Source organism: Clostridium sp. 16K-1-R1, from assembly GCF_023921145.1.
Classification (GTDB): domain Bacteria; phylum Bacillota; class Clostridia; order Clostridiales; family Clostridiaceae; genus Sarcina; species Sarcina perfringens.
In genome coordinates this window covers 1,903,156-2,018,498 of record NZ_CP046515.1, presented here as the reverse complement: position 1 = coordinate 2,018,498, position 115,343 = coordinate 1,903,156, and the positions used below count along the sequence as shown (strand labels likewise).

Annotated in this window: 101 protein-coding genes and 2 pseudogenes (1 of these 103 running past the window's edge); 86 read left to right on the top strand and 17 right to left on the bottom strand. The window is 27.4% G+C overall.

Features of this window, described 5'->3' with window-relative positions; genetic code table 11:
• Nucleotides 1-153 precede the first annotated feature (153 nt).
• The 6 genes from GOM42_RS08775 (at nucleotide 154) to GOM42_RS08750 (ending at nucleotide 6,647) form a co-directional block, all read left to right on the top strand.
• On the top strand, nucleotides 154-780 hold the full coding sequence (locus tag GOM42_RS08775) for an alpha/beta hydrolase (RefSeq protein ID WP_003449524.1): 627 nt from the start codon (nucleotides 154-156) through the stop codon (nucleotides 778-780).
• Nucleotides 781-1,105: 325 nt separating this feature from the next.
• Complete coding sequence (locus GOM42_RS08770) at nucleotides 1,106-2,458, top strand: sucrose-specific PTS transporter subunit IIBC (RefSeq protein WP_003455872.1); 1,353 nt, start codon at nucleotides 1,106-1,108, stop codon at nucleotides 2,456-2,458.
• 131 nt (nucleotides 2,459-2,589) lie between these two features.
• Nucleotides 2,590-3,567 carry a LacI family DNA-binding transcriptional regulator gene (locus GOM42_RS08765; protein ID WP_003456113.1) on the top strand — a complete coding sequence of 326 codons (978 nt, stop codon included), beginning with the start codon at nucleotides 2,590-2,592 and terminating at the stop codon, nucleotides 3,565-3,567.
• 39 nt (nucleotides 3,568-3,606) lie between these two features.
• Complete coding sequence (locus GOM42_RS08760; RefSeq protein WP_003455958.1) at nucleotides 3,607-5,070, top strand: sucrose-6-phosphate hydrolase; 1,464 nt, start codon at nucleotides 3,607-3,609, stop codon at nucleotides 5,068-5,070.
• On the top strand, nucleotides 5,063-6,010 hold the full coding sequence (locus tag GOM42_RS08755; RefSeq protein ID WP_003468339.1) for a carbohydrate kinase: 948 nt from the start codon (nucleotides 5,063-5,065) through the stop codon (nucleotides 6,008-6,010). The genes GOM42_RS08760 and GOM42_RS08755 overlap by 8 nt, the downstream gene beginning before the upstream one ends.
• Before the next feature lie 220 nt (nucleotides 6,011-6,230).
• Nucleotides 6,231-6,647, top strand: a complete 417-nt coding sequence (locus tag GOM42_RS08750) for a hypothetical protein (protein ID WP_003468346.1) — start codon at nucleotides 6,231-6,233, stop codon at nucleotides 6,645-6,647.
• 66 nt (nucleotides 6,648-6,713) lie between these two features.
• Here GOM42_RS08750 and GOM42_RS08745 read toward each other — a convergent pair whose 3' ends face one another.
• The gene (locus GOM42_RS08745; protein ID WP_003455956.1) at nucleotides 6,714-8,051 is read right to left on the bottom strand and encodes a polysaccharide deacetylase family protein; all 1,338 of its coding nucleotides are present in this window, start codon (nucleotides 8,049-8,051) and stop codon (nucleotides 6,714-6,716) included.
• A gap of 267 nt (nucleotides 8,052-8,318) precedes the next feature.
• Here GOM42_RS08745 and GOM42_RS08740 point away from each other — a divergent pair, with 267 nt between their 5' ends.
• The 4 genes from GOM42_RS08740 (at nucleotide 8,319) to GOM42_RS08725 (ending at nucleotide 13,814) form a co-directional block, all read left to right on the top strand.
• Complete coding sequence (locus GOM42_RS08740; RefSeq protein ID WP_003455949.1) at nucleotides 8,319-8,678, top strand: hypothetical protein; 360 nt, start codon at nucleotides 8,319-8,321, stop codon at nucleotides 8,676-8,678.
• A gap of 218 nt (nucleotides 8,679-8,896) precedes the next feature.
• Nucleotides 8,897-9,655, top strand: coding sequence for a hypothetical protein (locus GOM42_RS08735; RefSeq protein WP_041707830.1), 759 nt, complete (start codon nucleotides 8,897-8,899; stop codon nucleotides 9,653-9,655).
• 633 nt (nucleotides 9,656-10,288) lie between these two features.
• Nucleotides 10,289-12,010 (top strand): ABC transporter ATP-binding protein, encoded by a 1,722-nt coding sequence (locus GOM42_RS08730; protein WP_110016183.1) that lies wholly within the window; start codon nucleotides 10,289-10,291, stop codon nucleotides 12,008-12,010.
• 34 nt (nucleotides 12,011-12,044) lie between these two features.
• A complete protein-coding gene (locus tag GOM42_RS08725; RefSeq protein WP_003456045.1) occupies nucleotides 12,045-13,814 on the top strand; it encodes an ABC transporter ATP-binding protein in 1,770 nt (589 codons plus the stop codon).
• Nucleotides 13,815-13,934: 120 nt separating this feature from the next.
• Here the strand turns inward: GOM42_RS08725 and GOM42_RS08720 are convergent, their stop codons facing one another.
• Nucleotides 13,935-14,861 (bottom strand): phytase, encoded by a 927-nt coding sequence (locus tag GOM42_RS08720; RefSeq protein WP_110016184.1) that lies wholly within the window; start codon nucleotides 14,859-14,861, stop codon nucleotides 13,935-13,937.
• Between the two features lie 358 nt (nucleotides 14,862-15,219).
• Between GOM42_RS08720 and GOM42_RS08715 the strand changes: the two genes are divergently transcribed.
• The 3 genes from GOM42_RS08715 (at nucleotide 15,220) to GOM42_RS08705 (ending at nucleotide 19,781) form a co-directional block, all read left to right on the top strand.
• On the top strand, nucleotides 15,220-18,603 hold the full coding sequence (locus tag GOM42_RS08715) for a beta-N-acetylglucosaminidase domain-containing protein (RefSeq protein ID WP_110016185.1): 3,384 nt from the start codon (nucleotides 15,220-15,222) through the stop codon (nucleotides 18,601-18,603).
• A gap of 196 nt (nucleotides 18,604-18,799) precedes the next feature.
• Nucleotides 18,800-19,345: a hypothetical protein gene (locus GOM42_RS08710; RefSeq protein WP_003456084.1), complete on the top strand. Its 546-nt coding sequence runs from the start codon at nucleotides 18,800-18,802 to the stop codon at nucleotides 19,343-19,345.
• Between the two features lie 22 nt (nucleotides 19,346-19,367).
• Complete coding sequence (locus GOM42_RS08705; RefSeq protein ID WP_110016186.1) at nucleotides 19,368-19,781, top strand: hypothetical protein; 414 nt, start codon at nucleotides 19,368-19,370, stop codon at nucleotides 19,779-19,781.
• A gap of 43 nt (nucleotides 19,782-19,824) precedes the next feature.
• Here GOM42_RS08705 and GOM42_RS08700 read toward each other — a convergent pair whose 3' ends face one another.
• Nucleotides 19,825-20,850 carry a branched-chain amino acid aminotransferase gene (locus GOM42_RS08700; protein WP_057257570.1) on the bottom strand — a complete coding sequence of 342 codons (1,026 nt, stop codon included), beginning with the start codon at nucleotides 20,848-20,850 and terminating at the stop codon, nucleotides 19,825-19,827.
• 233 nt (nucleotides 20,851-21,083) lie between these two features.
• Between GOM42_RS08700 and GOM42_RS08695 the strand changes: the two genes are divergently transcribed.
• From GOM42_RS08695 to GOM42_RS08635, 13 genes are all read left to right on the top strand, one after another.
• The gene (locus tag GOM42_RS08695; protein WP_003452001.1) at nucleotides 21,084-21,578 is read left to right on the top strand and encodes a hypothetical protein; all 495 of its coding nucleotides are present in this window, start codon (nucleotides 21,084-21,086) and stop codon (nucleotides 21,576-21,578) included.
• A 482-nt stretch (nucleotides 21,579-22,060) separates the two neighbouring features.
• The gene (gene gdhA, locus GOM42_RS08690) at nucleotides 22,061-23,407 is read left to right on the top strand and encodes an NADP-specific glutamate dehydrogenase (protein ID WP_110077167.1); all 1,347 of its coding nucleotides are present in this window, start codon (nucleotides 22,061-22,063) and stop codon (nucleotides 23,405-23,407) included.
• A gap of 309 nt (nucleotides 23,408-23,716) precedes the next feature.
• The gene (locus GOM42_RS08685) at nucleotides 23,717-24,028 is read left to right on the top strand and encodes a hypothetical protein (RefSeq protein WP_003452013.1); all 312 of its coding nucleotides are present in this window, start codon (nucleotides 23,717-23,719) and stop codon (nucleotides 24,026-24,028) included.
• A gap of 23 nt (nucleotides 24,029-24,051) precedes the next feature.
• Entirely contained in the window at nucleotides 24,052-25,269 is a 1,218-nt protein-coding gene (locus tag GOM42_RS08680) for a DEAD/DEAH box helicase (protein WP_252597646.1), read from the top strand.
• A 251-nt stretch (nucleotides 25,270-25,520) separates the two neighbouring features.
• Nucleotides 25,521-26,018 (top strand): DUF4358 domain-containing protein, encoded by a 498-nt coding sequence (locus GOM42_RS08675; protein ID WP_110016187.1) that lies wholly within the window; start codon nucleotides 25,521-25,523, stop codon nucleotides 26,016-26,018.
• A gap of 234 nt (nucleotides 26,019-26,252) precedes the next feature.
• Nucleotides 26,253-27,620 carry an MBOAT family O-acyltransferase gene (locus tag GOM42_RS08670; RefSeq protein WP_110077166.1) on the top strand — a complete coding sequence of 456 codons (1,368 nt, stop codon included), beginning with the start codon at nucleotides 26,253-26,255 and terminating at the stop codon, nucleotides 27,618-27,620.
• Between the two features lie 14 nt (nucleotides 27,621-27,634).
• Entirely contained in the window at nucleotides 27,635-28,735 is a 1,101-nt protein-coding gene (locus GOM42_RS08665) for a DHHW family protein (protein WP_110016188.1), read from the top strand.
• A gap of 81 nt (nucleotides 28,736-28,816) precedes the next feature.
• The gene (locus tag GOM42_RS08660; RefSeq protein ID WP_003456070.1) at nucleotides 28,817-32,098 is read left to right on the top strand and encodes a sensor histidine kinase; all 3,282 of its coding nucleotides are present in this window, start codon (nucleotides 28,817-28,819) and stop codon (nucleotides 32,096-32,098) included.
• Between the two features lie 207 nt (nucleotides 32,099-32,305).
• Nucleotides 32,306-32,704: a hypothetical protein gene (locus GOM42_RS08655; RefSeq protein WP_003455939.1), complete on the top strand. Its 399-nt coding sequence runs from the start codon at nucleotides 32,306-32,308 to the stop codon at nucleotides 32,702-32,704.
• Between the two features lie 143 nt (nucleotides 32,705-32,847).
• Complete coding sequence (locus tag GOM42_RS08650) at nucleotides 32,848-33,315, top strand: PH domain-containing protein (RefSeq protein WP_110016189.1); 468 nt, start codon at nucleotides 32,848-32,850, stop codon at nucleotides 33,313-33,315.
• 9 nt (nucleotides 33,316-33,324) lie between these two features.
• Nucleotides 33,325-34,743 carry a PH domain-containing protein gene (locus GOM42_RS08645; protein ID WP_003456035.1) on the top strand — a complete coding sequence of 473 codons (1,419 nt, stop codon included), beginning with the start codon at nucleotides 33,325-33,327 and terminating at the stop codon, nucleotides 34,741-34,743.
• 96 nt (nucleotides 34,744-34,839) lie between these two features.
• Nucleotides 34,840-37,026 (top strand): DNA topoisomerase III, encoded by a 2,187-nt coding sequence (locus GOM42_RS08640; RefSeq protein WP_110016190.1) that lies wholly within the window; start codon nucleotides 34,840-34,842, stop codon nucleotides 37,024-37,026.
• Nucleotides 37,027-37,409: 383 nt separating this feature from the next.
• Nucleotides 37,410-38,372, top strand: a complete 963-nt coding sequence (locus tag GOM42_RS08635) for a polysaccharide deacetylase family protein (RefSeq protein WP_011010478.1) — start codon at nucleotides 37,410-37,412, stop codon at nucleotides 38,370-38,372.
• A gap of 50 nt (nucleotides 38,373-38,422) precedes the next feature.
• On the opposite strand, the gene GOM42_RS08630 is transcribed toward GOM42_RS08635, so the two are convergent.
• A complete protein-coding gene (locus GOM42_RS08630; protein WP_003456099.1) occupies nucleotides 38,423-40,006 on the bottom strand; it encodes an ATP-binding cassette domain-containing protein in 1,584 nt (527 codons plus the stop codon).
• A gap of 187 nt (nucleotides 40,007-40,193) precedes the next feature.
• Here GOM42_RS08630 and uraA point away from each other — a divergent pair, with 187 nt between their 5' ends.
• The 8 genes from uraA to GOM42_RS08590 all read left to right on the top strand — a co-directional run bounded on the left by uraA (nucleotide 40,194) and on the right by GOM42_RS08590 (nucleotide 48,592).
• A complete protein-coding gene (uraA, locus tag GOM42_RS08625; protein ID WP_087325652.1) occupies nucleotides 40,194-41,492 on the top strand; it encodes a uracil permease in 1,299 nt (432 codons plus the stop codon).
• A gap of 425 nt (nucleotides 41,493-41,917) precedes the next feature.
• Nucleotides 41,918-42,931, top strand: coding sequence for a 3D domain-containing protein (locus GOM42_RS08620; RefSeq protein WP_003456055.1), 1,014 nt, complete (start codon nucleotides 41,918-41,920; stop codon nucleotides 42,929-42,931).
• Between the two features lie 223 nt (nucleotides 42,932-43,154).
• Complete coding sequence (locus tag GOM42_RS08615) at nucleotides 43,155-43,442, top strand: thiamine-binding protein (protein WP_003455890.1); 288 nt, start codon at nucleotides 43,155-43,157, stop codon at nucleotides 43,440-43,442.
• 96 nt (nucleotides 43,443-43,538) lie between these two features.
• Complete coding sequence (locus GOM42_RS08610) at nucleotides 43,539-44,552, top strand: N-acetylmuramoyl-L-alanine amidase (protein WP_110016191.1); 1,014 nt, start codon at nucleotides 43,539-43,541, stop codon at nucleotides 44,550-44,552.
• A gap of 138 nt (nucleotides 44,553-44,690) precedes the next feature.
• The gene (locus GOM42_RS08605) at nucleotides 44,691-45,401 is read left to right on the top strand and encodes a LytTR family DNA-binding domain-containing protein (protein ID WP_003449818.1); all 711 of its coding nucleotides are present in this window, start codon (nucleotides 44,691-44,693) and stop codon (nucleotides 45,399-45,401) included.
• The gene (locus GOM42_RS08600) at nucleotides 45,395-46,717 is read left to right on the top strand and encodes an ATP-binding protein (protein ID WP_110077165.1); all 1,323 of its coding nucleotides are present in this window, start codon (nucleotides 45,395-45,397) and stop codon (nucleotides 46,715-46,717) included. Before GOM42_RS08605 ends, GOM42_RS08600 begins: the two co-directional genes overlap by 7 nt.
• A 169-nt stretch (nucleotides 46,718-46,886) precedes the next feature.
• Nucleotides 46,887-47,765 carry a ComEC/Rec2 family competence protein gene (locus GOM42_RS08595; RefSeq protein ID WP_087325655.1) on the top strand — a complete coding sequence of 293 codons (879 nt, stop codon included), beginning with the start codon at nucleotides 46,887-46,889 and terminating at the stop codon, nucleotides 47,763-47,765.
• 323 nt (nucleotides 47,766-48,088) lie between these two features.
• Complete coding sequence (locus GOM42_RS08590) at nucleotides 48,089-48,592, top strand: QueT transporter family protein (RefSeq protein WP_110016193.1); 504 nt, start codon at nucleotides 48,089-48,091, stop codon at nucleotides 48,590-48,592.
• 211 nt (nucleotides 48,593-48,803) lie between these two features.
• Here the strand turns inward: GOM42_RS08590 and GOM42_RS08585 are convergent.
• Nucleotides 48,804-48,985: pseudogene (locus tag GOM42_RS08585) on the bottom strand (DUF711 family protein); the annotation flags it as partial.
• Nucleotides 48,986-49,166: 181 nt separating this feature from the next.
• On the opposite strand from GOM42_RS08585, the pseudogene GOM42_RS08580 reads away from it, so the two are divergent.
• The 3 genes and pseudogenes from GOM42_RS08580 to GOM42_RS08570 all read left to right on the top strand — a co-directional run.
• Nucleotides 49,167-50,030, top strand: a pseudogene (locus GOM42_RS08580) (ATP-binding protein); the annotation flags it as partial.
• A gap of 454 nt (nucleotides 50,031-50,484) precedes the next feature.
• The gene (locus tag GOM42_RS08575) at nucleotides 50,485-50,976 is read left to right on the top strand and encodes a DedA family protein (RefSeq protein ID WP_003481611.1); all 492 of its coding nucleotides are present in this window, start codon (nucleotides 50,485-50,487) and stop codon (nucleotides 50,974-50,976) included.
• Nucleotides 50,977-51,046: 70 nt separating this feature from the next.
• Entirely contained in the window at nucleotides 51,047-51,571 is a 525-nt protein-coding gene (locus GOM42_RS08570) for a DedA family protein (RefSeq protein WP_003474005.1), read from the top strand.
• 201 nt (nucleotides 51,572-51,772) lie between these two features.
• Here the strand turns inward: GOM42_RS08570 and GOM42_RS08565 are convergent, their stop codons facing one another.
• Entirely contained in the window at nucleotides 51,773-52,195 is a 423-nt protein-coding gene (locus tag GOM42_RS08565; RefSeq protein ID WP_011590861.1) for a hypothetical protein, read from the bottom strand.
• Nucleotides 52,196-52,430: 235 nt separating this feature from the next.
• Here GOM42_RS08565 and GOM42_RS08560 point away from each other — a divergent pair, with 235 nt between their 5' ends.
• The 10 genes from GOM42_RS08560 to GOM42_RS08515 all read left to right on the top strand — a co-directional run bounded on the left by GOM42_RS08560 (nucleotide 52,431) and on the right by GOM42_RS08515 (nucleotide 60,261).
• A complete protein-coding gene (locus tag GOM42_RS08560) occupies nucleotides 52,431-53,207 on the top strand; it encodes a sulfite exporter TauE/SafE family protein (RefSeq protein ID WP_087325656.1) in 777 nt (258 codons plus the stop codon).
• A gap of 103 nt (nucleotides 53,208-53,310) precedes the next feature.
• The gene (locus tag GOM42_RS08555) at nucleotides 53,311-54,168 is read left to right on the top strand and encodes a hypothetical protein (RefSeq protein WP_003454637.1); all 858 of its coding nucleotides are present in this window, start codon (nucleotides 53,311-53,313) and stop codon (nucleotides 54,166-54,168) included.
• A gap of 203 nt (nucleotides 54,169-54,371) precedes the next feature.
• On the top strand, nucleotides 54,372-54,557 hold the full coding sequence (locus GOM42_RS08550; protein WP_003457312.1) for a hypothetical protein: 186 nt from the start codon (nucleotides 54,372-54,374) through the stop codon (nucleotides 54,555-54,557).
• Between the two features lie 246 nt (nucleotides 54,558-54,803).
• Nucleotides 54,804-55,808: an MqnA/MqnD/SBP family protein gene (locus GOM42_RS08545; RefSeq protein ID WP_003457296.1), complete on the top strand. Its 1,005-nt coding sequence runs from the start codon at nucleotides 54,804-54,806 to the stop codon at nucleotides 55,806-55,808.
• Entirely contained in the window at nucleotides 55,783-56,538 is a 756-nt protein-coding gene (locus tag GOM42_RS08540) for an ABC transporter permease subunit (RefSeq protein ID WP_003474008.1), read from the top strand. The genes GOM42_RS08545 and GOM42_RS08540 overlap by 26 nt, the downstream gene beginning before the upstream one ends.
• A 1-nt stretch (nucleotide 56,539) precedes the next feature.
• A complete protein-coding gene (locus GOM42_RS08535; protein WP_011590858.1) occupies nucleotides 56,540-57,226 on the top strand; it encodes an ABC transporter ATP-binding protein in 687 nt (228 codons plus the stop codon).
• Nucleotides 57,227-57,246: 20 nt separating this feature from the next.
• Nucleotides 57,247-58,575, top strand: coding sequence for an MATE family efflux transporter (locus tag GOM42_RS08530; RefSeq protein WP_003457235.1), 1,329 nt, complete (start codon nucleotides 57,247-57,249; stop codon nucleotides 58,573-58,575).
• 257 nt (nucleotides 58,576-58,832) lie between these two features.
• The gene (locus GOM42_RS08525) at nucleotides 58,833-59,027 is read left to right on the top strand and encodes a DUF4250 domain-containing protein (RefSeq protein WP_003454644.1); all 195 of its coding nucleotides are present in this window, start codon (nucleotides 58,833-58,835) and stop codon (nucleotides 59,025-59,027) included.
• 39 nt (nucleotides 59,028-59,066) lie between these two features.
• The gene (locus tag GOM42_RS08520; protein ID WP_003454665.1) at nucleotides 59,067-60,032 is read left to right on the top strand and encodes a carbohydrate kinase family protein; all 966 of its coding nucleotides are present in this window, start codon (nucleotides 59,067-59,069) and stop codon (nucleotides 60,030-60,032) included.
• A 76-nt stretch (nucleotides 60,033-60,108) separates the two neighbouring features.
• Nucleotides 60,109-60,261 carry a hypothetical protein gene (locus GOM42_RS08515; RefSeq protein WP_003457268.1) on the top strand — a complete coding sequence of 51 codons (153 nt, stop codon included), beginning with the start codon at nucleotides 60,109-60,111 and terminating at the stop codon, nucleotides 60,259-60,261.
• Nucleotides 60,262-60,301: 40 nt separating this feature from the next.
• Here the strand turns inward: GOM42_RS08515 and sulP are convergent, their stop codons facing one another.
• Nucleotides 60,302-61,957 (bottom strand): sulfate permease, encoded by a 1,656-nt coding sequence (sulP, locus tag GOM42_RS08510; protein WP_003457300.1) that lies wholly within the window; start codon nucleotides 61,955-61,957, stop codon nucleotides 60,302-60,304.
• Nucleotides 61,958-62,176: 219 nt separating this feature from the next.
• Here sulP and GOM42_RS08505 point away from each other — a divergent pair, with 219 nt between their 5' ends.
• Both GOM42_RS08505 and GOM42_RS08500 read left to right on the top strand, forming a co-directional pair.
• Nucleotides 62,177-62,812 carry a hypothetical protein gene (locus tag GOM42_RS08505; RefSeq protein WP_003457193.1) on the top strand — a complete coding sequence of 212 codons (636 nt, stop codon included), beginning with the start codon at nucleotides 62,177-62,179 and terminating at the stop codon, nucleotides 62,810-62,812.
• Between the two features lie 118 nt (nucleotides 62,813-62,930).
• Complete coding sequence (locus GOM42_RS08500; protein WP_003457215.1) at nucleotides 62,931-63,467, top strand: hypothetical protein; 537 nt, start codon at nucleotides 62,931-62,933, stop codon at nucleotides 63,465-63,467.
• Nucleotides 63,468-63,483: 16 nt separating this feature from the next.
• On the opposite strand, the gene GOM42_RS08495 is transcribed toward GOM42_RS08500, so the two are convergent.
• Nucleotides 63,484-64,200, bottom strand: coding sequence for a polysaccharide deacetylase family protein (locus GOM42_RS08495; protein ID WP_003457278.1), 717 nt, complete (start codon nucleotides 64,198-64,200; stop codon nucleotides 63,484-63,486).
• Between the two features lie 176 nt (nucleotides 64,201-64,376).
• On the opposite strand from GOM42_RS08495, the gene GOM42_RS08490 reads away from it, so the two are divergent.
• Nucleotides 64,377-64,661 (top strand): hypothetical protein, encoded by a 285-nt coding sequence (locus GOM42_RS08490; RefSeq protein WP_003454593.1) that lies wholly within the window; start codon nucleotides 64,377-64,379, stop codon nucleotides 64,659-64,661.
• Nucleotides 64,662-64,672: 11 nt separating this feature from the next.
• Nucleotides 64,673-65,557 (top strand): selenium metabolism-associated LysR family transcriptional regulator, encoded by an 885-nt coding sequence (locus GOM42_RS08485; RefSeq protein ID WP_087325657.1) that lies wholly within the window; start codon nucleotides 64,673-64,675, stop codon nucleotides 65,555-65,557.
• A gap of 53 nt (nucleotides 65,558-65,610) precedes the next feature.
• Here GOM42_RS08485 and GOM42_RS08480 read toward each other — a convergent pair whose 3' ends face one another.
• Nucleotides 65,611-66,258, bottom strand: coding sequence for a hemolysin III family protein (locus tag GOM42_RS08480; RefSeq protein WP_003454634.1), 648 nt, complete (start codon nucleotides 66,256-66,258; stop codon nucleotides 65,611-65,613).
• 238 nt (nucleotides 66,259-66,496) lie between these two features.
• Between GOM42_RS08480 and GOM42_RS08475 the strand changes: the two genes are divergently transcribed.
• From GOM42_RS08475 to GOM42_RS08465, 3 genes are all read left to right on the top strand, one after another.
• A complete protein-coding gene (locus GOM42_RS08475; RefSeq protein ID WP_003454691.1) occupies nucleotides 66,497-67,051 on the top strand; it encodes a DUF1836 domain-containing protein in 555 nt (184 codons plus the stop codon).
• An 85-nt stretch (nucleotides 67,052-67,136) separates the two neighbouring features.
• Nucleotides 67,137-67,727, top strand: a complete 591-nt coding sequence (locus GOM42_RS08470; RefSeq protein WP_003463726.1) for a hypothetical protein — start codon at nucleotides 67,137-67,139, stop codon at nucleotides 67,725-67,727.
• 134 nt (nucleotides 67,728-67,861) lie between these two features.
• On the top strand, nucleotides 67,862-68,326 hold the full coding sequence (locus GOM42_RS08465) for a deoxyuridine 5'-triphosphate nucleotidohydrolase (protein ID WP_087325659.1): 465 nt from the start codon (nucleotides 67,862-67,864) through the stop codon (nucleotides 68,324-68,326).
• A 160-nt stretch (nucleotides 68,327-68,486) separates the two neighbouring features.
• On the opposite strand, the gene abc-f is transcribed toward GOM42_RS08465, so the two are convergent.
• Entirely contained in the window at nucleotides 68,487-70,418 is a 1,932-nt protein-coding gene (gene abc-f, locus GOM42_RS08460) for a ribosomal protection-like ABC-F family protein (RefSeq protein WP_110016194.1), read from the bottom strand.
• A gap of 169 nt (nucleotides 70,419-70,587) precedes the next feature.
• Between abc-f and GOM42_RS08455 the strand changes: the two genes are divergently transcribed.
• Nucleotides 70,588-71,874, top strand: coding sequence for an aminotransferase class V-fold PLP-dependent enzyme (locus GOM42_RS08455; RefSeq protein ID WP_003474079.1), 1,287 nt, complete (start codon nucleotides 70,588-70,590; stop codon nucleotides 71,872-71,874).
• A gap of 256 nt (nucleotides 71,875-72,130) precedes the next feature.
• Nucleotides 72,131-72,496 (top strand): C-GCAxxG-C-C family protein, encoded by a 366-nt coding sequence (locus GOM42_RS08450; protein WP_003454615.1) that lies wholly within the window; start codon nucleotides 72,131-72,133, stop codon nucleotides 72,494-72,496.
• Between the two features lie 58 nt (nucleotides 72,497-72,554).
• Here GOM42_RS08450 and GOM42_RS08445 read toward each other — a convergent pair whose 3' ends face one another.
• Nucleotides 72,555-73,757 carry a 6-phosphofructokinase gene (locus GOM42_RS08445; protein ID WP_003454596.1) on the bottom strand — a complete coding sequence of 401 codons (1,203 nt, stop codon included), beginning with the start codon at nucleotides 73,755-73,757 and terminating at the stop codon, nucleotides 72,555-72,557.
• Nucleotides 73,758-74,165: 408 nt separating this feature from the next.
• Between GOM42_RS08445 and GOM42_RS08440 the strand changes: the two genes are divergently transcribed.
• The 7 genes from GOM42_RS08440 (at nucleotide 74,166) to GOM42_RS08410 (ending at nucleotide 82,089) form a co-directional block, all read left to right on the top strand.
• On the top strand, nucleotides 74,166-74,585 hold the full coding sequence (locus tag GOM42_RS08440) for a PTS sugar transporter subunit IIA (protein ID WP_003454549.1): 420 nt from the start codon (nucleotides 74,166-74,168) through the stop codon (nucleotides 74,583-74,585).
• Nucleotides 74,586-74,740: 155 nt separating this feature from the next.
• Entirely contained in the window at nucleotides 74,741-75,238 is a 498-nt protein-coding gene (locus GOM42_RS08435; protein WP_003454565.1) for a PTS sugar transporter subunit IIB, read from the top strand.
• 153 nt (nucleotides 75,239-75,391) lie between these two features.
• The gene (locus GOM42_RS08430) at nucleotides 75,392-76,198 is read left to right on the top strand and encodes a PTS sugar transporter subunit IIC (protein ID WP_003454617.1); all 807 of its coding nucleotides are present in this window, start codon (nucleotides 75,392-75,394) and stop codon (nucleotides 76,196-76,198) included.
• A complete protein-coding gene (locus tag GOM42_RS08425) occupies nucleotides 76,198-77,025 on the top strand; it encodes a PTS system mannose/fructose/sorbose family transporter subunit IID (RefSeq protein WP_003457176.1) in 828 nt (275 codons plus the stop codon). Before GOM42_RS08430 ends, GOM42_RS08425 begins: the two co-directional genes overlap by 1 nt.
• A gap of 292 nt (nucleotides 77,026-77,317) precedes the next feature.
• Complete coding sequence (locus GOM42_RS08420; protein WP_003454598.1) at nucleotides 77,318-77,728, top strand: Fur family transcriptional regulator; 411 nt, start codon at nucleotides 77,318-77,320, stop codon at nucleotides 77,726-77,728.
• Between the two features lie 267 nt (nucleotides 77,729-77,995).
• Complete coding sequence (locus GOM42_RS08415; protein ID WP_011590852.1) at nucleotides 77,996-80,419, top strand: FN3 associated domain-containing protein; 2,424 nt, start codon at nucleotides 77,996-77,998, stop codon at nucleotides 80,417-80,419.
• Nucleotides 80,420-80,697: 278 nt separating this feature from the next.
• Nucleotides 80,698-82,089, top strand: a complete 1,392-nt coding sequence (locus GOM42_RS08410; RefSeq protein WP_003457306.1) for an MATE family efflux transporter — start codon at nucleotides 80,698-80,700, stop codon at nucleotides 82,087-82,089.
• Nucleotides 82,090-82,246: 157 nt separating this feature from the next.
• Here the strand turns inward: GOM42_RS08410 and GOM42_RS08405 are convergent, their stop codons facing one another.
• The 3 genes from GOM42_RS08405 to GOM42_RS08395 form a co-directional block, all read right to left on the bottom strand.
• Nucleotides 82,247-83,056: a metal ABC transporter permease gene (locus GOM42_RS08405; RefSeq protein WP_003454588.1), complete on the bottom strand. Its 810-nt coding sequence runs from the start codon at nucleotides 83,054-83,056 to the stop codon at nucleotides 82,247-82,249.
• 18 nt (nucleotides 83,057-83,074) lie between these two features.
• Nucleotides 83,075-83,743 (bottom strand): metal ABC transporter ATP-binding protein, encoded by a 669-nt coding sequence (locus GOM42_RS08400; RefSeq protein WP_003457191.1) that lies wholly within the window; start codon nucleotides 83,741-83,743, stop codon nucleotides 83,075-83,077.
• A gap of 72 nt (nucleotides 83,744-83,815) precedes the next feature.
• Nucleotides 83,816-84,151, bottom strand: a complete 336-nt coding sequence (locus GOM42_RS08395) for a hypothetical protein (protein WP_003454606.1) — start codon at nucleotides 84,149-84,151, stop codon at nucleotides 83,816-83,818.
• 168 nt (nucleotides 84,152-84,319) lie between these two features.
• On the opposite strand from GOM42_RS08395, the gene GOM42_RS08390 reads away from it, so the two are divergent.
• The 8 genes from GOM42_RS08390 to GOM42_RS08355 all read left to right on the top strand — a co-directional run bounded on the left by GOM42_RS08390 (nucleotide 84,320) and on the right by GOM42_RS08355 (nucleotide 92,433).
• Nucleotides 84,320-84,718, top strand: coding sequence for a DUF6762 family protein (locus GOM42_RS08390; RefSeq protein ID WP_003463768.1), 399 nt, complete (start codon nucleotides 84,320-84,322; stop codon nucleotides 84,716-84,718).
• A 20-nt stretch (nucleotides 84,719-84,738) separates the two neighbouring features.
• Complete coding sequence (gene pepF, locus GOM42_RS08385; protein ID WP_252597645.1) at nucleotides 84,739-86,538, top strand: oligoendopeptidase F; 1,800 nt, start codon at nucleotides 84,739-84,741, stop codon at nucleotides 86,536-86,538.
• Nucleotides 86,539-86,555: 17 nt separating this feature from the next.
• On the top strand, nucleotides 86,556-87,584 hold the full coding sequence (locus GOM42_RS08380) for a rhomboid family intramembrane serine protease (protein WP_003454696.1): 1,029 nt from the start codon (nucleotides 86,556-86,558) through the stop codon (nucleotides 87,582-87,584).
• Between the two features lie 112 nt (nucleotides 87,585-87,696).
• On the top strand, nucleotides 87,697-88,668 hold the full coding sequence (locus tag GOM42_RS08375; protein ID WP_025648549.1) for a YkvA family protein: 972 nt from the start codon (nucleotides 87,697-87,699) through the stop codon (nucleotides 88,666-88,668).
• Between the two features lie 15 nt (nucleotides 88,669-88,683).
• Complete coding sequence (locus GOM42_RS08370) at nucleotides 88,684-89,313, top strand: ribonuclease H family protein (protein WP_057257599.1); 630 nt, start codon at nucleotides 88,684-88,686, stop codon at nucleotides 89,311-89,313.
• A 78-nt stretch (nucleotides 89,314-89,391) separates the two neighbouring features.
• Nucleotides 89,392-89,553, top strand: a complete 162-nt coding sequence (locus tag GOM42_RS08365) for a YtxH domain-containing protein (RefSeq protein ID WP_003457284.1) — start codon at nucleotides 89,392-89,394, stop codon at nucleotides 89,551-89,553.
• Between the two features lie 296 nt (nucleotides 89,554-89,849).
• Nucleotides 89,850-91,151, top strand: a complete 1,302-nt coding sequence (locus GOM42_RS08360; protein WP_003457164.1) for a helix-turn-helix transcriptional regulator — start codon at nucleotides 89,850-89,852, stop codon at nucleotides 91,149-91,151.
• A 16-nt stretch (nucleotides 91,152-91,167) separates the two neighbouring features.
• The gene (locus tag GOM42_RS08355; RefSeq protein WP_003457274.1) at nucleotides 91,168-92,433 is read left to right on the top strand and encodes a helix-turn-helix transcriptional regulator; all 1,266 of its coding nucleotides are present in this window, start codon (nucleotides 91,168-91,170) and stop codon (nucleotides 92,431-92,433) included.
• Nucleotides 92,434-92,896: 463 nt separating this feature from the next.
• Here the strand turns inward: GOM42_RS08355 and GOM42_RS08350 are convergent, their stop codons facing one another.
• Complete coding sequence (locus GOM42_RS08350) at nucleotides 92,897-94,957, bottom strand: helix-turn-helix domain-containing protein (RefSeq protein WP_110077162.1); 2,061 nt, start codon at nucleotides 94,955-94,957, stop codon at nucleotides 92,897-92,899.
• Nucleotides 94,958-95,219: 262 nt separating this feature from the next.
• Here GOM42_RS08350 and GOM42_RS08345 point away from each other — a divergent pair, with 262 nt between their 5' ends.
• From GOM42_RS08345 to GOM42_RS08280, 14 genes are all read left to right on the top strand, one after another.
• Nucleotides 95,220-95,501: a GIY-YIG nuclease family protein gene (locus tag GOM42_RS08345; protein WP_003454658.1), complete on the top strand. Its 282-nt coding sequence runs from the start codon at nucleotides 95,220-95,222 to the stop codon at nucleotides 95,499-95,501.
• Nucleotides 95,479-96,099, top strand: a complete 621-nt coding sequence (locus GOM42_RS08340) for a hypothetical protein (protein WP_003454668.1) — start codon at nucleotides 95,479-95,481, stop codon at nucleotides 96,097-96,099. The genes GOM42_RS08345 and GOM42_RS08340 overlap by 23 nt, the downstream gene beginning before the upstream one ends.
• Nucleotides 96,100-96,306: 207 nt before the next feature.
• Nucleotides 96,307-97,104, top strand: a complete 798-nt coding sequence (locus GOM42_RS08335; RefSeq protein ID WP_110077161.1) for a formate/nitrite transporter family protein — start codon at nucleotides 96,307-96,309, stop codon at nucleotides 97,102-97,104.
• Between the two features lie 217 nt (nucleotides 97,105-97,321).
• The gene (locus GOM42_RS08330) at nucleotides 97,322-98,014 is read left to right on the top strand and encodes a Crp/Fnr family transcriptional regulator (RefSeq protein WP_110077160.1); all 693 of its coding nucleotides are present in this window, start codon (nucleotides 97,322-97,324) and stop codon (nucleotides 98,012-98,014) included.
• A gap of 239 nt (nucleotides 98,015-98,253) precedes the next feature.
• The gene (gene asrA / locus GOM42_RS08325) at nucleotides 98,254-99,270 is read left to right on the top strand and encodes an anaerobic sulfite reductase subunit AsrA (RefSeq protein WP_003457155.1); all 1,017 of its coding nucleotides are present in this window, start codon (nucleotides 98,254-98,256) and stop codon (nucleotides 99,268-99,270) included.
• On the top strand, nucleotides 99,263-100,054 hold the full coding sequence (gene asrB / locus GOM42_RS08320) for an anaerobic sulfite reductase subunit AsrB (protein ID WP_003478043.1): 792 nt from the start codon (nucleotides 99,263-99,265) through the stop codon (nucleotides 100,052-100,054). Before asrA ends, asrB begins: the two co-directional genes overlap by 8 nt.
• Before the next feature lie 13 nt (nucleotides 100,055-100,067).
• On the top strand, nucleotides 100,068-101,048 hold the full coding sequence (gene asrC, locus GOM42_RS08315; protein ID WP_003454647.1) for a sulfite reductase subunit C: 981 nt from the start codon (nucleotides 100,068-100,070) through the stop codon (nucleotides 101,046-101,048).
• Between the two features lie 425 nt (nucleotides 101,049-101,473).
• Entirely contained in the window at nucleotides 101,474-102,676 is a 1,203-nt protein-coding gene (hemA, locus tag GOM42_RS08310) for a glutamyl-tRNA reductase (protein ID WP_003469081.1), read from the top strand.
• Nucleotides 102,640-103,302, top strand: a complete 663-nt coding sequence (locus GOM42_RS08305; RefSeq protein ID WP_110077158.1) for an NAD(P)-dependent oxidoreductase — start codon at nucleotides 102,640-102,642, stop codon at nucleotides 103,300-103,302. Before hemA ends, GOM42_RS08305 begins: the two co-directional genes overlap by 37 nt.
• Before the next feature lie 57 nt (nucleotides 103,303-103,359).
• The gene (gene hemC / locus GOM42_RS08300) at nucleotides 103,360-104,235 is read left to right on the top strand and encodes a hydroxymethylbilane synthase (RefSeq protein WP_003469084.1); all 876 of its coding nucleotides are present in this window, start codon (nucleotides 103,360-103,362) and stop codon (nucleotides 104,233-104,235) included.
• 8 nt (nucleotides 104,236-104,243) lie between these two features.
• The gene (cobA, locus tag GOM42_RS08295) at nucleotides 104,244-105,722 is read left to right on the top strand and encodes a uroporphyrinogen-III C-methyltransferase (RefSeq protein WP_049039776.1); all 1,479 of its coding nucleotides are present in this window, start codon (nucleotides 104,244-104,246) and stop codon (nucleotides 105,720-105,722) included.
• A gap of 56 nt (nucleotides 105,723-105,778) precedes the next feature.
• Nucleotides 105,779-106,744 carry a porphobilinogen synthase gene (gene hemB, locus GOM42_RS08290; protein WP_003457183.1) on the top strand — a complete coding sequence of 322 codons (966 nt, stop codon included), beginning with the start codon at nucleotides 105,779-105,781 and terminating at the stop codon, nucleotides 106,742-106,744.
• A 57-nt stretch (nucleotides 106,745-106,801) separates the two neighbouring features.
• The gene (gene hemL, locus GOM42_RS08285; RefSeq protein WP_172456401.1) at nucleotides 106,802-108,085 is read left to right on the top strand and encodes a glutamate-1-semialdehyde 2,1-aminomutase; all 1,284 of its coding nucleotides are present in this window, start codon (nucleotides 106,802-106,804) and stop codon (nucleotides 108,083-108,085) included.
• A 200-nt stretch (nucleotides 108,086-108,285) separates the two neighbouring features.
• Complete coding sequence (locus tag GOM42_RS08280) at nucleotides 108,286-109,911, top strand: FAD-binding protein (protein ID WP_110034712.1); 1,626 nt, start codon at nucleotides 108,286-108,288, stop codon at nucleotides 109,909-109,911.
• 157 nt (nucleotides 109,912-110,068) lie between these two features.
• On the opposite strand, the gene cls is transcribed toward GOM42_RS08280, so the two are convergent.
• Complete coding sequence (gene cls, locus GOM42_RS08275) at nucleotides 110,069-111,499, bottom strand: cardiolipin synthase (RefSeq protein WP_252597644.1); 1,431 nt, start codon at nucleotides 111,497-111,499, stop codon at nucleotides 110,069-110,071.
• 79 nt (nucleotides 111,500-111,578) lie between these two features.
• Entirely contained in the window at nucleotides 111,579-113,120 is a 1,542-nt protein-coding gene (locus GOM42_RS08270) for a RelA/SpoT family protein (protein ID WP_003463725.1), read from the bottom strand.
• 315 nt (nucleotides 113,121-113,435) lie between these two features.
• Between GOM42_RS08270 and clpB the strand changes: the two genes are divergently transcribed.
• Nucleotides 113,436-115,343: the 5' portion of an ATP-dependent chaperone ClpB gene (gene clpB, locus GOM42_RS08265; RefSeq protein WP_011010440.1), read on the top strand. Its footprint extends 693 nt past the window's final position; only the first 1,908 of its 2,601 coding nucleotides appear in the window; the start codon lies at nucleotides 113,436-113,438; its stop codon lies off the right edge, out of view.

The following is a 115,343-nucleotide window of genomic DNA, read 5'->3' as shown; positions in this document are numbered from 1 at the left end:
TTATAATGTTAAATGAAAAGAGAAAAGAATATCAGCAAAATTTATTATAGATTTAAAAATAATTTGTCCTAAGAAGTGAAATATTTTTTCTCCCTTTCATATCACTTTTTAGGACAGATTTTTGAAAACTTTAAAAATTAGGAGGTTTTTAAAATGAGTAATAAAATAATAAAATCATATTGGGGTGTTGAATTAAGTCCAAGATTTATTGATGCTGGAAGTAAAAAGCTTTGCATAATATTACCTGGAATAGGATATTGTTTAGATAGATCTTACTTAGATTATTCTAAACAATTAGCAAAAGAAATAGGATATGATGTTCTAGAAATAGAATATGGATATCAAATAAACAGAAGCGAATTTAATATTGAAAAAGAGTTTAGCATAATGGTTTCTGAGTCATTAGAAGTTATAGATAATGCCATAGAAAAAGAGTATGAAGAGATATTAATAATAGGAAAAAGTATTGGAACAAGTGTACAATCCTTCTTAAATAAAGATTTAAGTGGAAGATTTAAAAATATAAGAAATATATATATAAGCCCAATAAATAAGACTTTAGATGAGTTTAACATAGAATCTAATTCTTTAGTTATAACAGGAGATAAAGATCCATTATTAAGTATAGCTCATAGAGTAGAGATAGAAAAAAGAGAAGATATAGAAAGTTTTATAATAGAAGGTGCAAATCATGCTCTTGATATAGAGGGAAATGTTATGAACACCGTTGATGCTTTAAAAGAGTCTTTAGAAATAGAAAAAGATTTTATATTAAAATAATTAAATTAAAATGAAAAAGAATAAGGTTAATCAGGAATGGTTAACCTTATTCTTTTTTTCATTTTAAATATTTTTAATATTTTATGAAACTAATTCCATATATAAAATGTAAAGGGTTTAATAAAATATGATATTTTAATTTAATTATATTATTAATTAATAATATAATAAATAAATGAGTTTTAAATTTGAAATTTATTAAAATATATCTTTAATTCATTTTAAAATATAAATTTTGAAGCTTGACAGAAACTATATGGAACTGATACCATATATTCAAGAAGTAAAGGATATCAAAAGAGGATAGATTTTAGGAGGTTTTAAAATGAGTAAAGAACAAATAGTTGCTCAAGAAATATTAAAAAATATTGGTGGAAAAGAAAATATAAAATCAATGGAACACTGTGCAACTAGATTAAGACTTATAGTTAAAGATAAAAGTCTAATAAATGAAAAGGCAATTGAGAATATTGATGGGGTAAGAGGACAATTTTTTGCTGCTGCTCAATATCAAATAATTCTAGGAACTGGGTTTGTAAATAAAGTCTTTGCAGCTATGAATGGTGAAGGAGTAGAAACTGGGAATATAAAAGAAGATGCATATAGTGATATGACTTTACCACAAAAAATATCTCGTACTTTAGGAGATATTTTCGTTCCTATAATTCCAGTATTAGTTGCAACAGGTTTATTTATGGGATTAAGAGGACTTTTAACTAATTTAGGAGTTGAATTTAGTCCAACTTTTAATACTTTATCAGAGGTTTTAACAGATACAGCATTTATATTCTTACCAGCCTTAGTAGCTTGGTCAACAATGAAAAAATTTGGTGGAACACCTGTAGTTGGTATAGTATTAGGGCTTATGCTTGTAGCCCCTCAGCTTCCAAATGCTTGGCAGGTAGCAGGAGGAGCAGATCCAATATATATTTCTTTATTAGGAATAAGTATCCCTATAGTAGGGTATCAAGGATCAGTACTTCCAGCTTTAGTATTAGGTATTATAGCAGCTAAATTAGAAAAATTTATTAGAAAGTTTATGCCAGATGTACTAGATTTAATATTTACTCCATTTTTAACTTTATTAGTATCAATGATTCTTGGACTTTTAGTAGTAGGTCCTATAATGCATACAAGTGAAGTCTACATATTAGATTTATTTAAAATGTTTTTAAGCTTACCATTTGGAATAGGTGGAGCAATAATTGGAGGAGTTCATCAAGTTATAGTTGTAACTGGAGTTCATCATATATTTAATGCTTTAGAAGTTGAATTAATTTCAAGTACAGGATTAAATCCATTTAATGCAGTAATAACCGGGGCTATAGTAGCTCAAGGAGCAGCAGCTCTTGCAGTTGGATTTAAGACAAAAGATAAGAAAAAACGTTCATTATATATTTCTTCAGCAATACCAGCCTTTTTAGGAATTACAGAAGCGGCCATATTTGGAGTAAACTTAAGATTTATTAAACCATTTATATTTGCATGTATAGGTGGAGCTGCATCAGGAATGTTTGCATCAATGATGAAATTGGCTGGAACTGGTATGGGAATAACAGCTATACCAGGAACACTGCTTTATATTAATACAGGATTAATTCAGTACTTCATAACAATTGCTATTGGATTTGCTATTTCATTTGCATTAACATATATATTCTTTAAACCACAAGAATAATTTTTAGGCTCTGTGATTTTACAGAGCCTGCTTTTAAATATTTCAAAATAGTCTTATATGGTTAAAAACTTCTAGGTAATGATATAATTTATAATATAAGAAGATATATATCTTTATTTAGGAGGAAAATGATGAAAGTTACAATACAGGACATAGCTAATATGGTAGGAGTATCAAAAAGTACTGTATCAAGATACTTAAATGGTGGTTATGTGAGTAATGAAAATACAGTTAAGATAAAAGAGGCTATAGAAAAAACTGGTTTTGAAACTAACTTTTTTGCTAAAAGGTTAAAGTCTAAACAAAGCAAGTTAATAGGAATAATAGTTCCTAGAATAGATTCATTTACTGCAGGTAAAACATTAAATGGTATAAATAAAAAACTAGAAGAACAGGGTTATCAAGGAATAATATTAACAAGTGAATTTAACATAGAAAAGGAATTAGAACAAATTAATAAGTTATATAATCAAGGAGTAGATGGAATTATTATAATGTCTTTTGAAATTTCAAAAGAACATGTAAAATTAGCCAATAAACTTCCTATACCTATTTTGTTTTCAGGACAAAAAAATGATTATATAAATTATTTAGTTTTAGATGATGAAAAGATAGGAAATATTTTAGGAACATATATAAAAGAACAAGGACATAAAGATATTGTGTTCTTAGGTGTTAGTGAAAGTGATAGAGAAGTTGGAATTCTTAGAAAAAAAGGATTTTGTAATGTTTTTGAAAAAGAGTGCAATATAAGTTTTGTAGAAACAGACTTTTCTTTTGATAAAGCATATGAAGCAGGAGAAGAGGTTTTAAAATATAATCCAACAGCTATTGTATGTGCAACAGATAATATAGCTCTTGGGCTTATGAGATATCTTCTTGAGAATGGGAAGAAGATACCAGAAGATATTTCCATTGCAGCCTTTGGAGGATATGAGGTAAGTGCAATAACATATCCATCACTAACCACTGTAAAAATTGATTATAAATTATTTGGTGAAGAAATAGCACTTAATATTTTAAGTTTGATAAATGGAGAGAAAAGTATAAATACTTGTGAAATTCCTTTGGAACTTATGGTAAGAGAAAGTGTTAAAAGTTTAAAGTAGAGTTTGCTTCACCGAATAATTTAAAGAAAGGTGAAGTAAATGGAGTTTTTAAATGATGATGATATAAACAAAAAATCAAAAGAATATTATAATAAAACTAAAGATATATGGAGAGATAATTTTCATTTTGAGCCTCCCTTTGGACTTATAAATGATCCAAATGGATTAAGTTATTATAAAGGAGAATATTACATATTTTTTCAGTGGAACCCATATGGCTGTGAGCACAAGAATAAACATTGGGGAATTGTAAAAACAAAGAATTTTAAAGATTTTTCAATACCTAAAATTGCCTTAACTCCAAAAGAATATTTTGATAAGGATGGATGTTATTCAGGGGGAGCTATTGTTAAGGATGGCAACTTACAAGTGTTTTATACTGGGAATGTTAAAGGGGATAAAGGAGAGAGAATATCTTATCAATGCAAGGGGATTCTTGAAGAAAATGGACAATTGAAAAAATTAGGCCCAGTTATTTCTACATTACCAAAAGGATATACAGCTCATTTTAGAGATCCATATATTTGGAAAAATAATGGTTATTATTATATGATTCTTGGAATACAGACTGAAAAGCTAAAGGGTAGATGCGTAATATATAAATCAAATGATTTAGATGATTGGGATTTTTATGGGGAACTAAAAACGTCTTATGAGGATTTTGGATTTATGTGGGAATGTCCATCCTTTTTAAAAATTGATAATAAGGATATTTTTATATTTTCTCCTCAAGGAATTAAAGAAGAAGAGTTTAGATATCAAAACATATATCAATCGGGATACTTAATAGGAAATTTAAATTATGATACTTTAGAATTTAAAAATAATAATGAGTTCAAGGAATTAGATATGGGCTTTGATTTTTATGCGCCTCAAGTATTTAAGGACGAAAAAGGAAGAAATATATTAATTGGATGGATGGGACTTCCTGAAAAAGAAGAGTTTCATTGTAGTAGGGAGAATGGATGGATATTTTCTTTAACCATGCCTAGAGAATTAACCTTAAAGAATGGAGTTTTACATCAAAATCCTATAGAGGAGATCAGAAAGCTTAGGGGAGATAAAATTGTAAGCTTAAAAAATACATTTATTGAAGATTTAAATTTTAATGAAGTAAAAGAAAATAGTTATGAGCTTAAACTAGATATAGAAAGACAGGAAGCATCAAAGATTGAAATTAATTTTATGAAGAGTAATGAGGAACATACATCTTTAATTTATGATTTTAAAAAAGAAATTTGTATAATAGATAGAAATTCAATGATTAATGGAGAAAAGGGTATAAGGAAGTTTAAGTTACATTCTAATGGGAATTTAAAAATTAATATGTTTGTGGATAAATCATCAGTAGAAATATATTTTCAAGATGGAATTGAAGTAGCATCATTAAAACTTTATCCTAAAAAAGATAGCTTTAACTTAAGTTTAAAATCAGAAGAGGGTAAAATTAAAATAAATTCCTTGAGTATATGGGAGATGAATGAGGTGAATTATAATGAATAAAGTATTTTGTATAGGAGAATTATTGATAGATTTTATAGGAAAAGATATAGGAAAAGGTCTTAAAAATGGAGTAAACTTTGAGAAAAAGGCTGGAGGAGCTCCAGCAAATGTTGGAGCAGCAGTTTGTAAGCTTGGAGGAGAATCTTATTTTTTAGGACAAGTTGGTAATGACTCTTTTGGAGAATTTCTAGTTGATATGCTAAAAAATATAGGTATAAATACTGAAATGACTAAAATGGATGGATATACAACCTTAGCATTTGTAGCTATTGATGAAAATGGTGAAAGAGATTTTGAGTTTCATAGAGGTAGTGATGGAGAATACTCATTTAATAATATTGATTTAAGTAAAATAGAAAAGGATGATATAATTCATTTTGGTTCAGCTACGGGATTCTTAAAAGGTGAACTTAAGAATACTTATTTTAAGCTTTTAGAGGTTGGACATAAAAATGGAAACTTTATATCCTTTGATCCAAACTATAGAGATATGCTTATTAAAGAAGAAGGAATTGAAGAGTTTAAGGAAGACTGTAAGAAATTTATAAGCTCTTGTGATTTTTTAAAGCTTAGTGATGAGGAGATAGAGCTATTAACTGAGGAAGAAGATTTAGAAAGAGGAGTTGAAAAACTTCATTCTTTAGGAGCAAAAATAATAGCTGTTACACTAGGAGGAAAAGGAACTCTTTTAAGTAATGGCATTCATTCAGAGATAGTTCCATCAATAAAAATTAATCAAGTAGATTCAACTGGGGCAGGGGATGCTTTCGTTGGGGCTGTTCTTAAGAAAGTAAGTGAATTAAAAGATAAGAAGAATTTAGATTTAAATTTATGGAGAGAAATTATAAGTTATGGAAATAAGGTTGGAGCATTGACATGCACAAATTATGGGGCTATTGATGCTATTCCAAATGAAGAAGATTTAATGAAATATATATAGTTTATTTGAAAGCATATGAGAATTTTTAGGAACCTATTAAAATCCTTTAGTTCTCATATGTTTTTTTATTTTAGTGTATTTTAGATTAGAGTTTTATCCTTTAAAATAAAAATAAAATTTTATGATTAGATTAAATATTATTTTTAACTTTACATATAAGAGGTTATATTAAAATTTAACAGGAATATAGTTTAGTAAAGTGATTTTTTAGGAGGAATCTTTGAAGGGATTTTTTAAAGATATATCTTATGATGATAGAAATCTTTTAGCTATAGGTCTTGCATTTATATCAAATTTAATATTTTTAAATATAACAGAAAGGGAAGTTGTATTTAATAATATCTATGAAATACTTAATTTAAAGGGGTATGAAGCTTTGAAGGAAGTATTTGTTATTTTTATAACTTTTATAGCTATAATTTTTTTGATTTTTACTATGATTATTAGTATAAATATAATTTTACATTCCTTAGAGGTCTTTAATAAAATAGTATCTTTAGGAACTATTATAGTAATTTTTATAATAGCTTTTTATGGATTAAATAACAGTATTAAAGGATTTAAGATATTATTTTTAACTTTATTTTTTGTAGGATTATTTTTTAAGATATGGGAAGAGGTAAAGAATAATAAATAATTAAAATTAATTAAAGGTTAAGTTAAAATAAATAATTTTAACTTAACCTTTCTTTAAAAGTGAAATTTATTTTTCAGAAACTTGTTCTATTGAAATAATAGATACATTTCTTTTTTCAAATTCATCAATTACTTTTTGGATTATAGATGGTTTTTTATAATTATCTTCAGGATAACCATCTTGTCCATCTTTAAAATCTATTAGTTTAGCTTCTAAAAATGGATGATAAAACATTCCAGCAAAAGTAGTATTAGACATGTTTTTTATCTTATTTAACATATCATTTTCTTTACCGCCCTCAATATAATATAGAGGTGTAGGTATATAATAAGAACCACTCCCAGTTGGTGATTTCATAGGTTTTGATTGTGCTTTATTTTCATCATAATCATTAAATATATATTTAAAGTTCTTTTCTAAAGCTTCATTTTGAGCTTTATTTATAGTGTAATGAGGAGCTTCAAAGAAGTTTATTTTTATATCAAGATCTTTAGCTATTTGAAGAGCTTTATCAACTCTTGTATTTAAATCCTCCACAGAGGGATTATATTTTCCAAATTCAAAGCCATGACCACTAATTGTATTGTCTATTTGATGTGTATAACCATGTAAACCTATTTCCCCTTTATGAGAAGCTACAAAATCTAAAGTGTATACAAGCTCAGCATTAGCAAAGTTATTTTCTTTAGAAGGGTCATTGTCTATTTTCTTTTCTGGGTCTATATATCTAGGTATCCAAGCGATATGGTAAGGTACATTTTTTTTACCTAAATATCTCCCCATAACTCTTATAGTTTCAAGATATTGTGAATCATATTCTGTTCCAGCACCAGTAGATGCAACATCTTCAAATCTTATAATACCTTTTTGAGGGCCTTTTCCCTTATAGGGTTTAACATCTAACATATCTTTATTATTATATAATTTTATTAGCTTGTCCTTTGAGTTCCATCTGCTTTTTAAATCAAACATATTAGCAAAGTCAATTAAAGACATATATACAGTATCATCTTTTATTATAGGGTCAATTTTAAATTTATTAGCCTCTGATTCTTCCTTTGATAAATTAGTCCAAGTATTATCTTTTAAATTAACTTTAATATCTTTATTTTCAAATTTAATATTTAAAGAATCATCCTCTATTTTAAACTCCCCATTGTTATTTTTGATTATTTCGCTTATAGGAATTAGATATCTATTTTTATCTAAGTATATTGGTAAGCTTAAGTCTTGAACTTTACCATTTAGATTTATTTTAATATTATCTTCAGGTTTATCTAGTCCTGAAAATTTTTCTAATCCAAATACAGATAGCCCAAAGTTTTTGCTTTCCCCTTTAGATCCACATCCTATTAGAAAAATCATTGAAAGAATTAAGAGGGAAGTTGTAAAAAGTTTTTTCATATAGTGCCTCCTTGTATTAATTTAAATTATAATTAAATAGAATTGTAAACTTAATAAATTCATAAAAAAGTGTACATTTATAATAATATTTTACAAATTAAGGTTTAAATTTACAAAAAGGTTAAAAAAGTATTAATAAATAACTTATTACATCTTTTACATGAATTAATTTACTTTTAAATATATTTAGTTGGAAATACAATAATATGATGATATAATAATTAGTGAAACGATTACAAGGTGTTGAAGAATTTAGGGGGGGCACGCATGGTATTTGGATTTTTTATAGCTTTAATTTTTATAATAGTTGAAATAGGAATAAGTTCTTATCTTGTATATGACCTTCATTGTAAAAAGGATGAAGACATTAAAAAGTTGGAAAAACAAGATGTTAAGACAATAGTTACATTGAGAAAAGTGGTTATATTAGAGAATTTTGTATCTTTGTTATTATATAGTGTTTTAATAAGCAATAAAGATATATTAAAGTTTGGAAGAGGGGAAATGTTAACTGTAGCAATATTATTATCTATGGGTGTAATGATGATTTATCTTTATATGTTTGATAATTTTATTGAAAAGTTTAAGAAGTTTAATAATACTGAAAAAGAAAATAGTATAGCTTAAAAGCTATTTTGAATCTATAATGCTTAAATTTTTTATGAGAAATTAGAGTAAATAGTGAAGAAATTTTATAAAATATGATTAATAAGAAAGCACGGTTTTATTCCGTGTTTTTTATTTTGTAAGTTTTATTAACAAAAACAAAATTTAAGAATAATTATATAAGGTATAATATTCTTCGGAGTGTGAAAATATTAAGAGGTAAAATCTTAATAGATGTTATGATTAATCAAAGAGTTTTTTTTAATATTTTAGATCAAGATCAAAGGCCTATAACAAAATGTATAGTAAAAATTGAAAATCAAAAAGAAAAATATGAAGGTGAGACAGATTTAGCTGGAATAGTGGAATTTTTAGTTCCATTAGGAATTTATGTATTAACCATAGAACATCCTGCTTTTAAGAAGAAAATTTATAGAATGGTTTTAAGGGATGGATTTAGTTTTACTAGGATAATTCTTCAAAGAAATAAACTAAATTATAAGAGGGAAGAAAAAATTCCTATTATAGAACATACTGATAAAGAATTTATAAATAAGGATGTTTTAAAAGATAATATAGAAAAAATATATGATGTCAATAAAAATCAAGATATAGATGAAGATTTGAATTCAGAAGAAGATTCTATAGATAATTTTAATGAAAAAGAAGAAATTTTTAAGGATTATTTTCATAATTTAGATTTATTCCAAAACCCAAGTATATGGGGGGCAACAGGTATGTTTAAGGAAGTAAATGAGAATAGTTTTAATGAGATAATTAAGGGAGCAAAAACAATGCTTGAAGAAATATTAAATTTAGCTAGTTCCTTTGAAGCTGAAGATTTTAAAAAAGATGAAAATAACATGCCTTTTACTTTTGATGAAATAAAGGAAGAGAGTAAAAATATTGCAAATAATATTATTGATAAAGATTATGGTAGTGAGACCTATGATGTTTGTGACTATGAAGAAGAGCTTTTTGATGAAGATCAAAGGTGAAACTAATAGCATAAAATTTTTATAATGATAAATTTTGTAAAAAATATAATAAAATGGTTGAAAATTGAGTAATATAAAGTATAATAATTATTAAGATTAAATTTATGAAAGGAGACAGTTTGATGAGAAAATTTGATAATAAATATATTAATAATGTGTATTTGTTATTTTTTACAATAAAATTAGTATTTACTCAGTCAATGGCTCCTTTTATGGGATTTTTCTAATGCTTTCCATAAAATTTTATAAAATCTTTTCTAGATTTTAAGGCATGGCTGAGAAGCTGTGCTTTTTGTTGCAATAAAATAAAGTTTGTAATAAAAATTTAATAAGGTTAAGAAGGTTTTTGCATAATTATCTATGTTTTAATAGAATCCTTACTTTTTAGTACAAAACATTAGTGGTTTGCCAATTAGAAGTTTTAAAGTCTTCCATTTATCTTAACCTAGAAATTTTTCTTATATTCTTGATTTTATAGGGCATCTATGTCTTTAAGCATAGCTTTTGCTTAAGGAACATAGGTGTTTTTTTTATTTTAGTTATAAGGAGGGGAATCATTTGAATATAGGTGATGGTATATAAGATTTATTAAATTATGCTAGATTAAAGTATATAAATAAAGGGGGAATATTTATGGGGATATTTAAGGATTATATATCTAAGAGAATGGTATTTTTAATAGTTCCAATATTAGCTATGATAATTGTTTTGGGGATAGATAGTTTTTTTCCATATCTTCAAAAAATATTTGTTGATGATATTTTACTAGGAAGTGATAAAAGCAAATTGGGATTATTTTTTGGAGTTTTTTTAGGATTATCACTTTTACGTGGAATATTAGGATATATTAAAGAGTTTTTATTTGATAAGTTTTCTTTAAATGTAAGCAAAGAAATTAGAATAGACTTATTTAAAAAGATTCAAAGCTTTGAATTTTCATTCTTTGATAGCACCAATACAGGAGAACTTATGTCAAGAATTGGTGAAGATGTAGATATAGTTTGGGAAACAATATCTTATGGACTTAGGTTGCTTATAGAAGGAATAATATTATTTATTATATCTGTAACCATAATGATGAGTATGAGTCCTTCTCTTACAATAATCTGTTTAGTCATCTTACTTCCTGTAGGGGTTTTGGCTATTCTAGTTAATAAAAAGTTTCATAGAAATTACTCAAAAATAAGTGATAAAGTGGCTGATATAAATCTTATGGCACAGCAAGATATAGCAGGAATAAGATTAGTAAAGGCTTTTGCTAGAGAAAAATATGAAACTGAAAAGTTTTTAAAGGTAAATAAGGATTATTATGACCTTAATATAACTCAAGCAAGAATTTTAAGCAATTTCTTGCCTGTAATTGATCTTTTAACAAATTTAACTCCTGTAGCAATGATAATTTATGGAGGATACTTGGTTATCAAAGGGAATATTACTATGGGAACACTTTTAGCTTTCAGTAGTTATATTTTAAATTTATCTTTTTGTGTGAAAAATATAGGTGGTCTTGTAAATATGATGTCTCAAAATAGAGCATCTATGGATAAAATATTTAACATTCTTAAAAGAAAGCCTCAAATAACTTCTATGGAGAATTCTTATAATCCAGATAAGGTTAAAGGTGAAATAGAATTTAAGAACGTATCCTTTAGGTATAATGAAGAAGAAGTGCTAAAGAAAATAAATCTAAAAATACCAGCAGGAAGTACCGTAGCTATTATGGGGGAAACAGGATGTGGTAAAAGTTCAATTCTTTCTTTAATAGGAAGGCATTATGATGTATCTTCTGGAGAGGTATTGATTGATGGGGTTAACGTGAAAAAATGGAATTTAGATAGTTTAAGAGAAAATATGGCTGTGGTTTTTCAAGATACATTTTTATTTTCAGATTCTATAAAAGACAATATAGATTTTGGAGGAAATAAAAGTGAAGATGAAATAATAGAGGCAGCAAAGGATAGCTGTGCTTATGATTTCATAAAAGAAATGCCTGAAGGATTTGAAACAGAAGTTGGAGAAAGAGGTTTAGGACTTTCAGGTGGTCAAAAGCAAAGGTTGGCAATAGCAAGAGCTTTAGTTAGAAAAACACCAATATTAATTTTAGATGATGCTACATCAGCCCTTGATATGGAGACAGAATTTAATGTGCTTAAAAACTTATCTAAAAAGCAAGATAAAGCGACTACATTTATAATTGCCCATAGAATCTCTGGGGTTAAGGACGCCGATATAATACTTTTCATGAAAGATGGAGAAATAGTTGAAATGGGAGATCATGAAAGTTTATTAAAGAAAAAGGGATATTACTATAGTGTATATTGCCATCAATTTCAAGATTTAGAGTTTGTACAATAATATTAAAACTTTAATTAAAAAGGGGGAAGAGATAATGGAAGAAATAAATGAGAAAAAAACTCATAAGTGGAAGACTATAAAGAGACTTCTAAAATATGTGGCTCCATACAAGTGGAAAACTATAGGAATAATATTAATGCTTTTACTTATTATGAGTTGTAATACATTAAATCCATACTTAATGAAGGTTTCTATAGATAAATTTGTTTCTGCTAAGGATGTAAATGGATTACTTGGCATAGGAGCAGTTTTACTTTTATTAAATATAATAGCAATGATACTTTCAAAAATAAGAATGCTATCTATGAGTAAAATAACAAATCAAATATTAGTAAATATAAGACATGAACTTTATACTCATATACAAACTTTAAGTTTTTCCTTTTTTGATAGTAGACCAGTAGGTAAGATTTTATCAAGGGTAGTTGGTGATGTTAATGCATTAAATAACTTGTTAAATCATAGTATTGTTAATTTAATACCAAACCTTTTTACAATTTTACTAGTAATATTTATGATGTTTTTAATGGATCCAAGTCTTACTTTGGTTTGTTTAACAGTTTTACCATTTCTTTTTGCGGGAATGTTTTTTATAGAAATAAAATCAAATAAAAGGTGGAGAGTTTTTAGGGAAAATAGATCAGCTCTTTTAGGTTATACCCATGAAGCATTTTCAGGAATGAAAGTGGTTCAAGGATTTAATAGAGAAGAGTATTCAAGAGAAAAATTTGAAAATCATCTAGAAGGACATGCAGGTGGTTTTTTACATGCAGTTAGGCTTCAAGATTATTTTTGGCCTACAGTGGATATATGCAGAGGTTTTGGAATTGCAATAGTATTATTTGCAGGGTATAAATTAACAAGAGGTGGAAATTTATCTTTAGGAACCTTAATGGCCTTCATAATGTATATTGAAATGCTTTGGAGACCTATAATGAACTTATCAGCCTTTTATAATGCTTTTGTTACTAATCTTTCAGCAGCAGAAAGAATTTTTGATATTATGGATACTAAGAACCACATGGTAAATAATAAGGCAGAAGAAAAACTTCCAAAGATAAAAGGAGAAATTCATTTTGAAGATGTTACTTTTTCCTATGATAATGATGGAAATCATGCATTAAAAGATGTAACATTCACCTTAAATCCAGGAGAAAAAATAGCCTTAGTTGGAGAAACTGGAGCTGGAAAAACTACAATAACAAACCTTATAAGTAGATTTTATGAGCCAACTAAAGGAAAAATATTTATAGATGGTATTGATATAAGTACTGTAGATGTAGAAAGTCTTAGAAGTCAGATGGGAATAATGCTTCAAGATTCATTTCTTTTTGCTTCTTCTATTAAGGAGAACATACGCTATGGGAAATTAGATGCTACTGATGAGGAAATAATCCAAGCTGCAAAGGCTGTAAATGCTCATAACTTTATAGAAAAGCTTGAAGAGGGATATAATACAAATGTTAATGAAAGAGGATCAAGACTTTCATTAGGACAAAGACAGTTAATAGCATTTGCTAGGGCCTTAATTTCAGATCCAAGAATACTTATATTAGATGAAGCAACAGCTAATATTGATACTGAAACAGAAAGGCTAGTTCAAGAAGGAATAAAGAAACTAATGGAGGGAAGAACTTCTATAGTTATAGCACATAGACTTTCTACCATAAGAGATTGTGATAAAATATTTGTTCTTTCCCATGGAAAAATTGTTGAAGAGGGAACTCATGAAGAGTTATTAAATAGAAAAGGATATTATTATAATCTGTATTGTGCTCAATATAGCTTCTTAAAAGAAGCATAGAATAAGAAAAGGATGTATTAAAAGTTAAACATAAAACTTATAGATAATAAGAAATACCTTATAAGTTTTATTTATTAATTATTTTAATACATCCTTTTTCTTTAAATAATATTTATATATTTAGCGGATAGTGATTAGAGGAAAATTATTTTTATTAAGCCATTGACTCCAACTAATCTTAAAATCATTATTTTGTTCTTTTACATATTCATAAAATTTAGTAAAGAAGTCTAAACGCTCTTTTGAAGGGAAGGAAAGTATAGATTTTTCCTTAATTCCAGAGAGAGCTAATTGTCTATTTATTATTTCATCAAGAGTAGCATTATTATAGTTTTTCATTATATCATACATAATCATAAAAGTTGTTGTTCTTCCTATCCCTTCCTTACAATGGAAATGTAGCCATGAATCTTTTGGTATCGAATTTACATATTGAACAAAAAAATCTACCATTTCGTAAGTAGGAAGTTTCCCATCAGTTACTGGAATTCTAACATAATCCATAGAATTAGCTTTTACTAATTGATTTTCAGAAAGAACTTTCTCAGGAATAACAGTTAGCTTAGGATCATTAAAAAATTGTATTGGAGTTCCTAAAGTAATACTGTTTAAAAGCTTTCTTTCAGTATCAATAACTTCTGTTCTGGTTAAACCTAAGTTGGCATCATTTTTTTCGCCTTTCCAACTAACAGGATATTCATTAATAAATCCATGAGATTCTTGCCTTAAATCTACAATTGTTATAGGTAAAGTGGTTTTAATTGAAGTAACTAAAAGTGAAAGGTTATTAGGAGAAAATTGTTGACTGCCTGAAATATTGAGAGTATCTAAACCTTTCATATTAATATTAGATAGGTTTTTTAATCTTTCTAAATCAGATGTTGTTCTAAAATTATTTGGAAGATTATTAATATTTTTAGTATCTAAAACTAAATGTATATCATTATCTTCTGCTGAAACAACTAAAGTATTACTAATAAAAAAGTTAGTAAAAATACTTAATAATAAAAAAATAATAAGTGCGTTTTTCTTAAAATGTTTAAACACAGTAAAATCACCTCAATATATTTTGTAATAAATAATAACTTTAGTATTTCATTAAACAATTTGTTATATGTATTAAATTTTATAGGTTTATATGGAAATATATGTTAGATGGTATGATTTTATATAATTTAAAATATTTTTTATTTAAAAATTAATATTTTATCTAAAAAATAAAAGTTTATTTAAAAGTTAATTTAATACATATTTTGGTGGAAATGAGAATATATTTATATATTAAGGAGTAATTGTTTTAAAAAGTTTATAAATAATTTTTAAATGATTACTTGTATTTTTAGTTGTAATTAAGATTAGGCTTATTTACAATATAAAAATTAAAATTTTTATAGGGGGGAATTTAATGAATAAGAAAAAGATTAAAAAGCTTATTAAAAGTGCCTTGGCTACTACTTGTGCAGTAAGTGTAATAACTACAACTTCAGTTACTGCCTTTGCAAGTAATAGTGGAGAAAATAGTAAAGAGGAAGAAAGTAATAAAAGAGTAGAAGCTGAAGTTTATCCAGTGCCTCAAAGTTTAGAACATTCTTCTATAGAAGGAATGACTTTAGAGGGAGAGGTTAACATAGTTTATCATGGTGAACAAGAAGCAGCAACTTCTAAAAGACTTGAAAGAACTTTAAATGAAAATAATATAGCTTTTAAGGTGTCAGAAAATGTTGAAGAGGGAAAAGCTAATATTATAGTTTCTTCAGAGGGGGATCACTGTGATGTATGCTCTGAGGGAAAAGAAGAAAATAGTGATGTTTTAACTCATAAAGAAGGGTATGTACTAAAAACAAGTAATGATATTAACGAAAAAGGTAATATATCTATAATAGGTTCTGATAAAGATGGTGCTTACTATGGTGTTTTAACTTTAAGTCAAATTCTAGAACAGTCTAATGAGGAAAATAAGTTTGCAGAAGTTGTAGTAACTGATTATCCTGAAATAGAATTTAGAGGGTTTATAGAAGGTTTTTATGGAGTACCTTGGAGTCATGAAGATAGAATGAATTTAATGAAGGATACTAGTGAATATAAGATGAATACTTATATTTATGCTCCTAAGGATGATCCTTACCATAGATTAAGTTGGAAAGAATTATATCCAGAACAGGAAGCAAAACAAATTGCTGAACTTGCTAAGGCGGGAGCAGAAAATAATTTTAATTTCTGTTGGACAATTCATCCAGGAGCCACTCTTCAATTTACAGATGAAGATTTCGATGCTCTTATTAATAAATTTGAACAACTTTATAGCTTAGGAGTTCGTCAATTTGGAGTTCTTTTTGATGATACTGATGACTGGAGAAATGGTCAAAAGCAAGCTGAGTGGATAAATAAAATAGATACAGAATTTGTTAAGGCTAAGGGTGATGTAGCACCTATGATAGTTATATCTGCAAGATATAATTCAGCTTGGGGTCCAAATATGGATAGATATTTTAAACCTTTTATGCAAACATTGCATGATGATATACAAGTAATGTGGACAGGACATGCAACAATGTCAAATGTATCTAAGGAAGTTTTTGAATGGCCTAAGGTTCAAACCGGAGTTGATAAGGATGTAGCTGTTTGGTGGAACTATCCAGTAAATGATTATTGCGATAGTAGAATATTAATGGCTCCACTTCATAATTTAAATCAAGATCTTGATAATGTTAGTGGATTTTTCTCAAATCCAATGAACCAAGCTGAAGCTTCAAAAGTAGCTTTATATAGTATAGCTGATTATACTTGGAATACTGATGCATTTGATTATATGAAAAGTTGGGAAACCTCTATAGAAAAGTTTGTGCCAGAAGTAAAAGAAGAGTTTATGAGATTTGCGTCAAATACATGTTATTTAAAAGATGATGGAGGAGCAAGTGGTCCTTTTGAATACGATGAATCTTGGTATTTATCAGAAAAGATAGATGCCTTAAAAGAAGCTATGAAGAATGGACAATCAGCTGTGAAACCAGCCAAGGACTTGTTAGAAGAATTTAAATTAATAGTATCTGATTATGAAAGTATTACTTCTAAAGTTACAAATAAAAATCTATTAGGTGAGATAGAACAACATTTAAATGCATATAAAGCCTTAGGCGAAGCAGGTATTGCTGCTATGGAAGCTATAATAGCTTCAGAGGAAGGAAATCTAGAATTATGGATGAATAGTAATTCACTAGCACAAGAAAAACTTGATTTAATGGAAACATTTAAAATTGAAAGTTTAGAAAGTGATGGTCCAAAAGAATATGTTGTTTCAGTAGGAACAAAACTCCTTAAGCCTTTAGTAAAAGAAAGTATGGATTATGCCAAAGAAAAAATGGGAGAAGTAGTTTTACCAAAGTATGATCCAGAAATAAACACATCTCTTACTAATCTTAAGGATGTAGAAGTTAACTTTGAAGATGGAATATATTCTTTAAGAGATTTAGGAGAAGTTACTCTTAATAATGGAGACTATGTAGGCATAAGCCTTCCAAAAGCAACAAAGTTAAGAGGAATAAACTTACTTGCTAATAATTATGATAATATAGAAATTCAATATTCAATAAATGGATTAGACTGGGTTACAGCTAAAGCATCAACAAATGAAAATGTTTTAGAGACTTTAGATGTGGTTGATGCTACTTTTATAAGAATTATTAATATTGGAGAAAATTCAAAAAATATTAATTTAGAAAAATTAGAAGTTTTACCAGTATATAAAGCTGAACCAACTATTACTGAAAATATAGGAACTCATGAAAATTATACTATAGATAAAGCTTTAGATGGAAATATGGACACGAAATATTGGTCAAATAAGCCATCAGATTCAGGACATAATATACAAATTGATTTAGGTAATGTAATGCCATTATATGATATAAACACTTATTTTGGAGCAAATGATTTCATGAGAAACTCTGAATATATGATTTCAGAGGATGGAGTGAATTGGACTTCACTTGGAGCGTTAGCATATAATTCACAGGATGGAAAAATGGTTGCATCTGCAAATGCAGAGGGAAAAATGGCAAGATATATTAAGATACAATCAAATGGACACAATTATGGATGCTGGGTTGAAATCTATGAAATTGAATTTAATAAGACAGCACCAGAATTTGATGAAAGTGCTGTAAATTTAGCAAGTGGTACTTTAGAAGGTAATTTTAATGCTTTTTATGATGAAGATTTATCAACAGCATATGAAGTTAAATCAGTAAAGGATGGAGATTCCTTAATATATAAAATGAGTAGGGTAACTAATATTTCAGAATTAGAAATATTACAGGATAAAAATAGAATTTCAGAGGCTAAGGTAAGCGTAAAAGACTTAGGTGGAAATTGGACAGAGATTGGACACTTAAATGCTCAAATTAATAAACTAAAAGTAGATAATAATATAACTGAGGTTAAATTTGAATTTGAAGGTTCAAAACCAGCTCCAAAAATATATGAAATTATTGCTAGAGAAAGAGAAGAACAAGAAGAAATAGTAGTAAGTCCTGTAAAAGAATTTAAAGCTACTACAATTAATAAGAAAAATGTAACAGTTTCATGGGAAGAACCAGAAAATACTTTTGGATTAGAAAGCTATATTCTTTATAAGGATGGAAAGAAAGTTAGTGAAATCTCAAGTGATGAAACAAGCTATACATTTAAGGGATTAAATAGACATACTATCTATAACTTTAAAATAGCAGCAAAGTATTCTAATGGAGAAATATCAAAGAAAGAATCATTAACAATAAGAACTGCAAGATAGTTTTTAGATATTACTAATAATTAAATATTTTAAAATGAATTAATAGAGGCTATGTTTTTAGTGAAAACATAGCCTTTAATTGGTGAAAACATAGTCTTTAAAATGTAATTTAAGAGATAAATTTTCAATAATATAGCCAAATAAAATAAGCTTTGTGTATAATAATCATAATAAGTTAAGTGAAGGAGTGTTATTTTTGAGTCAAATCTTAAAATCTATAAGTGAAGATGAATTTAAAAATAAAATAAAAATAAGATTTAATAATATATTAGATGGATTTGATAGATATTCAAACGGGCTTTTAGAATATAATGGGGATAATGATTCTTTTAAAATAAAAGAGGGATGTTTTATTAATTTCTTTAATGAAGCATTAGAGCTTAATAAGGGAAAAGTAATAATAGACTTATACATAAAAGATTTAGAAAATGAGAGTTTAGCAAGGCTTTTAGAGGTGTTAGATGAAAGGGATAAAAATATTTTGATAGATAATATCAATAAACAGGAAATAAAAAGTGTTTATTTTGAGCTTAATAATAAAGATTTAATGTCCTTTATAACTAGATTAAATACTAGAGAATTATTCTTTTGCACCATATATTTTATGGAAAAGCCTATGACTATATGGGGAAATTATAATTTGAGTTTTCCTATGTTTTTTGAGGGAAATAATATGCTAGAAATATATAGGGATTTAGCTAAAAAGCATAATTTAGATGTAAGGGGAATAGTATTAAAGTAAGCAATTAATTTTGAGGGAATATATGAAGCTTCTTAATAAATTAGTTATTACTTTCTTTATAACAATATCAGTTATTATTTGTTCATATTTCTTTATGCCTATTAAACTAGAGGCTGCATTTAATATGTTAATAGAAAATCCAGAATATATAGTTGTTACAGAAAAGAAAAATGATTCGGAATTTAATAGTTATAAAATAGAAGATGAAAATGATATAGCAAATATATATGATGATATTAAGGAAATAAAAATAGTTAAACCTTTTAAAAATCCAGTGATTTTAAATGAGTATAATGTATATATGGGAGATGATTATATCAGCTTATCATTAAGTGAAGAATTTATTAAGGTTAATGATGAAACTTTTAGAATAATAGATTCTGGTGATAAGTATAAAGAATTACTAAGAGAAATAAAAGAAAATTTTATTAAGTAAGAGAAAAAGAGAGGAGTTTACTACTCACTCTCTTTTTTATGTATTATTTAACTTCAAATATCCATCCTTTAGGAGCTTCTACATCTCCAAATTGCATTCCAGATAAAAGATCATAAAGTTTTTTAGTAATAGGACCAACTTCAGTTTCGCTATGGAAAACATGAAGTTTATTCTTATATTCTATTCCTCCTATTGGAGTTATTACAGCGGCTGTACCACAAGCACCAGCCTCAGCGAATTCATCTAAGTTATCTATTAAAACATCTCTTTCTGATACAGGCATTTTTAAATAATCTTTAGCTATTTGCATTAAAGAGTATTTTGTTATACTTGGTAAAATTGATTCTGAATATGGAGTAACAAACTCACCTTTCTTTGTTATTCCAAAGAAGTTTGCAGCTCCAACTTCCTCAATTTTAGTGTGAGTTGCTGGGTCTAAATATATACAATCAGCAAATCCTTTTTTTGCAGCTATTTCATGAGCCTTTAAGCTTGCTGCGTAATTTCCACCAACTTTAGCGGCACCAGTTCCTTTAGGAGCAGCTCTATCATAATCTGCAATCATAAAGTTTACAGGCTTCATTCCACCTTTAAAATAAGCACCAACTGGAAGGCAGAATACTGAAAATATAAATTCAGGAGCAGATTTAACACCTATATTATCACCAACACCTATCATGAAAGGTCTTATATAAAGAGTTGCACCAGTACCGTATGGAGGTACAAATCTTTCATTAGCCTTGACAACTTGCATACAAGCATCTATGAATTTTTCAACTGGTATTTCAGGCATTAAAAGTTTATCACATGATTTATTCATTCTCTTAGCATTTTCATCCACTCTAAAAAGTTGAATCTTTCCATCCTTTGTTCTATAAGCTTTTAAACCTTCAAAACATTGTTGGCCATAGTGAAGGGCAGTTGAAGCTTCACTTATGCTTAATTTGTTGTCTGTAACTAATTTTCCTTCATCCCATTTACCATCTTTATAGTGAGATATGTAACGATAATCTGTTTTCATATAAGAGAAGCCTAGATTATTCCAATCAATAGCTGTCTTTTTATCCATAGTTTAACACTCCTATCAAAATTTAATACTTTTTAATTTTATCATTTTATTTTAAAAAATGAAAGATTAAAATTTAAAAATTGCAAATTAAAATTATTTTAATGTCAAGTTTAAATGATATAAATATTAAAATAATACAAAAAATTAATATTTATTACTAGGTTTAGTATATAAAATTGAAAAGAAATTTATGATATAATGAAAGAAAAAGCAAATGGAAAAGGGAGACGGGTATGGAGAAGTTTTATGAATTAAGTATAAGTGGCGAAGAATCAAAGCTACATAAGATGATAGTGCCAGCTATGATTATTTCCTTATTTTTAGCAGCTGGAATATTTATTTTTACAGGGCTAATACCTGCTTTGATATTTTTAATATTAATATGTTTGCCTCTTTTTATAGCTAAAAGGTTAACAATGGTTGAATATGACTATGAATTTACTGATGGAGAACTTGAAATAAGTGCTATTTATGAGAGAGTTAGAAGAAAAGTAAAGGGTAACATAAATTTAAGAGAGGTTGAAATTATTGCACCTTTAGGAAATAGTGAATTAAATAGATATTCTAATGTAAAAGTAAAGAAATGTTATAACAATATTCAAGAAGGAAAAAAGGTTTATGTAATTGTGGTTAGATGGGAAACTAAAATGGTTGCATATGAAGTTTTAATAGATCAAAAAATGCTTGATTTATTCTTTTTTTCAAATCCACAAAAGGTTATTAGATAATAAAAATAAAGGTAGCTTTATTAAATAAAGTTACCTTTTTTATTTTTAAGATTAAATTAAAAGTATAAATAAGTTTTATATAATTAAGTAAGCAGATATAAAACAATACTATATTGGAATTTAAATAACTAAAATTTTAGTATAATATCTTAAAAATTAATAATAATAAATTGTAATAAAAAAATGTTATTATGATTAAAGTGACTTGGTATCTATAGTTAGTTATATATAATAATTTTGAAAAAAAGAAGGCTTATAAATATTTTTAATGTTAAAAATATTTATTTACAATATAAATCTTGTTAAAATTATCAATTTATTAAATATTAAAGATTATTATTTAATAAATGGTACTTTATGCTATAATATAAAATAAGATTTAATTAAGAAAATATTTTCCTAGAATATTAGCTTAAAGCTATAACTTTTAAATAATTTAGTTGATGTAAAAGCTATAGTGAACATAAAAAGGGGGCATTAAAATGGAAGTAAAAAAATATGTAGATAATTTAATGGAAGATTTAAAGAAAAATAACCCTGGAGAAAGTGAGTTCTTAGCTGCTGCAGAAGAAGTGTTATACTCTTTAGTACCTGTCTTAGAAAAGAATCCTAAGTATATAGAAGAGGGAATATTAGAAAGAATTGTTGAACCAGAGAGAGTTATAATGTTTAGAGTCCCTTGGGTTGACGATGCTGGAAATGTAAGAGTTAACAGAGGATATAGAGTACAATTTAATAGTGCTATAGGACCATATAAGGGAGGATTAAGATTCCATCCTTCAGTTAATTTAAGCATAATAAAATTTTTAGGATTTGAGCAAATATTTAAGAATTCTTTAACTACTCTTCCTATTGGAGGAGGAAAAGGAGGATCTAACTTTGATCCTAAGGGAAAATCAGATAGAGAGATAATGAGATTTTGCCAAAGCTTTATGAGTGAACTTTATAGACATATAGGACCTAATACAGATGTTCCTGCAGGAGATATTGGGGTTGGAGGAAGAGAAATAGGCTATATGTTTGGTCAATATAAAAAACTTAAAAATTCAGTAGATGCGGGAGTTTTAACTGGTAAGGGCTTAACTTATGGTGGTAGCTTAGCTAGAAAAGAAGCAACTGGATATGGTTTAGTATATTTTGTAGATGAAATGTTAAGAGATAACGGTCAAACAATAGAAGGAAAAACTGTTGTAATCTCAGGTTCAGGAAATGTTGCAATATATGCCACTGAAAAAGTTCAAGAGCTTGGAGGAAAGGTTGTTGCACTTTCAGATTCATCAGGTTATGTATATGATGAAAATGGAATAGATTTAGAGGTTGTAAAAGAAATCAAAGAAGTAAAAAGAGGAAGAATTTCTGAATATGTAAATTATGTTAAAACTGCTAAGTTTACTGAGGGATGCAGAGGAATTTGGAATGTTAAATGTGATATAGCACTTCCTTGTGCTACTCAAAATGAAATAGATAAAAGCAGTGCAAAAACTTTAATTGATAATGGAGTAATTGCTGTAGGAGAAGGAGCAAATATGCCTTCAACTTTAGAAGCTCAAAAACTTTTTGTGGATAATAAAATTTTATTTGCACCAGCAAAAGCTGCCAATGCAGGTGGAGTAGCAACATCAGCTTTAGAAATGAGTCAAAATAGTTTAAGAATGTCTTGGACTTTTGAAGAGGTTGATGCAAAACTTAAAGACATAATGAAAAATATATACTATAATTCTAGAAATGCAGCTTCTGAATATGGTCATGCTGGAAATCTAATAGTTGGAGCTAATATTGCAGGATTTAAAAAGGTTGCAGATGCTATGTTAGACCATGGTATTATATAAAAAATACTTTTAAAATAGTTGTTATTTTAAGTATTATATATTTTATAAAGTTTGATATTTAAATTAAAGCTAAACTTTATAGAATAATAAAATAGAGAATATTATTGTTTTAAGAAGAAACTATATTGAATCTTTAAAAATAAAGCTTATAGATTTATCTAGTAATTAGTAAAATATATTAATAAGTTTTATTTAAAGTTTATTTTCATATAGTTTCTTCTGTTTTTTTCTTTTTACTTATGATATATTAAAGAATGTTATGTCAATAATTTATGGTAAATCATAATTTATTTAGAAAGGAAAATAAGTATGGCAAAGATAACTAGTAGAAATAATGATTTCTTGAAAATGCATAGAAATTCAACTTCTCCTAAGGTATATTCTTTATTGATAGAACTTATAAATGAAGATAGAGAAGACTTAGCTAATGAAGTAATAAAGATAGATTATTTAGTTGATTATTTTAATACATGTATCAAAAAAAGAGATAAAAGAGAAGGTAAGGAAACTTTAGAAAGAATAAATTTAAGACTTTCTAAGTTGAAGAAGGAAGGCGTAGATACTTCTCATTTTGAAACTCTTTGTGAGAATATATTAAAAAACAATAAGATTAAACTTTAGAGTTAAAGAAGGATGGGATGCTAATGGATAAATTTTTAAAGTTAGGATTAAGTGAAGAGGTTTTAAAATCTTTAGTAGGATTAGGAATAGAGGAGCCAACAGATATTCAGGAAAAAGCTATACCTGAAATTTTAAATGGTAAAAATGTAATAGGAAAAGCTGAAACAGGAACAGGAAAGACTTTAGCATATTTACTTCCTATAATAGAAAAGATTGATGATTCAAAAAATGAGATGCAAGCTATTATTCTTTCGCCAACTCATGAATTAGGAGTTCAGATAAACAATGTTTTAAATGATCTTAAAAGAGGACTTGGAAAGAAGATAACTTCAACAACTTTAGTTGGAAGCGGAAATATAAAGAGACAAATGGAGAAACTTAAAAATAAGCCTCATATACTTGTTGGAACTACAGGGAGAATTTTAGAGCTTATAAATAAGAAAAAAATAACAACTAATACCATAAAGACAATAGTTATTGACGAAGGTGATAAACTATTAGATTTTATAAACATAAAAGATGTGAAAAGTGTTGTTAAATCTTGTCCAAGGGATACTCAAAAGCTTATATTTTCAGCTACAATGAATGAAAAAGCCTTAGAAACTGCAGATGAATTAATAGGAACTAGTGAGCTTATTCAAGCAAAAGCTGCAAACAAGGTTAATGAAAATATAGAACATGGATATTTTCAAGTAGAGTTAAGAGATAAAATAGACTTTTTAAGAAAGCTTATACATGCTATAGGTGATGAGAAAAAAATAATAGTTTTTATAAATAATAGCTATAATGTACATAATGTAATTCAAAAGTTAAAGTATAATAAAATAGAGGCAGTTTCTCTTCATGGAAGTGATAATAAAATGGAGAGAAAGAAGGCGCTTCAAGATTTTAGAAGTGGAAAAGCCAAGGTTTTAATAACTTCAGATGTATCAGCTAGAGGATTAGATATTAAGGGAGCTACACATATAGTTAACTTAGATATTCCTATGAATCCTCAAAACTACTTACATAGGGTAGGACGTGTAGGAAGAGCTGGAGAAAAAGGCTTTGCATACTCTTTAGCAGATTATAAAGAAGAAAAAATAATAGTAAAATGTGAAAGACAATTAAAAATAAAAATTCCTAGAGTTTATTTATATGAAGGAAAGATACATGAAACAGAGGTAAAAAAGGTTCCTTCAAATAAAAACAATAGTAAAAAGAAAAGCAATTTACCTAAAAAGGTATATAAAAAAAGATAATTAAATATATATTTTAAGGCATCAAAGAATCCATTTCTTTTGATGCTTTTTTTATTTAAATAGTAGTTTTTATCTATTATTAATTAGATTTTAATTAAGATGATTTTAGAAGAAAATTATTTAATTATAAAAAATAATCTTTAAAAGTTACTAAAGGATTAACAATATTCCAAAATTATTGGAGGGGATTAGGTTATAGGATATAATAGCTTTAACATAATAAATATGTATGTTAGGGAGTGAATATAGGGATGAAAAAGTTTTTAATAAGTGTCTTAGCTGCAGCTATGATAGGGGCTACATTAACCTCTTGTGGAGCTAAAGATAATAATGGAACAAAGGTTGAACAAAGTGATATAAAAATGTCTATGAGTGCTTCAGATATGACAAATAAACTTGTAGATGCTGGCATGGTTATAATGCCTATGCCTGTAGATGATCAAATGGCTAAGGAACTTTATCATTTAAATTTAGATGATGTAGAGGAGTATGGAATTTCTGAGACTGGTATATCACCGGGAAATGCCTTAATTATTATTGCAAAGGCTAAGGAGGGAAAAGTAGAATCGGTAAAAGCGTCTTTAGATAAGGTTCTAGAAGAGAAGATTGGAAAAGCCTTTTATCCAGAGGAAAAAGAGATTGCAGAGTCTTCAGAGGTTAAGGTTAAAGGAAATTATGTTTCACTATTTATATTACCACAAGATCAATTAGAAGAAGCAAATAAGATATACGAAGGGGAATTCAAATAAAGGCTAATTCCTATTTAAAGAAATAATAAATTAATAGTTTGATTTTTAAACTTGCTATGCTTAGGGAAAGGGGAAATTTTTATATTTTTCTACAAGTATTAGCAAGTTTAACTAATTTATTTATTATTTTAAAATACATATTTTAAATTAGAAAGTATTTAGAGAGAAAGATAATAAAAAAGAGACTATTAAAGTCTCTTAGAAATATAAAATTGAATTTTGAGGATATTTAAAATGGTATTTAGCAGTATTATGTTTATATTTAGATTTTTACCAATAATGTTTATAATATACTACCTAACTCCAAATAAATTTAAAAATTTATCTCTATTAATATTAAGTTTAGTATTTTACTCATGGGGAGAACCAAAGTATTTTATTATAATGCTTTTATCTATAGTTGTAGATTATTCAATAAGTATTTTTATTGAAAAATATAGGAAGAAAAAAATAATAAGTAAGTTACTTTTATTTTGCTCTCTTATATTTAATTTAGGTATGCTTATATTATTTAAATATTTAAATTTCTTTATTGAAAATATAAATTTAGTTCTTGGGACCTCTTTATCATTATTATATTTAACCTTACCTCTAGGTATAAGTTTTTATACCTTTCAAACTATGTCATATACCATTGATGTATATAGGGGAAAGATAAAGGCTGAAAGAAATATAATAAACTTTGGGGCTTATGTATGTCTTTTTCCACAGCTTATAGCAGGACCTATAGTAAAATATTCAGAGATAAAAAATGAACTTAAAAATAGGAAAATTAAAGTTAATCAAGTTGAAGAAGGAATTACTGAATTTATAATAGGAATGGGCAAGAAGGTTTTAATAGCTAATAATATAGGTCTTCTATGGAATGAGATTCAAGAACTTGGAATAAGTTACGTATCAACTCCTTTATTATGGCTTGGCGTAATAGCATTTTCTTTTCAGATTTATTTTGATTTTAGTGGATATTCCTCTATGGCCATAGGACTTGGAAAGATGCTTGGGTTTGATTTCCCAGAAAATTTTAATTTTCCATATATATCAAGAAGTATTACTGAGTTTTGGAGAAGGTGGCATATTACCCTTGGCTCTTGGTTTAAGGAATATGTTTATATTCCTATGGGAGGGAATAGATTAGGGAAAAATAGGATAATATTAAATCTTTTTATTGTATGGTTTTTAACTGGTTTTTGGCATGGGGCAAAATATAATTTTATAATATGGGGATTATATTTTTTCTTTCTTATTGTTATAGAAAAAGTTTTTCTAATGAATTATTTAAATAAATATAAGATTTTTTCTCATATATATGCAATAGTTTTTATAGTTTTTGGGTGGGCACTTTTTTCCTTTGAGGATTTACTTAGCATAAAGTATTTATTTAGAATGAACTTTTCTTTAGATTTTATTTATTATTTAAGAAACTATTTTTTAGTTATTATAATAGCTATTTTAGGATCTACAAAGTTAATAAATAATATTTATGAGAGATTCATAAAGAAAAATAAATATTTAGAATGCTTAGTATTAATGATGGTGTTTATATTATCAGTGGCATATTTAGTGGATTCTACTTATAATCCATTTCTTTATTTTAGATTTTAGAAAGGAAATATTTTATGAAAAAGCATCCAATTGTTTATATGTTTTTTTCTTTTATAATGATTTTAACCTTTTTCGATATTGTAAAGAAAAATAATAGTTTTTCAGAATTAGAAAATAGGAATCTTGCAAGGAAACCTATATTTTCAATAAGTTCTTTTGTAGAGGGAAAATACAGAGATAAATATGAAGAGTATATAAATGATAATTTTATTTTTAGAAATCAGTGGATAAACTTAAAATCCATAAGTGAGTACACCTTAGGAAAGTTAGAAAATAACAATATAATTTATGGAAAAGAAAACTATATGTTTGAAAAGAATATTTCTTATGATAAAGAGAGGTTTAAAAATAACATAGATTCCATAAATAAATTTATTGATATATATGAAGGCAAGGTTACTACTATGATAGTTCCAAATTCATATACCATTTATGAAGAATATATTCCATGGGGAATAAAGCTTTTAAATCAAGAGAAGCTTATAAATGAAGTTTATAAGGCAAATGATAAAGATAGAAATATAGATTTAGTGAGTTTATTTAAGAAGAATAAAGAGGAATATATATATTATAAAACTGATCACCATTGGACAAGTTATGGGGCATATTTAGCATATAAAGCTTATATTGAAAGCTTAGGAGAAAAACCTATTGATTTAAATAGTTTAAAAAAGAATGAAGCTACAGGATTTTATGGAACCTATTTTTCAAAGGCTAAACTTTTTAGTGCAGAAAGTGATATTTTAACTTATTATGATATAGATAATATTACTATGAATATACAGGGGAAAATTTTTGAAAGTTTATATGATTATGATAAGTTAAAGACTAGGGACAAGTACTCAGTATTTATTAAGGGAAATAATGGACTTACTATTATAGAAAATAAAAATATAAAGTTAGGAAAAAAATTATTGATATTTAAAGATTCCTTTGCTAATTCTATGATTCCATTTTTAAGTCAAAACTTTCAGGAAATTCATGTGGTTGATCTTAGGAATTTTTCATGGAAAGTAAGTGAATATATGAAAAATACGAATTTTGATGAGATATTAATATTATATAATATGGAAAATTTTTTGAGAGATATAAATATTACTAGGATAAAATATTAAATTTGATGTGACATTGTTTGACAATATTCTTGTTTTTTGAGAAAATTAAATTGTTATTTTAGTTTTAGAGAGGTAATAAAATTGAATATAAAAAAATTAGTTATAAGATATGCTTTTCTCTCCTTAATACTAATACTAATTCAAGGCAAAAATGTTTTTGCTTTAGGAGAATCAGAAGTAAGATTCAACAATTTAACATTAAAGGACGGATTATCCCAATCTACTGTAAATAAGATAATTCAAGATAATAAAGGGTATATGTGGTTTGGGACATCAGATGGATTAAATAAATACAATGGACATGAGTTTGTTATTTTTAGAGAATTAGTAAATGATAAAAAGAGTATTAATTCAAGTTTTATATCAGCTCTAATAGAATATGATAATGATAATATTCTTGTTGGAACTAGCAAGGGTATAAGCAAAATAAATGTAATAACAAATGAAGTAAGTAGAATGTTTGAGGATGAAGAGGGAAAAAGCAAGCTATCAAATAATAATATATGGGATATATTAAAGCATAGTGATGGAACTATTTGGATAGCTACTAGAAAAGGGTTAAATATTTATAATCCTAAAACAGGTGATATGTATCAAATTTTTAAAGATACAGAACCTAAGGGATTAAAAAGCAATGTAGTTACTTCTTTATGTGAGGATAAATACGGAAATGTATGGGTTGGAACAAGCGAAGGTTTAAGTGTAATTAATACAAAGACTAAGGAGATTCAACCTATAAATGATATATTAGATAATGATAATTCGGCAATTTCTAATATTTATAGAGATAGAGATGATAATATATGGATAGTAACAGATAATCATATTATGTTAGTATCAAGCAATTATAAAGATATTACTTATTTTGATAAAGAATTAGAGTCTTTTAAAATATCTCCAGATAGTGTAAATGCCATTTATGAAGATAAATATAATAATTTATGGATATCAACTCAAAATGGATTATTAGAATATAATAAAGAAAATAAAAAAATGCATCTTTTTGAAAGCAGGTATTATGATGATACTAGTTTAGTTAACGATAATGTATTAACTGCATATGAAGATAGAAGTGGATTGCTTTGGTTTGGTACTTATAATGGAATAAGTTTATTAAATCCTAAGCAGCCTTTTAAGCATTATAGAAGAGAGCCTGATAAGGAAAATACTATTAGTGATAATAGTATGAGTGGAATTTATAAAGATTCTGATGGAATGTTATGGCTTGGAACTAACTCAGCAGGATTGAATAAATTAAATACTATGACTGGGGAAGTTACAAATTTTTATAGTAATAATAGTGATGAAAATACCTTAAGTAGCAATGTAGTTTGGCAAATATGTGAAGCTGATAAAGATAATTTGTGGGTTGCAACTCAAGGTGGAGTTAACAAGATAAATAAAAAAAGTGGAAATGTTGAAAGATTAAAGTATCCAGATAATATGAGAGAACGAAATAAAATGGATGCTAGAAATGTTTTTGTGGACAAGGATGGATTATTGTGGATAGGAGCAAGAGGTGGATTACAATCCTATGATGATAAAACAGGAACTTTCACTGATTATTCCAATGTTTTTAAGGCTGTAGGTATAGTTGAGAATGCTGTAACAAGTATTTCACAAGATGAAGAGGGATTTTTATGGATTACTATAGGTATTGATGGTGGTGTAGTAAAGTTTGATAAGGATAAGGGCGTACTAAAAAGCTATTTAAATAATAGTTTTGATAGCAATAGTCTTATAAATAATGGAGTGCGTTGCTTAGAAAAAGATTCAAAAGGAAATGTTTGGATTGGGACTGAAGCGGGATTAAGTAAACTAGATCCTAAAACTGATAAATTTACTAACTATACTGTTGTAAATGGATTAGCTAATAATTTTATATATGGAATACTTATAGACGAAGAAGACAATCTTTGGATAAGTACAAATGATGGTCTATCTAGATTTGATCAAAAAACAAATAAGTTTATAAATTATACTGCCATGGATGGGCTACAAAGTAATGAGTTTAACGGCAGATCTTATTTTAAAAGTAAAGATGGAGAAATGTTTTTTGGTGGAATAAATGGGGTAACTGCATTTTATCCTAAGGACGTTTTAAAATTATCAGACAATAGAAATAAGAGCAAAGTAGTAATAGATGAAATTAAGGTTAATAATAAAACTTATCCATACTATGGGGGAACTCTTAGCTTAAAGTATAATGAAAATAATATATCCATTGATTTCTTTTTGCCAGATTATTTAAATACAACAAAAACTACTTATGAGTATAAGTTAGAAGGTGTTGATGAAGAGTGGACTTTTGCTAATAAAAGAAATAATGCTAATTATGCTACCTTAGATTCTGGAACATATAAGGTTTTAATTAGAGCTAGGGATAATCATGGAGATTTAACTCCAGTGACTGCTCTAGACTTAAAGATTGCGCCACCACCATGGCGTACACCAACGGCTTATTTAATATATTTTTCAAGTGCAGTAATAGTTATTTTCTTAATGTGGAGTTATGTAACTGCCTTAGAGAAAACTGTTAAGAAAAGAGCTGAGCAACTTAAAAAAGAGGCCAAGGAAAAAGAAAAACTTTATATAGAAAAAGAGAAGCTTTATAAAGAAGCAGCGGATCTTAAAGATGAGATGATAAAAAGGCAAAAATTCAAAAATGATTATTTTGTAAATCTTTCACATGAGCTTAGAACTCCATTAAATGTGATATTAGCTACAGTACAGCTAATAAAACTAAAGAATAAGGAAGATTGCTTAGGAAAATATCAAGTGGAAGATTATACTAATACTCTTAGAAATAATGCTGATCATTTGCTTAAGATAATAAATGATATAATAGATTCATCTAAAATAGAGTCAGGTGCATATAAATTGAATATAGAAAAGCAGGATATAGTTTCTTTAGTTGAGGATACGGCTTTAAGTTTAAAAGCTTATATTGAAGAAAATAATTTAGATATTATAATAGATCCTGAAATAGAAGAATTAGATGTAGAATGTGATAAAAATGAGATTGAAAGATGTGTTATAAACCTTTTATCTAATGCTATAAAATATACTCATGGACATGGTACAATTGAAGTTTTCATAAGAGAGTGTGAAAATGAAACTGTAGAAATTGCTATAAAAGATACTGGAGTTGGAATATCTAAGGAGCAACAAAAGATTATATTTGATAGATTTGTACAAGCTGATAGCATATCTAAAAAACAATATAGAAGTAGTGGTATAGGCTTAACATTGGTAAAAAGTATAATAGAACTTCACCATGGTACAATAAGAGTAGAAAGTGAACTTAATAAAGGAAGTACTTTTATAATCACATTACCTATAAGACAAGAGAAAAGTAAATAACTAATTTTAAAAAAGAGAGTATATTAAGAGAACTTTAATAAAACTTACAAACAAGGTAAAGATTTAATCTTCCTAATAAGTTTGTAAGTTTTATTTAAAGCTATCTTGGTAAGCTCTCTTTTAAATTTTGTATTATTTTTAGGGTGGAATTTTAAAGTGGAATTAATCATAAGCTTTAGATAAGGAATATTATTTAGGGAGAAAAATATGCTTGATTTAAAAAGATGTGCAATAAAAATGGCTTCAAATATAAAGGTAGTAGATAGTAAAAGGGGAAAAGTTACATTAAAGAATGATTTAATATTAAGAGGATTAAGAAATAACTGTGAATATGAAGAGCTTATTAAAGAAGCAATAATGACAATGAAGGAAATAAATAAGGTTGAATTCTTTTATGAAAAATTAAATTTAGTAATTTCTTATGATTGCACAGTTACCTCTGAAAAGAAAGTGGTAATTTGGATAAAGTCAATAATAGAAATAATTCTTGATAATTATGAAGAATTAAAAAGTATTGTGGAAAAGAATAATAAAGAAGAATTGATAAATTTTATTTTACCTGAACTTAAAAAGGAAATTAATTTAAATAAATATAAGGTAAAGTAACTTTGAAAATATGGGAATATATAATGATTTAAATAAGTATTATAATGTGGTAAAATATTTAATACTAGGGAAAGTTTTAGTATGAGGAGGGTAGCCTATAAGAATGGTTTTCTTATAGGTTTTTTTTATTAAAGGAGGAGTTAATGAAATATAAATTAAGTAAATTATTTATTGTTAAATCTATTATTCTTAGATTTTTAATTTTTTCACTTTTATATTTAGGTTTAAGCTTAGGATTTTATAGATTAAAAAGTTTTATTAGCTTTAACCAATTAAATGGAATTATGGATAATACTTTATGGGTTTTACAATTATTAATTACAGTTATATTTATTATATCAGTATTAATATGTCCAATAATTAAGTATTTTACGTGGTCTTATTTTATATTTAGTGATTTTATTGAGATTAGATATGGAGTGTTATTTAAAAGATATATATGTATAAAAAGGAATAATATAAAATACATAAATGTATGCGAAAATCCAATAGATATGATTTTAAGAATAAAGAGCATAAATATTTATACTGCCGGAGGGAAAGTTAGTATTCCAGCAATTAATAAGGAGCAGGTAGAATTTTTCAATTATATAGTTAAGGAGAGAGTTTAGGGGTGAAAAATGAATTTTTATAAAAAAAATCATTGGTGTAAAATTTTTATAACCTTTTTTAAGCTTATGAAAAATACTTGGCCAGTAATAATATTTTTAGCTTTGAAATTCAATGATTATATTGTAGAAATAACCTCTATTTCTATAGGGTTAATTTTAATTTTTTCTGTGGTGAAATGGTTTAATACAAGTATTTTAATTGAAGAAAATTTTTTAATATACAGAGAAGGGGCTCTACTTAAGGAAGAAATGGTGATTCCCTTAAGGAGCATATCCTTAATAGAGCTTGAAAGAAATATAATCTATAGAATTTTTAAGCTTAGAAAGATAAAGATTGATAGTGTATATCCTTCTTCAAAGAAAAATGCAGAAATAATAATGGTATTAAAAAAGAAAGATTTAGAATCCCTTTATGGAAACTTAAGTTATAGGATGAGGAATTTAATACATGATGAAAGAGAAATAAATCAAACCTTAGTCTATAACATATCAGCTGTTCATTTGATTTTACTTTCAATGCTTAGAAACAACATATTATTAGGAATAGGGGTTTTATATTCAAGCATACATTTTATGAGCAAGATATACAAGGGATTAAATCAAGAGTTAATCAGTTTTTTCAAGAATGTTATTGAGGAAAATGTAATATCTAGAGATACAATATTAGCAATATTTTTATCAGCACTTTTTTTATTTAGTATTTTATTATTAATAGTATTGATATTTTCTGTCTTAGCAATATTATCTAAGTATTATAAGTTTACAATATATAGGAATAATAATTATTTAAAAGTTGAGTATGGCTTAATAACAAGAAGAAGTTATTCAATTCCAATGGAAAGCATACATGCAGTAAAAATAGAGCAAAATATTATAAATCAAATATTTAAGTTCTATACTATAAAATGCTGTGTAGTTGGATATGGAAATAGTATTAAGGAAGATGAACTTATATTTCCTTTATGTAATGAAAAGGGATATAGAGATATATTAAAAAATCTTATTCCAGAGTTTATATTTGAAGGGGAAGTGTACAGGCCAGAAAAGAAAGATTTAAGAAGATTTTTCACAATTCCAATACAAGTTGCGCTATATTCTAGTATAGGATTTTTTTTATTAACTAATGAGATATGGCCTCTTTTAATAAGCGTGCCTGTAGTTATTATTGAGAGAACTTTGCTATATAAAAATACTAAAATAGGTTTTGGAAAGGATTTATATTATGTTAGCTATAAATCTCTTAATAGAAGACAAATTTTTATAAAAAGATCTAGTATGGAAGAAATAAGAGTAACATCAAATCCACTTCAAATAAGAAAAAAGCTTGGTAATTTTAAGCTGAGATTTTATTCCCAAAAGAAACTTGATTGGATTAAATTAAAAAACTTAAAATTAGAGATTTATGATGAACTAAAGAAATGGGCCTAATAAAAATATAGGATTTTATTTGTTAAGTAAATATATTTAAGGTAGTATATTATTAGAGATATTACATATATGTAGTATCATGAAAGGATGATTTTATTGAAGAAATTAGTACTAGCAGAAAAACCTAGTGTAGGTAGAGAAATTGCCAAGGTTTTAAAATGCAATAATAATAAAGGAAGTTATATTGAAGGAAAGGATTATGTAATAACTTGGGCTTTAGGCCATTTAGTAGAATTACAATCTCCAGAAGATTATGATAACAAGCTTAAAACATGGTCTATGGAAACTCTTCCAATGCTTCCTAAGCACATGAAACTTAAGGTTATTAAAAAAGCCACTAAGCAATTTTATGAAGTTAAAAAGCAAATGGAAAGAAAAGATATAGATGAAATAATAATAGCCACAGATGCTGGAAGAGAAGGGGAGCTCGTAGCACGTTGGATAATAGAAAAAGCCCATGTTAAAAAGCCTATAAAGAGACTTTGGATATCCTCTCAAACAGATAAAGCTATCTTAGATGGATTTAAAAATCTTAAACCAGGAGAAAATTACAATAACTTATATAAGGCTGCTCAGTGTAGAGCTGAGGCTGACTGGTTAGTTGGTTTAAATGTTACTAGGGCCTTAACTTGTAAATATAATGCTCAGCTTTCAGCAGGAAGGGTTCAATCACCTACCTTAGCAATGATAGTTCAAAGAGAAGAGGATATTAAAAACTTTAAACCAAAAGAGTATAGTACTATTTTAATAGAAACAGATAAATGTAATTTTACATGGATAAATAAGGATAATAATTCAAGAATATTTAAAAATGATTTCAAAGAAAAAGTTGTTTCTAATTTAAATGAGAAGAAAAGTGGAAAAATAGTCAATATAAATGAAAGTAATAAAAAGAAATTTTCTCCTCAATTATATGATTTAACTGAGCTTCAAAGAGATTGTAATAAAATTTTTGGATATTCAGCAAAACAGACCCTTCATATAATGCAAAGATTATATGAAAATCATAAACTTCTTACATATCCAAGAACTGATTCAAGATATATTTCAAAGGACATAGTTTCTACTATTCCAGATAGATTAAAAGCTGTAGCTACAGGAGAATTTAGAACTATAGCAAATGATTTATTAAAAAATCCTATAAAAGCAAACAAAAGTTTTGTAGATGACAATAAGGTTTCTGATCACCATGCTATAATTCCAACGGAGGAAAAAGGAAACCTAGCTAATTTAAGTTCTGATGAGAGAAGAGTTTATGAGCTTGTAGTTAAGAGATTTTTAAGCGTATTAATGCCTCCATTTGAATATATTCAAACAACTTTAACTGGTGAAGTTAATGGAGAAAAATTAATTGCAAAGGGAAAAGTAGTTAAAGCTAAAGGATGGAAAAAGATTTATGATAGGGAAGTTGATGATGAGGGAGAAGAGGATATAAAAGAACAAGAACTTCCTAAATTAAAAGAGGGAGATGAATTTAAAGTTCTTAAGGTTAATGTTAAAAAGGGAGAAACAAAGCCACCAGCAAGATTTAATGAGGGAACTTTATTATCTGCTATGGAAAATCCTCAAAAATTTATATCAGTAGATAAATCTTCAGCAAAGACTTTAGGAGAAACTGGAGGACTTGGTACTGTTGCAACTAGAGCAGATATTATAGAAAAATTATTTAATTCCTTTGTAATAGAAAAGAGAGGAAAGGAAATAATTCCAACTTCTAAGGGAAAACAACTTATAGATTTAGTACCAAAGGATTTAAAGTCACCACTTTTAACAGCTAATTGGGAAGAGATGTTAGAGAGAATAAGTAAAGGAAAAGGTGATTCTAAGAAATTTATAAAAGATATAAGAAACTATACTGTTGCTTTAGTTGAGGATGTTAAGCTTGGAGAAAGTAAATTCCATCATGATAACTTAACAGGGAAAAAATGTCCTCAGTGTGGTAAGTATATGCTTGAGGTAAAAGGCAAAAATGGAACAATGAATGTTTGCCAAGATAGAGAGTGTGGATATAGAGAGAATATATCTAGAATAACTAATGCTAGATGTCCTGAATGTAAGAAAAAGCTAGAGCTTAGGGGACATGGAGAAGGTAAAATATATGTTTGCCCAGGAGCAAATTGTAACTTTAGAGAAAAAGAATCTCAATTTAAAAAGAGATTTGAGAAAAATAACAAAACAAATAAAAGAGAAGTAAATAAAATAATGCAAAAGATGAAAAAAGAAGCAAATGAAGATGTAAATAATCCTTTTGCTGATCTTTTAAGTGGTCTTAAATTTGACTAATTAAATTTTAAAAACCATATCAAATCTACCTAATAAAATTTATAAAATCTTATAAAAATATATTTATTTAAGAGACATAAGTTTTATTTTAGGGCTTCATATACTTCTTTATTCTATATAAAATTTGAAATTTACTTAACTCTATTCATTTAATAACTTATTTACATTAAATAAGCAAAAAAGGATAGAGTTACTTTTTTATAAAATAATATAAATTTTTCTTTTGAGTATACTATTTGTATAGAGAAATATGTTATTTAAAAACTTAATATTAACATTAAAAAAAGTACATAAAATAAAACTATTCTGTAATAAAAAACTTACCATTTCAAAAGTGAAATTTTTATATAATAAAATAAATTAAGTTGTGTTTTGGAGGTATTATGAGTAAGGAGACTTTGAGCAAAAGAAAAAAGAAGAATTTAGAGAAAAAATATATACGAAGAAGAATTGGGGTAGTATTAATTGCTATAGTTGCTTTAGTCTTTTTAGGGACAAGAATTGCTTTAAATCATAAAGTAGAAGTAGCTAAGGGCAATACAGGTGATGAAGGTGAAAATAAAGAATTAGTAATGGAAGAAGCTACAGTTGAGCTTCCACAATATAAATCAACAGATATTGTTCCAGGTAGAAATGTTACTTTTGATGGTAAAAATTATGCTGTTAATGTAAAGGATGTAAGTAAAATGGTAGAAGGTTCTTATGAAGGAAATGAAAAATATGTTTTTCTTACCTTTGATGATGGACCAAGTCCACTTACAGAACAAGTTTTAGATATATTAAAAAATGAAAATGTAAAGGGGACTTTTTTTATGTTAGGTTCTAGATTAGACTCTGGACAAGCGCCTAAGGAGAGTTTAAAAAGAGCCATAGAAGAGGGAAATGCTATAGCCAATCACAGTTATAGTCATAATTTTAAAAAGCTTTATCCAGGAAATATAACAGATGTTAATTATTTTATGGATGAATTTAGAAAAACAAATGATATAATGAGGGATGTTCTTGGTGTTGAGTTTGATACAAATGTTTTAAGAATGCCAGGAGGCTATAATAGTAGAGTATATTATAAGGATAGAAATTTAGAAGAGTTAGATAATAATTTAGAGAGTAATAAAATAGTAAGTATAGATTGGAATGCTCTAAATGGTGATGCAGAAGGAAAACCTTATACCTTAAATGAAATGATTGATTATGTAAAAAGAACATCAAGGGGAAAAAATCAAGTGGTTTTACTTATGCATGATACCTTTGGAAAAGAAAAGACAGTAAAAGTATTACCTGAAATAATAAAATATTATAAAGAAGAAGGGTATGAGTTTAAAACCATAAGTGATGCTAATGTATAAAATGAAGAGAGCGTGTATTGAAATAAAAATTTCAACACACGCTCTTTTTATTACTTAGTTTCTAAATATTCATCATATGTGCAAACTTTATCAAATTTAATTCCTTCTGGAGTTAATTCTATGATTCTGTTTGCTATAGTTTCAACAAATTGGTGGTCGTGACAAGCAAATAATAATACGCTCTTATAATCTGCTAAACCATTGTTTACTGCTGTTATTGATTCTAAGTCTAAGTGGTTAGTTGGTTGGTCTAAAGTTAAAACGTTAGCTGAGCTAAGCATTAATTTAGAAAGCATACATCTAACCTTTTCTCCTCCTGATAATACAGAAGCTTGTTTAAGAGCTTCTTCACCTGAGAATAACATTCTTCCTAAGAATCCTCTTAAGTAAGATTCAGATTTTTCATCAGAGAATTGTCTAAGCCAATCAACTAAGTTTAATTCGCAATTCTCAAAGAATTCAGTATTATCTTTAGGGAAGTAAGCATTAGTTATAGTTACGCCCCACTTATAATCTCCTGAATCTGGTTCCATTTCTCCATTTATTATTTTAAATAAAGTAGTTATTGATCTTTCATTTCCAACAAAGGCAATCTTATCATCTTTGTTAACTCTGAAACTTACATTGTCTAGAAGTTTAACTCCATCAACAGTTTTTGATATTCCATTAACCTCTAGAATGTCGTTTCCAACTTCTCTTTCAGGCTTAAATCCAACGAAAGGATATTTTCTGCTTGAAGGTTGAATATCATCTAAAGTAATCTTATCTAATAACTTCTTACGAGAAGTAGCTTGCTTAGATTTAGAAGCATTAGCACTGAATCTAGCAATGAAGTTTTGAAGTTCTTTAATTTTTTCTTCTTTTTTCTTGTTTTGGTCTTTAGCCATTTGAAGTGCAAGTTGACTTGATTCATACCAGAAATCATAGTTACCAACGTATAATTTGATTTTTCCAAAGTCAACATCACATATTTGTGTACAAACCATGTTTAAGAAATGTCTATCATGGGATACAACTATAACTGTACCTTCAAAGTTTCCTAAGAAGTTTTCAAGCCAAGTGATAGCTTTTATGTCTAAGTGGTTTGTAGGCTCGTCAAGGATAAGTACATCTGGCTTACCAAATAAGGCTTGAGCTAAAAGAACTTTAACCTTCTCATCACCTTTAAGGTCTCTAACATGGCTATAGTGAAGCTCAGTACCTATTCCTAAGCCTTGAAGTAATGAAGAAGCTTCTGATTCTGCTTCCCATCCATCTAAATCTGCAAATTCTGCTTCAAGTTCAGCAGCTTTTATTCCATCTTCATCAGAAAAATCAGGCTTTGCATATAAAGCATCTTTTTCTTCCATTATTTCAAATAATCTTGGATTTCCCATTATAACTGTTTTTAAAACTTCACAATCATCATATTGATAATGATCCTGTTTTAAAACAGAAACTCTAGTTTTAGCAGGAATTGAAACTTCTCCTGTATTAGGTTCTATTTCACCAGCTAATATTTTTAAAAATGTAGATTTACCAGCACCATTTGCGCCAATAACCCCATAGCAATTTCCAGGAGTAAACTTTAAGTTAACATCTTCAAAAAGTTTTCTTCCACCAAATCTTAAGCTTACATTATTTACTGTAATCATTAAGTTCTGTCCTTTCTTCTTTAAATTTTAATAATTTGTTAATGCAAAAAAACTATTTTTATGCACATGAATACTTATTATAACATAAAATGCGACAAAAAAATATTGAATTATTATGAACGGTATGCTATATTTTATATAAACTTTTAATTTAGACCTGAGAGTCTAGAAAAGGGAGGATAATAATATGGCAGAATCTGTACAAAATAAAGAGGTAGAACTACTAGAAGTCATAGGAGTAGAGGACAAGTTACCTCTAAAAAAAGCAATTCCTTTAAGTGTCCAACATTTATTTGCAATGTTTGGATCATCAGTCTTAGTACCAATTCTTTTAAATATTGATCCAGCAACGGTCTTATTCTTTAATGGAATAGGAACTTTATTATATGCTTTCATAACAAAAAGAAAAATTCCAGCATATTTAGGATCAAGTTTTGCATTTATATCACCAGTATTACTTTTAATGGGAGAGGGATATTCCTTCACTGAAGTACAAAGTGGATTTGTAGTATCAGGATTATTGTTTGCTACCATAGCAATCATTGTGGGTTTTGTAGGAACAGGATGGATTAGAAAATTATTTCCACCAGCTTCTATGGGAGCTATAGTAACAATAATAGGATTAGAGTTAGCACCAACAGCAGCAGATATGGCTGGTTTCCCAGTAGGCTTATCAAATTCTAAGGTTTTAAATCCAACATGGGTATTAGTTTCAATGATTACAATAATAACTGTAATTTTAGCTTCAGTATTATTAAGAGGATTTTTAAAGGTAATACCTATATTAATAGGTATATTTACTGGATATTTAGTTAGTTGTTTTTTAGGACTAGTAGATTTTACACAAGTAAAAGAGGCAAGCCTCTTTGTATTGCCACAAATACATATAGCTAAACCAAGTTTAAATGCAATTTTAACAATTTTACCTGCAACCTTTGTAGTAGTTGCAGAGCATGTTGGCCATTTAGTAGTAACAAGTAGCATAGTTGGAAAAGATTTATCTAAAGATCCTGGACTTAATAGATCACTTTTAGGAGATGGTTTATCAACTATGATATCTGGATTTTTTGGATCAGTTCCTACTACAACTTATGGTGAAAATATCGGAGTAATGGCATTAACAAAGGTTTATAGTTCCTACGTAATTTGTGGAGCTGGGGTTTTATCTGTAATCTTAGGATTTTCAGGAAGCTTATCAGCTTTAATAAGAAGCATACCAACACCGGTAATAGGGGGAGTTAGTTTGCTTTTATTTGGTACTATAGCTACCTCAGGATTAAGAACTTTCATAGAAGAGAAAGTTGATTATTCAAAATCAAAAAACTTAATATTAACATCAGTTACAATGATAGTTGGTTTAAGTAATATAGCAGTAAGATTTGGTGCAATAGAAATTAAAGGAATGGGACTTGCTACTATAGTTGCTATGATTTTAAGTATATCATTTATGATATTTGATAAATTAGGTTTAATGAATGAAAAATAAATATTAATTAAAAAGCTAGATTCTATTAAGAGATTTAAATGAAAGATAAAGTATTAAATTTTTATGAAAGTTTCTTTGGATTTTAATAGAATTTAGCTTATTTTTTTCTAAAAAAGCCTTTAAAATCATCCTGTTAAATTGTCTGAATTTTTAATTAATAGCATAAAACTATGCATTATTTGAAGGAAGAAGAAGTATAGTAGAGCATTTATGGACATAAATAAGGTTTTTGCAGCCTATATCTAAGAATTTATAGAAATAGTAAGAATATGAGTAAAATAGCTTGTTTGATTAATAATTACAAATAGGTTACAATAAGTAATGTATTTTACTTAAAAAGTGTAAAATCCCTTCTGACATACAGAAAAGCGTATAACTTTCGCATGGAAGCGTAAAACTTTTACTTGCCAGAAGGAGGAGATAATATGGTAAATATTAAAAAGTTGTTTTCAAAGGAAAATAGAAATAAAACTTTAGCCTTAGGACTGACGGGGTTAGTTCTAGTTGGAGGAATAGTAGTATTTTCAATGAGAAAAACTCTTAACGTAGTAGTTAATGGAGAGAGAACGGAGATTGTTACCTATAAAGGTACAGTACAAGGGGCTTTACACGATAATGGAATAACATTAGCACCTAAAGACAAAGTAACACCTTCATTAGAAAGTAAAATATCAAAAAATGAAACAATCACTATAAACAAGGCCGTTAATGTAAAAGTAAAAACAGAAGATGGCGAAAAAGAGATTGTTAGTGCGGAAGATAATGTAGAGAATATGTTAAAATCAGAAGGAATATCTTTTGATGATGATGATAAGATACTACCAGACAAAAAAGAAAGTTTAAAAGATGGAATGAACGTTGAAGTGGTAAAGGTTGATGTAAAAAAAGTTACAGAAGTTCATCCTATAGAGTTTACAACAGAGGTTAAAAAGGATGAAAGTAAACCACAAACGTATACTGAAGTATTAAATGATGGACAAGATGGAGAGAAAAAAGTAACTCGTGAACTTGTTTATGAAAATGGAAAAGAAGTAAGTAATAACGTTATACAGGAACTAGTTGTAAAAGAGCCTGTTAATAAGGAAGTTGTTAAAGGTACAAAGGAAACTCAAACTTTAAGTAGAGGTGGAGAAAGTATAAACTTTAAGAAAAAACTTAGTGTTAAATCCACAGCTTATAATCATCCATTAGGTTCTGCAGAAGCATATACTGCATCAGGAATGCATGTTTTAAGAGATCCAAATGGATATAGTACAATAGCAGTTGACCCGAGTGTAATTCCTTTAGGAACAAAATTATATGTTGAAGGATATGGATATGCTATTGCAGCTGATACAGGTGGTGCTATAAAAGGAAACAGGGTAGATCTTTTCTTTAACACAGAGGCAGAAGCATCTAACTGGGGCGTTAGAAACTTAGACGTTTATATATTAAATTAACTACGATGAAAGGACAGGCTTTAGGCCTGTCTTTTTATTTTAAATTTTTATTGAAGTAAATTTTATATGCATATAAAATTTGAATTAAGATGGATTTAAAATATTAAATTGAATATTTATCTATATATTACTTATGATAAAATGAAATTATAAGCTTTAAAATAATAGTATTTTTATGTTTAAGGAATAAATTATAAATATTTTAAGATTAGGAGTGAAGAATATGGATACTTGTAATGTTAGTTTACAAATACTTCCCTCAGTAGAGGATTCAAGGCTTTATGAAGTTGTTGATAAGGTTATTGAATATATAGAATCAACAGGAGTAAAGTTTGAGGTTGGTCCTATGGAAACTACCATGGAAGGAAAAATTGATGATTTGCTAGAAATTGTGAAAAAATCTCAAGAAATATGCATAGAAGAAGGTGCTGGAAGAGTTATATCAATAGTTAAAATTGATTATAAAAAAGGCGGAGTAACCATGGATGAAAAGGTTGGAAAATATAGATAATATAAAGATTAAATAAATTTTATAATTAAACAACTTAATTTACCTCTTGAAAATATTTATATAGTGAAAGATAAATATTTTTAGGAGGTATTTTATATGAAGATAGCAGTAAGGGGTGGACATAATTTTAAGGCAAAGGGAGCTTTGGGGATAATAGATGAAACTATTGAGAATAGAAAGGTTTATAAGGCTTTAATAAAATATTTAAATATAGCTGGTCATAATGTTATAGATGTAACTCCAGGAGAGTGTGATATTAATACTGATTTATATTTAGGAGTTCAAAAGGCCAAAGAGAATAATTCTGAATTATTTTTATCAATACACTTTGATAAAGCTTATGATAAATATGAAGGGCCTTTAGGTACTGGAACTTGGATTTATGGCAGAGGAGGAAAAGCAGAGATATACGCTAAGAGAATAGTAGATAATCTTTCTAAGGGAACTGGACTTAAGAATAGAGGTGTTAAGGAGAATTCTAAACTATATGAATTAAGAAAAACATCAATGCCAGCAGTTTTGGTAGAAGTTTGTTTTTGTGAAGCAACTGAGGATGTTAGGATATACAAAGAAAAAGGTCCAGATCTTATAGGAAAGTTAATTGCTGAAGCTATAAATGAAAAGGAAATAGAAGAAAATATAAAACCTGAAGGTCAAGAGGATTCTTTAAAAGAGAAATTTTTGAAATCAACTAATGCAAAAGCTACAGCTAATTTAGACCCTAGAGACAATCCAAGTAGCATATATAAAGATTTAGGAGAGATATATAAAGGTGAGAGAATAAGAGTTTTACCAGAGATATGTGACAAGAAGGATTATTTGCCTATAATTTATTGGAAAGATACAACTAATATAGAATCTCAAAAGGTATGGGTTAGTGCAAAGCAGAATTATTTAAAAATAGATACTAATGCTACTGTTATAAATGTGGTTACAGAATTAGATGCTAGGTATATAAAGTCTCAAAGATTAAGTAAGATGGGCTATGTGAAAAATGGTGAAAGACTTTATGTTCATAAAATAGAAAGTGGATATGCACTAGGAACTTATTTTGCAAGTAATGGCTATAAGACAGCTTGGTTTACAGCAAAATATATAAGTTTAGATTGATTTTTATAAGACCTGGTTTTCTAGGTCTTGTTTAATTACATTTTAAGATTTCAAATTTGTTTTATAAACTTAAGCAATATAGAATAAAATATGATAAAATTACATAAGAAATATAAGTTGAAAAGGAGATTATTAGACATGTTTAGTATTGCCTTATGTGAAGATAATTCCTTGCAAAGAGAAGAATTAAAAAATAATTTAAGTAAAGTTTTAGATGAAATAGGAGTAGAGTATAAACTTTTAACCTTTGAGACAGGAGAGGATCTATTAAGGGAATATCCAGAAAATTTGGACATGCTTTTTTTAGATATTCAAATGGGTGAGTTAACAGGAATGGAGACTGCTAGAAAGGTTAGAAAGTATGATGATAAAGTTGAAATTATATTTATAACTGCTTTATGGGATTATATTCAAAAAGGTTATGAAGTTCGTGCTTTTAGATATTTAATAAAGCCAGTTAAATTTAAGGAGCTACAAGAGCAGGTTACAGCTTGTGTAGAAAATATTTTACATAAAAGATATACATACATAACAATAAAAGATAAAAATAATGTTTTAAAGATTAGAACAGAAGATATACTTTTTCTTGAGACTTTTGAGAGAAAGGTAATAATACATACTAATTCTCAAGATTACATAGTAAAGATGAGTATGAATAAACTAGAAAAGGAGCTTAATAATAAGGGCTTTTTTAGATGTCATACTAGTTATATTGTAAATTTAATAAAGATAGAAGAGATTAAAAAGGATTATCTTTTAATAAATAAATTTACTTTACCTGTAAGTAAGCATAGAATGAAAAATTTAAAATTAAGGTTAACTAGCCTTTTAGGGGATTTAATATGTTAATGAATCAAATGTTTTGGGACTTCATGGAGAATGCTTCCATGATTATAGAATGGGTAAGTTTTTATTTGATTATAAGTCAATTTAGCCCTAAGAAAAGAAAAAATAAACAAGAAGTTTATTCCTTCATTGTAATAATAATTTTTTCTATCTTATTAAAAGTTCTAAATGTATATCCAAATGAAAGAATAGTAATATGTTTTTTTATAGGTTTAATATATTATAAATTTAATTTTAGAGTAAACAATATAAAATGTATTATGATCTCATTAATATTTTGGTTATTTATGCTTACAGTAGAAGCTCTATCTATTTCTTTTATAGTAAAAATAAATAGTTTAGTTAATGTATCAGATCTTTTAGGTAAAAATATCTATAGGATGGAAACTATGATATTATCAAAGGTTATTTTAATATCTTTAATAATGGTTGTTAGATGTTTAAAGTTTCGTGTAGATATTGGAAAGGAAGATTTTATTTATATTCTTACTCCTATAGCTACTAATATAATTATTATTTTAGTTATATTTGGATATGCCTTTAAGGGGGGACGAGAGGGCTTTGGAGATAATGTATCCATATTCTTTGTTTCAATATTATTGTTATTATCTAATATGTCCTTAATGTTTATTGTTAGTAAAATAATAAAAAATAACAAATTAAAATTAGAAAATGAATTTATAAAGGACAAGTTAGAAGTGGAATATAAATATTATTCTAATTTAAAAGATAATCAAGAAAAAGTAAAGAGACTTTATCATGATATTAAAAATCACATAGCCTGTATTGAAGGAAATAACAAAGAAACAGGTATAAGAAAAAAATATATAGATAGTCTTAATTCAGAAATAGACAAGCTAAACTTAGGATTTAATACTGGAAATGAAGTGTTAGATGTAATATTAAATAATAAGAGAGAAAAATGTGTAGAAAACAATATTTCTTTAAAGGTTTTTATAGATTTTTCAAAGGTTAATTTTATTGAGTACTTTGATATATGTACAATTTTCTCTAATTGCATTGATAATGCAATTGAAGCTTGTAAAAAGATTAAATATAATAATAGATACATAAGTTTAAAAGGTAATTGTGTAAATAATTTTTATGTTATTAAAATCGAGAATTCTAAAACAAATAAAATAAAAAAGTTAAATGGAGATTTTTTAACTGATAAAAAAGATAAGTTTTTACATGGTATTGGTCTTAAAAATATAAGACTAGCTTTAGAAAAATATAATGGAGAAATAATTATAGAACCTTTAGATGACAAATTCATATTAAAAATGCTCATTCCTATAAATCAAGAAAAAGAAGCCTAGATAAAAAATCTATGCTTCTTTTTGTTATTTATATATTTGTTGACTATATTTATAATTATATTATATTTATATTAATTTTAGAAGGGGTATATTTCCTATAAAAATATTTTAAATTACAAAAAAATTAAAAATGTGTTAATATTATAAAAAAAGGATTCTTGGAGGAAAAATGTTTAAAAAAATATTAGCAATAATAAGTACAGTTACAGTTTTAAGCTTTGCAGGATGTGGAGCTCAGAAAAATAATAATATTAGTAAGAGTTCTGCAGAGAGTGAATATAGTGGACTGAGTGTTACATATTTAAATGTTGGACAAGGTGATAGTGAGTTAATTCAGGTAAATGGAATTAATATGTTAATTGATGCAGGAACTAATGCAGGAGCTAATGACTTAGTTAAAGATTTAAAAAATAGAGGCATAAAAACTATAGATATAGCCATAGCAACTCATCCTCATGAAGATCATATAGGGGGAATGGATGAAGTTTTAGAAAACTTTGATGTTAAATCTTTTTATGCGCCTAAGGTAGCACATACAACAAAAACTTATGAAAATATGTTAAAGGCAGTAAAAAATGAGGGATTAAAAATAAAGCAGATAAAAGAAGGAACAAAGATTGATTTAGGAAAGGATACAGAGGTTCAGGTTTATTCACCAGTTAAATCTCAGTATGAAGAACTAAATAACTATTCACCAGTAATGAAAATATCCTATGGACAAAATTCCTTTATGTTTACTGGAGATGCAGAAAGCTTAGTAGAAAAAGAAATTTTAAATGAAAATAAGGACTTAAAGGCTGATGTGCTTAAGTTAGGACACCATGGATCGCACTCATCAACTAGTGAGGAGTTTTTAAAAGCTGTTGATCCAAGCATAGCCATAGTTTCTTGCGCTAAAGATAATAAATATGGTCATCCTCATAAAGAGACTATGAGCAATCTTAAAAAAGCTGGCATAACAGTTTATGAAACTTTCAGAGATGGTGACATAACAATAAGTTCTAATGGTAAAAAGTTAGATGTAAAATTACATAGCGAAAATAAATAATAAAAGCTAAATTATAAAATCTTACATTGATTTTTAAGAATATATATTATATAATGACTAGGAAAAATAATATATAGACAGTTCGAAAGCCTCCTGTCTTTAAATAAAACTACGGTGTTTTAAGTATCATTATATAATTTTTTATATAAGATTTATTTTGTGTGCTTTTAACCGTAGAATTTTCTACGGTTTTTTATTTGCAATTATTTTTAGCTTTAAATATATTGTTTTAAATTTAAAATAATATATTTAAGGTTTATTTACCTTCCTTAAAACATCTTAGTTAGGAGTCTTTTAGAATTTGTATGTTTTAAGGAGGAAATATGACAGATAAAAATATAAAAAGAATAGTTATATCAGCACTTATTGCGGCTTTATATGCAACCTTAACAATAGCTTTAGCACCTATAAGTTATTTAGGGGCACAATTTAGAATATCAGAAATTATGGTTCTTTTAGCCTTTTATAAAAAAGATTATATAGTAGGATTGACCCTAGGATGTTTCATAGCAAATATATTAGGGCCAAATGGTACTATTGATATTGTTTTAGGAACCTTTGCAACCTTTATAAGTGTTTGGGGAATTTATTTAACTGGTAAATATATAAAAGGAAAGAAAGCTATATGGATTGCTTCAATTTGGCCAACAATATTTAATGGTATTATAATAGGTTGGATGCTTAATTATGTTTATGGACTACCTTTAGTTTTATCAATGGGACAGGTTGCCTTAGGTGAGTTTGTTATAATAACAGTAATAGGAGTTCCTGTATTTAATTTTATAAATAAAAAATATTTTGGTAAATTAAATATTATAATAAGATAATTTTATTAATATAGAAATAAACTATTTTATAAAAATTAATAATAAACCTTACAAATTATCTCAAGGAATAACTAGATAAGTTTTAGGATTTAAATTCTTAATAAAACCTAGTAATTCTTAAAGGAGTTTGTAAGGTTTATTTAAATTTAGTTTGTTTTTATAAGCTTATTTATAAATTTTAATTTATAAATGATTAAGTAGAATATCTTTATTAATTTTTTAAAGAGTGAACAGGAGCTGGAATTCTTCCACCTCTAGAGATAAAGTCATCACAATTACCAGGTGAAACTCTCATAATAGGAGCAGAGCCTAAAAGTCAACCATATCTCCTAGATGTTTGTTAGATACTGGAATTATTTTAACAGCTGTAGTTTTATTATTTATCATACCTATATAAAAACTTATTTATAAACAATTATACATCAAATAATACTTAGTTTGTTTAATTTTGGATGAGTTTTTAAATAAATTTAGTTAAATAGGAAGGGGATTTAATTAAGTACCATTTTATAAAGACAAAAAGAGATAAAATTGTTATAATAACAAAAGAGTTTTATATAGTGAGGTGATTAAAATGAGTGGTGTAGCAGGAGAAGGATGCGAGATTTTAGTACCATTTAATGAGAGAAGACCTTTAGCTGAGATAGAGAGAAGTTTAGTTAAAACATATAGAAAACAAGTTTGGTCAAAATTTATAAAAGCTATAAAGGATTATAAATTAGTAGAAGAAGGGGATAAGATAGCTATTGCTATTTCAGGAGGAAAAGATTCTTTAATAATGGCAAAGCTTTTTCAAGAGTTAAAAAAACATGGTCAAATAAACTTTGAACTTGTATTTTTAGCTATGGATCCAGGATATCATCCTCAAATCAGAGAGTTACTTGAGGATAATTGCAAATATTTAGATATACCAGTACATATTTATGATTCAGGAATATTCCAAGTTGTAGACAAAATAGCTAAGGATTATCCATGTTATATGTGTGCAAGAATGAGAAGAGGATCATTATATGGTAAGGCAAAGGAACTTGGATGTAATAAGTTAGCTTTAGGACATCACTTTAATGATGTTATAGAAACAACAATGCTTAATGTTTTATATGCAGGTAACTTTAAAACCATGTTACCAAAATTAAAAGCTGCTAATTTTGATGGAATAGAGCTTATAAGACCTCTATATTATATAGAAGAAAAATATATAAAAAGATGGATTCAAAGAGCTGGAATATGGCCATTAAACTGTGCATGTATGGTAGCTGCTAAAAAAATAGGTAATAAGCGTTTTGAAATTAAAGATATGATTGAAGAGTTTAAAGAAAAGTTTGATGGAGTAGATAAATCAATATTTAGAGCAGCACAAAATGTAAGTGTAGATTCTATTTTAGGATGGGATATTGATGGAGAACATTATTCTTATTTAGATTTTTATGATGAAGAATCCTTATTAAATTCAACGGCTGAGTTAAAGCAAAAAGGATTAGTAAATGAAGCTGTTGCCTATGAAAGACAAAACATAGCTAGAAATCTTATAGGACTATTAGATGATGAAGTAATAGCTGAGAAAACAGGATTATCTTTAAAAGAAATAAAAAGTATGCAAATAGATAATTAAAAAATGGGATGTATTAAGACAAAAAGATAAAACTTATAAATGAGTTTTTACAATTATTAAATTTATAATTGTAAAATTATAATAGGTTAATATTATAAAGCTACTTTAGATAATATATTTATAATATTTATAAGTTTTATAGTAGATTTTGTCTTTATACACCCTTTTTATTTTGTATTTACTAAATAGGAATAATAAGGATTAAAAGTGGTTATATGTTATAATATTATATATTGACTTGGTAATATTAATTAAGGAAAGAATGGTGGTATTTATGACCATGCAAGATATTTTGTATTATATACATACATATGGGTTAATTGTATTATTTTTAATAGTTGTAGGTGAATATTGCGTACCTGCAATGCCTACAGGTATAGTAATGCCAGCGGCTGGCATAATTGCAGGACAAGCTCATAAGGGAATAATAAAAGTAATGCTAATATCCTTAATTGCAGGTCTAGTAGGAAGTATAATATTATATTTGTTAGGTTATTTTGTAGGATCAACACTTTTAGAAAAGATTAAAATTAAACATCCTAAAATAGAAGATAAGCTTGAAAAAACAGAAAAAATACTAGAAAAGCATAGTTTTTTAGGGATATTCATATGTAGATTAATACCTATTATTAGAACCTATGTATCCTTAATATGTGGCACTGTAAAGGTTAATTTTTTTAAGTTTATTATTTTTTCTATACCAGGTATATTTTGCTGGAACTTTACAGGAATTGTAGTTGGATATTTCTTTGGAGGAAAGATAAGATTTTAGTTTGTGATTTTGATTTTGTGTATTGAATTTTATTTAGATTTTAGGGGAAAATATTAAATTAAGGGGTTATATGAAAGGAGAAAGAGAAAGTTTTATGGACATAGATGCTGTGCTAAATTATTTTGCAACTTATGGTTTAACCTTGTTATTTGTAATAGTATTTTTAGAATATTTAAATCTACCAGGACTACCAGCTGGAATAATAATGCCTGCTGCGGGGATATTAGCTTCTAGAAATAATCAAAGTATAGTTCTTGTGGTTTTTATATCAGTTGTGGCTGGAGTTTTAGGAAGTATAGTACTATATTTAATAGGATATTATGGAGGGGCAATACTCTTAGATAAATTAGGATTGAAGTTTCCTAAGGTTCAGCCAACCATAAGAAAAAGCAGTACTATTTTAAAGGAAAAAGGACTTTTTGGAGTTTTTCTTTGTAGACTATTGCCTGTTTTAAGAACCATAGTTTCTATTATAGCAGGTTCAGTAAGAATGAATTTCTTTAAGTTTTTAATCTATTCTACTCCAGGGATATTCTTGTGGAATTTGGGATTTATATTTACAGGATATTTCTTTGGAGATGTATTTTTAAAATAAAAATTAGTATGTAAATAAAAATGGCTGTATTAAAATAATAAGTTAAACTAAAATTTATTAATTAATCTTAGAAAATTAAATAATATATTTAAGTTTTAATTATTTTAATACAGCCAATTTAAATTTTATATGAAAAATAATAAATCTAAAAGGAAAATCCTTTTAAAATAAGAGGAAAAGTATTAGTTATTTTCTCATATCTTACATAAGAAAGAAGTTAGCTAAGGTTGAATTAGGATTTTCTTTTAAAATTTCTTTCGCAAGATTAGAACAAATCTCATAAGTTAATAGAGGTTTCTCTAAGGTTCCAAATAATAAAAGCCATTCCATATATTTTGTGGAGTTTTCTAACTGAAAGGCTTTCTTTCCATGATAAAAAGCTAATTCTTCATAATATAATGGTATCATTACTATAAATAAATAGTAGGATATAAGATAATTGCAGTAAGCAAGTTCCTTTCTTTTTGTCTTTTCTATAGAAGTAAGTTTATTATAAAGATAAAAATAAAAATTATTTTGAGTGTGAAAATCCTTTGTTTTAAGTAAGATTAAGTGTTCTTCTGTTATGTCAAAAATACTACATTTATTTAACTCTAAATTCAATAAATCATTTAATGTTTCCATAATATATCTCCTTATAGTGTAATATATAAGTATAACATACTACATAAGATTTCTTATGTAAACAATTTAGGGTTTAAGCTTTTTGAAATACTTTGTTGTAATATATAAATATAGAGTTTTTAGGTGAGTTTAGGCGAGCTTTTTAAATTAAATATGGAAAGGAGGGAATGTAAAAGAATATAATAGATGAGAATTTTAAAATAATATAAATAGCTTAATTTAAGGAAGTGGTAATATGGTTTTAATATATTTTTTAGTGGCTCTATTATCAACAATTTGTGGATCAATGGCTGGACTTGGTGGAGGAGTAATAATAAAGCCAGTTTTAGATTTCTTAGGAGACTACAATATAGAAACTATTGGAGTTTTATCAGCATGTACTATTTTTTCTATGGCCTTAGTTTCGGTAATCAAACAATTATCTTATAAAAGTAAGATTGATATAAAAAATACTGGGCTATTAGGTATTGGTTCTGTAATTGGAGGATTATTAGGACAAAAGTTATTAACTTTTATATTAAAAATTGTTCAAGGAAGAATTGTATCTTTAGTGCAAAGTGGAATTTTAGCATTGTTATTAATATTTGTTTATATATACATGAATAATAAAGAAAAGTTTAAGAGTTACAAAATTGATAACTTTATTTTAAGCACTATAATTGGGATATTTTTAGGATTAATAGCATCCTTTCTAGGTATTGGGGGAGGACCAATAAATGTTGCCTTTTTAACAATATTCTTTTCCATGGAAGCTAAGAATGCTGCTAGAGATTCTGTCCTTATAATACTATTTTCTCAAGCATCTAAACTTTTAACTATTGCTTTTGGAACTGGCTTTTCTGGGTATGATCTATCCATGCTTCCATATATGATATTTGGAGGTGTTTTAGGAGGTTTTATAGGGGCAAAATTTAATAGAATCTTTAGTAATGAAATAATATTAAGAGTTTTTAATACTATAACAATTTTAATTATAGGACTAAATATATATAATTTTATAACTGCTATTTAATAAAAACTTTTTAATTTAGGCATAGATGAAATATATATGTAAATAAAATGTGATATAATAATTGAAAAGAATATATTCTCAACAAAGTGAGGGTGATAAAAACATGGGAAGAACTAACATAAGTTACGGAGCTAAGGATATTTTATATAAGCTTATGGGACAACTTTATAAAGGAAAACCACTAGAAATTTTAGGAGTTAATGATATGCCTAAAATAATGGACAGGCTACCAAGAAACTTTTTTGAAAATGAAGTCTCAGAGGGAGGTCCTAATGAAATATTTATTTTAGAAGATGGCTCTATTTTACTTTTTGGATATGAGGATGAAAAAAATATAGATGAAAATATGTTTATATACTTAGAGGTGGCTGTTAAGGTTATAAAGAGATATTATAAGCATAGAGGAGCCTTTCCAAAGGTTAGAATGGCTATAATTTATAATTCAAGTGTAAAAGAAGCTAGAAACACATTAAGTTTTGGAGATATACTTATTTGTTCAGAAAGCATATTTATGAATAAGCTAACTGCGGAGAAAGTTTTAAAAGAGTTAAAGGAGAAGGTTTTAGAAGATAATTTAACTCAAGCTGATAAGATAAAATTCATAATGTTGCCACTTATGAAGAGTGAGCATGATGATAGCAATATTTTAAGAGATTGTGTTCAGTTAGCAAAATCAATAAAATCTGAAAGAGATGAGGCAATTATATTAAATGGAATAATTGAATCTACAGATAAGTTTATTAGTGAAGAAGAAGCAAGAGAACTTAAGGAGTTGTTAGAAATGACTAAGATTGAGAGATTATATAATGAAGAAAGAGATTTAGCTGTTAAAAATGCAAGAAAAGAAGAGCAATTAAGAATAGCAAAAAGCCTTGCAGGCATATTATCACCTGAGTTAATATCAGAAAAGCTAGGTATAACAATAGAGGAAATTTACGAGCTTCAAAATGCAGAAGGCTAAAGAGAATAGAAAAATTTACTTTTAATAAAAAGCTTTGGATGAGAATAATTTTTAGAGATGAAAGTTATTTTCCACCAAAGCTTATTTTAGTATTTTAAATAATATATTTAAAATATGAACATCATAAAGAAGATATTCATAAAAATGAAAAATGTGCTATAATTAAAATCATTATAGATTTTTTAAAGGAGAGAAGTTAAAGAATGGAACTTTTAGTTTATGTTAAAGGAAGAAGGGATCCTTTTACTTATAGTGGTGATAGAATAGATGTTTTAGATTTTGAAATGAATGGGATAAAGTATAAGCAAATAAGATATTTTAGAAAAGGTTTTTCCAAATCAGAACTTATAGAAAGTGAATTAATAACTAGAATGAGAGAAAACAAGTAGATTAATTTTGCCATGAATAAAATAAGCCTTTACTCATAAAATAAAACTGATTTAAGATGAGGAGGTGAGATTTATGGCAAAGAAAGATCAACAATCTTCTTGGAATTCAAAAAGATTTAAAGCACCTAAAAAGAATAATGAAGAACCAGTGCCAGAAATTCAAGGAAAAAAATAGATATATATTGAAAAAATAATGAATAAGTGGCAAAATAAAACATAGAAAATTTATTATATGGAGGTGCAGGGGTGAAAAAATTAAATAAGTTTTTATCATTAGGTCTAATGGTATTATTTTCATTAAGTATATTAGTAGGATGTAATACTTCTAAGAAAGAAGAAGCTAAGGCACCAGAAGAAAAAACATCCATAGAAATAGTAGTACCAGATGGACTTCCAGCTATTAGTATAGTTAAAATGATAAAAGAAAAACCAGAAATAATAAAAGGCTTAGATATAAATTATTCAATAGTAAAGGGATCAGATGCTTTAGTTTCTAAGGTGTTAAAAGGAGAGGGAGATATATGTATAGTTCCTTCAAATGTAGCTGCTATTGCATATAACAAGGAAGCTAAATATAAACTTGCAGGAACAGTAGGTTTTGGTTCATTATATGTTATAAGCAGTGATGATTCTGTTAATAGCTTAGAAGATCTTAAAGGAAAAGATGTTTACAATGTTGGTCAAGGATTGACTCCAGATTTAATATTTAAGATATTACTTCAAAATGATGGAATAAATCCTGAAAAAGATTTAACATTAAGTTATGTAAATGCAGCTTCAGAATTAGCTCCTTTATTTATAGAGGGAAAAGCTAAATATGCAGTTGTTCCAGAACCTATGTTAACTCAAATAATGACAAAGAAACCAGAAACAAAAATAGTAGCATCATTAAATGAACAGTGGAAAAAAATGAGTGATTCAAAAATGGGATATCCTCAGTCTAGTGTTATAGTTAAAGAGGACCTAGCAAAAAATAATTCAGAGGCTGTTCAAAAGATCTTAAAGGAAATAGATAATAGTACTAAGTGGGCAAATGAAAATAAAGAAGAAGCAGGTGCCTTTGCAGAAGAAGTTGGCATAACAGGCAAAAAAGAAATAATAGCTAAATCTCTAGAAAGAGCAAATTTAAATTACGTAAGTGCTTTAGATAGTGAAAGTGAATATATTAAATATTATGACAAGATTTACAGCTTAGAGCCTAAAGCTATAGGAGGTAAAAAGATAAATGAAGAAATTTTCTTACAAAAATAAGAAATTAATATTTTTATCTTCAGTTATACTTTTTATTTTATGGCAATTAGCTAGTATGATTATAGGGAGTGAGGTAATATTACCTTCTCCCTATTTAACGTTTAAGGGGTTAATTGAAGTAATAAAATCAAATGATTTTTTCAAAATAATAATAAGTACTTTAGGAAGAACTTTCATAAGTTTTACCTTAGCCTTAGTTATTGCTTTATTTTTAGGTGTGTTTAGTGCTTTTAATAAATATGTTTATAATTTTATGATACCTATATTAAATGTAATGAGATCTTTACCAACAATAGGCTTTATAATACTTGCTTTAATTTGGTTAAGTCAAGGCATAGCTCCTATATTAGTTGGGTTTGTAATGAGTTTTCCTATATTTTATGATGCCATAATAGGAGCTATATTAAATATAGACAAAAATATACTAGAGATGGCTAAGGTTTATGAGATTGGTATGGGTAATTTAATAAAGAATATATATTTGCCAAGCATAAGTTTTGCCATATGTAGAATAATGGTTTCAACCTTTTCCCTAACTATGAAGTTAGTAGTTGGAGGAGAAGTTATTGGACAACCTAAATATGGTATAGGAACGGCACTTTTTGTGGAAAAGAATTATTTAAATACTAATATGGTATTTGCATGGATAATAGTAGTAATTATTATAGGAATAATTTTTTCTTTAATACAAAAAACTATTGATGGTAGAGTTTTTAGGTGGATGAAATAAAATGAGTATTAAATTAATAAATATAGAAAAGAATTTTGGAAGTAAAAAAATATATGATAAATTTTCTTTAACCTTTGAAGAGGGAAAAATAAACTGTATTTTAGGGAAATCTGGGTGTGGAAAAAGCACTTTATTAAATATAATAGCTAATCTTGAAGAGATTAACTCAGGCGAAATTATAGGAGTTCCTAAAAAAATAGCCTATGTGTTTCAAGAGGATAGGCTTATTGAATGGAATAGTATATACACTAACATGGAACTTCCCTTATTAAAAACTTACGCAAAGGATGAAAGAAAAGAAAAAATTAAAAATATCCTAAGAGAAGTTGAACTAGGGGATTGTATGAACTCATATCCTAAAGAGTTAAGTGGAGGTATGAGGCAAAGAGCAAATATAGCTAGGGCACTTCTTTATAATGGAGAACTCCTTTTAATGGATGAACCCTTTAAATCCTTAGATAAAAGTAGCAAAGAAGATATTATTGAGATATTTAAAAAAAATCATTTAGAAAAAAATAATACAGTTATAATGGTTACCCATGACATAAATGAGGCCTTAAGCTTAGGAGATAATATATTTTTATTAGGTGGTAACCCAGTTAGTTTAATGGATAAATTTAAAGATGTACAAAAATCAAAAGAAAAAAATAATATAGAAGATAAAATTCTACTTATTTTAAAAGAATAAGATTATAAAGGAGGGGTACAATGAGCAAAAAATTAGATTTACTACAGGATAAAGAAAGTACATTATTAAGAAAATATATGATACCTTCAGTTGCAGGAATGTTAGGCTTATCAGTGTGTATATTATTTGACACCATGTTTATAGGTCATAAAATCGGAGAATTAGGCTTAGCTGCACTAAATATAGCCTTGCCAATATATAATTTATATAGTGCCATAGGGCTTACTATTGGAGTTGGAGGAGCAACAGCCCTATCCGTAGCTATGGGGCAAAAAAAATTCCATAGGGTAAATAGAATATTTACTTCGGCAGTATTTGCAACTATCATATTTTGTATAATAATAAGTTTATTAGAAGTTTTCTTTTTAGATAAAATAGTTTATATGCTTGGAGCTTCAGAAGCAACCTTTCCTTTAGCTAAAGAATATTTAAAGATTATTTTAGCCTTTAATCCTGCTTTTATTTTTGCATCTGCATTTATTGTTTTTGTTAGAAATGATAGAGAGCCTAAATTAGCTATGTATGCAGTAATAGGATCAAATACAACTAATATAGTACTAGACTATGTATTTATATATATATTTAATCTAGGAATGTTTGGAGCAGCTTTAGCAACATCTATAGGGCAATTGGTAGCCTTAGGAGTTTTATCAATACATTTTATAAAGAAAAATAATACCATGCATATAGAACTTGGAGGAATAAATTTAGATAATATAGGAAAGGTACTTAAAAATGGAGTGCCTAGTTTCTTAAATGAAATATCAGCAGGCTTTGTCATATTTATTTTTAATATTGTAATATATAAATTTGAAGGAGACTTAGGAGTTTCAGCCTATGGAATAATTACAAACATAGTTTTAATATTCATGGCAGTCTTTAATGGAGTATCCCAAGGGGTTCAACCTTTAATAAGCGTAAATTTTGGAGCTAAAAAGGAAGAACGTGTTAAAGAATTCTTAAGGTTAACAAGAATAATAGTACTAATTTTAGGTGTAGGTTTTCTAGGTATGGGACTATTATTACCAAATCAAATGATAGGACTATTTACAAGTGATAGGGGAAGATTATTAAGTATAACTAGACAGGGAATATATCTATACTTTATAGCATTCTTATTTAATGGAAGCAACATACTTAACATAGCTTATTTACAAGCAGTTGAAAAATCAAAGGAATCATCTCTTTTATCAACACTTAGAGGATTAGTATTTGTTATTATATTTATAATAGTCTTACCAAGAATTATAGGGGTTTATGGAGTATGGCTAACAATTCCAATAACTGAGTTAAGTACACTTTTATTATTTTTAATATTTGAAATAAAAAGTAAAAGAAAAAATATATAAAACAATAAAAACCGTTGATTATCAACGGTTTTTATTGTAAATGCAAAGAAGTAAATATAGTATAGTAAGAGTTATAGTGATTTTTTAAACAGGAGGTTAAGTTAGTATAATTAACCTAATAACATACTATGCAGATTTATTAAAATGTGATAATAAATTAAATAAAAATATGATAATAAATTAAATAAAAAATTGTAGAAGTTAAATAAGTTGTATATAATAATATTAAAGCACTTTTTAAAGGAGAGATTTTTTAAATGGACATTGGTAATTATAGAGAGATGGATCCATATATGTTACTTAGTATTATAAATTTAAAATTAAGAGATTACTATAGTGATATAGAAAGTTTGTGTGATGATTTAGGAATTGAAAAAGATATTATTGGACAAAGACTTAAAGACTGTGGATACATATATAATAGAGAAAACAATCAGTTTGTTGCTGAATAATTATAATTTATGTTTTTTAAAATAGGGAGGATTAATTAAATGAACTTAAGAAAAGAACCATATTTATTGGTATTTGGAGCTTCTGTAGTGGATGTGTTTGGATTTAGTAAGGCCAGTTATAGACCCTATAACTCAACACCAGGTCATGTAAAGATATCTTTTGGGGGCGTTTGTAGAAACATTGCTGAAAATATGGCAAGAGTAGGCGTAAATACTAATTTTATGTCCATATTAGGTAATGATGAGCATGGAAAGAGTATAGTAGAGCACTCAAAGAAAATAGGATATCATATGGATGATTCTATGGTAATAGAAGGTGGAAGCACTCCAACTTACTTAGCTATTTTAGATGAAAATGGTGAAATGGTTTCTGCTATTGCAGATATGAAAAGTATAGGAGCTATGAATACTGATTTCATAGATTCTAAAAGAGAAATCTTTGAGAATGCTGAATATACAGTTTTAGATTCTGATAATCCAGAAATAATGGAATATTTATTAAAGAACTTTAAGGATAAAACTAACTTTATCTTAGATCCAGTATCAGCAGAAAAAGCAAGCTGGGTAAAACATCTTATAAAGGATTTCCATACAATAAAACCTAATAGACATGAAGCAGAAATATTAGCAGGTTTCCCTATAACAGATACAGATGACTTAATAAAGGCAAGTAATTATTTCTTAGGTTTAGGAATTAAAAAGGTATTTATAAGTTTAGATGCTGACGGTATATTCTATAATGACGGTGTATCTTGCGGTAAAATAAAGGCAACAGAAGTTGATGTTAAAAATGTTACAGGAGCAGGGGACTCTTTTGTAGCTGGATTAGGATACGGATATATGAATAAAATGCCTATAGAGGATATTGTTAAATTTGCTATGACTATGTCTAATATAACAATATCACATGAGGAAACAATTCATCCAGACATGGCTTTAGATACTGTTTTAGCTAAATTAGAGAAAACAACTTGGGAAGAAGAAAAATACGATTTAAATAAATAGAATAAAATATTTTGTATTTTCTTGTAGGCTTAAACTTTAATCCTACATAAATATATAAATGTGGTGAGGTGAGATTATGAGTAAAAAAATAAAAAAAGGAAAACTTGCTCTATTAGCCCTAGCAGGAAGTGCTTTTGTAGCATCACTGTTATATGATAAAAACCAAAAAAATAAAAAAGATATGGAAAACTTAGAATTAGAGTTACAAAATATAGAATCTGAAGAATAGAAAATGAAAAAGACACTAGTAATTACTAGTGTCTTTTATTTTAAATTAAAGAATTTGCTTTTTCTAAAGCTTCATCAAAATTTGTAGCAAAGTGATCTTCACCTAAAGTATCTATAAATCCCATAAGTCTCATAACTTTTTTTGGCTGTTCTTGTAATTCAGATATTATTAAAGTCATATTACGAGACTTACAACTTAGAGCTATATTTTTTATTTGTTTATATCCTGTAACATCTAAAGTCTTAGTATGTCTCATTCTTAAAACAAGAACCTTTGCATCATCATTTATTTCCTTCATTGTATTCATAAATGTATCTACAGCACCAAAGAAAAGGTGACCTCTTATATCATAGACTAAGACATTTTCTCCAACCTTAAGATTTTCCATATCAGTATCTATATTAGATTTATCAGAACAGTCACTTTCATTTAATTCATTTACTTCTATAGAAGTAGCAACTCTTCTCATAAATAAGCACATAGAAACTACCATTCCTATTCCTATAGCAATTACTAAATCAAATAATACTGTTAAGAAAAATGTTGTTAGTAATATAGCTATATCACTTTTAGGAGCCTTAAGTATTGCTTTAAAAGTTCTCCATTCACTCATGTTGTATGAAACAATTATTAATATTGCTGATAAAGTAGTTAATGGAATGAATTTAGCAAGAGGCATAAATACAAGCATTATAAGTAATAAAGTTATTGAATGAACTATACCAGAAATAGGAGTTCTTCCCCCATTTTTAACATTGGCAGCAGTTCTAGCAATTGCTCCAGTAGCAGGAATTCCTCCAAATAGAGAAGAACCCATATTAGCTATTCCTTGTGCTATAAGTTCTGCATTTGAATTATGCTTGTCTCCAATCATACCATCTGAAACAACAGCAGATAATAAAGATTCAATTCCACCTAAAAGAGCTATTGTAAAAGCAGGTCCTATTAATGCTTTTAATGTATTAAGATTTAGGTTAGGAATATGAGGCATTGGAATATTTGAGCTTATTTTACCAAATTGACTTCCTATTGTCGCAACAGGTAAATTAAATATAAATACTACTAAAGTTGTTACTATTAAAGCTATTAAAGATCCTGGAATCTTTTTATTTATTTTTGGCCAAAAGATTAAAATAATAAGTGCTAGTAATCCTATAGCTAATGTATAAAGGTTTGTAGTGTTCATATGAGATATGTAAGCTTCCCACTTAGGTATAAACTCAGAAGGAGTTTTAGTCATTGAAAGTCCTAAAAAATCCTTAACCTGTGTTGAGAAAAGAGTTACAGCTATACCAGAAGTAAATCCTACCGTTATTGGATAAGGTATGTATTTTATTAAGCTACCAAATCGTAATAAACCAAATAAAACAAGAATAATACCAGCCATAAATGTGGCAATTATTAGTCCATCAACTCCATGATTTTGTATAATACCAAATACTATAACAACAAAGGCACCAGTAGGCCCACCAATTTGAACTCTACTTCCTCCTAATAATGAAATTATAAATCCAGCTATGATTGCAGTTATTAATCCTTTCTCAGGAGACACCCCTGAAGAAATACCTAATGCAATAGACAGGGGAAGTGCTATAATAGCAACTATTATCCCAGCGATTAAATCTTTAAAAAATTGTTCTTTTGAAAATCCGTTCTCTTTATCATCTAAAAGAGAAATTAACTTTGGTTTGTACATTGAAATATATCAACTCCTTATAAAACAGTCGATTTCTATTATATTACTTAAATGGTACATTTACAATTTCGTAGAACGATTTGAAACGTTATTAATTAGGAAATAGCTATTTTATTTACAAAAAGTTTACAGAAATTATCTTGAAGGTAACCTATGTTACAGAAGAATAGGGAAAGATAAAATATAATTGACTTATAAATTATATTAAGAGGTGAAAGTATGAGTTTATTTTTAGGAAAAATCCATTTTTGGTTATTTGATAAAATAAAGTGGTTTGAAAATCTAGAGGAAGAAGTTTTAAAAATAGCAAAGGAAAGAAATATGCCAGTAGAGGAGTGGGTTTCTTATACAAATTTAAATTTTGGAGAAAAAACTCCAAATAAACCTTTAGATGAAATAATAGATGAAAGTAATATACATGGTTGGTTAGAAGGAAGAATAAATTCAGCTGAGAGTAGATGCGCATATTATATAACTAATATGTTAAAGGAAGATAAGGGAGTAAAGAAGGAGCTTATAGAGCTTTATGAAAACCATGGAAAAATAAATGCAGATGAGTGCAAAGGGCAAATAGATGGGGAAAATGTTTTAGAAGTGTATAATTCTTTAAATGATTATATATTAGATGGTATGCCTTGTGATAGAATTAATGAGATTTTAGAAAATTCTCCTGAAAAAATAGTATGGCATATGAGTAGAGACCTACATGAAAGATTTTGGGAAAGTGTAGGAGGAGATGTAAATGAGTTTCATGATTTAAGAAATTCATGGATAAAAGCCTTTGTTGAAGAAATTAATCCACAATTAGAATTAGTTATTTATGAAAATGGACATAAGGCTATAGTAAGAAAATAGGTTAGACTATTAATTTTTAAATATTATAAATAAAAATATAGTGAAATAGGTAAGATAATGGCACTTTGGCAGTTGATGACATATTATAAATTAAAACCCTTTAACATAGGAGGATAATATGTATTTAGCTCAAGGTGCCATTATAAGTTTGGACTTAGGTAAAGGGCATATTATAGACAAAGATACATCAGATGATTTAAAAGAAAAAATTCAAAGAACTATTCTTTATTTTTTTAAGAAGGAAGTAGCTCAAAATAATTTAAGGTTTATTGATTTTACTCCCTATAATGAATTTTTTATTTCAAATGGAGAAAAGTTAAAAAGCATAGTGAAAAGAGTAAATAGAAGTGAATCAGATTTGCATATCACTTTAAATATTGATTTTTCAAAGTCAAATGAAATATTTTGCTTTGTAGAAGAATTTGATTCAAAGGGGAGAAAGTTTGCAGAGAATATATGCTCATTTTTTGAATTAAGCAATTATAAGAATAAGGGTGTTAAGAAGGCAGAAGTTTATAATCTTTTATATATGGATAAACCAAGTATAATAATAGACTTAAATCTAAATATTAAGGATGAATCTGAAGTGGCTAAAAAAGGGGAATGCATAGCTAAAACTTTAGTTGAATCTATTTTATCCTTAGGAACAAAATAAATGTTGAGAGAGAATCTCAACATTTATTTTTTAATCTATAAATTTCAGGAGTACTTTCATCTATTAATTCAAAGCTATATCCAGCTGATTTAAAATGTTTTATGATTGATGGCAATGCTTTAGCAGAATTATTATTAGAATACCCACAATGCATTAAAAGTACAATATAATCAGAATTAGAAATTGACTTTTGAACTATAGAACTTGGGCTTAGGTTTGGATTAAGGGCATCAGTGCTATCTACTGTCCAATCATATATTCTAAAGCCTTGTTCATGTAAGGAGTCTACTAAGGATTTTTTTAAGGTATATGTGCTATTATTAGAGCCAAATGGAAATCTAAGAGAAAATACTTTCTTTCCAATAACTTTTTCTATGGCTTCTTGAGCTTTTAAGTTTTCTTCTAGGAATGAGGAGTCATTTCTGTAAATTTTATTTCTCTCATGGGTAAAGGTATGTACTCCTATGGAATGACCCTCATCATTCATTCTTTTAACTAAATCAGGGTGTTTTTCTACTAGTTCTCCTATTAAAAAAAATGTAGCTTTTACATCATTTTCTTTAAGGGTGTTTAAAATTTCTTCTGTAACCTTACCACCAGGGCCATCATCAAAGGTTAAAAATATTTTTTTTGTGCTTTCTTCTAATTCAGCTGCTTTAATAGGTTTTGAAGAGGTAGCTAAGGCTGAAAAAGAAAATATTAATGTAATTAATAAAAAAACAAATTTTTTCATTTTATCACTTCCTTAAGTATTATTTCTATATTTAAAACATCTTAATTAGTATTTTCAAAAAAAGCATTAAATATAAGCACATTAGGTTACAAATTAGAAAGGAATAATTGTTTTTTATTTCTTTCACTTTATGTTATAATTAATAAAATAAAAAATATAAAAGAGAGTGATAATATATGGAGAAGTATTTAAGAATATTATTAGGAATAATTGTTACAATACTTATATTCGCTTTTGCAATTTGGGTATTACCTTATGTTTTAATAGGAGTTGCAATACTGATCCTTATAGGATGGGTGTACTTTAAATTTATAAGAAAGTATGTTAATAAAAACAAAAAAGAAAAAACAGAAACTTATACTTACACATTTACAAAAGAAGAAAAGAAATCAGAGGCTGATATGCAAGATGATGGCCCTGTTATTGATGTTGATTTTGAAGAAGTAAAAGATGATAAATAAGGATTGATTTAATGAATTTTAGAAAGTTAAAAATATTTTTTGAAACAGCTAAATGTTTAAATATGACTAAAGTAGCTAAGTCTATGTATATAAGTCAGCCATCTATAAGTCAAGCCATAGCTGAATTAGAAAGTGATCTTGATGTTAAACTTTTTGATAGAATAGGTAAAAGGCTTTATCTCACTCATGAGGGTGAAGTATACTTTGAATATAGTAGAAGAATTTTAAACCTTTATGAAGAGGCAAATAGTACCATTAGAAGTAGTAAAGAAGGTCAAAAAGGGAAAATAGTTATAGGTGCAAGTACAACAATAGGTATATATATACTTCCAGAGTTAATAAAAGAATTCAAGGAGTTACATAAAAATATAGAAATCTCTTTAATAATAGAGAATACACAGTTAATAGAAGAGCTTATTATGGAAAATAAGGTTGATATTGCTTTAGTAGAAGGATATGTAAAATCAGATGAATTAGAAGTTTTTGATATAGGAAAGGATGAGTTAATATTTATAGCAAATCCTAATAATCCTATATTTTCAAAGGATAAAATAACTTTAAAAGACTTAGAAGATGAAAAATTTATTATGAGGGAGCCTGGAAGTGGTACAAGAGAAATTATAGAAAATTATCTTATAAACAAAGGGTGCAACTACAATGTATATATGGAACTTGGAAATACAGAGGCTATTGTAAGAGTTGTAGAAACAGGACTTGGTATATCCTGTGTTTCTTGTAAAGCTATAGATGAAAGAATTAATGAAGGCTTAATTAAAGAAATAAAAATAGATGATATTAAGGTAAGTAGAGATTTATATCTTATATATCATAAGGATAAATTTATTTCTAAAAACTTAGAAATATTTATAGATAAAATTAAAAATTCAGATATATAAAAAAAAAAGGATAGTAATACTTATTTTTTAGTATTACTATCCTTTCTTTTCTTTTATAGTAGATAAAAGAAAATTGATATAAAGTGACATAGGCTTCCTAATAATATGAATATATGAAATATTTCATGGAATCCTAAGTTATTAAATTCAAGAAATTTTGGTTTAAGTGCATAAATTATTCCACCAATTGTATATATAACTCCACCTATTGCTAACCAAATTAATGCTAAAGCAGGTATGTTTTTGAAAAATGGAATAGCACCTAAAGAAATCCATCCCATTCCTATATACATAAGAGTAGAAAGAATTCTAGGACAATTAAACCAAACCATCTTAAATAAAATACCTAAAACCGTAAGAATTACTATTAAAGAAGTTATAAAAATTTGAGCTTTACCTTCAAGACCAATAAGACAATAAGGCATATAACTTCCGCAGATAAGTATAAAGATCATAGAATGGTCTAAACGTCTTAAAAATGCTATAGTTTTTTCCTTTGCATTAACTAAATGGTATATAGCAGAGGCACTATAAAGCAAAACTAATGAAAAACCAAATAGAATAACTGATAAAAGTGGTAATCCAATCCCGTATATATAAGTAGCTTTAGCTGTTAGTGCCACTAAGGCGAATATTGATAAAATAGCACCAAATAAATGAGTAAAACCATTTATTGGTTCTCTAAAAAACGTATTTTTCATAACATACCTCCAAGGAAAAAGTTTTCAAGTAGTTTTCGAAACTACTTACTATCATATTACAATTATCCTTTAAATATAGGAATATATCAACCTTTAAATTAGGGAGAATTTTAATGATATGTAGATAATATTGCCAAATATCTTGAATTTATTTTGATTTCCTTATAATATAATATATATAGGATGAAATGTAGTTTTAGAAACTATATGATAAATTAAATGGAATGGAAGTGATTTTATGAATTTAAATGATTTATTAGAGAGTTTAAATTTAGATAATAATATTAATTTAGAGGATATACCAGAATTAGATTTATATATGGATCAAGTAATACAATTATTTGAAAATAAATTAGGTGGAAATAAGAGATTTGAAGAAGATAAGATTTTAACTAAAACTATGATTAACAATTATGCTAAGGGAAAATTGTTAATGGATATAAAAAATAAAAAGTATAGTAAGGAACATATTATACTTATGTGCTTTATATATAATATGAAGGGTATATTAGCCCTTAGTGATATAAAACTAGCTTTAGGAGATATTGTTGAGGGATATAATAAGGAAGAATTTAATTCAGAGGATATAAGAAAGCTCTATAAAATATATTTAAAGGGACAAGAAAAGAATATAGAAGATATAAAGCAGGAAATTAATATAGATTTAAATAATTTAGGAGAAGAATTTAATTCACTAGAAAGTAGTGAAAAGAAATTACTTTTATCTGCAATGCTTGTGGATAAAGCAAATATATATAAAAAACTAGCTGAAAAAATACTTGATAGTGAATAGACATTAAAACACATAAAATGTAACAATTTGTAATTGGTAGTCATAATATATATTAATCATATGATAAAACCTAGGAGGGTAAATTATGGATTATAAAGATTACCAATGTGATTCTCAAGGAATAGAATTAAATGAATTAGAAGAATTATTTGAAGATGCAAGATATAATAACTATCATCATAATCACTGTGATAACCATGACCATCACAATCATTGTGATCATCATGATCATTGCAATCATCATGATCATAATCATGGATGCTGTGATGATGGAAGAGATTGTTGTAAGAGACCTCAACCAAAACCAATTCCTAAGAAAGGAACTATTGAAGTACAATCTTTATTAGGATGTTCTGATGGTGAACCAATAAGTGGAATGCCAATAGAATTATATAAAGTAGATTGTAACACTGGTTTTGAACTTGTAGATTGTAAATATACAGATCGTTGTGGTAAGGTTTGTTTTAAATGTTTAGAAGATGGCTTATATGCTGTTAAACAACCTGTAGACCGTTGCTACTTTGAAGCACCAGAATACTATCCATGCTATGAAGTATGTATTTCTCCAAGAAATAAATATGCTAAAGTAGTAATAATCAACAAATTAAGAGATAGGGAAGACTGTAATAGACCACCTATACGTTGTAGATGCAATAGTGAAGCAAGCTGTCAATAATTAGAATAAAATTATTTAGAAGCTCACAGAATATTCTGTGGGCTTTAATTTTTAGAAATAAAATTATATAATAGCTATAGTTTAATTTTATTTCTAAAAAATTATATAGATTAAACAAAAGAAAGGAATTTGATATGATAATTAGAATTAAGTATTTTGATAAAGCAACTAAATTAAAAAAAATAACAAAGGGTAATTGGATAGATGTATATGCTAATAAGGATGTATTTGTTAAATGTGGAGAGAGAGCAATGGTACCTTTAGGATTTGCTTTAGAACTTCCAGAAGGATGGGAAGGACATTTAGCACCTAGAAGTTCAACTTTTAAAACTTGGGGAATTATACAAACTAATAGTGTTGGTGTTGTAGATGATACATATATAGGAGATAATGATCAGTGGCATATGCCTGTTTATTGCTTACAGGGAAAAGACATTGAAAGTGAGAATGGGGAAGAAGTTAAAGGAACTTGGATAAGAAAAGGGGATAAAATAGGTCAATTTAGAATTATGGAAGTTATGCCAGAAATAGAGTTTGAAGAGGTAGAATCCTTTGGAAACAAAGATCGTGGTGGATTTGGTACTACAGGAAGAAAATAGATAAATAAAGAAATAGTGTATAAAAATAACTTTAAGAAATTTATTTTTATACACTATTTTATTTAAGTTCAATTTAAAAGAGAATGCATGGGAAATTTTTTAAAGAACTTTCCATGCATTCTCTTTTTAGATTGTTATATGAATAAATTCTTTTATTATTTTATTCCTCAAGAGATTCAGAAAGCTCTTCCCAAGTAGCGTAAAGAGAATCTATTTCTTCTTGAACTGAATTAATTTCTTTATTTACTCTTACACTTTCCTCTGGATTTGAATAAACTTCCTCAGTACAAAGCATTTCTTGAAGTTTTTCAAGTTCTTCTTCTTTTTGAGGAATTAATTTTTCAACCTCTCTAAGTTGAGCTCTTAAAGCTCTAGCTGATTTTTCAGCAGATTTTTTCTTTTTTCGTTCTTCTTTTATTTGTGTTTTTGTTTTACCTTGGTTTATTTCCTCATCAATATCTTCATATCTATTAGGATTAGCTTTCTTATCCATATAATAATTGTAGTTTCCTAAGTATGTTTTAAGACCATTTTCTTGAAGTTCAACAATTTTGTTGATTACTTTATTTAGGAAGTATCTATCATGGGAAATTACTATTAAAGTTCCATCATAACTTAAAATTGCATCTTCTAGGGCTTCTCTAGACATAATATCTAAGTGATTTGTAGGCTCATCTAAAAGAAGAAGATTGGCCTTTGAAAGCATAAGTTTTAAAAGGTTTATCTTACACTTTTCACCACCACTTAATAGGGAAATTTCTTTAAATACATCATCACCAGTAAATAGGAAAGAAGCAAGATAATTTCTAACCTCAGTAGTAGTAAGATTAGGGAAGTCATCCCAAACTTCATCTATTATGGTTTTATGAAGATTTAAATTAGATTGCTCTTGGTCATAATATCCTGTAAATACGTTTTTACCAAGGGATACAGAACCAGAATCCTGTTTTAACATTCCCATTATTATTTTAAATAGAGTAGTCTTACCTCTACCATTTTCCCCTATTAGGGCAACCTTTTCTCCACGTTTTAAATCTAAATTTACATTTTCAAATAAAAGACTATCATAGCTCTTTTTTAGGTTTTCAATATGTAAAACATCATTTCCGCTTTTAACTAAGGTTTCAAAGCTTATTTTAGAAGCTTCTTTTATAACCTCTGGGGCCTCTAGACGATCCATTTTATCTAAAGCTTTTTGTCTACTTTCAGCAGCTCTAACACTTTTTTCTCTATTAAATGAACGGAACTTTTCTATAATTTCCTCTTGTCTTTTTATTTCTGCCTGTTGAAGATTATAAGCTTTTAATCTAGCTTCAATATCCTTTTTTCTAAGTTCAAGGAATTTAGTATAGCTTGCATTATAACAATGTATCTTTCCACCAATAAGTTCAAAGGTTGTATTTGTTACAGAGTCTAAGAAAAATCTATCATGGGAAATAACAAAGACTGTTCCCTTATAACCATTAAGATATTCTTCAAGCCATTCTATAGCTTCTAAATCTAAGTGGTTTGTAGGCTCATCTAAAAGAAGTAAGTCTGGTTTTCTTAAAAGCAGTTTACAGAGTGCTAATCTAGTTTTTTGACCACCACTAAGGTTTATAATTTGATTGTTGAAATCTTCCTCTAAAAAACCTAAACCTTTAAGAACTCTAGAAATTTCTCCCCTAAAAGTATAACCGCCTCTATTTTCATAAAGTTCTTGAGATAAGGTATAATCCTTTATAAGTTTATTATGATATTCTTCATTTGAAGAATCATAAGGTTCATTAAGTTTTTCTTCTAAGGTTTTAATTTTATCTTCAAGTTCCGTTAAAGATGAGAATACAGAAAGCATCTCATCATAAATAGTATTTTCACTATCTAAAGATAAATTCTGAGAGAGATATCCTAGGGTTTTGTTTTTATCTAAAAATAATTCACCACTATCATAATCAAGTTGCTTGGTAAGAATTTTAAATAAGGTTGATTTACCTTCTCCATTTGGTCCTATTAAACCAACCTTGTCACCTTCATTTATATTAAATGTTACATCTCTTAAAATCTCATCAATACCAAAACTTTTAGTTAAGTGTCTACAGCTTAAAATAATCATTTTAAAACTCCTATCATCGAATTTATAGTATTAATCACATACAATTATACTAATAATGAAGAATTTCATCAAATTAAATGTTTATCTAGAAAGGATTTCATGAAATCCTTATGTTTTAAGAACCTAATTTAAACCTTTAGAATAATATATACCATTGGAGTGATGTGTTATGAATAATAATTTTAGAGAATTGTTTATAGGCGTTGATGAAGAAATAACTATTTACAATGGAAAAAAGATAGTACCAATTAATCTTGATAATGCAGCTACTACCCCTGCTTTAAAGGAAGGATTAAGATGCGTTAGTGACATGTTGCATGTATATAGTTCCATTGGAAGAGGAAAAGGATATAAAGCAAATTTTTGTAATGAATTTTATGAAAACTCAAGAAAAAAGATTTTAGAGTTTTTTAATGTTAAGAATACAGAGGATTATACTGTAATATATGTTAAAAATGCCACTGAAGGGTTGAATCTTTTAGCACATTCCTTAGGAAACAAAAAGGATTATATAATAAGCACTAGAATGGAACATCATGCAAATGACTTGCCTTGGAGAGAAAATAGCAATATTTTATATGTTGAAGTGGATGAACTAGGACTTTTAAAAAAAGAAAAGATAGAAGAATTAATTAAAAAACACAAAGGAAAAGTAAAATACTTAACAATAACAGGTGCCTCTAATGTAACAGGATATTTAAATCCAATAAATGAAATAGCAAAAATGGCTCATGATAATGGAATTAAAATAATAGTAGATGCAGCTCAGTTAGTTGCTCATAAGCCAATAAATATAGGGGGAACTGGAAATAATGATCACATAGATTTTCTAGTTTTCTCAGCTCATAAAATGTATGCTCCCTTTGGAACAGGGGTAATTATTGCATTAAAAGAGCTTATAAAAGATAAAGATCCATTATTAAAAGGTGGAGGAGCCGTGGACTTAGTTTCAGATAATAAGGTCTTTTTAGATAGTGAGCCAGAGCGTTTTGAAGCAGGAACACCTAATATAATAGGAGTATGTTCACTTTTATCATCAATTAAAGTAATAAAATCTATAGGTTTTGACAAAATAGAATTATTAGAGGAAAACTTGAAAAAAACTTTGTTAGATGGCTTAAAAGGTATGCCAGATATAATAACATATGGAGATTCTAATTATAAAAATAGAATAGGAGTAGTTGTCTTTAATGTTAAAGATATCCACCATGATGTAATATCAGAAAGGTTAGCTAACCTTAGGGGAATATCTATTAGAAATGGAACTTTTTGTGCTCATCCTTATGTTAGAAGGCTTTTAAACCTTAAGGATGAAGAATTTTCAAAATATGCTTATAGCAATAAGCCTAGACCAGGTATGTTAAGAGTAAGTTTAGGATTATATAATACTAAAGAAGAAATAGAGGAATTTTTAAATACCTTAGAAATAGTAAAAGAAAAAGATTTTAGACTATAAAATTCATTCTAAATAAATTCTTAAGTTTTCATATATAAGAATTTATTTAGAATTTTTTTATGTAAAATCACAGAAATAAAAAGAAATTTTTGATATTATAAATTATGTAATTAATCTTATATTAAATTAAAAAATAAAAGTTATATATTTTATTTAGAAGTTATTTTACTAGTTTAATTTAATATAAGACATAATATTATAAATATTTATCTTTTGTGGAATATACAGGAGATATTTTAGAAAGAAGGAGAAAAATATGAAAAGTCCATCAGAATATCATAAGGAAGGATATACTTGTGCAGAGGCTATTATAAAATCTTATAATGAAGAATTTAATAAGGATATACCAGTATCTTTAGGAAGTGGTATGGGAACAGGAATGGCTGTTGGAAGTTTATGCGGAGCTGTAAATGGAGCAGTTGTAGCTATTGGTTTCATAAAAGGAAGAGAGAGTAATGATGAGAAAAATGAGGCCAGAGCTTATTCAAAGGAACTTCTAAATAGAATAAGAGAAGAGTTTAATTCAGAAATTTGTTTAGACTTAAAGAAAAGTAAGGTAAGTTGTGCAGAAATAATAGATTTTGCATATGATACTTTAAAGGATGTTCTTAAAGAAAAATAAAAGACATGCAGAAAATGCATGTCTTTTATTAAATGTAGGTAATTGAGTAAAATAATATTTATAAAACAAAACTATGATAAAGAGGAAGAGAATCTCTATCCTCAAAATCGCTAATTAATGGCTTAAGGTATGATAAACCTTCTTCGGTTATATTATTACCTTCTTCATTTATCCATTCACTTGGAAAATATTTTATATTATTAGCTATTTTATCAGCTTCAATTAAAAAAGTAGAGCTCTTATATGGGAATGAAGAATCTCTTCTTATAGCAACCATATAACCACCTTCTGAATTAATAGAAGCTTCTAAGGCAGCTTGTCCTACCATAACAGCTTCATTTACATCTATTTTAGATGAAGCATGCATAGAACATCTTTGTAGAGTATTAAGTTCTAGAGATTTAACTCTATGTGTTATACTAGCTTGGATTATTAGGTTCTTTAAGTAAGCACCTACACCACCTAATTGAGCATGTCCAAATGAATCGTCATTTGGTGCAGTTTCAGTAAGAAACTTTCCATTTTCATCTTTTAATCCTTCAGAAGCTACTATATATACATGTTTTTTTTCTTTAAATATTCTAGCTACATCAGTTAAAAAGCTTTGTACTGAAAATGCTCTTTCAGGTAAATATACTAAATCAGCACATTTATTCCCGTTTATAGTTGCTAAAGCACCAGAAGCTGCTAACCAACCTGTATCTCTTCCCATAGTTTCAATTATGAAAATTCCATTATTAGTATAAACTTTTGAGTCTAAATAAGTTTCTAAAACTGCTGTAGATATGAATTTTGCAGCGCTACCAAATCCTGGAGTGTGATCTGTGTGCATTAAATCATTATCTATTGTTTTAGGGATTCCAAAGAATTTTATATCTATATTCTTAGCTTTTGCAAAAGCATTTAATTTAGCAGTAGTATCCATTGAGTCATTTCCACCTACATAAAAGAAAGCTTTTATATTAAGTGAGTTTAAAATATCTAAAAGTTTTAAATACTCATCTTCACTTTCACTAAGAGGTTTTAATTTATATCTACAAGAACCTAAACCAGAGGCTGGTGAATTTTTAAATCTTTCTAATTGAAGTTCATCAAGGTCTGAAAGGTTTATTATTTTCTTATTTAAAATACCTTCTATTCCGTTTAATCCACCATAAACATTCTCATATAAATTAAGTTTTTTATTTGCTTTAACTAGACCATAAACACTAGCATTTATTACTGAAGTAGGTCCACCAGACTGAGCTATAATACAATTCATTTGAAAAATCTCTCCTTTTATTATGCACATTTATATAAAAAAGGTTAAATGTGCTATACTATTAAACTTAATAACGTACTCTATTTCATAATATACACTACTTTAATATTTCTTGTCAAATAGAAATATTAAAATTTTAATTTAAATTGAATTTGAAAATAATTCGTATTTATTTTGATAATTTTAAAAAACATAGGGTTTTATTAAATTTTTTGAAAAATTAATTGATATTTTAATTAAAAAAAATAAATGGAGTTTTATTTAAATATTGGGTAACTTATTAAAGAAATTATCAAGAAAGTATTAAGAAAAATTAACAATGATTAAAGAAATATTTCTATTTTATTCATTTTTTGGTTGATTTTTGTTCACATGTGCTATAATTAGTAATCGAGAGGTGAATTTTTTATGAACAAAAAAATCTTAATAGCAAGCCATGGCAAATTGGCAGGGGGAATTCAGAGCTCCTTAAATATACTTGCAGATAAGGGTGATGATGTAGAAGTTATAAATGCATATATCACTGATGAGGATTACACTCCACAAATTGTAAATTTTATCGAGAGCATTGGGGAGAATGAGCAAGGTATAATATTTACTGATTTATTTGGCGGTAGTGTTAATCAAAAAGCAGTAACACAAGTTGCAACTGCTAAAAAGGAAAATATTTTTATAATTTCTAATGCTAATTTAGCAATAGTATTATCAATATTATTTTCCGCTGAAGATGAGTTAACAGAGGAGTCTATAAAAAATGCTATAGATGAAGCTCAAGTAACTCTTGTTTCAACAAAGTTATCTAGTGATGATGAGGATGACTTTTTCTAGATATTAAGAAATTAAAAACCAATATCTAACAATACCCTTTAAGAAAACGATTAATTATATTTATATGAAATAATAAATTTTTTTTAAAGTAATAGTAATCGTTTAAAAAGAAAAAATTAACAAAATAGTATTTTGAATTTTAGGAGGAAAAAATTATGATAACTCAAATACGTGTAGATGACCGTTTAATACATGGACAAGTAGCAGTAGTATGGACAAAGGAGCTAAATGCACCACTTTTAGTAGTAGCAAATGATGAGGCTGCAAAAAATGAAGTTATGCAAATGACTTTAAAAATGGCTGTACCAAATGGAATGAAACTTTTAATTCGTTCAGTTGAGGATGCTATAAAAGTTTTTAATGATCCTCGTGGTAAGGATAAAAGAATGTTTGTTATAGTAAACAGTGTATCAGATGCTACAAAGATTGCTAAAGAAGTTAGTGATATAGAATCTGTAAACGTTGCTAATGCAGGACGTTTTGACAAATCTAATCCAAAAGACAAAGTAATGGTATTTTCAAGTGTTCAATTAAATCCAGATGAATTAAAAGCTGCTAAGGAATTATCAGAGCTAACTAATGTTAAATCTTATAATCAAGTATTACCATCAAATCCACAGCTTGATTTAAAGAAAGCTTTAGCACAATTTTAATATAATATTTGATTAAATAAACTAGACTTAGTTTAAATTAAAATTTTAGAATAGTTTATAAATCGATTTACATTGAATTTAAAAAAAATAAAGCTTAATAGAGCTTTTAGAAGTAAATATTAAAAAACTAAATATTTTTAGGGGGTAAAAAATATGTTGATGCATGCTTTAATGGCAGCACTAAGTGTATTTATCTGTTTTGCTGGTAACTACTTAACAGGACAAAGTATGATGGAACGTCCTTTAGTAGTAGGTCTTGTAACTGGTATATTAATGGGAGATATGAAAACAGGTATATTAATGGGGGCAGCTTTAGAAGCCGTATTCCTAGGAAATGTTAATATAGGTGGGGTTATAGCAGCGGAACCAGTTACTGCAACTACCTTAGCAACAACTTTTGCAATTATTTCTCATGTTGAAACAAAGGCAGCAATTACACTAGCTATACCTATTGGTATGTTAGCAGCTTTTGTTGTTATGTTCTTAAAAAACGTTTTAATGAATGTTTTTGCACCTGCTTTAGACGATGCTGCTAGAGAAAACAATCAAAAGAAAATAGTAGCACTTCATTACGGTACATGGGCATTATATTATCTTATAATATCAGCTATATCTTTCTTAGGTGTATTACTTGGAAGTGGTCCTGTAAATGCCTTAGTAGAAAATATACCTGCTAAACTAATGAATGGATTAAGCGCCGCTGGTGGACTTTTACCTGCAGTTGGTTTTGCAATGTTAATGAAATTACTTTGGGATAATAAATTAGCAGTATTTTATCTATTAGGATTTATTCTTACAGCTTACTTAAAACTGCCAGCTGTTGCAGTAGCAGTGGTGGGAGTTGTAATATGCGTTGTAACTTCACAAAGGGATTTACAGATTTCAAATCTTGTCCTTGCAGGTCCTAAAGGATCTGGACAGATGACCAAAGAAGATGAAGAGGAGGAATTTTTTGCGTAATGAAGATGAAGGAAAACTTATCAATTGAAGATAAAAAAATGTTACGTTCAGTATTTTGGCGTTCTTGGACTATGAATGCTAGCCGTACTGGTGCTACACAATATCATGCAGTGGGAGTTATATATACTCTTTTACCTGTAATAAATAGATTTTATAAAACTAAAGAGGAAAGATCAGAAGCTTTAGTTCGTCATACTACTTGGTTTAATGCTACTATGCATTTAAACAATTTTATTATGGGACTTGTATCTGCTATGGAACGTCAAAATAGTGAAGATGAAAACTTTGATTCAAGTTCAATTACTGCTGTAAAGGCCTCATTAATGGGACCGCTTTCAGGAATAGGTGATTCTTTTTTCTGGGGAATTTTAAGAGTTGTTGCAGCAGGTATAGGTATATCATTAGCTAGTACAGGCTCACCCTTAGGGGCAATAGTATTTTTATTATTATATAATATTCCAGCATTTTTAATACATTATTATGCACTTTATAGTGGATATTCAGTAGGTGCAAACTTTATACAAAAATTGTATGAAAGTGGCGGTATGAAAATATTAACTAAAGCTTCAAGCATACTTGGTCTTATTATGATGGGTTCTATGACTGCATCAAATGTTAAGTTCAAAACTATACTTCAAGTTGCTGTAGAAGGAAGCGACAAGCCTATTATGATTCAAGAATATTTGAATCAGTTATTCATTGGTATAGTTCCATTATGTGTAACTTTACTTGCATTCTACCTTTTACGTAAAAAAGTTAACATAAACATGGTAATGTTTGGTGTTATGTTCTTAGGTATAATATTAGGTTTATTAGGAATATGCTAAAATATACTTATAAGAATTCAGTGGTTTAAATACAATGGATTTTGTTTTAGTTTTTGATTAGATAGTATGTGTGGATAATTTCTACTAAAAAATGAAATTATAAAAAGGATATATTATGGTTGCAAAGATGCAATTTTAATATATCCTTTTGTATTTAAATTTATAATTAATTTTTAAATCATAAGTAAGACTAGATCAGTTTAATACTCCAATTTAGAAATATATTTTATACAAGTTTTTTTATGTGATATAATTTATATTAATGATTTAAATATTTGTTTAGGAGATTGTTATGGAAGTAAAAGAAATATTTAAAGCTAATGGTGTTAAAGTTACCAAAGCTAGATTATTAATATATGATTTGTTAAAGGAAAGTGATAGAAGTGTTACTGCCGATTATATATATAGTAAATGTAAAGAGATAAATTTATCTACTGTCTATAGAACTCTAGAGGTATTTTTAGAGAAGGATTTAGTAGATAAGTTTGAATTAGGAGATGGAAAAAGTTCTTATAAATTAAAGAATAGAAATATTCATAAGCATATTTTAGAATGTGATTTATGTCATAAAGAAATAGAAGTTCCATGTCCTATGCAACAGATTGAGGAGCTTTTAAGAAATCAAACAGGATTTAAAGTAAAAGAGCATAATCTTACTTTAAAGGGTATATGTGAAGAGTGTATAAATAATAAGAAAAAATAATTTTAAAATAGAATATTTACTTCAAAATTATAAGTATATGAATATTTATAATTTTGATATTTTATTTATAATTAATACTAGATTAAATAATAAATTATAGGCTATGAAGTAGTGAATAAAAATATTCATTATTTTATAGCTTTTTTTATTAAATTGTATGAACTTACAAAAAAGAAAATATAAAGAAAATCTTAATAAAAACTAAAATTTTTTCATTGTTTAAAGTATTTAGATTACTTAAAATGGGTTTAAAAAGGAGGGAATTATATGATAAAGTTTGATAAAAAAAAGAAGAATAATATTACTATAGTAAATATATATAATTTTATAAGAAAAACTGTTTATCCAAGTGGTGAATTTGTTGAAGATGATTTTCAGACAGTAGTTAGAGAGATTGAGTTAATAAAACAATATGGGTTTCCTGCAACCTATGCATTAAAACATGATGCTTTAATGGATGAAAGATTTGTAAACCTTATAAAAGAATCCATAGATGAATATGACGAAGTTGGAGCTTGGTTTGAGATAACTGAGGAATTAGCAAAGAAGGCCGGTGTTAAATGGAAGGGGGAAACTCCTATTGATGACCATGTTCATAGGGGATATTCACTAGGATACAGCCCAGAGGATAGATTTAAAATGGCTGATGTTTACATGGATGATTTTAAGTGTATATTTGGATACTATCCTAAGACAGTTGGTTCTTGGGTTATAGATATAAGAACTTTAACATATTTAAAGGAGAAGTATGGAGTAATAGGAGGGGCTATTTGTAGAGATCAAATTGGAACTGATGGATTTACTCTTTGGGGAGGATATTTTAATCAAGCCTATTATCCAAGTAAGTTAAATGAATATATTCCAGCTCAAAGGGAAGAAATGCAATTAGATTTACCTTTATTTAGGCTTTTAGGACCAGATCCAATTTATAATTTTGAAGAGGGATTACGAGAAGAGTTAAAAGGAGTCCATACTTTAGAGCCAGCATGGATAATTGGACAAAATAAAGAATGGGTTCATTGGTTTTTTGAGTGTTTAAATGAAGAGGAGACCTTAGGATTTTCTTATGCTCAGGTAGGACAGGAAAATACATTTTTATGGAATACCATGTATAAGGGATATGAAGTTCAAATAGAACATATATTCAATTTGCAAAAGGAGAAAAAGCTTAGAGTTGAAACCTTAGCTGAAAGTGCTCTTTGGTATAAGAAGAAATATAAATTAACTCCACCTACTACCTTTGGGGCTAAAAAGGATTGGAACACTTATAATATGAAAACTTTGTGGTATAACAGTAGATTTTATAGAAGTAGTTTTTTATTTGAAAATAATGTTTTAAGTATAAGAGATATTCATTTATTTAATGAAAATTATGAATCAAGATATTATGATAACTATTTAGATGATAATGAAAGTGTATTTGATGCATTGCCTTTAATGAGACCTCATTACTGGAAAAATGAAATAGATGAAAGACCAGAAATAAGCTTTGTTAAATTAAAAAGAATTGGTGTATATGAAAAAATTAAAGGAGATACCATAGATTTTAAAGGGATTAATGAGGATAAATGCAAAATAACATGGGATTTAAATCATGAGGAAAGCATAAAAATACTTTGCTATGAAGATAAGATAAGTATTAAATTTAATGTGAAAGATTCTAAAGAATGTATGCTTTGTATAAATACCTTACCTGTTCTTCAGGAATTAAATTTAAATACTATTTTATGTAAACATAATGATTTTAAATATAAAATCTCCTTAATTAAGGGAGAATTCTCAGTAGATGAAGAATATAAGATATTAATAATTCCAGAGGCGGGGGAAATACTTTTAGATTTAAATACTATTTGTGAAAAACCTAAGGAAAAAGAGTTCTTTACTGATGAATATTTAAAAAATAGAGAAGAGATAGATGGATATGTACCAGAATATAAAAGGTATAAGAAAGGTAGTAAGGTTAAACTTAGAGCCTTTAGACCAATTGTAAATATAGATACTTTACTTATGAATAAACCATTTTCTCAAGAAATTCTTTTAGGAAAAAGAGATAAAAAGGGAGAGATTAGATATACTTTAGATGGAAGTGAGCCAAATGAGAAATCCTTATTATATGAAGAGCCAATAGTTGTTAATGATAGAGCTTTTATAAAAGCTAAGGTTTTTAAAGAAGGATACAAGCCTAGTAACACTGTGGAAAGTAGAATATATGTAACTTTGCCAATAGCTAATATTAAAGGATTAACTAAGCCTACAGACCACTATATGTACAATAAAAGAGGAGTTTATGATTTAATAGATGGTGAAAAGGGAAGTTTACATTATACTGATGGAAAATGGCTTGGGTATACAGAAGATATGGAAGTAATAGTTGACTTAGGAGAAGTAAAAGAAATAAAAGAAATAATGGTTGGATTTTTACAAGACACAAGAGCTTGGATTTACTATCCTAAGTTTGTAGAGTTTTATTCTTCATTAGATGGAGAAGAGTTTACTTTATTAACAATGGAAGAAAAGGATAAGAATGAAAAAAGAGAAGAAGTAGGAAAAAAGGACATTACATCACAAAGAGAAATTAAGACTAGGTATATTAAAATATTTGCAAAGAATGAAGAGGTATGTCCAGCTTGGAGTATAATGCCTGGAGAGGGTCCTACCTTTATGTTTGTTGATCAAGTTACAGTAATATAAAGAGATTAATAGCAATAAAATTTGAAGGTTTTAAAGCTATTTAAAAGGAAAATTTTGTTCCTTTATAAATATATATAGGTAATATATTATTTAAAATACAGATGTATATTTAGGTTTTAGATATGTTATCATATCTAAAACTTAAATTAATTTACAAGAAATTAAGGCTAAAAATATAAATTTAAATTATTATATATAAAATAATTTTATATATTTAGCTTATATAAAATATGAATTATAATGTGTGGGAATAATTTTTTAGATACACAGGGGGAAAAATGGACAAGAGAATTGATTTAACCGAAGGAAAAATAACAAGCAACCTTATAAAACTTTCCATACCTATTATGGCTACCTCTTTTATACAAATGGCTTATAATATGGCAGATATGATATGGGTTGGTAGAATAGGAAGTAATGCAGTGGCAGCTGTTGGAACAGCAGGATTCTTTCCTTGGCTTGGTATGGCCTTTGTAATGATTTCTAAGGTGGGAGCTGAGATAAAAGTAGCACAGAGCTTAGGAAGAAATGATATAGATAGCACAAAGGATTATATAAAAAGTGCCTTTCAAATAAATATTATACTAGCTATTATTTATTCAATAATATTACTTTTATTTAATAGTCAGTTAATAGGATTTTTTGACTTAGGTGATGCTGAAGTTATAAAAATGGCTAAGACATATTTAATTGCAGTTGCTTTAGGAATGATATTTAACTTTTTAAATCCAGTATTTACAGCGGTATTTACTGGTTCAGGAGATAGTAGAACTCCTTTTATAGCTAATACTATAGGATTAATTTTTAACATAGTTTTTGATCCAATATTAATTTTTGGTATAGGAATATTCCCAGAGATGGGTGTACTAGGAGCTGCCTTGGCTACAGTTTTAGCTCAGGTTATAGTTACAGTTACATTTTTATATATAATGATAAAAAGTAAGGCTGAATACTTAAAAATAAATATTTTAAGTGGAATTAAAATAAATTGTATGAAAACTTTATTCCATATTGGATTACCTGCAGCACTTCAGAGTGGATTATTTACTGTTTTTTCAATGTTTATAGGGAAAATAGTTGCAGTGTTTGGCCCTGTTCCTATAGCTGTTCAAAAGGTGGGTTCACAGGTTGAAGCCATTGCATGGATGACAGCAGGTGGAATATCTACGGCCTTAAGCACATTTGTTGGACAAAATTATGGAGCTGGAAAGCTAAAAAGAATAGTAAAGGGATTTAATATAACTATGATAATTTCTCTTATAGTAGGAGTATTTGCTTCCTTAGTATTAATTTTCTTTGGAGAAGAGATATTTAGAATATTTATACCAGAGGCACAAGCTATAGAACAAGGAACAGTTTATTTAAAGATACTTGGCTATTGTCAGATTCTTGTTTGCGTAGAAATAACAACAACAGGAGCATTTAATGGATTAGGAAGAACTTATATACCATCAATAATAAGTATATTATTAACAGGAGCAAGAATACCAATGGCTTATATTATGTGTAAACCTGAGTTCTTAGGATTAGAAGGTATTTGGTGGGCCATAAGTATAACAGGTGCTTTAAAAGGGGTAGTAGTATATGCAATATATAGATACTTATATAAGAAAAACAAACTTTTTAAAGTATATAAGGATGAAAATGGAGAGGAATGTATAAGTATATAAATTCAAGTTATATATTTACCACTATGTTTTAAAAATAAGGGATTATATAAAAAAGATTAATAATAAAACTTACAAACGGTTTGAAGAGAAATCTAGTAATTCTCAGAATATGTTTGTAAGTTTTATTAATTTTTTATACAACCCATTTTTACTTATATTATAATTTTTTTCTGTTTAAAATTAATGATAATATAAGCACTATTACTGAAGTTAAAGCTATAGTTCCTCCTGGAGCTAAATCAAATAGAGAAGCTAGAAGTAAACCGCTTAAGACATCTATAACTCCTATTATCATTGAAATAATAAGGGACTTAGTAAATCCTTTTTTAAATTGCATGGCAGTAGCTGCTGGTATAACAATTATTGATGAAATAACCAGTATTCCCATAACTCTAATTGAAACAGAAATAGTAGCTCCTACTATGATTGTAAAAATATAATTTATAAGTTTTGTATTTATTCCAGAAACTTTAGCCCCTTCTTCATCAAAGGTAGTATAAACTAATTTATCATATAATGAAAATATTCCTATAAAACAAAGTAGAGAAACTAAAGCTATTATGGTTAAATCAGTTTTTGAAACTGTTAATATACTTCCGAATAAAAAAGAATTAACTGTTGTACTAGACTTACCACTACTAACTAGTATTAATGCTAATCCTAAACTAAAGGTAAGTATAATAGACATAGATAATTCTGCATATTTTTTATAATAATTTCTTAATAATTCTATAAGTAATGCACAAATAGTAGTAAATAAAAATGCTGTTAAAAGAGGATTAAATCCAAATACTAGCCCAATTGCAACGCCTGCAAAGGAAGAGTGGGAAAGTGTATCCCCTATCATTGAATATCTCTTTAACACAAGAAAAAGTCCTATACAGGGACATAAAAGAGATATTATAAAACCGGCCATAAATGCATTACGCATAAATTCAAATTGAAACATATTTTGTATAATAGACATTTTTAAAAAGAGCCCTTTCTATATAAATTCATTATTTATTTCATCTAGTTTTTTTAAGTATTCATTATTTTTAAATAAAGTAGCTTTAGAATCTTTTAATTCAAGAATATATGATGAATACTTAAGAGATTTTCTTATATTGTGTTCAACACATATAATAGTCATTTCCTTCTCTTTATTTAACTTATAAATAAGTTCATATATATCTTTTTGAGTCTTTTCATCTATTCCTGTAGAAGGTTCATCTAATATTAATATATTAGGGTGTCCTATTAAAGCCCTTGCAATAAAAACTCTTTGTTGCTGACCACCAGAAAGAGAACCTATTAATCTATCCTTAAATTCTAGCATATTAACAGCTGAAAGAACCCTGTCTATTTCGCCTTTATCCTTTATTTTTAATGTTTTTAAATGTACTTTTAATACTTCATAAACCGTAATGGAAAATTGGGAGTTAAAGTTATCAACTTTTTGAGGAACATACCCAACGCTGTTTAAATTTATTTCGATGTTTCCCTTAATAGGTTTTAAGTATCCTAAAAGAAGTTTTAAAAGAGTAGTTTTAGAACTTCCATTTTCTCCTACTATTGATATAAATTCATTTTCAGGTAAGGTTAAATTTATATCATTTAATTGATAGGGTTTTTTACCGCTGTAGGAAAAGGAAAGATTATTTATCTTTATCAAATCGTATCACTCCTAGTATAATTCTAAATAAATTATACATGGATTTTAAATCAAGTGCAAATAATTTGCATTTTAAGTTAGCTTTTCTATTTCTTTTAAGTCCCAAACTGAATTTTCCTTTTTTTCAAAGTAAGCTTTGCAAGAAATAGATTGATGAGGCTTATCGTAACTAAGTCCATTAATTTCTACAATTGCAATATCCTTATCTAAAAATGATAATTCAAAATTTTTTATGGTTAGAAGGCTATTTTCTAAATTCCCTCTTGTTGTTAAATATTCAGTTGCAAAGTATAAATCTTTACACTTTTGCTTAATATAAATTTTATTAATAATAAAAACACTTGAAAATATAATGATAAAAAATAGGGATACTCCTAAAATAAGTCTTCTTAGCATAAATTTATTCATGAAAAATCACCTCTAGTATATTAATGTTACATAAAATATATTACCATAATTTTACAGTTAAATAAATATAAAGAGGAAGACTTTATTATATACGGCATATGCACTTGCAAATATAAATAGAAATTTTATAATTAGTATATATAGTAAAATAGGAAAGGATGATATAAGATGGATTTTTCTTCATTAGTTATAATGGAAAAAGATAAAGAAAATGGAGTTATAAAGGGTGAATTAGGAAGTTATTCAGTTTTAGAAGGAACTAATTTTGTTAAAAAATTATATTGCGTAGATGGAGATGTAAGTCTTTTTTTTGATACAGACAAGGATGTTTTAGAATGGGAATTTTCAGCAATATATGATTTGTTCAATGTGGAGGCCCTTACTTCATTAGGATATATAGTAGAAGAGTTTGATGAAGAATATAATCCAACTTGGGTAGTCAAATTTAAATTTGATGATGAGCATGAGGAAATGAGAGCAGTTTTAAATGAAGTTTGCTCTATTATAGATAAACAAATGAAGAAGGTTTTTGAGGACATAAAGGGTAAAGAAGAAGATTATAAATAATATTTGAAAGGAGAATTAAAATGAGTGAGGTCAAAAAACTTAGAAGAAGAGATGAAATTCCAGAAAGTGATAAGTGGAGAATTGATAAAATTTATGAAACTCCAGCTAAATGGAATGAGGAATTAAGTAAGTTAAAAGAGGAAGCTCCAAAATTAAAAGATTTTGAGGGTAAGTTAGGAAACAAGGAAGATTTAAAAGCTTTTCTTTTATTAAATGAAAAGTTAAGCAGAAAACTTGGTAAACTATATGTTTATGCTCATATGAGAAGTAATGAGGACACATCTAATCCTGAAATGCAATCTTTAGTAAATAAAATAGATCCATATTCAGCAGAGTTTTCAAGTTATACTGCATACTTTGTTCCAGAGATATTAAGCTTAAAAGAAGGAACAATAGAAAATTTCATAAATGAGGATAAGGATTTAAAACAATATAAAATATATTTTGAAATGATATTAAATGAAAAGCCTCATATATTATCAAGGGAAGTTGAATCTGTTTTAGCTTCTGTATCAGATTGTTTAGGAGCTCCAGAGAGCATATATTCAATGCTTACTAATTCAGATATGACTTTTGGAGAGATAGTAGATGAAAGTGGTAGAAAGGTAGAATTAACTGAAGGAAACTATATTTCTTTTATAAAGAGCAAAGATAGAAAGGTAAGAGAAGCTGCCTTTAAACTTTTATTTGGAACATACAAAAAGTATGAAAATACTTTAGCAACAAGTTTAACAAGTTCTATTAAAAACTTTGTTTTTGAAAGCAAAACAAGAAAATATAATAGTTCCTTAGAGGCTTCTTTAAAACCTAATAATATTCCAGTAGAAGTTTACTATAATGCTTTAAAAACTGTAGATGAAAATATGGATGCTCTTCATAGATATGTTAGAATTAAGAAAAAACTTCTTAACTTAGAAGAAATTCATATGTATGATTTATATGTTCCAGTTATAGAATGCAAAAAAGAACATTTAGAGTATAAGGATGCCATAAGTTTAGTTGAAGAAGGATTAAAACCTTTAGGAAAAGAATATTTAGACATATTCAATGAAGGAATAAATGAAGGTTGGATAGATGTATATGAAAATAAAGGAAAGAGAAGTGGAGCTTATTCATGGGGATCCTATGATACTATGCCATATGTATTATTAAACTATAATTATGAGTTAAATGATGCATCAACTTTAGCTCATGAAATGGGTCATTCAATACATTCTTATTATACTAGAAAGACTCAACCTTATATTTATGGAGATTATAGTCTTTTCTGTGCAGAAGTTGCTTCAACAACAAATGAAATTTTACTTATACATCATTTAATAGAGAAAGAAACTGATAAAAATAAAAAATTATATCTAATAAATCAAGAGTTAGAGCAAATAAGAACAACTGTCTTTAGACAATTAATGTTTGCAGAATTTGAGTTAAAAACTCATGAAGCTATTGAAAATGGAGAATCTCTTACATCAGAAGTTTTATGTAAGATGTGGAAAGATATAAACATTAAATATTTTGGTAAAGATATGAATGTAGATGAAGAAATATCTATAGAATGGGCTAGAATACCTCATTTTTATTCTGATTTCTATGTATATCAATATGCTACAGGCTATGCAGCTGCATCTTCCTTTGCAAATTCAATTCTTTCAAAAGGAGAAGAGGCTGTTGAAAAATACAAAGGTTTCTTAAAGGCTGGAGGATCAATGTATCCTATAGATACATTAAAAATGGCTGGAGTAGATATGACAACATCTAAGCCTCTTAAAGATACCTTAGATAGATTTAATGAGCTTTTAGATATGTTGGAAGAAATTATTTAGAAGATTGAGGAGAGGCAATGAGTAAATTTGAGCAAGATTATTTCAACTTACTTATAAATAATTATGGTTTTTATGTAGAAGACTTAAAAGGAGAACAGGATAAAGAACTATGGATAGCTTTAAAGACAGTTAAAGATGATGGAAAATATGCAGTTATAATATCTAAGTCTTATGAAGAGGAAGAAAATTTAAAAATTGCAGAAGATTATTTAAAAAGCTTAGGTAAGTCATATTCTCTTCATAATATAATTCTTTATAAAAGCTATGATAGGGATGAAAAAAAGGATGAAGACTTTTCTATAGATGAGAATTGTCATAGAGTAATTGTTGATGTTCAGAAAAGAGAAGTTTTAAAAAGTGATAGGAGCTCTGAGCCTCTAGCAAAAATATTAGAATTTTTATTAAAAAAGAAAGAAGAACCAAAGGTTCCTTGGTATAAAAAATTAAGATGTGGAAAAGTTACAGGAATATTGATTGGTTTAAATATTTTAGCTTTTCTAGTTTGTCTTATTGTAGCTACTGCTTTAGGTGCTGGATTCTTCAGAAATATAGTAGAGATGAATCCACAAATTCTATATTGGATGGGTGCTAAGCATAATAATGCAATAATATTCCACGGAGAATATTATAGATTAGTAACCTCTATGTTTTTGCATGGTGGAATAGTACATCTTTTATTTAATATGTATGCTCTATATATATTAGGAGATTTCATAGAAAGGATTTATGGAGCGAAAAAATATTTAGCTATCTATTTTGTTTCAGGAATAGTAGCAAGTATATTTAGCTTATACTTTTCACCAGTTATGGGAGTTGGAGCTTCAGGAGCTATATTTGGACTTTTAGGGGCAGCTTTAGTTTTTGCTTATAATGAAAAAGATAGAATTGGTAAAGCCTTAGTAACTAATATAATAGTTATTATATTGCTTAATGTATTTATCGGTCTATCAATGTCTAATATAGATATATCTGCTCATTTTGGCGGATTCATAGCAGGAGCTATTTTAGGACTTTTCTTCCATAATTATAAAATAATAAGAAAATAAAAAAATTCCTCTGTTTTAAATAAGGCAGAGGAGTTTTTTTACCTTCAAAATTAAGAATAAATACTATATACTAAAAGATGGATAATTATTAAATAATAAGGGGAGAAGTATTTTGCAAATTTCAAATGTAGATATAAAATTAAATTCAGATGACCTAATGAGCTTTATTAATGATTTTGTGAAAATTAAAGGTTTAGAAATAAAAAGCTTAAAAATAAACAATAGTATAGAAGTGGAAGGCGTATTCAAAAAGGTTCTTGCTTTAGGTTTTAAGGCAACCTTGGATATTTTAGGAGTAGAAGGGGATAATCTTGTTATAGAATTTTCAAAAGCTAAACTTATGAGTGTTGGAATTTTAAAGCCTTTTAGAAAAATAGGTCTAAAGATAGCTTTAAAAGGTTTTAAAAATCAGGGGATATTAGTTAAAGAGGATAAAATACTTGTAGGTTATAAGAAAATACTAGGTAATATACCTTTCTTAAATTTAGATTTTAAGGAATTAAAAATTCAAGGAGAGGTTTTAAATATTGGCTTAGAAAAAATAGATGTAGAGCTTTCAAAGATTAAGGAACCTATTTTAGAAATAGAAGTAAGAGATGATATTGAAGAAGAGGAAAAGACAGATGATTACATAATGAGCATTGATGTACAAAAAGTTGAGGACATGTATACAAGTAGTAGAGAGTATTTGGTTAATCATATTCCAGAGAAAGCTAAAGATTATAAGGATTATATTATGTTCTTACCAGATATAGTAGCTTTAATATTTAGACTTTTAAAAGATAATAGAGTTCCTATGAAGACTAAGGCTGTAGTAGGTGCCTCTTTAGGATATGTAGTTTGTCCATTTGATATATTACCAGATAAAATACCTTTTGTAGGTGCCTTAGATGATTTAAGTGTAATTTTCTTTGCTTTAAATAGAATAATAAATGATGTAGACATAAATGTTATATTAGAAAATTGGCAAGGAGAAAATGAATTTGTAGTTATTTTAAGAAAGACTGTAGAATTCTTTAGTGGATTTACAGGTGCTAATAATTTAGATAATATATATGAAGTCATAGATGTAATAACTAATTAAAAAAGGAGTAAAATAATGGCTAAAAAATATTATGCTATAGCAAAAGGAAAATCAGGAATTCCTAAGATTGTTGAGACTTGGCCAGAATGCCAAAAAGAAGTAATAGGATGTAAAGGTGCTAAGTACAAAAGTTTCACTTCAAAGGAAGAGGCAGAAAAGTTTATTTCTATTCATGAAAATGGAGGAAGCTTTGAGGAAGTTAAAGGAAATGAAGAGGTTAAGGATGATTTAATTTATATTTACGTAGATGGTAGCTTTATGGTTTCTAAAGAAAATTATTCTTATGGCTTCTTAGTAGTAAAAAATGATGAAATATTATATGAAGATAATGGTGTTGGATATGATAAAGAAGCAATAGCTCTAAGAAACGTATCAGGAGAAGTTGAAGGGGCTATGAAGGCAATTGAATATGCCATAGAAAATGGATATAAGGATATAGTTCTTTGTTATGATTATCAAGGAATTGAGAGCTGGGCTTTAGGAACTTGGAAAAGAAATAATAGAATAACTCAAAATTATAATGAGTTTATGCAAGAAAAATTTAAACTAATAAAGGTTAGATTTAAAAAAATAAAAGGACACAGCGGAAATAAATTTAATGATAGGGCAGATATACTTGCCAAAAAAGCATTAGAAAGTCTTTAATGCTATGAATTACCTCTAATAAAAATGTTTTAATTAGACAAACTAAATATGAAATCATTATTAAAAGAGGTGATTATTATGGCAAAAAAATTAATGACTACTTTAGCCATAGGTGCTATTGGAGCAGCTGTTGGTATGATGGTAACTCCAAATTTAGACAGAAAAACTCAAAGAGCTCTTAAAAAGGCTTCAAGAAGAATGATTGATGCAGCGGGCGAAAGTATGGGATGGATGGAATAACTTATAAAAAGCAGCTTAAGGCTGCTTTTTTTGTATATATATAGAAATTTTTTTATTATGTAGAGAAATTTTCAATTATAATATATAATATTTTTAAAGAATAAGTATATATATTAAAAAATTAAAGATATAAGTTATTAAAATTAAAGTATATGATTAAAAAATGTTAAAAAATGCACAAACATATAGATTTTTTTACAAAAATACTGAATAATTGACATTAAAACCTAAATTTATGATATAATTTAATTGGTTATGGATGTTAAAATAATAACAGTAAGAGGATGATTTAAGCTATGGAAATATTATCATTGGGAGAAAAAATAAAAAGAAGAAGAAAAGAATTAAATATGACTCTTAAGGAATTAGCGGGGGAGAGAATAACACCAGGACAAATCAGTTTAGTAGAGTCAGGGAGATCAAATCCTTCAATGGATCTTTTAGAGTATATTGCAATCACGCTAAATACTTCCGTTGAATATTTAATGGAAACGGAAAAAACACAAGCTGAAAAGATATGTTTATATTACGAGCAAATAGCAGAAAGTGCTATTTTAAATGATGATATAAAAAAGGGTGAGAAATTTATAGAATATGCAATATATTATGCTGATAAGTATGACCTAATATATAGAAAAGCTAAAAACTTAGCATTAAAGGCTGAGATGTATTTAAAAAGCGAAGAATACGTTTTAGCTCAACAATATTTCTTATCTGCAAATATGTTGTTTTTACAAATAAACAGTAATATAGATATGGTAAAAACATACTTGAATATAGCAAAAATAAGCTTACATTCAAAAGCATATTATTCAGCTAATTCATACTTAAAAGAAGCTGAAAAGATATACATAAATAATAAATTAACTGAAGATTTACTTCTAGGAGAAATATATTATTTAATATCAAAAACATACTTCTTTATTGAAAATATACAAAAGGCAATCAATTTTGCATTTTTAGCAAAAAGCGAATTTGAAAAAGTTTACAACAAGAAAGCTTATGCTAAGAGTTTGGAATTACTAGCAGAAGAGCATGCTAAAGTTGGTGATTTAGAAAGTGCAATAGCATACTCAAAGCAAAGTCTTAACGTTTATAAAGAATTAGAACAATTAGATAAAATAAGTTCAATAGAAGATTCTTTAGGAAAATTATTCTTTGAATTTGACAATATAGAAGAGTCCTTTGAACATTATAATAGAGCTATAAAAATAAGAGAAGAAAACACTGATTCTAAACTTTTAGATACTTTATTTAATTTATGTGAAAATCATATTAAGACAAAAAATATGAATAAATGCATAGAAATTCTTAATGAAATAAAAAATAAATTAAATGTAAGTGATGTTAATAGATTAATAGAATATAAGATTCTGACTTTTAGAATAGAAGTCTTACAAAACAATATAAAAGAAGCAGAAAATATTTTATTAGATACACTTGAAATTGCTAAGAGAAATGATATGAAAAAGAAAGAAGCAGATATCTCCATAAGACTAGGTAAATTCTACTTAGAGCTTAAGAGAGATTATGAAGCGGCTAAATACTTAGACAAGGGTATAAATAACCTGAAAAATTTAGGTGTAATTAAAAGTTAAGGTATAGGTGAGAGTGATGGATTTTTTATCTACTGGGGAGAAAATAAAAAGAGCTAGAATATATAAAGGTTTAACATTAAAGCAACTTTGTGAAGATGATATATCTATATCTAGAATGAGCTGTATAGAGAATGGAAAAGTAAAAGCAGATAAATGGGTGCTAGAGTTAGTTGCTAAAAGATTAGATTTAGATTTAGAGTATCTTTTATGTGATGATATAACACAACTAAATAATTCTATTGATAAGTATATTCAAAAGAAAGTCTTAACTGAAAGTGAAGCTGATGAGATAAAAGAGTACTTAGAATATTCTTTAAGCAAAGAATATGAAGATATTTCTGCAAAACTTATGCATATTTTATTTATAAATTATACTAATATTAGGGAATTTAAAAAAGCAAAAGATTTATTAAACGAGTATTCAAACATATACGAAAGCAATAAAGAGAGCAAAAGATTATATTATGAGGATTTAGCTTTATACTTTACAGTAAGAAAGAATTTTGCAGATGCAATAACATATTATAACATGCTTTTAGATTTCCTATTAAAAGATGGAATAGAAAAAAATAATGAGCTTTATATAAAAAATGCTACAGCTTTAGCAATATGTAATTACAGAGTTGGTAATATAGAGAAAAGTAGAGAAATAATAAAAGATATTTTCTCTATTCATGGAATTGATCTTAATAGTAAGTGCTTAGGGGAAGCCCAAGGAATTTTAGCTATTTTAGCACTTCTAGAAGGAAATAGTGAAGAGTTTGAAAGAAATTATACTTATTATAAAGAAAAGATAGATTGTAATTCTTACAACTGGAAAAGAATAAATAGTCTTATTATTGATGCTTTCTTAAAATGCGGAAAATATGAAGAAGCCCAAAAGCTTACTGAAGAATCTATAGAACAGGTTAATAAGGAAGATAAAATAGGGTATATAGAACTTTTATTATTTATAATAAATGTTTACAATGCTAATGGATGTATAGAAAGTGTTAAGGAATATTGTGAATTATCACTAGAATTAGCAATAAATAAAAATAATATGTTCTTTATAGAGAGAAGTTATTATTTTAAAGCAGAATTAAGTAAAAACGAGAGAAATGATATGCAATGGGAAATGTATATGAATTTAGCAACAGATCTTTTACTTAAATTTGGTACATATGAAGAGAAAAGAGAAAGATATTTAGAAATGGCTGATCTTTATCACTATTTAGATGATACTAATGAAGCTTTAAAATATTTAAGTTTTGCTATAAAAGAAGTGGATAATTTATATTAATATAGAATTAAGGAATTATATTAAATTAACTTTTTATACGCTTTACAAACACTATGAAGAGAATATCTAGTAATTCTCGGAATATGTTTGTAAAGTGTATTACTAATTTTGATGTAACTACTTAATTTTATTTTAAAATGAAAGAAGAGCTAGAATTTAACATTCTAGCTCTTTTCATATATATTTAATCTCTATAAAATAAGTCCATTGTTTGTTGTAAAAAACTTAATTTGCAATTAAAACAATTTAAATTAATCGGTCTAAAAAACTTTTTTAGCCTTGCCATAAAAAATACCTTCTTTCATATCTTCTCTTTTCTTCTATATTTATATTATATACCTATTTCCTTAATAAAATAATTTGCATGTATGTTAAAAAAAATGTACAAATGTAAGGAAAGTTTTTAAGGAAAATATTTGAAAAAGGCAAAAAAGTACTCTTTTTTCATGGTTATTATACAATATTAAACTTTTTTTAGTATAAATAGTTCTGCACAATATCCTTGAAGAGTTGTTTGTATATTTAAAATAGTATTTTTTTTGGCGTACTTAAATTCTATTTTAGGATAGGAAGCTTGGAATAATATATCCTTTTCTGCTTTTCTTAATCTTTTAGGTTTTCCCATGGAAAGCCAGTAATTAAATGAAGAGCCAAAGTTCTCCCCTATGGTGTATTTAGTTATTCTAACATCGCTATCTAAATCAAGTAAGTTTAAGGAAAGTTTTTTATCTACCAAGTCTTTAACCCCTCTTAACTTAGTAAAGTTTTTAAAATCTATAAGGGAATCAATTTCATCATTATAGGTATATACAAGAAGTTGATATTCATCCTCTGACTTAGTTAGTATATATCCATCTCCCTTATAAAGAAGTGTGTCTCCTAGTTTGCTTAAAAAATAGTAAGCATAATAAGAGGGTTTTTTAATTCCTTTATCATTTACCATTGCTGGATAGCCAAAGAAAACTTCATTTGTAATGTCAATTTGTCTATCTAAGGCATCAAAGGCTTTTATAAAGTTTAATTTGCTTCCTGAGCTTACAGTATTATGAATTATAAATGGAAGCATATAAGCTGTGTCATATATTAAATCTATTTTATTGTTTGGAGTATAAAGTTCATTTACTAAATTTAAATCCTTAGATTCAAACAATTCAATTAAAGAATTCTTTAGATCCTCATTAAATGTAGAGGTAAATTGGAATTTTAAATCTGTTAATTCAAAACTTTCTACCTCGCTAAAAAAGTCTATGAAGGATTTTATAACATCTAAGAAATTATCCTTAGAATATCCAGAATCATCTAGGACTATTAAAGGGATTAAATCTAATGAAGATATATATTCAAAAATATCAAAGGTTCTAGTCCAGTTAAAGAATTTTGAACCAGGGAATATGCCCATATCTGATGAAAATACATGTAGAAGTCTTATATAGTTATACCCTATATGATCTTGAAGATCTTCAACAATATCTTGGTTATCTTCTAATAATAAGTCAAAGGCATCTCCTACATTAAGAACTTCTTTAAAGTATTTATTAAATTCAGTGCCTTCAGTATTCATATTAAAAGTAAGCTTATGAATCTTATCTTCATAATTAAATCTTGGATAATCATCTAAGTAATAAGAAAGTTCCTCAAGACTATCACCTAAGGGATAGTATGTTATTTCTTTTTGTTTATTATATTCCTCTTCACTTATTTTATGTTTTTTTCTAAATTGAAGAGGAGTGCAATTATAATAGGCCTTAAAATGTTTATTAAAATAACGAGTATGAGAAAAGCCTATTTCATAGGATATTTCAGATAAGGACTTATCAGTATCTAAAAGAAGTTTTACTGATTCTTCAACTCTAGTTAAGTTTAGAAGGTCTGTAAAGCTTAGTCCTGTTGCATATTTTATTTCATGGGAAAGATAGTGAGTACTAAGAAACTCAGTATTAGCAATATCCTTTAAGGTTATATTCTTATTGTAGTTATTATATATATACTTAGAAATTCTATGGTACCTTTCTAGGAGCATATTATTCTCATGAATTTCATCATTATCATATAAAAGATAGTGGAAATTATTTAAAAGGTGGAATAAAAGCTCTACTAGGGATTTTTCTATATATTTATCATAATCATCTACTTTTTGAGCTTCTTCACATAATATAATGGATAAAAATACTCTAAGTTTATCGTAAGATTCATCACTTTGAGCACCTTCATCAGAGGTGTTAGTATAGAAAAACATATTTTCTATATCGCTATAGTATTTTTCAAAAAAGTGTGGATCTATTTTAAATATTAAAACTCTGTTATCCTTATTAGAATAAATTCTATGAGTTTGTTCTGTGTTTACTATTTCAATTTCATCTTCTTGTATTTCATAACTGTCAGTATCTATATCTACTTTTATGCTGCCCTTAAGAACATAAAGTATTTCTATTGCATCATGCCAATGCAAGGGGTAGTTTTTTATGTTTACATAAGATATGGTTACAGGTATGTCTGAAGGGAAATTAACATATTCTTTTCTCACTTAAAAAACTCCTTTATATAATAGGATTAAACTAAATTCTAAATAGTATTATTTATATAAAATTTAGTTGAATTTATTTAATAAAATTAATTCTTAAAAAGATTTTTATATTAATAAGCTATTAATTACTGTAATTTTAAATAAATTCGCTTTTATTAATATTATATCCTAATAAATTTTAAAAATAAAATTTGTTAAATAATGTTATAGGGTCAGTTGATAAAAATAATAGGATGATTTAATATTAAAAGTGGTGATTACTTTGAATTATGTTTATATTTTAAAATGTAAAGATGAATCTTTATATACTGGATGGACTAATAATTTAGAAAAAAGAATAAAAGCACATAATAATGGATGTGGAGCTAAATATACTAGAGGAAGAGGGCCAGTAAAACTTGTTTATTTTGAATCTTTTGAGAATAAAAGAGAAGCTCAAAGTAGAGAGTATTATATAAAGAAACTTACAAGAAATCAGAAGTTACAATTAATAAGTAGCAAAAGTATTAAGGAGGAAAATTATGAAAAAGAAATTAACCTATGATATTTATTTTGAAATTATTTTTTATATTTTACTTGTAGCATATTTAATCTATGGAATAATAAATAAAGATTTGATTTTATTATATTCAACAGGTTTAACCTTTATAACCTTAATTTTACCTAGACTTATATGTAAGGTTGCAAAAATAAAATTATCTCCATTTTTAAATTTTATAATTGTAGGCTTTATATTTATTTCAATGTTTTTAGCTAAGGTAAATAATTTTTATGCAATACCACACTGGGACACTTTTTTACATACTGTATCAGGAATATTAACCTTTATACTTGGTTATATGTTATTTTTATATCTTAATAATTACAAAACTGACAATGTAAATTCTTTAGTTATAGCTATTTTTTCTATGATATTTGGAATTGCTTGCACAGCAGTATGGGAAATGTGGGAGTTCTTTACTGATCAAACCTTTGGATTAACTGCTCAAATAAGTTTATTTGATACTATGAAAGATATAATAACAGGAAGTATATTCCCTATAATTTTAGCTCCATCTTTAAATAAGTTTTTAAAGGGGAAAAAGAATAGATTATTTCAAGATTTAACAGACTTTATGAGAGAAAACAATAAAAGAAAATAGAGTTAAGAAGAGTATGATTTATCAAAAGAACTAAGTTACAAGTCTTAGTTTTGATACATCATATTTTTTATACTAAAAAATATTGATTTATTATTAATTAATTATGGATAAAAAGTTAAAAATAAATTTTTTCTTCTTTTATTATAGTGATTAAGGCTTTTTTATTTTAGAATCTAAGTGAAGACTTTTAAGTGGGGAGGCTTTAACATGTTTAGGGAAGAATTTAGTAATGTTATTAGTGCAGGCAGAGGAAAGATTAATCTGCTAAATAATAGTAAGGGACGTTATTTAGTATATGCTATGCTTGCTGGACTTTACGTAAGTTTTGGTATAATGCTAGCATTTACCATAGGAGGAATATTAGATAGTGCTAATTCTCCAAGCACTAAAATAATAATGGGAGCATCTTTTGGTGTAGCCTTGAGTTTAGTGGTTTTTGCAGGATCAGAACTTTTTACAGGAAATAATTTTGTAATGACTATAGGAATTCTAAACAAAGAGGTAACATTTAAAGAATGCGGAAAAGTATGGGGACTAGCTTACGTTGGCAATTTTTTAGGGTCTATAATAGCTGCTTTAGGTTTTATAGGGGCAGGATTAACTACAGGTAGTGTAAGTGATTTTATGATTAAAACTGCGGAAATAAAAATAAGCTTGCCACCAGAGCAATTATTCATAAGAGGAATATTCTGTAATATATTAGTATGCTTAGCTGTATGGTGTACCTTTAGATTAAAAACAGAAACATCAAAGTTAATAATGATATTCTGGTGTCTTTTTGCCTTTGTAACATCTGGTTTTGAACACAGCATTGCAAATATGAGCTTATTATTAATAGGAGTTATATTAACAAAGGGAGCTACTATAACAGTAGCAGGAAGTTTATATAATCTATTTTTTGTTACATTAGGAAATATACTAGGTGGTGTTCTTTTAGGGGTAACCTACCATTATATATCTAATAAAAAAGTAGAAAATAAAAAACTAGTTCATATTCAAAAATAGCTTTTTATAAAACTTACAAAGATTATGAAGAGGATTCTATTAATTCTCAGAATAAGTTTGTAAGTTTTTTTATTATATTTTCATAAAATCCTATTTTATATTTTTCTTTTAAATGTTAAAAATATAATTATACAAGTTCTATTATTTAATGAAATTTTGTGTTAAATTAGATTATATTGTGTTTGAATAATAAGATTTTTATAGAGTAGGAGAGATTATGAAAGCATTAAGTAGTGATAAATTAAAAGGTATAAGTTTCTTTTCGGGACTTAATGATGAAACCTTAAAATATATAGAGAAAAATTCTAAAGTTTTAAAAAAGAAAAAGGGAGAGCATATTTTTAGAGATAAAGATAAGGTTCAGGATATTTTTATTGTTTTAAAAGGAAAAGTAACCCTATATAAGATGAATGAATATGGGCAAAAGAGAATAGTTTACATACTTGGAGAGGAAAGCTTTTTAAATGAAGTAATAGTTGATGATTTGCCTGCCTCAATAAATGGAGAAGCTTTTGAAAACTCAATAATACTGAGTATAGACAAAAATAAATTATTAAATATAATGAGCCAAGATTTTGAGCTTACAAAGATTGTTTTAAATGAAATGAGTAAAAAGGTAAGAAGATTATATAGGCAAATGAAAAATGTAACTCCAATAAAATTAGAAAAAAGAGTAGCAGCAAAGCTTTGGAAATTAAGCAAGGATTATGGGAAAGAATTGCCAGAGGGGACACTTATTGATTTAGATATAAGCATAACTTACTTAGCAGATATGTTTGGTTCTCCAAGGGAAAGTGTATCTAGAGCTATTAAAACTTTAAGAGATGAAAATTTAATAATAAAAGAAAATAAAAAGATAATAGTACCTGATAGAGAAAGAATTGCTGCATATTTTAAATCATTAATATAAATAAGCTTTAGAAATTAAAAGCTATAAGGGGTTATTTATTTTTTTGTTTTGTAATTTAAGAATTTTTACAGTGTAACAAAAATCACATACTCAATAAAACTTTATTCTTATAATAGACTTTGTTAAATTCTTAATTATTAAAACATTATAAACAAATGAAGGGAAAAAACTTTCATTATTATAATCTATTAGAATTTATTTAATTTCAAAATAAAGTTAAATTTAAGAGGTGTTTTATTATGGGTTTAAGGCTTACAAAAGACAATTTTGATAAGATAATAGACTGTTTAAAAAAAGAATATAAGATATACGCTCCTAAAGTTATGGAAGGTAAAGGAAGATTTTCAGATACTGACATGACAAGATATGGAGAAATAGATTCTATAAATGATATTGAGTTTTCAAAGAAGTCAGATTTCTCATATAAAGAAGTTTTACTTCCAATAACTCAAACTTTATTCTTCTTTACTGAAGATAAATTTAGTGAAGCAAGTGTAGAGGAAAAGAATATATTAATTTTCTTAAGAAGCTGTGATATGCATTCCTTAAGAAGAATTGATGATATATACTTAAGAAATGGTTTTGAAGATCCTTACTACAAAAAACTAAGAGAAAAAGCTAAGTTTATAGTAATGGGATGTGAAAATAGCTTTGATAATTGTTTCTGTGTAAGCATGGGAACTAATAAAACAGATGAATATTCAGCATATATAGGATTAGATAATGATGAAGTTTTATTAGATATAAAAGATGAAGAGTTATCAAAAATCTTTGAAGCAGTAGAAAGTAATAAAGAAGAAGTTTCACCAAAGTTTGTAGAAGAAAATGAAACTAAGGTTGAAGTTCCAGAGGGAATTGATTTAAACATAATAAAATCAACTGTATGGAATGAATACTCAGAAAGATGTATAGCTTGTGGAAGATGTAACTTTGTATGTCCAACATGTACTTGTTTCACTATGCAAGATGTATTCTACAAAGATAATGAAAATGCAGGTGAAAGAAGAAGAGTTTGGGCTTCATGTCAAGTAGATGGATATACAGATATGGCTGGTGGACATAGCTTTAGAAAAGATAAAGGTCAAAGAATGAGATTTAAAGTTATGCACAAAGTATATGACTACAAAAAGAGATGGGGATACCATATGTGTGTTGGATGTGGTAGATGTGATGATATCTGTCCAGAGTACATATCTTTTTCAGAATGTGTAAATAAACTTAAAGATGCTGTAGAAGAGGTGAAAGATAATGCATAATGAATATACTCCTTTTATATCAAAAATATTAAACGTAAAAAAACATACTGACATAGAATATACTTTTAGAATGGAATTTAAAGGTGATGTTAAGCCAGGACAATTCTTTGAAGTTTCTCTTCCAAAGTTTGGAGAGGCTCCAATATCAGTAAGTGGTATAGGAGAAGACTATGTGGAACTTACAATAAGAAGAGTTGGAGTAGTAACAAATGAAATATTTGAAAAATACGAAGGAGATAAACTTTTCTTAAGAGGACCTTATGGTAATGGCTTTGATGTTAATAATTATAAAGGAAAAGAAGTTATAGTTGTTGCTGGAGGAACTGGACTTTCACCAGTTAAAGGAATAGTAGATTATTTCTCACAAAATCCACAAGATGCAGAAAGCTTTACTCTTATAAGTGGATTTAAAGGACCAAAGGATATTCTTTTCAAAGATGACATGAAAGAATGGGAAAAGAATATGAATATGATCATAACTGTTGACTCTGCTGAAGAAGGTTATGAAGGAAATACAGGACTTGTAACTAAGTACATTCCTGAATTAGAAATAAAAGATATGGATAATGTTCAAGTTATAGTTGTTGGTCCTCCAATGATGATGAAGTTTACAGTTTTAGAATTCTTAAAAAGAGGAATTAAAGAAGAAAATATTTGGATATCTCAAGAAAGAAAAATGTGTTGTGGATTAGGTAAATGCGGACACTGTAAGATAGATGACACATACATATGCTTAGATGGACCAGTATTCAACTACACTAAGGGTAAACTTTTAATAGATTAGGAGGAAAAGGACTATGTCTTTAGATATAAATACTAAAAAACTTAAGAAGAACGCTTTTAGGGTAACTAAAAGAAGAGGATATACAGCATCAAGAATAAGAGTTCCAGGTGGACACTTAGATGCTAAGTTATTACTTAACATTCAAGAAATAGCTGATACTTATGGAGATGGTACAGTTCATATCACTACTAGACAAGGTTTTGAAATACCAGGAATAGATATGAAAGATATACCAGAAGTAAATAAAAAGCTTCAACCTATTATAGAAGCTTTAGAAATAAATCAAGAAAATCCAGGAGATGGATACAATGCAGCAGGAACAAGAAACGTTTCAGCATGTATAGGAAATAATGTTTGTCCATTTGCTAATTACAATACAACAAATTTTGCTAAGAAAATAGAAAAAGCAATATTCCCAAATGATTTACACTTCAAAATAGCTTTAACTGGCTGTCCAAATGATTGTATTAAGGCTAGAATGCATGACTTTGGTATTATAGGTATGACAGAGCCACAATATGAAAGAAATAGATGTGTATCTTGTGGAGCATGTGTTAGAGCTTGTAAAAAGAAAGCTACAGGAGCTTTAAGTTTTGAAAACTTCAAAGTAGTTAGAGATGGAAGCAAATGTATTGGTTGTGGAGAATGTGTTATGAATTGCCCAACAAATGCATGGACAAGAAGTAAAGAAAAATACTACAGATTAGCTATAATGGGTAGAACAGGAAAGAAAAATCCAAGATTAGCAGAAGATTTTATCCTTTGGGTAGATGAGGATAGCATCATAAAAATAATCTTAAATACTTATAAATATGTTACAGAATATATTGCTAAAGATGCTCCAGGTGGAAAAGAGCACATTGGATACATAATAGACAGAACTGGATTTATGGAATTCAAGAAGTGGGCTTTAGAAGGAGTAACTTTATCTGAAAAAGCATTAATGAAAAACAATGTTTATTGGAGCGGAATACATTATACAAACGGATTTTAATAAAGGTCTAGACTTTTATTAAAATGAGTATTGATTTTAGATAGACCATAAGATCTAGCTTAATTTCGCAAAGTATTGCTATGATCTGCTTCAGAATAATAGCTAAAGCTTTTAAACTCGCTAAGACTCAAACAAAAAAGCTTCTTAACGTTATTATTCTTCTGCATATGATTCAATACTAAATGCTTATTAAGATGGTCTTAAGGTTCTATGTAAAAGTAAGCATTAGTTTAATCAGCGTCTAATAAAAAGCACTCTATTTATAGAGTGCTTTTATTTATATAAGTTATTAATTATAATAAATATGTATTTTTCATATAACTAATACAATTATTTCATTGGGCATATATAATTTTTATGATATTATAAAATAGAGTGTTTTAATAAAATTTTAACATATGATATAAAAACTTAGGAGGCAGTTCATGATAGGAGTTATAGGGGTTAAAAGGAATGTAGATATAGCAATAAGAGAAAAATTAGCCTTATATCCTAAAAAACATAAGAAATACGTAGGAGAATTATTAAATTCATTTAAAGAAGTTGTAATATTAAATACTTGTAATAGAACAGAGATTTATTTTAATTGCACTGAAGAGATTTCAGAGGATGAAATTTTTGATAAAATTTTTAATGTGTTCAATTGGAATGATGATTTGAAAAAATATATGTTTTTATCAAAGGAAAAGAGAGCAGTAACCCATCTTATGGAGGTTATTTGTGGCTTTCATTCAAGAATTTTAGGTGAAGATCAAATTCTAGGACAAATTAAAGATGCTTATAAAACAGCTATTTCAGATAATAGTATTTCATCAGAATTACAAAAGATGTTTGAAATAGCTATTGCTTGTGGTAAAAAGTTTAAAACAGAGTGTAAAATGTTTGAAGTTCCAGTTTCATCAGTATCAATATCAATAAATAGTGCCCTATTAAAAGGATGCAGAAAATTTATGGTATTAGGATATGGAGAAATTGGGAAGTTGGCAATTAAGCACCTTTTAAGTCATAAAGTAGAGTGTATTTATTTAATAGTAAGGGATAAGAGTAAGGCAAGTGATTTAGAGGGTGAAATTGTAGAAGTTTTAGATTTTAATGAAAAAAATCATGTTATAAATGAGGTTGATTGTATAGTTTCTTGTACAGCAGCACCTCATACAGTAGTGAGAAATGAAGATATAAAAACTGAAGGTGACATAATACATATATATGATTTAGCTGTTCCAAGAGATGTCGATAAGGAATTATCAGAAAAAGAGAGAGTAATCCTTAAGGATATAGATGAAATAAGTAAGATTGATGATAAGAATAAAAAAATAAGAAAAGAAAGAATGGAAGAGTATAAACATATAGTTGAAGAGAGCATAGAGGAATTTTTAAACTGGCTTAAAATAAGAGAAGTTTCAAGTAAAATAAGAAACATAAAAATAAGAGAAAATGAAATTTGTAGTGAAAGAATAAAGACTTTTTCTAATAAGGGAAATGGAGAAAATACTAAATTAGCAGAAAGAATGATAAAAAGTACAGCTGATGCTTATGTTAATAGGGCAATAGAACTTTTAAAAAGTGAAGCCTTAAAGGGAAGTGATAGTTCTTGTGCAGAAATAATAGAGAAGATATTTTTAACTTAGTACCAATAAACATTATAAGCAGTAAATTTCATGTTAAGGTCATAGGTGGAGGAAAAGCAGCCACCATAAAGGTTAAAGGATTATTAGAAAAAGGTTGTTATGTACATATTTTATCTAAGGAGTTTTCAAAGGAAATCTTAGATATTGAAAATAAAAATTTAAAACTTGAAAAGGGAAACTATTATAAAGAGTTTATAAAAGATGCTCATCTTATAATAATAGCTGTGGATGAAAGTTCTCTAGTACATAAAATAAGCAAGGATTGTGAGAAAGAATATAAACTATATTTAAATGCAGCTAATTATAAAGATGGTATGGTGGCTATTCCTTACAGTAGATGTTATGAAAATCTAGGCTTTAGTATAAGCAGTAAATTAGGATCGCCTAGAATAACTAGGGCTATAGGAGAAGAAGTATCAAATATTATTAAGGAAAATGACATATACTCAATTAAGGTAGCTAAAATTAGAGAAAAAGCTAAAAAAGAAGAGTTAAAGGATAATATAATAGAGGTTATTTCAAGTAAAGAGTTTAAAAATGCACTTTTAGAAAAAAGAGAATATGAATACTTAAAAAATCTTTTAGGAGAAGAATTAGCTAATTCATTAACTTTAGGATTAAAGTAATTATAACAGAATTTTTTATGAAAATATAAAAATAATCAAAATGCGAGGTTTGGATTAATGGAATTAATAATAGCGACTAGAAAAAGTAAGTTAGCACAAGTGCAAACTGAAAAAGTTATGGAACTTTTAAAGGAAAAAGAAAATGTAGATAGTAAGAAGCTTTTAGTTATGACAGAAGGTGATAGAAGACTAGATGTTTCATTAAATAAAATAGGTGGCAAGGGTTTATTTGTAAAGGAAATAGAATTAGCTCTTTTAAATAAAGAAGCTCATGGAGCAGTTCATAGTATGAAAGATGTTCCTTTTGAACTTCCTAGTGAATTTGAGCTTGTTGCAATGCCCGAAAGAGAAGATATAAGAGATGCCTTTGTATCTTTAAATGGATCAACTTTATCTAACTTAAGAAAAGGAGCTAGAATCGGAACTAGCAGTATAAGACGTGCAGAGCAGTTAAAGTTATTTAGAGATGATTTAGAGATTGTTCCAATTAGAGGAAATATTCAAACTAGAATAAAAAAAATAACTGAAGAAAATTTAGATGGAATAATTTTAGCGGCAGCAGGATTAAAAAGACTTGGTATGGAAGAGGTAATAAGTGATTATTTTGATCCAAAGGTATTTTTACCTGCTATTGGTCAAGGAGCTTTAGGAATAGAGTGCTTAAAAGGTGGAGAATTTAATGACTATTTTAAAGCTTTAGATAGCAAAGAAGTTAGAACTACTGTTGAGGCTGAAAGAAGTTTTATGAAGGTATTAAACGGAGGATGTCATAGCCTTATAGGTGCTTATTCAGAGGTTAAAGATAATGACTTATATATGATAGGTACATTTACTGTAAATAATAGAATAGTTAAAAAAGATATATTAGGAAATAAAGAAGATAATATATTATTAGGAAAAAAACTTGCAGAAAAAATATTAGGAGAGGTATAGGAGGAACTATGAGTAAAAAAGCATATATAATAGGGGCAGGTCCTGGAGATGAAGAGTTATTAACACTTAAAGCAATAAATGCATTACAAAAATGCACAGCTGTCTTATATGATAGATTAGTTGGAAACAATATACTTAATTACTTAAATGATGACTGTGAGATTTACTATTGTGGAAAAGAGCCAGGATGCCATTATAAAACACAGGAAGAGATAAATGAAAGTATAGTTGAACTTGCTAAAAAAGGTCATGTTGTTGGTAGAGTAAAAGGCGGAGATCCATATGTTTTTGGAAGAGGTGGAGAAGAAGTATTAGCCTTAGTAGAAGAAAACATACCTTTTGAAGTTATTCCAGGGGTTACTTCACCTATTTCTGTTTTGAATTATGCAGGAATACCAATAACACATAGAGGATTAGCACAGAGTTTTCATATTGTAACAGGAATGTCAGCAAGAACTTTAAATGTAAATTGGAAAGCACTATCAAAAGAAAATGGAACCTTAGTATTTATGATGGGACTTTCAAATTTAGAGACAATTGTTGAGAAACTTTTAGAAAATGGTAAAGATATAGAAACTCCTTGTGGAGTAGTAATGAGAGGAACAACTTCAAAGCAAAGAAAGGTTATTGGAACATTAGAAAATATATGTAAAAAGGTTAGAGAAGCTAAGTTAGAGTCACCTTGTATAATAGTTGTTGGAGATGTTGTCTCATTAAATGAAAAACTTTCATGGTATGAAAATTTACCTCTATTTGGAGCTAATATTTGCTTAACAAGATCTAAGGAACAATCTAAAGAGATTAAGTGGAAATTAAAAGAGTTAGGTGCAGAAGTAACAGAAATAAACTCTATAAAAATAAAAGAAACTGCAGAAAATTTAGATGAATATATTAATACTTTAGAAAAATATGATCATATAGTATTTACTTCAGTAAATGCTGTTAATATATTCTTTGATTATTTAGTAAAAAATAGAGTTGATATAAGAAAAATAAAAGCAGATTTTGCTGTACTAGGAAAAGCAACTAAAAAAGCTTTAATATCTAGAGGTATTGTGCCAAGCATAATGGCTCATTCATTTACAGCAGAAGGTTTATTTGAAGTTTTAAAAGATAATATTAAAGAAGGAGAAGAAGTATTAATTCCATGTTCTTCTTTAAGTAGAGAATATTTGTTTGATAATTTAGCTTCTTTAGGAGCAAAATGTCATAGAGTTAATATTTATGATACTGTATGCGGAGATGTTAAAAATCCAAGAGCTTTCAAGGAAGTTGATATGGTATTATACACAAGTCCTTCAACGGTTAAAAACATGATTGATATGATTGGACTTGAAGCTCTTAAAGAGAAAGTAAGCATAGCTATAGGACCTATAACCTTAAAAGCTTTAAATGAAAGTGGAATTGAAGGAAAAATGTGCAAAACACATTGTGGAGATGGATTTTTAAGTGAAATTGAGGGGATATGGCAAGAGGTTAAAAAATAAATTTGTGGTAAAATTAATTTTATAGGCAAATTACAAACAAATTAGGAGGAAAGATTATGATAAAGAGAGGAAGAAGACTTAGAATAAATAAGGAAATGAGAGACCTTGTTAGAGAAAATATTTTAACAGCAAATGATTTTATATTTCCTATATTTGTAGTTGAAGGAAACAACATAAAAAAGGAGATAAGTTCTCTACCAGGAAACTATCATGTATCTTTAGATAGATTAAATGAAATAGTTGATGAAGTGGTAGCTTTAAATATAAAAGGTGTAATCATATTTGGTCTTCCAGAACATAAAGATGCTTGTGGATCAGAGGCATATTCTGATAATGGAATTGTTCAAAAGGCTATTAGAAAATTAAGAGAAGATTATGAGAACTTATTAGTAATAACTGATGTTTGTATGTGTGAATATACTAGTCATGGTCATTGTGGAATAATAGAAGGAAAAGATGTAGATAATGACAAAACTTTAAGTTTCTTAGATAAAATAGCAGTTTCACACGCTAAGGCTGGTGCTCATATGGTAGCTCCTTCAGATATGATGGATGGAAGAATATTATCTATGAGAAATGCTTTAGATGAAGCTGGATTTGTTAATGTTGGAATAATGAGTTATTCTGCAAAATATTGCTCAGCTTTCTATGGACCTTTCAGAGAAGCTGCTAATTCAGCACCACAATTTGGAGATAGAAAAACTTATCAAATGGATCCTGCAAACTCAAGAGAAGCCATAAAAGAAGTAGAGCAAGACATAGAAGAGGGTGCAGATATAGTTATGGTTAAACCTGCCTTATCATATTTAGATATTGTTAAGGAAGTAAGAAATAAAGTAGATGTACCAGTTTGTGTTTATAATGTAAGTGGTGAATTTGCTATGGTTAAGGCAGCAGCTAAACTTGGACTTATAAATGAAAAACAAGTAGCTTTAGAAATGCTTTTATCAATGAAAAGAGCAGGGGCAGATATGATAATAACTTATTATGCTATAGAAGCTGCTAAATGGTTACAAGAATAGTTTAAGACTATAATATAATGAAAAAAATATTTGCTTAACAATCTTATAGTTAGGAGAATGAATATGGACAGAAATAAAGAAATATTTGAAGAATCAAAAAAATATATGCCAGGTGGGGTTAATAGTCCTGTAAGATCTTTTGGAAGTGTTGGAATAAATCCTCCAGTAATAAAAAGTGGTAAAGGAGCTATGATAAAGGACGAGAATGGAAATGAATATATTGACTTTGTTTTAGCTTGGGGACCAATGATATTAGGTCATTGTGACGAAGATGTAGTAGAAGCAATAAAGAAAACTTCAGAGGAAAGTATAGCCTTTGGTGCTTCAACAAAATTAGAATTAGACTTAGCTAAGCTTTTATGTGAAACATTAGACAATGTCGACATGATAAGAATGGTAAACTCAGGTACAGAGGCTACTATGAGTGCTGTAAAGTTAGCAAGAGGATACACAAAGAAAGATAAAATAATTAAGTTTGCAGGATGCTATCATGGACACTTTGATGGATTCTTAATAGAAGCTGGATCAGGAGTATTAACAGAAGGAATTCCAGGATGCTTAGGTGTTCCAGAGGAAAGTATAAAGAATACTTTAATAGGAATATACAATGATGAGAAGCAAGTTGAAGAATTATTTGAAAAGTACGGAAATGATATTGCTGGAATAATAATAGAGCCAGTTGCTGGAAATATGGGTGTTGTTAAATGTGATCCTAAGTTTATGAGAAAACTTAGAGAATTATGTGACAAATATGGAGCACTTCTTATATTTGATGAAGTTATGTGTGGATTTAGAGTAGCATATAAAGGAGCACAAACTTTATTTGATGTTAAGCCAGATTTAGTTACTTATGCTAAAATAATGGGTGGTGGACTACCTTGTGGAGCATATGGTGGAAGAAGAGAGATAATGGAAAACTTATCACCACTAGGTGGAGTTTACCAAGCTGGAACAATGTCAGGAAATCCAATAGTAATGAGTGCAGGACTTGCAACAGTTAAAAAACTTTATGAAAATCCATCATACTATAATCATATTGAAAAAATAGGATCAAAACTTGAAAAGGGAGTTCTTGAAATAGCAAAGAAAAAAGGTTTAGGTCTTGTTGTTAATAGACAAGGTGGCATGATGACTTTATTCTTTACTGATTTAAAAGAAGTTAAATGTTATGATGATGTAAAAACTTGTGATGGAGAAAGATTTAAGAGATACTTCTTACATATGTTAAACAAAGGATTTAATATACCACCATCACAATTTGAAGCAATGTTCTTAAGTGTAAAACATACAGAAGAACATATAGATAAATTCTTAGAAGCTTTTGAAAGTTTTGAAGGATAATAAAATTTAAAAAGTTTTAAATCAATGCTGATTTTTAGGTATATATTTAAGAAAAGACTTAATTTAATAGGAAGCTTTATTACAAATTTAATATACTTATATGTTTTTGTATTAGAAATTTTCTTCTTAATTAAGATATTTATATACCTATAAATCAGCTTTAATTTTATAATTGGAAATTTTAATTAGGTGGGGTATTTATGAGAGAAAGAGTTAGATTAAAAAAAGACAAAGAATGTGATGTTTTTGTAATGGGAGCTGGAATTGCAGGAATTATGGCAGCAATTGAAGCCTCTAATAATGGTCAAAAGGTAATAATCTCAAGTAGTTCAAATATCTTTTCAGGGTCAAGCTTTTATCCTGGTACATGGGGCTTAGGTTTAATAGGACCAGAGGATAGAAACGATGAAGAGGATTTAGCTAAGACAATTAAAGAAGTTGGGTGCAATGTTGTAGATGAGGAATTAGTAGAAACCTTTGTTAAAAATATTAATCCAAGTATAGATTTATTAAAAGAAATGGGTGTTAAGCTTAAAGAAGCTAATAATTCAGGAGAAAAAGAATTTATTCCATGTTTTGATCATAAAAATAGAAATTGGAATGGTATTTTATTTGAAAGTGCAAAAAAAGTTTTAGACCATAAGTTAAAGAGCAATGAAGTTTTGGAATATCCTTTTTCAGAGGTAATTGAAATAGTAAAGGAAGATAATAAGATTATAGGTGTAATACTTATTAACAGTTTAAATAAGCTTGAGTTTATAAAATGTAAAGCGCTTGTAATTGCCTCAGGAGGTATAGGTGGTTTATTTAAATATAGGTTAAATACTACAGATATAACAGGTATGGGACAAGCTTTAGCCTTAAAAGTTGGGTGTAACTTAACAAATATAGAATTTATGCAAATGATGCCGGGATATATAAAGCCCTGTCCAAAAACTATATTTAATGAGAAAACCTTTAAATATATAGAAGCTAAGAATGAAGATGGAGAAGATGTATTTAAAGGTATAGAAAACCTAAGAGAAAAGCTTGAAAAAAGATCAACTTATGGGCCTTTTACTTCAAGATTAGACTCTAAGGATATTGACTATGCTATATTTAAAGAGTTTATGAAAAATAAAAATGGAGTTACTGTTAGATATAAAGATAGTTTAAAGAATAATATGCCAGAGTTTATTGAAGTTTATTTTAAATGGTTAAAGGAAAATAAATATCTTACCCCAGATGATGAAATAAATATTGGAATATTCTTTCATGCAGCCAATGGAGGAATTAGCATAAATAAAAAAGCAGAAACAAAGGTAGATGGATTATTTGCAGCTGGAGAATGTACAGGTGGTATGCATGGTGCAGACAGAATAGGGGGATTATCTACAGCAAATGGTCTTGTTTTTGGTAAAATAGCTGGAGAAAGTGCTAGTAGATATGCTTCTAGTAAAAGTTTAAGTGAAAAAGAAGAAGTAGAATTTGCACTTTATGAAATAGAAGGAGCAGAGGAGCTTATTTTAGAAGTTCAAGAAATTATGTTTAAAAATGCAATGATAGAAAAAAGTGAAGTAGGTGTTAAAAATTCACTTTTAAAATTAGAGGAAATATCTAAGGGGTTTGTATATAAGAAAGAAGTAAATATGGAGAATTTAAGAAATTCATATAGACTAGAAAACAATATATTGTTATGCAAGGCTATATTAAAAGCAATTGACCTTAGAAAAGAAAGTAGAGGTTCTCATTATAGATATGATTATCCAAAGGCAAATAAAAACATGGATAAGATGATAATGGTGGAGTTAGGTGATGATATTAAAGCTTATTTTAAAGAAAATTAGAATTACTATAAATAATAAAATTCTAATAGATTATTAAGATAGCCTTTTATATCTAGAAATCAATATTATTTTGAAATAGTGGTTAATTAATATAATTTAAAGTTTTGTAATTTATTATTAATAAAAAATACAGTGTATTATCATACACTGTATTTTTCTACATTAAAGGAGATACTAATCTTATTATGGATTCTCCAATTCGTGATATAATAGATCGTTTTTCAAAACTTTCAAGGGTCACTTTAGTACACACCTTTAGGTCTTTAAAGAATTGCTCTTCCATAGATTTTGAAATAGCTTCATTATATATAAATATATTGCTTTCAAAGTTTAAAGAAAAGCTTCTTATATCCATGTTAGCTGTTCCTACACTACATATAGAAGAGTCTGCCACTATGGTTTTAGCGTGAAGAAAGCCCTTTTCATATAAGTAGATCTTTGCACCAGCATTTAATAAGGATTCAAAATAAGAGTTTGCTATCCATCCCATAAATTTATGATCAGGATTACCAGGTAGCATTATTTTTACATCAACTCCAGATAAGGCAGCAAGTCTTAAAGCTTCAAGCATAGGTTCATCAGGGACAAAATAAGGAGTTTGTATGAAAAGATTTTTCTTAGCTGAATTTATAATTTTAAAATATCCATTTTTTATTTGTTGTTCAGTATGGTCAGGACCAGAGGAAACTATTTGAGCTCCAATAATCTTCTTTGGCAAATCAGTTGAATGAGGATTTATAAAATATTTTTTTAAATCTATGTCTAAATCTGATTCATTAGCATAACTCCAATCTAAAAGGAATCTTCCTTCTAGATCATTAATAGCAAGGCCCTTTATTTTAGTATGAGTATCACGCCAATGACCAATATTTTTATCTTTTCCAAGATATTCATCACCTATATTAAATCCACCTAAAAAAGCTACTTTGCTATCTATAATAAGTATCTTTCTATGACTTCTATAGTTAATTCTTAAGTTTATATATTTGCAAAAGCCAGGAAAAAATATTTTAAAATCTCCACCAGCTGCCTTTAATTTATCTATATCTTTTTTGTGTATAGAGTTACCAATAGAATCTACTAGTAATTTTACTTCAACACCTTCTTTAGCTTTCTTAGTTAAGGCTTGTAAGATTTTTTTGCCTATTTCGTCGCTTTTAAAAATATAAAATTCCATATGAATAAATTTTTCGGCTTTATTTATTTCATCAATCATTTCTTCAAAAAGACTATTAGCATCAAAATATAAATCTATATCATTACGTTGAGTGTAGGTTGAGTTGTCATTATTAAAGTTCATCATTATTAAGTCTTTATATTTTAAAGAAATATTATCTAATTTGTAGTGAGACTTAAATGAATTTAAATATTTTTGTTTTGTCTTGTCATCTAGAATTTTTCTTTTAAAGTTTTTTTCACGGGTAATATTTTGACCAAATAAAATGTAGATTATAAATCCTAATATGGGTAGAAAGGTTAATATTAAAATCCAAGCCCAAGTAGTTTGGGGATTTCTTCTTTCAATGAAGATTATGGAAATGATAAATACAATATTTATTAAAAATATCATATTTATAAATAAATGCATAATAATTCCTCCTTTGTATTTAGAAAGGTTTATCAGTCTAAATTTTTTTAATATATATTAGACTGATAAACTAAAAATGTTACCTTATATATATTTGTTCTAAAAGTTCAATTATGTTGACTTTACAATTTTCAGGGGTAGAGGCTAATAGCTTTATTCCCTTATAGCTTATTCTAAGTTTACATTTGCTATTTTTAAGCTCACTAGCAAACTCTAATATGGAACTCTTATCTAAATCCATATTAAAGGAACTTAATATAGTAAGATAAAGATACTCTGTGTAAAGATGTTTATGACTTACATAATTTTCATAAGAATCTATGCCTTCACATAGGAATTTAACATAATCGTCTATATGATTAAATATTTCAGAAAGTTTATCCCTATAAATAAATTTTATAGAGTCAATTTCTAAGAATGCCTTATTTAAAGAAGATAAAATATCTTCTTTTATTATTGATACCTCTTCAGCTGAAAAAGTTAAATAAAGATTTAAATAGGAATCTCTATTAGAAAAAATAGTCTCTAAGTATCTTATAAAGGAATAAAAATCTTCTCTATTGTTACCAGGTTCTATTTGAAATAATATTTTAAAGAACAAGTTCCAATGAAAATCATAATTCATAGCATGGGCTAGTTTATTTCCAATTGAATTAGAAAATTCTGAGTCAAAACATAAGGGCTCAGCACCTATAGATAATTTGTTTTTAAAAGATATGGAATCCTTAAAAACTTCGTTTAATCTTACTGAGGTATTTACAAAAGTATTATAATATTCTTGAGAAGTATTACAATTATTTTTAGTAAATATGTAATCTATTATTATGTCACAGGCATTTCTAAAATCAACAGATATACCTAAATCATGTTTTACTTTAGAAGAGTATATATCATATATCATTTTAGAAAGTAAAATTTCAATACCTTCCTTCTTTAATCCAACCCCATTAGAATTATCCATATGAGAATTAACATGGTTAAATATAGTTAGAAGTTGATTATCGATTAAACATAAATTGTTTTTAATAGAATTAAGTATATTCTTATAAAATTTATCCCCTAAAATCATATTATAGTTTTTATATATTATCTTATGTTCAATTTCACCCCAAAAATTATTTACCATAGATTTTATTTGAAGTTCAAAATTAAACTTTTCTTCTTCATTTAGAATAAAACCATCTATTCTATATAATTCAAAACCATTTTTTTGTTTTAAGGGTTGATGTTCTCTAAGGTCTAAAAATATATTTGGATTTTGTGATGAGTAAGAAAATCCATCTTTATTAGTGCAATTAAATATTGTTCTTATAAATTTAAATATATGTTCCTCATCTTCTATAAATCTACATTCTATTCTGACACCTATTAAATCAGATAGGTTTCTAAATAAATCCGTAGGGGAATCATATTTTATGTAATAATTATGTCTTATTATTTTCTCTTTTAAACTAGAAGCTGATTTTACTCTAGTTGATATATTAAAAAATCCTTCACAAGAGTTCTCTAGTAGGGAGTAGAAAAAATCATCAAGCAGATTTGCACTATAGGCTAAATCTTTTTTCATCTCCTTAAGTAATTCTAAAGTACCTTTTGTAAATTCAAAAACTTTTAATTCCAAATTTAAAACACCGTCCTTGTTAGTTTATAAATAAAGTCAGTATATTTTAATAATACCAACATATAGTAAGTATAACAATAGAGGAATTTTAAATAATAATATATATAAGTGCTTTTATAAAAATGAATAATTTGTTAATAAAATCTCCTTAGAATTAAATATTAATTATATAAATGATTTATTAATAATAAATTATAAGAAAAAAACAGTAGTAATTAATAAATTCTGAAAGTGAAAAATAGACTTTGACTTTCTTTGACTTTTATAGTATTATAATTACATGAGATACAAAAAAGAGAATATTGAGGTGATAAAATGAATGCAGATAAAATGACATTAAGAGTACAACAAAGCTTAAATGATGCTTATGAAATAGCAGTTAAATATAATAATCAACAATTAGATATAATTCACTTATTTTCAGCATTAGTAAATCAAAAAGATGGTTTAATTCCTAATATATTTGAAAAAATGGGTGTTAATATAGATTCATTAAAAAGAGACATTCATGTTCAAATAGATAGAATGCCTAAGGTTTTAGGAGAAGCGGCACAATCATCAGGGGTTACTGCTACAAGAAGAATAAATGAAGTATTAATAAAGGCAGAAGAAATTTCAAAACAATTTGAAGATTCATATATAAGTGTTGAGCATGTAATGCTTGCAATGATAGATATAGATAAAAATGGAGCTGTAGGAGAAATTTTAAGAAAAAATAACATAACTAAAGATGGATTCCTAAAGGTTTTAAATGAAGTTAGAGGAAGTCAAAGAGTAGATTCACAAGATCCAGAAGGAACTTATGAAGCTTTAGATAAATACGGTACTAATTTAATAGAACTTGTAAAACAACATAAATTAGATCCTGTTATAGGAAGAGATGAAGAAATAAGAAGAGCTGTTAGAATTCTTTCAAGAAAAACTAAGAACAATCCAATACTAATAGGAGAACCTGGAGTTGGTAAAACTGCTATAGTTGAAGGATTAGCAGAAAGAATTGTAAGAGGAGATGTGCCAGAAGGACTAAAGGATAAGGTAATTATCTCATTAGATATGGGTGCATTAATAGCTGGTGCTAAATATAGAGGAGAATTTGAAGAAAGATTAAAAGCTGTTTTAAAAGAAGTTCAAAGTTCAGAAGGAAAAATACTTTTATTCATAGATGAAATTCATACAATTGTAGGCGCTGGTAAAACAGATGGTGCAATGGATGCAGGAAACTTAATTAAACCAATGCTTGCAAGAGGAGAACTTCATTGCATAGGAGCTACAACTTTTGATGAATATAGACAATATATAGAAAAGGATAAAGCTCTAGAAAGAAGATTCCAACCTGTAATAGTTGAAGAACCAACAGTTGAAGAAACTGTATCTATTTTAAGAGGATTAAAAGAAAGATTTGAAATTCACCATGGAATTAGAATCCATGACTCAGCAATAGTAGCTGCTGCAAAACTTTCTCATAGATATATTCAAGATAGATATTTACCAGATAAGGCTATAGATTTAATAGATGAAGCTGGTGCTATGATAAGAAGTGAAATAGATTCTCTTCCAACTGAATTGGATATTATAAGAAGAAAGATCTTAATGCTTGAAACTGAAAAGGAAGCTTTATCAAAAGAAAATGATGATGCATCTAAGGAAAGATTAGTTGCCTTAGAAAAAGAGCTTGCAGAGCTTCAAGATAAAAATGATGAGATGACAATTAAATATGAAAAAGAAAAATCTCATATTTCAGCAGTTAGGGACTTAAAGGCTGAATTAGATGAAGCAAGAGGATTAGCTGAAAAATATGAAAGAGAATATGATTTAAATAAAGTTGCAGAACTTAAATATGGAAAAATTCCAGAGCTTGAACGTAAAATAAAAGAACAAGAAGCAAGTATGGAAAAAGATAATGAAAATGCTTTATTAAAAGAAGAGGTTACTGAAAATGAAATTTCAGAAATAATCTCAAAATGGACTGGAATTCCTGTTACAAAACTAGTTGAAAGTGAAAGAGAAAAACTTTTAAGACTAGAAGAAGAATTAAGAGAAAGAGTAATAGGTCAAGATGAGGCTACAACTGCAGTTGCTAATGCTGTAATAAGAGCAAGAGCAGGTCTTAAAGATGAAAGAAAACCAATAGGATCATTTATATTCTTAGGACCTACTGGAGTTGGTAAAACAGAACTTGCAAAAACTTTAGCTAGAAATTTATTTGATAGTGAAGACAATATA

Excerpts from the sequence above, each read along its gene's own strand:
- gdhA (WP_110077167.1), top strand. The coding sequence starts at position 22,061 with ATGGAAGTAAAAAAATATGTAGATAATTTAATGGAAGATTTAAAGAAA.
- GOM42_RS08615 (WP_003455890.1), top strand. The coding sequence starts at position 43,155 with ATGGATACTTGTAATGTTAGTTTACAAATACTTCCCTCAGTAGAGGAT.
- GOM42_RS08410 (WP_003457306.1), top strand. The coding sequence starts at position 80,698 with ATGGACAAGAGAATTGATTTAACCGAAGGAAAAATAACAAGCAACCTT.
- GOM42_RS08465 (WP_087325659.1), top strand. The coding sequence starts at position 67,862 with ATGATAATTAGAATTAAGTATTTTGATAAAGCAACTAAATTAAAAAAA.
- GOM42_RS08620 (WP_003456055.1), top strand. The coding sequence starts at position 41,918 with ATGGTAAATATTAAAAAGTTGTTTTCAAAGGAAAATAGAAATAAAACT.
- GOM42_RS08665 (WP_110016188.1), top strand. The coding sequence starts at position 27,635 with ATGAAAAAGCATCCAATTGTTTATATGTTTTTTTCTTTTATAATGATT.
- GOM42_RS08630 (WP_003456099.1), bottom strand. The coding sequence starts at position 40,006 with ATGATTACAGTAAATAATGTAAGCTTAAGATTTGGTGGAAGAAAACTT.
- GOM42_RS08540 (WP_003474008.1), top strand. The coding sequence starts at position 55,783 with ATGAAGAAATTTTCTTACAAAAATAAGAAATTAATATTTTTATCTTCA.
- GOM42_RS08430 (WP_003454617.1), top strand. The coding sequence starts at position 75,392 with ATGTTGATGCATGCTTTAATGGCAGCACTAAGTGTATTTATCTGTTTT.
- GOM42_RS08560 (WP_087325656.1), top strand. The coding sequence starts at position 52,431 with ATGGTTTTAATATATTTTTTAGTGGCTCTATTATCAACAATTTGTGGA.
- GOM42_RS08480 (WP_003454634.1), bottom strand. The coding sequence starts at position 66,258 with ATGAAAAATACGTTTTTTAGAGAACCAATAAATGGTTTTACTCATTTA.
- asrA (WP_003457155.1), top strand. The coding sequence starts at position 98,254 with ATGGGTTTAAGGCTTACAAAAGACAATTTTGATAAGATAATAGACTGT.
- asrC (WP_003454647.1), top strand. The coding sequence starts at position 100,068 with ATGTCTTTAGATATAAATACTAAAAAACTTAAGAAGAACGCTTTTAGG.
- hemC (WP_003469084.1), top strand. The coding sequence starts at position 103,360 with ATGGAATTAATAATAGCGACTAGAAAAAGTAAGTTAGCACAAGTGCAA.
- GOM42_RS08495 (WP_003457278.1), bottom strand. The coding sequence starts at position 64,200 with ATGAAAAAATTTGTTTTTTTATTAATTACATTAATATTTTCTTTTTCA.
- GOM42_RS08595 (WP_087325655.1), top strand. The coding sequence starts at position 46,887 with ATGTTTAAAAAAATATTAGCAATAATAAGTACAGTTACAGTTTTAAGC.
- GOM42_RS08610 (WP_110016191.1), top strand. The coding sequence starts at position 43,539 with ATGAAGATAGCAGTAAGGGGTGGACATAATTTTAAGGCAAAGGGAGCT.
- sulP (WP_003457300.1), bottom strand. The coding sequence starts at position 61,957 with ATGTACAAACCAAAGTTAATTTCTCTTTTAGATGATAAAGAGAACGGA.
- GOM42_RS08645 (WP_003456035.1), top strand. The coding sequence starts at position 33,325 with ATGAATTTTTATAAAAAAAATCATTGGTGTAAAATTTTTATAACCTTT.
- GOM42_RS08455 (WP_003474079.1), top strand. The coding sequence starts at position 70,588 with ATGAATAATAATTTTAGAGAATTGTTTATAGGCGTTGATGAAGAAATA.
- GOM42_RS08530 (WP_003457235.1), top strand. The coding sequence starts at position 57,247 with ATGAGCAAAAAATTAGATTTACTACAGGATAAAGAAAGTACATTATTA.
- GOM42_RS08715 (WP_110016185.1), top strand. The coding sequence starts at position 15,220 with ATGAATAAGAAAAAGATTAAAAAGCTTATTAAAAGTGCCTTGGCTACT.
- GOM42_RS08680 (WP_252597646.1), top strand. The coding sequence starts at position 24,052 with ATGGATAAATTTTTAAAGTTAGGATTAAGTGAAGAGGTTTTAAAATCT.
- GOM42_RS08700 (WP_057257570.1), bottom strand. The coding sequence starts at position 20,850 with ATGGATAAAAAGACAGCTATTGATTGGAATAATCTAGGCTTCTCTTAT.
- GOM42_RS08635 (WP_011010478.1), top strand. The coding sequence starts at position 37,410 with ATGAGTAAGGAGACTTTGAGCAAAAGAAAAAAGAAGAATTTAGAGAAA.
- GOM42_RS08470 (WP_003463726.1), top strand. The coding sequence starts at position 67,137 with ATGGATTATAAAGATTACCAATGTGATTCTCAAGGAATAGAATTAAAT.
- GOM42_RS08500 (WP_003457215.1), top strand. The coding sequence starts at position 62,931 with ATGTATTTAGCTCAAGGTGCCATTATAAGTTTGGACTTAGGTAAAGGG.
- GOM42_RS08420 (WP_003454598.1), top strand. The coding sequence starts at position 77,318 with ATGGAAGTAAAAGAAATATTTAAAGCTAATGGTGTTAAAGTTACCAAA.
- GOM42_RS08490 (WP_003454593.1), top strand. The coding sequence starts at position 64,377 with ATGGAGAAGTATTTAAGAATATTATTAGGAATAATTGTTACAATACTT.
- GOM42_RS08600 (WP_110077165.1), top strand. The coding sequence starts at position 45,395 with ATGTTAATGAATCAAATGTTTTGGGACTTCATGGAGAATGCTTCCATG.
- GOM42_RS08740 (WP_003455949.1), top strand. The coding sequence starts at position 8,319 with ATGGTATTTGGATTTTTTATAGCTTTAATTTTTATAATAGTTGAAATA.
- GOM42_RS08365 (WP_003457284.1), top strand. The coding sequence starts at position 89,392 with ATGGCAAAAAAATTAATGACTACTTTAGCCATAGGTGCTATTGGAGCA.
- GOM42_RS08405 (WP_003454588.1), bottom strand. The coding sequence starts at position 83,056 with ATGTCTATTATACAAAATATGTTTCAATTTGAATTTATGCGTAATGCA.
- GOM42_RS08555 (WP_003454637.1), top strand. The coding sequence starts at position 53,311 with ATGGGAAGAACTAACATAAGTTACGGAGCTAAGGATATTTTATATAAG.
- pepF (WP_252597645.1), top strand. The coding sequence starts at position 84,739 with ATGAGTGAGGTCAAAAAACTTAGAAGAAGAGATGAAATTCCAGAAAGT.
- GOM42_RS08730 (WP_110016183.1), top strand. The coding sequence starts at position 10,289 with ATGGGGATATTTAAGGATTATATATCTAAGAGAATGGTATTTTTAATA.
- GOM42_RS08515 (WP_003457268.1), top strand. The coding sequence starts at position 60,109 with ATGAGTAAAAAAATAAAAAAAGGAAAACTTGCTCTATTAGCCCTAGCA.
- cobA (WP_049039776.1), top strand. The coding sequence starts at position 104,244 with ATGAGTAAAAAAGCATATATAATAGGGGCAGGTCCTGGAGATGAAGAG.
- GOM42_RS08445 (WP_003454596.1), bottom strand. The coding sequence starts at position 73,757 with ATGAATTGTATTATAGCTCAGTCTGGTGGACCTACTTCAGTAATAAAT.
- GOM42_RS08415 (WP_011590852.1), top strand. The coding sequence starts at position 77,996 with ATGATAAAGTTTGATAAAAAAAAGAAGAATAATATTACTATAGTAAAT.
- GOM42_RS08435 (WP_003454565.1), top strand. The coding sequence starts at position 74,741 with ATGATAACTCAAATACGTGTAGATGACCGTTTAATACATGGACAAGTA.
- GOM42_RS08685 (WP_003452013.1), top strand. The coding sequence starts at position 23,717 with ATGGCAAAGATAACTAGTAGAAATAATGATTTCTTGAAAATGCATAGA.
- GOM42_RS08590 (WP_110016193.1), top strand. The coding sequence starts at position 48,089 with ATGACAGATAAAAATATAAAAAGAATAGTTATATCAGCACTTATTGCG.
- GOM42_RS08505 (WP_003457193.1), top strand. The coding sequence starts at position 62,177 with ATGAGTTTATTTTTAGGAAAAATCCATTTTTGGTTATTTGATAAAATA.
- GOM42_RS08760 (WP_003455958.1), top strand. The coding sequence starts at position 3,607 with ATGGAGTTTTTAAATGATGATGATATAAACAAAAAATCAAAAGAATAT.
- GOM42_RS08335 (WP_110077161.1), top strand. The coding sequence starts at position 96,307 with ATGTTTAGGGAAGAATTTAGTAATGTTATTAGTGCAGGCAGAGGAAAG.
- GOM42_RS08355 (WP_003457274.1), top strand. The coding sequence starts at position 91,168 with ATGGATTTTTTATCTACTGGGGAGAAAATAAAAAGAGCTAGAATATAT.
- GOM42_RS08330 (WP_110077160.1), top strand. The coding sequence starts at position 97,322 with ATGAAAGCATTAAGTAGTGATAAATTAAAAGGTATAAGTTTCTTTTCG.
- GOM42_RS08650 (WP_110016189.1), top strand. The coding sequence starts at position 32,848 with ATGAAATATAAATTAAGTAAATTATTTATTGTTAAATCTATTATTCTT.
- GOM42_RS08725 (WP_003456045.1), top strand. The coding sequence starts at position 12,045 with ATGGAAGAAATAAATGAGAAAAAAACTCATAAGTGGAAGACTATAAAG.
- GOM42_RS08520 (WP_003454665.1), top strand. The coding sequence starts at position 59,067 with ATGAACTTAAGAAAAGAACCATATTTATTGGTATTTGGAGCTTCTGTA.
- hemL (WP_172456401.1), top strand. The coding sequence starts at position 106,802 with ATGAATATGGACAGAAATAAAGAAATATTTGAAGAATCAAAAAAATAT.
- GOM42_RS08390 (WP_003463768.1), top strand. The coding sequence starts at position 84,320 with ATGGATTTTTCTTCATTAGTTATAATGGAAAAAGATAAAGAAAATGGA.
- hemB (WP_003457183.1), top strand. The coding sequence starts at position 105,779 with ATGATAAAGAGAGGAAGAAGACTTAGAATAAATAAGGAAATGAGAGAC.
- GOM42_RS08675 (WP_110016187.1), top strand. The coding sequence starts at position 25,521 with ATGAAAAAGTTTTTAATAAGTGTCTTAGCTGCAGCTATGATAGGGGCT.
- GOM42_RS08735 (WP_041707830.1), top strand. The coding sequence starts at position 8,897 with ATGATTAATCAAAGAGTTTTTTTTAATATTTTAGATCAAGATCAAAGG.
- GOM42_RS08670 (WP_110077166.1), top strand. The coding sequence starts at position 26,253 with ATGGTATTTAGCAGTATTATGTTTATATTTAGATTTTTACCAATAATG.
- GOM42_RS08370 (WP_057257599.1), top strand. The coding sequence starts at position 88,684 with ATGGCTAAAAAATATTATGCTATAGCAAAAGGAAAATCAGGAATTCCT.
- uraA (WP_087325652.1), top strand. The coding sequence starts at position 40,194 with ATGGCAGAATCTGTACAAAATAAAGAGGTAGAACTACTAGAAGTCATA.
- GOM42_RS08340 (WP_003454668.1), top strand. The coding sequence starts at position 95,479 with ATGAAAAAGAAATTAACCTATGATATTTATTTTGAAATTATTTTTTAT.
- GOM42_RS08450 (WP_003454615.1), top strand. The coding sequence starts at position 72,131 with ATGAAAAGTCCATCAGAATATCATAAGGAAGGATATACTTGTGCAGAG.
- GOM42_RS08440 (WP_003454549.1), top strand. The coding sequence starts at position 74,166 with ATGAACAAAAAAATCTTAATAGCAAGCCATGGCAAATTGGCAGGGGGA.
- GOM42_RS08360 (WP_003457164.1), top strand. The coding sequence starts at position 89,850 with ATGGAAATATTATCATTGGGAGAAAAAATAAAAAGAAGAAGAAAAGAA.
- asrB (WP_003478043.1), top strand. The coding sequence starts at position 99,263 with ATGCATAATGAATATACTCCTTTTATATCAAAAATATTAAACGTAAAA.
- GOM42_RS08565 (WP_011590861.1), bottom strand. The coding sequence starts at position 52,195 with ATGGAAACATTAAATGATTTATTGAATTTAGAGTTAAATAAATGTAGT.
- GOM42_RS08765 (WP_003456113.1), top strand. The coding sequence starts at position 2,590 with ATGAAAGTTACAATACAGGACATAGCTAATATGGTAGGAGTATCAAAA.
- GOM42_RS08695 (WP_003452001.1), top strand. The coding sequence starts at position 21,084 with ATGGAGAAGTTTTATGAATTAAGTATAAGTGGCGAAGAATCAAAGCTA.
- GOM42_RS08575 (WP_003481611.1), top strand. The coding sequence starts at position 50,485 with ATGCAAGATATTTTGTATTATATACATACATATGGGTTAATTGTATTA.
- cls (WP_252597644.1), bottom strand. The coding sequence starts at position 111,499 with ATGCATTTATTTATAAATATGATATTTTTAATAAATATTGTATTTATC.
- GOM42_RS08485 (WP_087325657.1), top strand. The coding sequence starts at position 64,673 with ATGAATTTTAGAAAGTTAAAAATATTTTTTGAAACAGCTAAATGTTTA.
- GOM42_RS08425 (WP_003457176.1), top strand. The coding sequence starts at position 76,198 with ATGAAGATGAAGGAAAACTTATCAATTGAAGATAAAAAAATGTTACGT.
- abc-f (WP_110016194.1), bottom strand. The coding sequence starts at position 70,418 with ATGATTATTTTAAGCTGTAGACACTTAACTAAAAGTTTTGGTATTGAT.
- GOM42_RS08745 (WP_003455956.1), bottom strand. The coding sequence starts at position 8,051 with ATGAAAAAACTTTTTACAACTTCCCTCTTAATTCTTTCAATGATTTTT.
- GOM42_RS08550 (WP_003457312.1), top strand. The coding sequence starts at position 54,372 with ATGGAACTTTTAGTTTATGTTAAAGGAAGAAGGGATCCTTTTACTTAT.
- GOM42_RS08380 (WP_003454696.1), top strand. The coding sequence starts at position 86,556 with ATGAGTAAATTTGAGCAAGATTATTTCAACTTACTTATAAATAATTAT.
- GOM42_RS08570 (WP_003474005.1), top strand. The coding sequence starts at position 51,047 with ATGAAAGGAGAAAGAGAAAGTTTTATGGACATAGATGCTGTGCTAAAT.
- GOM42_RS08770 (WP_003455872.1), top strand. The coding sequence starts at position 1,106 with ATGAGTAAAGAACAAATAGTTGCTCAAGAAATATTAAAAAATATTGGT.
- GOM42_RS08775 (WP_003449524.1), top strand. The coding sequence starts at position 154 with ATGAGTAATAAAATAATAAAATCATATTGGGGTGTTGAATTAAGTCCA.
- GOM42_RS08525 (WP_003454644.1), top strand. The coding sequence starts at position 58,833 with ATGGACATTGGTAATTATAGAGAGATGGATCCATATATGTTACTTAGT.
- GOM42_RS08705 (WP_110016186.1), top strand. The coding sequence starts at position 19,368 with ATGAAGCTTCTTAATAAATTAGTTATTACTTTCTTTATAACAATATCA.
- GOM42_RS08395 (WP_003454606.1), bottom strand. The coding sequence starts at position 84,151 with ATGAATAAATTTATGCTAAGAAGACTTATTTTAGGAGTATCCCTATTT.
- GOM42_RS08655 (WP_003455939.1), top strand. The coding sequence starts at position 32,306 with ATGCTTGATTTAAAAAGATGTGCAATAAAAATGGCTTCAAATATAAAG.
- GOM42_RS08535 (WP_011590858.1), top strand. The coding sequence starts at position 56,540 with ATGAGTATTAAATTAATAAATATAGAAAAGAATTTTGGAAGTAAAAAA.
- hemA (WP_003469081.1), top strand. The coding sequence starts at position 101,474 with ATGATAGGAGTTATAGGGGTTAAAAGGAATGTAGATATAGCAATAAGA.
- GOM42_RS08475 (WP_003454691.1), top strand. The coding sequence starts at position 66,497 with ATGAATTTAAATGATTTATTAGAGAGTTTAAATTTAGATAATAATATT.
- GOM42_RS08755 (WP_003468339.1), top strand. The coding sequence starts at position 5,063 with ATGAATAAAGTATTTTGTATAGGAGAATTATTGATAGATTTTATAGGA.
- GOM42_RS08605 (WP_003449818.1), top strand. The coding sequence starts at position 44,691 with ATGTTTAGTATTGCCTTATGTGAAGATAATTCCTTGCAAAGAGAAGAA.
- GOM42_RS08280 (WP_110034712.1), top strand. The coding sequence starts at position 108,286 with ATGAGAGAAAGAGTTAGATTAAAAAAAGACAAAGAATGTGATGTTTTT.